The sequence below is a fragment of the Sphingomonas sp. genome (genome assembly GCF_036387595.1).
Taxonomy (GTDB): Bacteria; Pseudomonadota; Alphaproteobacteria; order Sphingomonadales; family Sphingomonadaceae; genus Sphingomonas.
Genome location: NZ_DASVTL010000117.1, coordinates 1 through 115,343, shown reverse-complemented (window position 1 = coordinate 115,343; position 115,343 = coordinate 1). Strand labels below are relative to the sequence as shown.

Below are 115,343 nucleotides of genomic sequence, written 5' to 3'. Positions count from 1 at the left end.
AGACGGCGATGCGGTGGACGAGGCGATCCTGCGCCAGATCGCCTTGCTCTGGCAGACCCGCGTGCTGCGCCGCGAGCGGCTGTACGTGACCGACGAGGTTGAGACCTCGCTCAGCTATCTGCGCGACGTCTTCCTCCCCGCGCTCCCCGCGCTCTACCAGCGCTGGGACCGGGCGCTGGGCGCGCGCGTGCCCAGCTTCCTGCGGCCGGGCAGCTGGATCGGCGGCGACCGCGACGGCAACCCCTATGTCACCGCCGATTCGCTGAAGGTCGCGCTGGCCAAGGCATCCGAAGCGGTGCTCGGCCATTATCGCGATCAAATCCATGCGCTCGGCGCCGAACTGTCGATTTCCGCCGGGCATGCGGTGGTCGATCCGGCGGTCGCCCGTCTCGCCGAGGCGAGCGGCGACACTGCCGCCAGCCGCAGCGACGAGCCGTACCGCCGCGCGCTCTCGGGCATCTACGCGCGCCTCGCTGCGACCCACCAGGCGCTGACCGGCAAGCCTGCCCCGCGCCCCGGCGCGCTCGCCGGCGAAGCCTATCCAGATCCGCGATCCTTCCGCCGCGACCTCGTCGCCATCGCCCATGCGCTGGAGATCGCGGGCGGTCTCGATTCTGGGGGGCCGCTCGCGGGCAGCGGCGCGCTCGGCCGCCTGATCCGGGCGTGCGAGACCTTCGGCTTCCATCTCGCCACGCTCGACCTGCGCCAGAACAGCGCGGTCCACGAACGCGTCGTCGCCGAACTGCTCAAGGTCGCGGGGGTCGCGGAGGATTATGCCGCGCTCGACGAGGACGCCCGCGTCGCGCTGCTGCGCTGCGAACTGGCCAATGCCCGCCCGCTCGCCAGCCGCTTCACCGATTATTCGCAAGAGACCGCGTCCGAACTCGCGATCGTCCAGGCCGCGGCCGACGCGCATGCCGCTTATGGCCCGCAGTGTATCGTCAATTACATCGTCTCGATGGGCAAATCGGTCAGCGACCTGCTCGAAATCCATCTGCTGCTGAAAGAAGTCGGCCTCTACCGGCCGGGTCGGTCCCCCACCTGCCCGATCATGGCGGTCCCGCTGTTCGAGACGATCGAGGATCTGGAGGCCGGCCCCGCGATCATGCAGGCCTATTTCGCGCTCCCCGAAATCGCCGCGATCATCGGCGCGCGCGGTCATCAGGAGGTGATGATCGGCTATTCCGACAGCAACAAGGACGGCGGCTATCTCACCAGCACCTGGTCGCTGTCGAAGGCCTCGACGGCATTGAAGCCGGTGTTCGACGCGGCGGGGATCGGCATGCAGCTGTTCCACGGCCGCGGCGGTGCGGTCGGGCGTGGCGGCGGTTCGGCCTTCGCCGCGATCCGTGCGCAGCCCAGCGGCACCGTCCAGGGCCGCATCCGCATCACCGAACAGGGGGAGGTGATCGCGGGCAAATACGGCACCCGCGACAGCGCCATCGCCAATCTGGAGGCGATGGCGTCCGCGACATTGCTCGCCAGCCTGCAACCCGAGCGTCTCTCGCAGGCCGAGAACAGCAGGTTTTCGGCCGCGATGGACGATATTTCGGCCACCGCCTTCAAGGCTTACCGCGACCTCGTTTACGGAACGGACGGTTTTCGCACCTTCTTCCGCCAGATGACACCGATCGCCGAAATAGCGGGCTTGAAGATCGGAAGCCGCCCCGCAAGCCGCACCAAATCGGACGCGATCGAAGACCTGCGCGCCATTCCCTGGGTGTTCAGCTGGGCGCAGGCGCGGGTGATGCTGCCGGGCTGGTACGGCGTCGGCCACGCGCTGCAAGCGTTCGAGGACAAGGCGCTGCTGGCCGAGATGGCGCAGGGATGGCCGCTGTTCGCCGCCACGCTCGCCAATATGGAAATGGTCTTGGCGAAATCGGACATGGGGATCGCCGCGCGCTATGCCGAACTGGTCGAGGACAACGCTCTGCGCGGCATATTCGGCACCATCCGCGACGGCTGGCACCGCACCCACGAGGGCCTGCTCCAGGCCACCGGCCAATCGCGGCTGCTGGAGAAACATCCCGCGCTCGACGCCTCCATCCGCCTGCGCCTGCCGTATATCGAGCCGCTGAACCTCCTCCAGATCGAACTGATGAAGCGTCACCGCGCGGGAGAGGACGACCCCCGCATCGGCGAGGGCATCCTGCTGTCGATCAACGCCGTCGCGACCGCATTGCGGAACAGCGGCTGAGTCAGTTCCGGGCATGCCGGCGCACGAGGGGGAACAGCCGCTTAGAAGGCCGCGCGCAGAGTGACCTGGAACAGCCTGCCCGAACGCTCGCGTTCCAGTTCGAACTCATCCAGATCGCCGGCCGCACGGTTGGCGAGGATCTCGGCGAAGCTGCCGCCGTCATATTTGCGGAATGTCTCGCGCTTGGTCCGGTTCAGGAGGTTGGACGCGGTCGCGCGCAGCACGAAGTTGCGGCCGATCCGCTTCTCGACGAACGCCTCAAGATCGGGCGTGTAGGTCAGTTCCACCGTCTCGTCGAAATTGCTCTCCAACGCCTTCGACCGCCCCGAAACCGTTGCGCCGAAGCTGGCGTTCAGCGGTCGCACGGTCTGGATCATGCCGACATTATAGACATGGTGCGGCTGGTTGTTGAACCGACGCTTCTGCGCGGTGAAGGGATCGCGCGTGCGGCTGTCCAGATAGGTGTAGTTCGCGAACAGTCCGGTGTCGGGCAGGCCGATGAAGCCCAGCGGGGTGGAAAGATCGAATTCCACGCCCCACGCCTGTCCCTTGCCGATGTTGCGCGGCGTGAAGCGCTGCCCGCCTGCTTCCGCTTCGCCGATCGCGGTCAGTTCGCTCAGGTCGGTGATGTCGCGGTAGAACAGGTTCACACCCGCAATGCCGTTGCCGCTCAGGCGCCGTTCGTAACCGGCATCGACGCCCCATGCGCGCTCGTTGCGCAGCGCGGGATTACCGACCGTCTCGTCGTCGTCGCCAGGCGTTTCCTCCTGAAGATACGGCGAGATCAGATCGTAATTCGGCCGCCGCACCGTCCGCGCCACCGATGCACGGAATTGGTCGGTGGTGGTCGGCGAGAATTTGAGGTGCAGCGAGGGATTGAGCGACTCCGTATCGTAGGTCGCAGACGCATCCACGGTCGTCGTGCGGCGGCGCGTGATCTCGTAGCGCAGGCCCGCGTCGATGGTCACCGTCTCGGACGGCGTCGCGGTCACCCGGAAATACGGATCGTAGCGGCGCTCACGAATACGGAAGTTCGCCCCGGGTAGAGCTTCGCTGTCCTCGTCCTCCACGTCGGTAACGATGTTGGCGCCGTCGCGGGTCTTGTCGAGCAGGTCGATGCCCACCTTGAGCTGGAGTGCCGCGACGCTGCGCGAGAGATAGAGGGTGCCGCTGAACTCGTCGTCCTTGATATCCAGCGTCTCGCGCTCGACCTCGCTCACGTTGCTGCGATCATCATCGTCGTCGCCCTCCGACACGCTGATGTCGGTATCTTCGCGAAAGCCGGACCAGCCCGCCGCCAGGCCAAGTTTCATGCCCCCCAGCGGCACGACCGCGTCGCTGGTCAGCACATAGGTGCGCTGCTTGATGTCCTCATGCTGCACCTCGACGCCGTCGAAATCCAGGTCGGACCCCTCGAACGTCGTTGAGGTCTCGTCCTCGTCGCGGTCGGTGTCGACGACGAACCCGCCGAAGCGCACGTAACCGCCGTCGCCGAACCGCTGCGTGACCTCGGCATTGGCGGACAGATCGCTGCCGTCGCGGGTATCGCTCTGGCGTTCGGTGTTATCGAAGTCGGGATCGCCCGTTGTACGCGCCGCAGGCTCGGCACCGAAGCGCAAGGAGACCTTCTGCTTGGGATTGCGCCGTTCCTGATAATTGACCGCGGTCCAGAAGCTGGTGTCACCGATCGTGTCGGCATAGGCCAGGGCGGCGGACGGCCGGATGCCGCCATCCTCGTTGATAAGCGATCCGACCTTCACGAACCCGCCATCGAACGCGTTCGATTCCTTGGTGATGACGTTCAGCGTGCCGGCAACGCCCTCGCTCGGCTGGTCGGCGCGCGGCGCGCGGACGATCTCGATCCGCTCGACAAGTTCGGCGGGGATGCGATCGACGAAGAAGCTGCGATCGCTCTCGCCGCCCGGCGCGCGCCTGCCGTTGATGAGCACCTGGGTAAAACCCGGCGGAAGGCCACGCATCTGGGCGCCGTCATATTCGAGCACGTCCGAGGTGAAGGTGACCCCGGGCACGCGCTTGAGCATCTCGCCGACCGACACCGGCTCGAAGCGCTGAAAATACTCCAGATCGTAGGACAGCACCGGGTTCACGTCGTCGGTGCGGTTGCGAAACTGGATCTGCCCCGTAACGATGATGTCGCGCGCATCGACCGACTCGGCGGGGGGGGCCGGAACCTTCTGTTCGGCTTGCGCGAACGCGGGCGTCGCGATCATCATGGGAAGCGCCGCCGCGCCAAGCCGCAGCCGGTGGATGATCTTCATAATGTTCCCTGTCATGCTCGTGTCGCAATCGGCTGCGAGTCCCCGGGGCTCGTTGGGGGAAAGACATGACAATGCGCCTACGGAATGTTTTCAGTGTTGTGACACCAGCAGCCTTTGCCATGCTCGTGGGGGGCTGCACGACGACGCGGCCGGTGGACTGGGCGACCATTGCCGCGCGCAACCCTGCTCCCGTCGTCACCGCGGTCGGCGAGACCGCAGCCGTTGCGACCGCCAATGCCGATGCGGCAGACGATCCCGCGATCTGGCGGGACCATCGTGATCCCGCGCGCAGCCTGATCGTCGGCACGGACAAGCGCGCCGGGCTGAACGTGTACGCGCTGGACGGTACGCAGCGCGACTTCGTGGATGCTGGCCGCGTCAACAACGTCGATCTGATCGAGACCACGATAGCGGGTCGCCGCCAGGTGCTGGTCGCCGCGTCGGACCGCAACGATGCCGCCGCCGCCCGTATCGCGCTGTTCGCGCTGGATACCGCCGCGGCCAAGCTGACGCCGCTGGGCAGCGTCGCAGGGGGCGCGGGTGAGGCTTACGGCCTGTGCCTGGGGCCGAACCGCACCGGCGGCGTCGACGCGTTCCTGGTGCTGAAGGACGGCACCATCGCGCAGGTCGCACTCGATCTGAGCACCGCGCAACCGACCGGACGGATCGTCCGCACGATGAAGCTGGCCACCCAGTCGGAAGGCTGCGTCGTCGATCCGCGAACCGCACGGCTCTACGTCGCGGAGGAGGATGTCGGCATCTGGCGGTTCGATGCCGCCGCCACTGGATCGGCGGTGCCGGTCAAGGTCGCCGGCATCGACGGCCGCACGCTGGTCGCCGATGTCGAGGGCGTCGCGCTCGCTCCCATCGGGGCATCGGGCGGCTGGCTGGTCGTCTCCAGCCAGGGTGACAACGCCTATGCGCTGTTCGATCTTGCTACCGAAAAGTTCTCGGGGCGTTTCCGCGTCGGCGCGGGCACGTTGGGCGCGACGAGCGAGACCGATGGCATCGCCGTCGCGCTCGGCGATTTCGGCGCGTCCTATCCCGGCGGGTTGTTCGTCGCTCAGGACGGCGACAATCTTCCCAAGGCTCAGAATTTCAAGCTCGTTTCCTGGGCGTCGATCGTCAGCGCGCTGGCGCTTCAGCCCTGACGCGCACCGTCGCCGCGGCGCCCAGCACCATCAGTGCGCCACCCAGATAGAGGATGTTGCGCGGTTCGCCATCGAGCAGCGAATGGTAAAAAAGCGGGACGGTCAGGCTCTCGATAATCATCGGGATCACGATGAACATGTTGAATATGCCCATATAGACACCGTTGCGCTCGGGCGGGATCATGTCGATCAGCATGATGTAGGGATTGCCCATCATGCTGGCCCAGCCGACGCCGATGCCGAGCATCGCGACGAACAGCCCGGCCTCCGAGCGGATGCCGGGAATCGCGAGCATCGCCGCGCCCGATGCCAGCAGGCACGCGGCATGCGCGTGCTTTGCGCCCCAGCGGCGGGCGAGCGGCACCAGCGCGAGCGCCGCGACGAACGCCACCGCATTGTAGAAGGCGCCGAGCTGCCCTGCGGTGAGCACCGTATCGCGGAAGGCGATGCTGGTCTTGTCCGCGGTGCCATGGAGCGACCGGACGAGGGCGAAGGTGATGAACTGCCAATATGCGAACATCGCATACCATTGGCACAGCATCGCGAGCGCCAGCTGGCGCATCGGTTTCGGCATTTCGACGAGGGCGACGCGCAGATCGCGCAGCGCGCCGCCGAAGGTCAGCGGTTCGGCCGCAAGATGCGCCTTCTCGGCTTCGGTCAACGGCAGTTCGGGCACTCGGACGACCGACCACACGATCGTCGAGAGCGACAATACCGCGCCGATCAGGAAGGCAAGGCGTGTAATGTCCGGGATACCGTTCGCGTCCGTCATGTCCTTGTCAAAACCGAACCACACCAGCAGCGAGGGCGACAGATAGGCCAGCGTCTGCGCCAAGCCGGTGAAGGCCGATTGGGTCAGGAACCCCGCGGCGCGTTGTTCGGGGGGCAACCGATCGCCGACATAGGCGCGATACGGTTCCATCGTCACGTTGTTGGCCGCGTCGAGCACCCACAACAGGCTGGCCGCGATCCACAGCGTCGGGCTGTACGGCATTGCCAGCAGACACAGGCTGCACAACACCGCGCCGACCAGGAAGTAGGGCGTTCGCCGCCCGATCCGGGTCGAGGTACGATCGCTCATCGCACCGATCAGCGGCTGGACCAGCAGGCCGGTGACCGGCCCGGCGAGCCAGAGGAGCGGCAGGCTAGCCTCGTCGGCGCCGAGATAACCATAGATAGGCGCCATATTGGCCTGTTGCAGCCCGAAGGAAAATTGCAGCCCCAGGAACCCCAGGTTCATCTCGATCAGGCGGAGCAGCGAAAGGCGCGGCTTGGTCACTCGTGAATTTCCCATCATGCCACCGGCCCCGCCCATAAGATGCTCCAGGGTTCGACTGGGGCATCGCGCATGATGAGAGCATCGGCGAGGCGATCGCGCCAGCCCTCGGTCGCATCGACGGCGACCGGCTTCCCGGAGAAGTTCAGGAACACCCGGTCGGTGCCGCAAGCGATCCCGAGCACCTCGGGAGCGCCGGTCGCAAAGGCCGCCGGAGCGCCGACGCCGCCGCTTGCGACCCGTGCCGAACGCAGCCGCGCGAGATCGCGCGTGATCCGCGTCGCAGCTGCGTCGTCCAGCCGGTCCCAGTCCATCCGGCCGCGGTGCAGCCAGCGGCCCTCGTGCCACCGCTCGGGATCGGCAAGATAGCCGTGATCGTTGAGCATGCCGATCTCATCGCCCATGTACGTCGTGGCGAGCCCGCCGCTCGCGATCGTCAGCGCGTTGAGCAGCGCAATTCGGCGAAACGCCATATCCCGCGCCGCATCGTCGTGGGCGGATTCCAGCCCGGCGAGCGACGCCATCGTGCCGTTGGTGCCGTGGAGGGCCGATCCGTCGGACTGGAACGGCTCGCCGCGCGCCCAGCTGCCGTCCTGGCCGTCGATGAACCGCGCGGCGGCGGTAAGCCGCCCGACCGGATCGGCGTCGATCCCGGCCAGATCGGCCAGCACATTGCCCCAGCCGATGTCGTCATGGCAGCGCGCATAGCTGAGCCAGTTCGCACCCCGGGGCAATCCCCCGCTCGCCCGCAGGATGGCATCGGGCAAAGCAGCCGACTGCTCGGCCAGACCGACCCAACCCGCGACCATCAGCGAGTTGTTATAGACCAGGTGGCATTCGGCTTCGAACCCGTCGCCGTCGTCTGCGCCAAAATAGGGCGGCACGAGCGCGGTCGGCACGATCGCCTCCGCCTTGAGCAAGGTCGCCGGTGCGGCGATGTCGAGCGCGGCGCGCAGCGCGCGCACGATGAAATGGGCTTGGGGCAGGTTGCGGCAATTCGTACCCGGCATTTTCCAGAGGAAGGCAGTGGAATCGAGGCGGAAGGCTTCGAACCCGTGGTTGGCGAGCCGCAGCATCGTGTCGATCATCGCCAGCATGACCTCCGGGTTCGCCCAATTCAAATCCCATTGAAACGGGTAGAAAGTCGTCCAGACCCAGCCGCCCATCGCGGGCATATGGGTGAAATTGCCGGGCGCCGTCGTCGGGAACACCTGCGCCAGATCGGCCTCGCTGGCTTGCGCCTCCGCCTCGCCCAGAACGTGATAGAAGGCGCGGTAATGCGGGTCGCCCGCCCGCGCCGCGACGGCCCACGCATGATCGTCGGCGGTGTGATTGAGCGCGAGATCCACGCACAGGCTGATCCGGCCCGCGCGCAACCGTTCGGCCAGGCGCTCCACGTCCGCCATCGTGCCCAGCCGCGGTTCGACCGCCAGATAGTCCGCGACCGCAAAGCCGCCGTCGCTGTCGCCCTGCCGCGCCTTCAAAAGGGCGAGCAGATGGAGGTAGCGGACGCCGAGCGATTCGAGATGATCGACCCGCCCTGTAAGCCCCGCCAACGTCCCCGCGAACCGATCCACATAGGTGGAATAGCCGACCATGTCGGGGGCGACGAACCAGTCGGGATCGGCGAGCCGCGCTTCGTCCAGCGCGACCAGCGCCGCCGGCCGCTCGCCCGCGCGGGCGCGCAGAATATCCGCTACGCGCGCCCACAGGCGGTCGAGTCCCTCGTCGCCATAGAGCCGGCCCAGCTGGCGCTTTAGCCGTGGGCCGAGCTTCGCGATCCGCTGGTCGCTTGAGGGAACCGACGCCACCTGCCGCTCCTGCGGATCAGAAGCCGAACCGAACCGCCGCCGATATCGTGCGTCCCGTGATCGAGCGTGCCCGCACGATGCCGTTCGTCGGGATCGCGCCTTCCTCCGCTTCGGTGATGCCCTTGATATCGAAGACGTTGTTGGCGTTCACGCTGACCGTGACGTTTTCCGCTGGGCGCAGCGCGATGAAGCCGTTGACCTGGGTATAGCCTGGCATCTTCAGCTGATTGCTATCCTGGGCGAAGCTGTCGGTCGTGCCGATCACGTTCGCGCCGAACGTCACCGGGCCGAAATCCACCTGCGGCGTCACCTGGTAGATGAACTTGGCCTGCCGGCGGGGGCGGTTGCCCTCGACGGCGGGGTTCAGCACGTCCCGCGTGATTTCGGCATCGGTGTACGTGCCACCCGCCGACAGCGAGAACGGCCCGCGCGCGATCCGCGCTTCCAGCTCGACACCCTTCGCCTCGTAATCGCGGTTGAAGAACCGCTGCGTCGTGGCCTCGAAATTCTGCTCCTCGGTGCGTGCCCAGAAGCCGGTCGCGTAGAGGGACACACCGCTCTGACGGAACTTGAAGCCGCCCTCCAGCTGGCGGACGAAATCCACCGCCGCGCCTTCATCGGTCAGCCCGCCGGTCACCGGATTGATCGACGGGCCGAACAGCAGCCGGTCGGCATTGGCGCGGCCGCCCCGGCTGTAGCGGGCAAACAGGGCGGTGGCATCGGTCAGGCGGAAATTCACGCCGCCCGAATAGGACAGATAGTCGTAATTGTAATTGAGCGGCGAGCGGCGAGCCGGGATCACCGCGACCTGGCGCTCGGCGGCGGAAATCACGCCGTCGCCGTTGATGTCGAAGGTCGTGATCCCTGGGCCGAAGCCTGCGCCGAGGTCGGCACCCGCAACGCTGCCGCGTGCACGGCCGAAATCGTAGCGCAGCGAACCGTCGATGTTGAAGCGCCCGAGGCTGAGCCCGAGCTGCGCAAACGGTGCGTAGGTGGTGTAGTCGAGATCATAGGAACGACGGCAGCAATTGCCGAAGAAGCTCGCCGAATAGCCCGGCACGCCCATCTGGGTCACCGGCACGCCGGCAGCGGTGCGCACATCGACCAGCGCGGCGCGGCCGTTGTCGGCGACGGTCTGCACGAACGAGGTCCACAGCCAGTCGGTCTCGATGTCCTGGCGCGACGCATAGAAGCCGCCGGTGATCGACAGCGATCCCGTCCCCAACGGGACCGATCCGTTCACGCGGATGTCGTTGGTGATGTTGTTCAGGCTCTTCAGATCGACGTCGAACAGCACGACGTTGGCGAGCAGTCCGTTGCCGTTCAGGCCGGCAGGATTGGCAATGCGTTGACCGCTCTGCGGCCCGCCGGCGAAGAACAGCTGTGCCCCTGCCCCGCCGAGGTCGTTGGCGACGCCCTGCGCCGATCCGACGCTGGCCGGGAAGGGCGAGGTGAAGCCGCCGGAGATATCGGCGTAGCGGAAGCGCTCGACCAGGTTCCAGCTTTCCGCGATCGGGATCTGGGCTTCGAGTCCGCCGGCGTACACCACCGGATGCTGGCCGTTGGTGATCGAGCGCGTCACCGGCCGGTTGTCGCCGTCGAGCGTCCGCGCGGTGCGGATGTTGCCGCTGTGCAGCGTGCCGTTCTGGATCGAGAAATTGGCGATGTTGCGGTATTCGGGATCGTCGTTGCTGCCGGTCACCAGCACGGGATTGGGCAGATAGCCGATCGCGCGATCGTCGAGATATTTGCCGTGGAAGCGGATGAAACCGCCGCCGTCGAACGACTTGGTGATGTTCGCCTTGATCTGGCCGCCGCGCACGCCGTCATAGCCGACGTCGCGCTGACCATCACCGATCCGGTAGAAGCCGCCGAGATGATAGGTGACGCTGTCCGACAGCTTGCCACCATAGTCGAAGTCGGCGCGATATTCACGGTAGTCGAGCCCGCTCGACAGCTGGAACGATCCGCCCTCCTGCTCGCCGGTCTTGGAGAGGAAGTTGATGACGCCGCCTGGCGAGTTGGACGCGAAGGTGGAGGCCGATCCGCCGCGCACCGATTCGACCGTGCGCACGTTGAAGTCGGCGCGCAGGAAGATGTCGGCATTGCCGAAGGTGATGTCGCCGAACTCCAGGATCGGCAGGCCGTCCTCCTGAAGCTGGAGGAATTTCGAGCCGCCGGATGCGACCGGCAGGCCGCGCACCGAGATGTTGGCGTTGCCGTCGCCGCCCGAGGCCTCGACCCGGATACCGGGGAGGTTGCGGAGCAGTTCGCCCGACGTCCGCGGCGCAAGCTGGATCAGCGCTTCCGATCCGATGGAACTGGTGGTGATGGAAGATTCGAGCCGGTTGGTTCCTTGCGCGACGGCGGTGACGACGATGTCCTCGTCGGCTCCGGCTTCGACGGGCGAAGAGGTGGCGGCATCCTGCGGCGACTCGGCTGCGCTCTGGGCGGAGGCAGTCCCCGCCAGCGCCACAGCGGCGATTCCGGCGAGCAGATTGTGACGTAGCTTCATGCGATCCTCCCTCGGCCGAGGCCTTCTGTGAAGCCTCTCCCGGCCGTCATAGCGCCATCGCAAACGATTGCAACGCCTTTCGCAATCGTTTGCGGTTAGGCGGATTGCCGGATGACGAGAGTTGGTGGAACGATCGCCGACTCCGCGGGCTCGCCCGAGATGCGCTTCATCAGGCGATCGACCATGAGTTCGGCGCCCAGCGCGAGATCCTGACGGATCGTGGTGAGCGGCGGGGAAGTGTGCGCGGCCAGCGTGACATCGTCATAGCCGATCACCGCGGTCGTTCCGGGCACGTCGACGCCAGCCTCCGCCAATGCGCGCAGCACGCTCATCGCCGCAACGTCGGACGCCGCGAATATCCCTTCCAGTGAGGAGCCGTTCGCAAGTCGCGCAGACACCGCCGCGTGCACCGCTTCCGGAATCATCGCAGTCGCCAGCACCTCCACGAACGTGCCCGCCTCGCGTGCCGCCGCCTCGAATCCTGCCAGGCGGTCGGCAAATTCGGGCGGTTGGGGATCACCCACGAACATCAACCGCCCCGCGCCCCGCGCGATCAGATGGCGTGCAGCAAGCCGGCCGCCTTCGACATTGTCGGACCCGATCGTCAGGTGGCGCTGACCCGGACGGTTGGCGCCCCAGGTCACCAGCGGCTGGTAGCGCGCGGCGACCCGCTCGATCGCGGCCCCCTGATCGGACTGGCCGACGAGCAGCAAACCGTCGATCCGCCCGCTGTCGACCAGACGATCGAGCCAATCGGCGCCTGCGGGGATCACCCGCGAGAGCAGGATATCGTAGCCGCGCTCCACCAGCATGTCCGCCAGGAACCCCAGCAGCGTCAGGAAGAACGGATCGCTCAGATGCTGCGTGCGCGCGTGGCCAAGGGGAAGAACCAGACCGATCGCCCCAGTATTCTTCAATCGCAGGTTGCGCGCCAGCTGATTGGGGCGGACGTCATGTTCGCGCGCCAACGCCTGAATGCGCTCGCGTGTCGCTGCATTGACCGAGGGATGCCCCGCCAATGCGCGCGAAACGGTGGAAGTCGCAACGCCCGCCAGCGTCGCCAATTGGGCCAGATTCATGGCGGTCGAACGTCCTTCTCTTGCCGAATGACCCAGGTTTCGCCCTACGATCAGCAGCGCGCCACTGCAAATCTTGGGTTCAGACGCGCGCCCATCAGCCGGGGCGGGGCGCATCCCAGATCGGGCTTGTACCCGCCGCCAGGGTGCGGGCGCCGCCGCCCTCCAGATCGAGAACGACGACGCTGTTGGCACCGGGTCGAAGCCATTCCGCCGGCACGTACAGGTGCCGCTGCGGGCCGATCGACCAGTACCGGCCGAGATTGTGGCCGTTGACCCAGGCATAGCCCATCCCCCAGCCGCGCATGTCGAGGAAGGTATAGCCGGTGGCGGCGAGATCGACGGTGCCGCGGTAGAAGGCGGGGCCGTTCAGCGCGGCATCACCGAAGGTCAGTTCGGACACGTCGTCCAGGGGCAGCGGCTGATGATCCCAGCCGGTCAGCGGTACGCCGCCGAGCAGGACCATCCCGTCGATCCCCTTGCGGTCACGGCCGGTGAGCGGGCCGTAATTGATCCGGCCGAACGCCGATATGAGCAGGTCGATCGTCTCGCCGCGGCGCACGGTGATCGCCAGATCGGTCTGCTTCAGGCGCCGGTCGAGCGTGCCGACGCGCCGTCCAGCGATCGAAACCACCGCATGATCGTGCGGTTCGAAACGCAGGACGCCGCTCAGGTCGCGCGTGGCGCGATGGCGGTAGAGCATCAGGCCGTGGGATTGTTCCATCACCTCCATCGGTTGCGGTCGGTCATGGTGGAGCGGTGGCTTGTGCAATTGCGCGAGCGGCGCGGTCTGGCTCAGGGAAAAACGCGGGATCGTGATCCCGGCTTGCGGGGCGGGCAGAGCCGGACCGGTGACCCCGTGGCGAAGCAGCACGTCGCGCACGGCGGCATATTTGGCGGTCGGCCGGCCCGCCTCGTCGAGCAGCGCGTCATAATCGTAGCTGGTGATGTCGGGCTGATAGCCCTTGGCTGGGTCGAGATTGGCCCCTGCATCGAACGCGAACGAGGTGCCGCCGTGAAACATGTAGAAGCTGAACGAACTGCCCGCCTTCATCATCGCGTCGATGTTGCGCGCGAGCGGTTCTGCGGGGACGACCTGGTGCGGCTCTCCCCAATGATCGAACCAGCCGCTCCAGACTTCACTGGCGTAGCGCGGTGCGCCGGGGCGAGCCTTGGCAAGGCGCGCGAACTCGCCGATGGCATTGTCGGTGGAAGCGAAGTCGATCGCCGCCACCGCGCCCGGCACCATACCCTTTTCGACCACCGCTGCGCCATCCGCGGTGTAGAGCGGCACCTCGAACCCGGCCGCGCGGACCAGGTCGCGCATCGCGGTCATATAGGCCGCGTCCTGCCCGAACGAGCCGTATTCGTTCTCGACCTGAACCAGGATCACCGGGCCGCCGCGGGTGATCTGGAGCGGCGCCAATTCCTGCCCCAGCCGCTTCAGCCATGCGGTCGTCGCGGCCATGTAGCGCGGATCGAGCGTGCGGACGCGCAGGGCGGGGTCGGCGAACAACCAAGCCGGATAGCCGCCCGCGTCCCATTCGCCGCAGATATACGGTCCGGGGCGCAGCGCGACGTACAGCCCCTCCTCCTGCGCGATGCGCAGGAACGCAGCGACATCGTTCTGGCCGGTGAAGTCGTATCGGCCGGGCCGCGGTTCGTGGACGCTCCAGAAGCAATAGGCCGACAGCGTGTTGAGACCCAGCGACCGGGCCTTCTTCATGCGATCCCGCCAGCAGGCACGCGGAATGCGGGGATAGTGCATCTCGGCCGCGCGAATCTGGAACGGTTGGCCGTCGAGCAGGAAGGCGTCGCCTTCGATCGCGAACCGCTGGCGGGGCGCGGCTGTGGCCCCCGCTGCGCTCAGCGCGCCCGCGCCGGCGATGAAGCTGCGGCGATCGACCCGCACGCCTACTTGCCCGGCCCGAAGGCGCCGACCTCTGCCACCGCAATCCGCGGGTCGGCGGTGGCGAGCGCAGGGAGCGTCAGGCGCAGGTAGCGCGCGGCACGGTGGCTGGCGAACGCGATCCGCTGGGTGGCGCGCGCATAAGCGATGTTCGAGAATTCGCCCTCAGCGCCAGCGGTCCAGTCGCGACCGTCGTCACTGGTTTCCGCCACATAGCGCGACGGCGGCCCTGCGCCTTCGGTAGCGTGGCGGGTGGGGGTAAGGCTGAAACCCGCCAGGTCGTGCACGCGGCCGAGATCGATCGTGACCCGGACAGGCTTGCCGGGCGCAGGGGCAGGTGCGGTCCAGACGGTCGCGGCATCGTCGTCGAACAATGCCTCGGCACCAGGACCGCTCGCCGCCACGACGCGCCAGCCGGCCTTTGCGACGATCGCCGATCCCGGCGAGAGCGAAGGTGCCACCGCGACCGGCGCGACCGAGCGGAATAGCGCAACCTCGGTAATCGCGGGGCAGGCCGGGGCCTCGACGATCCTGAGGCGCAACCGCCGTGTCGTCACCGGTTCGGACAAGCGGACGATGCGCTGTGCGCCGATACACTCGTGGCGCGCGATCTCCCGCCAGCCGTTCCCGACCGCAATGTCGAGCGCGAAGCGCGTGACCCGCACGCCCAGCGCCAGATGTTCGCGCAGACGGATCAGGTCGAAGCTGCGGCCCGGCGGCAGATCGAGAATAAGTTCGGGCGTGGTGACCGTATCGGGCGTGCTCCAATAGCTGTCGCGGTTGCGATCGAGCACGTTGGCGGCGGCGAAACCGGGGCCGCGCTCGGCGCTGGCGTGCGCGACCGCGCCTTGTGCCAGGTCAGTCGCAAAGCTCGCCTTGAGCGCGGTGCCGAATGCCGCCAGCGAAGCGAGGTCGGGATCGGCGATCCGGCCGCGGCGATCGGGCGGCAGGTTGAGCAGCATGTTCGTGCCGCGCCCGACCGATTCATCATACAGCTTCATCAGCCGTGCCGGGCTTTTCACCTGCGCGTCCTCGTCGGGGTGGTAGAACCAGCCGGGCCGGATCGAGGTGTTGGTCTCCGCCGGCCACCACAGCGCCGCGCCGCGGACGCCGGCATTGCCGTTTTCCTGCGTATATTCAGCGTTCGGCATCGTCGGCCAGCACGGGTCGCCGGCATGGCCGTCCTCGTTCCCCACCCAGCGGATATCGGCGCCCAGCGGATCGAAGGTGCACGCCATCGGCTGGAGCTTGTGGACCAGCGCCACGATCGACGGCCAATTGTAATAGCTGACCGCGTCGATCTTGCGCGTCTCGCGCGCGCCGCCGTAATAGCCGTCGCCGCCGTTCGCACCGTCGAACCACACTTCGTAGAGTTCGCCGTAATTGGTGCACAGGTCGGTCAGCTGCGCCCGATAATAGTCGATATATGATGGCCGTCCGTAATCCGCGCGGTTGCGGTCCCACGGCGAGAGATACAGGCCGTAAGCGATGCCGCCGCGGCGGCATGCGGCACCGAGTTCGCCGACGATGTCGCCCTTGCCGTTCTTATACGGGCTGTTGCGGACGCAATGTTCGGTGAGCGGCGTGGGCCACAGGCAAAAGCCGTCGTGATGCTTGGCGGTCAGGATCAGACCGCGCAGGCCTGCGCTCTTGGCCGCGGCGACGATCTGGTCCGGGTCGAAGTCGGTCGGATCGAACAGCTTGGGATCTTCGTCGCCATAACCCCACTCCTTGTCGGTCCAAGTGTTCAGCGTGAAGTGGACGAAGCCATATTGCTCGCGCCGGTGCCAGGCGAGCTGGCGTGGCGACGGCGTGGCGCCCCAGGGTTTAGGCGCGCGAACCGGGGCGCGGCCGATCGCAGGCGTGGCTGCTCCGGCCAGGCTCATGGCGATCAGCGAGCGGCGGGTGACGTCTGCGGTCATAATTTCTCCAGCGTGCGGCCGAACGACGGCGGGCGATCGGCGGGGTCGGCGCCGAAGCCGCGGTTCGGCTCGGCCGCCATCTCGAACACCAGCCGGCCGCCGCGCGCGATCGCCGCATGCGGGATCCAGCTCTTCGTCCAGGGCCGGCCGTTCCACGTCACCCCCCGCACATAGGGCCGGTCCGGCGCGTTGCCCCGCGCCTCCACCACCAGCTTCCGTCCGCCCCCGACCCGCAGCTCGGCGAGATCGAACAGCGGCGACCCGAACACGTACACCGCGCTGACCGGATCGACCGGATACAGCCCCAGCGCGCTCATCACGAACCACGCGCTCATCTGCCCGCAATCGTCATTGCCGATCACCCCGTCGGGCGCGGCGTGGTACATCTCGTTCAGCAGCCGCCGGACGATCGCCTGCGTCTTCCAGGGCTGGCCCGCATAGGCATAGAGATAGGCGATATGGTGGCTCGGCTCGTTGCCGTGCGCATATTGGCCGATCAGCCCGGCGATGTCGGGCGGGGCGTCGGCGGGCAGAGTCGAGGGCGCCGAAAACAGCGCGTCGAGCTTCGTGACGAACCCCGCATCGCCCCCGAACAGCGCGATCAGCCCATAGATGTCGTGCTGGTTGAGGAAGGTCGCGGTCCAGCCGTTGCTCTCGGTATAGTCCCGCCACTTCTTCGAATGCCCGAGCGCCACCGGATCGAAGGGTTCGGCCCACGCCCCGTTCGCGAGCCGCGGCCGCATGAAGCCGGTCGCCGCATCGAAATGGTTGCGGAAATTGCCGCTCCGCGTCCGCAACGCTGCCGCATCCGCGCTCGCCCCAGCCGCCGCCGCCAGCGCCGCCATCGCCCAATCGTCATAGGCGTATTCGAGCGTCCGGCTGACCGATTCGAACATCGTGTCGGCAGGCACGTAGCCGCGGCGCATATAGTCACCGCGCCCCTTGCTGTTGTCGAGGTCAGGCCCCCCAGGATCGAACGCGCGTTTGCGGATCGTCGCCCACGCCCCCGCATAGTCGGCGGCGATCCCCTTGGCGTGCGCCTCGGCGAGCACCACCACCGAATGCCACCCCATCATGCACCCGGTCTCGACGCCCTGGAGCGGCCAGACCGGCGCGCCATACGGGCTCTGCGCCGCCTGCCGGATCAGGTCCGCCGCCATCTCCCCCACTCGCTCCGGCCGGATCAGCGTCAGCAGCGGATGCAGCGTCCGGTACGTGTCCCACAGCGAATAGGTGCTGTACGCCACCCCCTTCGCCGGCACCCGGTGCGGCTTGCCGTCCAGTCCGACATAGCGGCCGTCGACATCGGTGAAGAGCGTCGGCGCCAGCAGGCTGTGATACAGCGCGGTCGCCATGATCGTGCGCTGCGCCGGCGTACCGCCTTCGACCTTGACGGCTTCGAGTTCACCAGCCCAGGCCTTTGTAGCGGCGCTACGGTGCCGGTCGAAGGCCCAGCCTGGCGCCTCGGCATCCAGGTTCGCGCGCGCGCCTGCGACATCGACGGCGGAAATGCCGGTCTTGACGAGGATCGGCGCGGCGCCGGCATCGTCGTAATGGAGCACGACCTTCAGCCGCTTGCCCGCGACCCCTCGGTCCCCGGCGGGGGCGTCGCCATCACCGTAGAACACCACCCGGTCGGGGCGGCGCGACAGCTTCATCGCGAAATGGATGCGCCGCCCCTTCGCCCAGCGGAACACCCGCCGGCTTCCGGTCAACACGCCGTCGCCGTCGATCGCCAGCGACGCGTCGTCGATCAGCGTGCCGGTGTCCCATTTGTCGAGTACCAGATGCGACAGGTCGACCAGGATATGCCCTGCGCCGCGCGGAAAAGTATAGCGGTGCAGCCCGGTGCGCGCGGTGACGGTCAGCTCGGCGCGCACTCCGCTTTCCAGCGTCACGCGATAATAGCCCGGCTCGGCATGCTCGGCGGTGAAGCGCTGGCGATATCCGGCGTCGGGGTCGGCGAGCGTGCCCGGCGTCAACATCACCGGCCCGCCCCCGGCCTTCTGGGCAGTCGGCACCACCAGAATGTCGAGCATGTCGCCGATACCGGTGCCCGACAGATGGGTGTGCGAGAAGCCCATGATCGACGTATCGTCGCGGTGATAGCCAGAGCATGCGTCCCAGCGCTCGACATCGGTATCGGGGCTGAGCTGCACCATGCCGAACGGCAGCGTCGCGCCGGGATAGGTATGGCCATGCCCCCCGGTGCCGATGAACGGGTCGACCTTCGCGCGCGACACCTTGGCCGACACCGGCGCCACCTGGATGAGCACGCCGGCGGCGGACCCCGCGAGAAGCTGGCGACGGTCGATCATAGCGGTGCTGCCAGAATGTGCGGCTTGCGCGCAGCAACGTCGAGGATCAGTTCGCCGAACAGGCCGTTCGCCCAGGCGAACCATTTGCGCGTGAAGTTCGTGGGATCGTCGATGTCGAACGATTCATGGCAAAAGCCGGTGCCGCCATGCGTCGTCTTCAGCCATCGCAGGCATTGACGGACGGTCGCGTCGTCGCGCGCGTTGAGGGCGTGCATCGTGATCGCCATCGGCCATATCTGCCGCAGCAGCGTATGGGGGCTGCCTATCCCCTCCGCAGCCTTGCCCGAGAAGAAATAGGGATTGCGCGTGCTCCACGCCCGCGCTGCGGTTCGTTGCCAAAGCGGATCGTCGGCGCGCACGCAGCCCAGATACGCCAGCCCCGACAGGCTGGGGATGTTGGCATCGTCCATGAAATGTGCGTTGCCATAGCCATCGACCTCATAGGCCCAGATCGCCTGCCCGTGGGTGTCGCGCATCGTGCCGTGCAACCGCAGCGCGGTCTCCACCTCCGCTGCCAGCGCCGCTGCGTCCGCTGCGAGCCGGGTATCGCCCCGCGCCTCCTTGGCCACGTCGGCCAATTGCCGCAGCGCGCGAACCGCAAACAGATTTGCGGGGATCAGGAACGGGAACTGGCAAGCGTCGTCGGAAGGCCGAAAGCCCGAATGGATCATGCCGACGGGGCGCGACGGCGGACCCCAGCCGCCGAGCGCCATCGTCTCCGACGGAATCTGCGACTTGCGCTCGAAGCTGTACGGACCGCGCCCCTCTTTGCGCTGCTGCTCGCGGAACGTGCGCATGGAGGCGCGCGCAGCCTCCGCCCACAATGCGTCGAACGGCGCGGCATCGCGGGTCGCCCGCCAGTAACCGTGCGCCAGCCGCATCGGGTAGCAGAGCGAGTCCACCTCCCATTTGCGCTCGGCGACGCCGGGCTTCATCGTGGTGCGGTCCTCCTTGGCCCAGGACAGGTTCGTGCCGGCCGCCGGATCGCGCATGAAGGCGTTGGCATAAGGGTCGATCAGGATCGAGCGTGCCTGTCGCGCGATCACGCCGCGGAACAGCGTCCGCAAGCGCGCATCGGCCGCCGCCAGCGGCAGATACGGGTTCATCTGCGCCGAACTGTCGCGCAGCCACATGGCGTCGATGTCGCCGGTGATGACGAAGCCGTCCGGCTTGCCGTCGACGATCCCCTCGAACACCGTGGTGTCGAGCGTGTTGGGATAGCAATTGGCGAACAACCACGCGAGTTCGGGATCGGCGATCCGTGCGCTGACGGCGGCGATCCGCTCCTCCACCGCGCGGCTGACGAAGCGGCGGTCGCCGGGCGGCGGGCGGCGGCTGGCAAAGCGGGGTGCGGCGGCGGCGGGCAGCGCCAGCGTCGCCGTCAGTGCCCCTGCGCCCATGACGACATCGCGACGCGTGGTCATTTCGGCAGTTCCTCACGCCCAGTGACGGTGAAGCCCGCCTCTACTCCCGGCGCATCGCCTGGCTGTCCGCCACCCAGAAACAGGCGATACATCCCCGGCACCACCGCGCGCACGCCGTCGCGATCGACGCTGCTCATCCCGCGTGCATCCAGTGCGAAGCGCACGCGCTTCGTCTCGCCGGGCTTGAGCGACAGTCGCTGAAACCCCGCCAGCGCGCGTTGCAGCACCGGATCGGTGCCCAGCGGCCCGGGCGCGGCGGCGGGCGGCACGAGATATAGCTGCACCACCTCGTCGCCTGCCTGCGCGCCGGTGTTGGTCACGTCGGCAGCGATGCTCAGCGTCTCGCCAGCCGCCAAGGTCGCCGCCACCGACGGCTGTGCATAGGCGAATCGCGTGTAGCTGAGGCCGTGCCCGAACGGGTAGAGCGGCGTGCCGGTGAAATAGCGATAGGTTCGCTCACGCATCGAATAATCGACGAAGGCGGGCAGATCGCGGGTCGAACGGTAGAAGGTGACCGGCAATCGCCCGCCCGGATTGTTTGCGCCGGCCAGCGTCTCGGCAATGGCCTGGCCTCCCGCCTGCCCCGGATACCAGGCGGCGAGGATCGCATGGGCATGCGCCTTCGCCCATTCGATCGCCACCGCGCCGCCTGACATCAGGACCACGATCAGCGGCTTGCCCGTCGCAGCCGCGGCCTCCAGCAACGCCTGCTGAGGGCGGGGCAGGCCGATGTCGGTGCGGTCGCCGCCCTCGAACCCCGGCACGGTGATGCCGAGTGCTTCGCCTTCGACATCGGGGGACAGGCCGACGACCGCGACGATCGCATCGGCATCCGCCATCGCACCTGCCGCTTCGGCCAGTTGCACCGCGGCGGGTGCGCGCCACTGCAGCCGGATACCGCCATCCTCGCCGGCATGAACCAGTTCGACGCGGATCGCATGCGGTGCGGCATCGGCGAAATCGAGCGTCGCCTCCACCGCCTTGCCGCTGCCGTCGTCGTCGATCACCGGCTTGCCGTCGATCCACACCCGCACCGGATCGTGGCCGCGGCAGTCGAAGCAGCGTGGGATGTCCGCGCGCAACGTATAGGCGCCCGGCCCCGGCGGCGTGATCGTGCCTGTCCAGCGCACCGCATAGCGCGTCGCATCCATGCCCTTGGCCGGCGCCGCACGATCCCAGTCGAACGCGATCAACCGATCGGCACGCATCACGCGCGGGCGTCCCGACAGGTCGAGCGTGTCGAAATAGCTGCCCTGCACGCTCAGCGCGGTTTCCGGCACGGTGACCGCAACGCCTTCGGCCACCGCGGACCCTTGCGCATAGCGGACGCGCAAGGTGCCGAATTGCGCGCGCAGCCCCATCAGCGGGGTGATCGGCTGCGCGGCGGTGCCGTGGTAATTGGCCTCCAGCGATTCCAGCGCGTCGGCGTTCGGCCCCACCACCGCGATCCGCGCACCGGCTTTCAGCGGCAGGCGATCGCCGTCGTTCTTGAGAAGCACCATCGCCTTGCGCGCAGCCTCCAGCGCCAGCGCGCGATGCGTCGGCGTATCGACCTGGCTTGGCTTGATCTTCGTCCACGGACTCGTGCCGCCGAAGGCGGTGCCGAGCGCATGGCGTGCCTGGAACACGCGGGCGAGCGCGGTGTCGATCTGCGCCGGATCGGTTTCGTCCCGCGCCACCGCCTCCGGCAACCCGGCATAGGCATGGCCGCAATTTAGATCGAGGCCCGCCGCCAGCGCCGCCGCCGATGCCCCCGCCCGGTCACGGCGATAATGGTGATAGGCCGCGATGTTCGACACGGCGTCACAGTCCGATACGGTCAGCCCGGTGAACCCCCAATCCTTGCGCAATCGGTCGTTGAGCAGCGCCGAGGACGCGCATACCGGCACGCCAGCGATCGAATTATAGGCGCACATCACCGACCGCGCCTTGCCCTCGACGATCGCGGCGCGGAACGCGGGCGTATAGGTCGCCTCCATGTCGTAGGGCGACACATCGACATCGAAGCCGTCGCGCCCGGCCTCGGGTCCGCTGTGGGCCGCGAGATGTTTGGGCGTCGCGATCACCTTGGGATAGCGCGGGTCCGGCCCTTGCAGCCCGCGAACGAAGGCCGTGGCGAGTTGGCCCGTCAGGTACGGATCCTCGCCATAGGTCTCCTGCCCCCGCCCCCAGCGCGGATCGCGGTAGATGTTGATGTTGGGCGACCAGATGGTCAGCCCGCCGTAGCGCGGGCTGGCCGCGCCGCGCGGCCGGGCGTTGGCCCTGGCGCGCGCCTCGGTCGAGATCACATCGCCCACGCGCGCGATAAGCGGCGCGTCGAACGTCGCCGCGAGCGCGGTCGCCTGCGGGAATACCGTCGCGACACCATTGCGCGCCAGCCCGTGGAGCCCCTCGTTCCAATAGTCATACGCCGGCAGGTCGATCCGCGGCACCGCGGGCGCGTCGTTCTGCAATTGCGCCGCTTTTTCCTCGACGCTCAGCGTCGCGATCGCGCGGTCGATGGCCGTCGGTCGGTCTTCGGCAGCCGTCAGCAGCATGGCGGCCACCAGCATCGGCAGGCGCTTGCGCATCACGGCTCCACCCCGCGCAGGGTCCGGATCGTCAACGCCCGCTGCAACGCGCCAAGCGAGGCCGAGGATTTCACGACGACCGTCAGCCGATCTCCCGGTGCGATGTCGAAGGTGTTGTCCGAGAGCGTCACGTCGAGCTTGCCGAAGTCGATCCACACGCCCCGCGCCAGAGACTCGGCCGTCAGCGTCAGCGCGTAGCCCCCTGACACCGGCGCCAGCGTGGTGCGGATGTGAGGATCGGTGAGCGCCAGATCCTTGGCATGCGCGAAATAGACGAAATTGCGCGCCACTACCGCGTCGCCGGTAACGAGTTCGGCGACCGCGAACGTCCGCTTCGGGTCCGCTGTTCCGAGCAGTTCGGCATCGCTGAGACTCGCCAGCGCAATCGCGGCAAGCGGCGCGGCCGTCACCGGGCCGCCGCGATCCGAGAGCATCCGACCGTCTCGGTCGATCACCCGCAGCCGCCAGCGCGCGGGGAGTGCGTCGCGCTTGTCGGAGATGAGCGTGACGCTGGTGACGCCTTTGCTCCGCTGCGCTCCGATCGTCACCGGTGCGTAGAAGCGCCGCGCGCGATAGTGCAGCGCCTTCCACCGATTGCGATAGTCGATGCTGCCCCACGCAGCGCCGGTCCACAGCGAATTGATCTGTCCGGGCCAGGAATCATTCAAGGTCCAGTAGAGCGATCCCATCGCCTGGGGCCGCGAGGCACGCAGATGGGTGACCGCCATCTCGATCCCCTCCGCCTGGAACAATTGGGTGCGATAGACATAATCGGCGAAGTCGCGCGGCTCGCCGTAGTTGGCGCGCAGATAGCCCAGGATGCGGCCGTTGCCCTTGCCGCGATCGTAGCCGTTGTCCTTCAGCACGACGGGCACGGACGTGGTCCTGGCCGGTGCCAGAAACTCCGCGATCGTGCGCATGTCGGGCATGGATTGCAGCCCGAATTCGGACATGAAGCGCGTGTTCGTCGTCAGATAATCCTCCAGCGGCGCCCCGCTCCACACGCTCCAGAAATGGACATCGCCGTCCGTCGTCAGCTCGGCCGGACCATCATAGTCGGTCGTCGGCGATCCACCGAAATACGGTGTGCCCGGCGATTCCTGGCGGACGACCGCGCGCAGGATATTGTCGAACAACCGACGGATGCCGGCACCGAACACCTCCTGCTGATCGGGGGTCATCGCCGCCTTGAACGCCTTGCGGTCGTCCCAATGCTCCCACGCAGTCTGTACTTCGTTGTTGCCTACCCACATCACGACCGAAGCATGGCGCCGCATCCGGCGAACCTGCTCGACCGCTTCCAACCGCGTATTCTCGCGAAAAGCCTCGTCGTCGGGCGGCACTGCGCCACCGAAACTGAAATCCTGCCAGATCATCAGGCCGAGCCGGTCGGCGGTCGCGCACGCCGCCTCGTCCAGATAATAAGCGCCGCCCCAGACCCGGAGCAGGTTCATGTTCGCCGCCACGGCAGCTTCCAGCACTCCGTTCACCCGTTCCGGGTCGACGCGCGCACCGAAGCTGTCGGACGGAAGCAGATTGGCGCCCTTGGCGAAGATCGGCACGCCGTTGACGACGATCGCCATGCTGCGGCCCCAGCGATCCTTTTCGCGGCGGAGTTCGACGGTGCGCAGCCCGATCCGGTGCGTGTCGCGGCCGATCTCGTTCGTGCCCTCGCTGACGCGGGTCACGACGGCATAGAGATCGGGGTTGCCATAGCCGGCCGGCCACCAGCGGCGCGGCTTTTCGATGCGGATCGGCAACGTCACCGGGTTCAGCCCGGCGAACAGCGTCACCCGCCGGTCGAGCGTCTGCTGCGTACCGTCCGGCCCGCCGATCCGTACCTGCACGTCGACGGTGCGCGCTCGGTCCGACTGGATATTTACGCGGGCTTCGAGGACGGCCGCATCGTCGTCGAGATGCACCTGCTGGACATGGACGGTGTCGAGCCGTGCACCGTCATAGGCCTCCAGCCGCACCGCGCGCCAGATCCCTTGCGTGACGATGCGCGGCGCCCAGTCCCAGCCGTAATGATACCCTGCCTTGCGGACATAGGCCGCGGTCTGCCGCCCTTTGGGCTCGTCACCAAAGGCGGAATCGTAGGAGCCGGGCAATGGGTTCTTCTGCGCCAGAACGGTCGGCAGCCATTTGCGGATCGGCGATGCGAAATCGACCTCGATCCGGTTCGCGCCAACGCGGAGCAGCGGGCGTACTGCCGCACGCCAGCTGCGGTACATGTTGTCGGCGGTGACCACCGTCGTGCCGTTGACGCGAACGCTGGCGTAGGTGTCGAGCCCCTCGAACACCAGATCGACCTGCCGCGAGGCCAGCGTCGCGGCGTCAATCATCAAGGTGGTGCGATATTGCCAGTCGGCCAGCCCCACCCATTGCGCCGCGCGCTCGTTCTCGCCTTTCCACGGATCGCGCAATAGGCCCGCCGCCATCAGATCAGTCTGCACCGCACCCGGCACATGCGCGGGGAGCCAACGCGCGGCGCGCGGGTGAGCCTTGGCAGCCGGATCGCCGGGGGCGAGGCGCACCTGCCAGCCTTGGTCGAGCGAACGCGTTGCCGCCCTTGCCGGAGCCACGCACAGTCCGGCGACAACCAGCAGGAACGTCGCGAGCAGCCGCAACATCAGCCCTGTCCTCATGGAACCGTCCTGAAGTCGGTGCCCGCCAGCGTGCGGATTGCCAAAGATCGGCGCAGTGCCGCAGCCTTCGCCTTGCTGGCGACGGTGATCGTGATGCGCTCACCGGGAAGCAGGTCGAAGCCGTTGTCGGACAGGGTGGCATCGTGCGCGCCGAAGTCGATCCACACCGCCCGCGCCAGCCGCGTCGCGCCTATCGTCAGCCGGTCGCCGGACCATCTGGCGGTGATTCCCGGATCGGGTAACGTCATGGCCTTGGCCCGCACCGACGCGACCAGGCTGCGCGAAACGACCCGCTCTCCCTCAAGCAACTCGGCCACCGCGATGGTGCGCGCGGGATCGGCGAACAGCGTGGCGTCGGGCAGCGTCGCCACCGCCGTCGCGGACAATGGCGCGACATCGGCCATTCCTCCCCGCGTCGAAATCTCGCGGCCTTCCAGGTCGATGACCCGCACCCGCCAGCGCAGCGGCGTGGGCGTCGTCAGATCGGAGATCAGGCTGATCGTCGTCACGCCGCCCCTGCGCAGCGCCGCAATCGCCAGCGGCGCGTAAAAGCGGCGCGCGTGGAAGTTCAGCGCCTTCCACCGGCCATGATAATCGACGCTCGACCAGGATGCGCCCGGCCATACGTCGTTCATCTGCCAATACAGCGAACCCATCGTTCGCGGCCGACTGGCGCGGTGATGGAGGGCGGCCAGTTCTATTCCCTCCGCCTGCGCCACCTGGCTCAGATAGACGAAGTCGGCGAAGTCCCGCGGCTCGGCATAGGTATTGCGGATGTAGAGGAGGATGCGGTCGTTCCCCTCGCCCTTCAGAAATTTCTGATGCGCCTTCATCACGGGGGAGGTGATCGACAGGTCCGACGGTTTTGCGAAACTGCGGATCGTCTTCATGTCCGGCATCGCCTGCAAACCATATTCGGACATGAAGCGCGGCGTTTCGTCCAGATACGCCTCGACCGGCAGCTTGCCGCCCCACACGCTCCAATAATGCCGGTCGCCGTCGGTGGTGACGTCGGGCGGGCCTTCGTAATTGGCGCTGGGCGATCCGGGCCAATAAGGTACGTCGCCATCGCCCGCGGCCACCGCGGCGCGCAACACGCCATCGAACAGGATCGCCATCGCGGTGCCGATCCGCTCCTGCTCCGCCGCGCCCACCGCGCGCTTGAACGCGATGCGGTCGCCCCAGGTCTCCCAGCCGCTCAGCACCTCGTTGTTGCCCGCCCAGATCACGATCGCGGGATGCGCCTGCAACCGCGCGACCTGCTCCTCCGCCTCGATCCGGACGTTGTCGCGGAACGCAGCATCAGGGGGTGTCACCGCGCCGCCGAACATGAAGTCCTGCCACACCATCAGCCCCATCTCGTCGGCTTGGTCGTAGAAGGCGTCATCGAGATAATAACCGCCGCCCCAGACGCGCAGCATGTTCATGTTCGCGTCGCGCGCCGCGGTCATCACCGTGCGGATATGCTGCGGCGTCACCCGGTCGGGCAGGCTGTCGAAGGGGATCAGATTCGCGCCCTTCATGAAGACGGGCGTGCCGTTGACGACCAGCTCGAACCCCCTGCCCCATTGGTCCCGTGGCCGCCGCAATTCCACGGTGCGCAGGCCGGTGCGGCGTTGCGCGCTGTCCAGGGCCCCCGCTCCGCCGATCAACGTCGCGCGCACCGCATACAGCGGCTGTGCGCCATAGCCCACCGGCTGCCATCGTTTCGGGTCCGCGATGCTCAGCGGCACCGAGACGGCATTGCGCCCGGCTTCCAGCGCGACGTCCTGCACCGCAGACGTCACGCGGCCATCGGGCGCGGTGACATCGACCTTCACTTGCGCGGTCATCGCGCGATCGGCCGTCACGTCCAGATCGGCCGACAGTCGCGCCTGCGCGTCGGTGATCGCCACCTGCTGCACCCGGAACGCCTCTATCCGCGCACTATCCCACGCCTCGATCCGCGCCGCGCGCCACACGCCCAGCGTCACGATCCGCGGGCCCCAATCCCAGCCGTAGTGATATTTGGGCTTGCGGATGTAGGGCGAGGTTTGTTTGCCTGCGGGTTCGTCGCCGAACATCGAATCATATTCGCCGGGGAGCGGATTCTTCTCGGCCAGCACCATCGGCTGCAACCGCCTAATTGGCGAAGCGAACGACACCGTCACCTCGTTGCGACCCAAATGCAGCGCCGCCTTCGCCGGCACGCGCCAGCGGCGATGCGCATTGTCGGTCGTCGCCAGCTTCGTGCCGTTGACGAACACCTCGGCAAAGGTGTCCAGCCCGTCGAACACCAGATCGACATGATCGCGCGCCAGCATCGCCGCGTCGGCGGTGATCGTCGTGCGATATTGCCAGTCCGCCAGCCCGACCCATTGCACCTTCGCTTCGTTCAGCCCGACATAGGGATCGGGGATAAGGCGCGCGGCAAGCAAGTTCGATTGCACGCTGCCCGGCACCCTTGCCGTGATCCATCGCGCCGCGCGGGGATGCGCCTTGATCGCGGCATCGCAGGGCGCGAGGCGTACCTGCCAGCCGCTGTCGAGCGCACGCACGCTCTTGGGTGCCGCCGTCGCAAGCGCGGGCAGCAACGCCAACAGCATGCCCAGACACAAGCGCAGGATCATTTCGGCGTCAGCGCCACCGTGGCGACCGCATAGAAGGGACCGGCCAGCGGCGCGGTGAAGACCATGCAAAGATCGGCATCACCTTTGCCCCCCAGCTTGCCCGAATAGGTCATCCGCGCAGGGGCGGTGGCCGGGTCGGGCAGCGGGAACAAGCCGACGACGGTGCCGTCGCATCCGCCGCTGCGCACCACCAGTTCGCCGAAACGGCTGACGTTGTAATGCGAAACCAATGCCGTGACCTCATGCGCCAGGCCGTAATGGCGCGGCAGTCGCTGGACGTCGATCGTGAACCCGGATGCCTGATCCAGCGGCGCTGCCGGATAGAGCGAGCAGCCGTCGAACAGGTTGATGTCGAACACCGGGCCCCACTCGGTCGCCTCCGGGGTCACCGGTGCGCGCAGCCCGGCGCGTCCCTTGGGACAGGCGGTCAGTTCGGTGCTGGACCGGGTCAGCAGCGCCTGGCGACCGGTGTCGAACGCGCGCGGCGCAGCGGTGGCGCGACCGTCGGCGGTGAAGGCCGCGGCGCGGATCGTCACGCCCGGCTTCACCGACAGCGGCGCTGCATAAGCCCTGCTCCGCGCGGTCGGCGCACTGCCGTCCAGCGTATAGCGGATGCGTCCCTGGCCGATCTGTGTCGCCAGCGTCACCCGCGCCTTGCCGTCGCGCAGCGCCTTGCCCGCGCCGCCGTCGATGGCATAGCCCACCGCATATTCGGTGTCCGCCGCTGCGATCCCGCTGCGCGCATAGCGCAGCCGCTGCGGATCGAGCCGGGTCAGGAAGCCCGCGAAGTCGCGCTTCTCGCGCGGCGACCATGTAACCTCGGCGATCGCCGCCAGCCGCGGGAAGGTTGCGTGCTGGACCTGGCGGGGCGTCACCATATATTCGGCGAACAGCGGCGCCTCGGCACCCAGGATGTGCTTCGCCTTGTCCGGCGCCAGGCCGGCGGGCATCGGCTCGTAGGCGTACACATCCTTCAGCCCGACGAAATAGCGCCGCCCCGCCGGTTCGTCCGCGCGCGGCGTCTGCAGGCTGTCGAAATACAGCGTCGGTGCAGGCGCCAGCACCACGTCATGCCCTTGCGTGGCCGCATCCACCGCGCCCTTCTCGCCCCGCCACGACATGACCGAGGCCGATGGCGGCAACCCGCCCTCCAAGATCTCGTCCCAGCCGATCAGCCGCCGGCCGTGCTTGGCCAGATAATTGCCCAGCCGGTCGATGAACCAGCTCTGCAATCCGTTCTCGGTCTTGATCCCCAGCGCCGCCATCCGCGCCTGGATCGCGGGCGACAGCCGCCACTGGTCCTTGACCGCTTCATCGCCGCCGAGATGGATGAAGGTGGACGGAAATACCGCCATCAATTCGTCGAGGACGTTCTCGACGAAGGTCATGCTCGGCTCGTCGACGTTGAAGAGATAGGGATTGACCCCCCAGTCCCCCGACACCGGCGGCCGGTCCCCCATCACGCCATATTGCGGATAGGACGCGACCACCGCCTGCGCATGGCCGGGCAAGTCGATCTCGGGCACGATCGTGATGCCGCGCTCCTGCGCATAGCCGACCAGCGTGCGCAGCTCATCCTGCGTGTAGAAGCCGCCATGTACCGGCCCCGGCGCGGTGCCGCCGGCGGTGGGGGCATTCCGGAAGGCGCCGATCCGCGTCAGTTCGGGATAGCGCTTGATCTCCACCCGCCACCCCTGATCGTCGGTCAGGTGCAAATGGAGCGTGTTCAGCTTGATCGCGGCCATCGCGTCAATGATCGTACGGATCGATTCCAACGAATGGAAATGCCGTGCGACGTCGAGCATGTAGCCGCGCCAGACGAAGCGCGGCGCATCGCGGATCGTCACCGCCGCGACGCGCACGGGCTTGCCGAATGCGGCATCGGGGCTGAGCAGCTGCGACAGCGTCATCGCGCCATACAGCAGCCCGGCATCGTCCTTGGCGGCGATCGTGATGCCGCCCGGCGTGACGGTGAGCGTATAGCCCTCCGCCTTCGGCGTAGCGGCATCGCGAACGAAGCGGATCGCCGACTTGCCGCGGTCGACCGTCTGGAGCGTGAGGCCGCGTTCGGTGCGCACCCGAGCGACGAGGAGCCGTGCTGCGGTGACCGCGCCGGTGTCGCTTGCGTCTGCCAGGATGGTGGCGCCGTCACCGATGGTCAGCGCGCCGCGCGCCGGCTGCACCTCGGCCGGCATAGGCACGAGCGGCAGCGGCTTGGGCGACTTTTGCGCAAAAGCCGCGCCAGAATAAAAAAGCGCCGCCACGAGAAGCAGCGGCGCAGTGGGGGAACCGATGAAGGGCGATTTCGAATGACGCATCACAAGCAACAGCCCTTTTACAAATCCAGTAGGCGGTCCGCGTGCCCTGCGCGGGCACGCGGACCTTTCGTCCTTACATCCGGAACGTGGCATTCAATGAGAAGACACGACCGTTCTTGTAGATCGAGGTTGGCGCGCTCTCGGTCGAACTATACTGATAATAGGTCTCGTCGAGCAGGTTCTGCGCTGCCGCACTGACCTGGATGTTTTCCGTGATCCCGTAGGAGATCGACGCATCCAGCTGACGATAGGCAGCGGTATAATCCTGGCTCTGCTGACGGCCGAAACGATAGAAATACTTCGACCGACGGTTGTAGCTCACGCGCGCCTGGAACGGCCCGTTTTCATAATACGGAACGATCGTGACGACGTTTCGCGAGAGATAAGGCAGGCCTGTCGACAACCCGGTTTCGGCATCGGTAAACGTGTAGCTGCCCTGGATGCCGAAGCCCCACAGCAGGTTTGCGTTCCCAGAAAGGGAGAAGCCGGTGACCGTCGCCTTGCCGCCGTTGACCGGCCGGGTGATCGCATAGTTCAGCGTTCTGCCGGTGACCGTGTTGGTGAAGGGCACACCCTGTCCGTCCGGGCCGTCATCCACCTCGTTGCCGATGTAGTTCGAGATATCGCGGTAGAAGAATTCGGCCGACAGGAAACTGCCGGGCGCGAAATACCATTCCGCCGTGGCACCGTAATTGGTGGCCGCATAGGGTTTCAGGTCGGGGTTGCCGCCGCTGCCCGACCGGGTCGCGTCGTCCAGCCCGATCGACCCGGCGAGATCGCCGTAACGTGCCCGGGCGATGACCTTTGCCGCCGATCCGCGCAGTACGACATCTTCACCGGCTTGGAAGATGAGGTTGGCTGCCGGGAGGAAGCGGTTGTCGCTATTGTCCACCGTGGTGAAAGCGAACACGCCGTTGCTGGAGAGATAGAAGTTCGATTCGTCACGGGTGTTTACGTAGCGACCGCCGATGTTGCCGCGGAACTTGCCGACTTCAAAATTGGCTTGCACATAGCCCGCAGCGATCTTTTCCTTGACAAGCCAATAGTCGCCCTTGGCAAAACCACGATCGATCGTGAAGTTGCCGTATTTGCCTAGCGCCGCGATGATCCCATCCTTATCCAGCGTTGCATAAGGCGTGCCGTTGCCGGATGTCCCGAGCCCGTTGTAGAGGTCGCCGTCCAGGACGTAAAAGTCGAGATCGGCGAGCGTGAAGTTCTGATTGGTGAACACCGCGTTGCTGAAGGTCGTATTGCTGTTGGTGTGGTCGACATAGCGACCGCCGAAAAGCAGGCTGGTGACCGGCCCCCATTCGACATCCCGCTTGAAATTGACTTCGCCGAACACTTCCTTGTCCAGCGTGAACCCGGACTGCGTAGGAATGCCGCCAATCTGTCGGCCGAAGAACTTCCTGCCGTCGGGCGCGGTGATGTCCTCGCCGCCCGCTGCGGTGAAGTTGCTCAACCATTTCGTCGCATCGCTGGCCGGCGAATTCCAGTTCACCGTCGTGTTGCGCCCGTTTGCACCCGCGGTGAAGCCCTGCGTCGTCCGGAAATCGAGCAGATATTCAGGATTCTTGCCGCCCGAAGCGCGGGTCGCACCCAAATTGCCGGTGATGTTCCAGCCACCCGGCTTCCAGTCGACCAGCAGCGAAACCGTGTCGTTCTTGATCCGCGTGCGGCGGAAGTTGGTGTCGAGCTGGCCCGTCGCGCCCGTGGTGCCGGCGGGCAGGCCGGTGAAGGTCGCCGAATCCACGATGCCGTCCTTGAAGGTCGCCGCGGTCATCCGCGACCCTTCGAAGCCATAAGTGTATTCGGAATTGGAGACGTTGTCGTAATTGCCGCGAATGAAAAGGCCGGTCGCAATCACCGACAGATTGTCCGTCGGCTTGGCCTGGATCGCGCCGCTGAAGCCGATACGTTGGCGCTCCTGCTTGAAAAACTCGCGCGCCAGGAACGAGGCGTAACGCGCGCTGCTGAAGGCGTCGATCGTCGCCTTATTCGGCAGCGCGCCGTTGATTGTCGGCCCGCTGGCCACCGTGCCGTTCGGCCCGGCGTAAACGATGTTACCGTTGGCATCCTTGGGGAAGTTTTCGAGCAGGGCGGCGCCCGTGCGATACCAATAGCTCGCCACGCCCGCCCGGCTCAGCTGCTCCTTGTCGTAATTGACCGCGCCCAAGAAGCCGACCGTGCCGTCGTCGCTCTGCCAGCTGTAGAGTGCCGACCCACGAAAGCTGCCGCGCTTGGCGCGATCGTTATATTCGCCGCCGGCGGTGGCGAACAGCGTGTTCGCCTTCAGATCGAGCGGCTTGCGCGTGACGACATCCACGGTGGCGCCGATCGCACCCTCCTGCAGACGCGCCTCGGGCGTCTTGTAGACGACCGCAGAACTGATGATCGTCGGCGACAACAGCGAATAGTTGAACGAACGGCTCGACCGATCCGACGGGTTGCCGCCCCAGTCCGCCGAGGCGGCCGAGTGGCCGTCGATGGTCAGGCGGTTCAGCGCAGGCTCGACACCCGCGATCGACAGCTGCTCGCCCTCGCCGAACTGGTGATCGACGGTGATGCCGGGAAGGCGCGCCAGCGACTCGGCGATGTTGCTGTCCGCCATCTTGCCGACGTCTTCGGCGCTGATGACATCGACGATCGAATCGGCCCGACGCTTGATCTCGATGGCATCCTGCAAACTCCTGCGGATGCCGGTCACCACGACGTCCTCGGACGCGGCGACGGTATCGTTGCCCGGTGCGGTCTGTGCCTGTGCGGCCGTGCCGATCAGCAGGGCGCTGGCCAGTCCGGTGGTCCAGAGCAGATTGTGCTTGAGCGAATACGCCATGATGAAGCCCCCTTCATGCGCCGAATCGACGCGTCCTCGTACCTCGACCGCTTGCCCGTCCGGCGAGACGCTCCGTAATTGGCTACCGATTGGTATTGCCCGGAAGCGTTTGGTCTTGACGATACGTAACCAATTCGTTTCCGTTGCGCTACGAAAAATTTCAGCTTCGTTGCAGTTCGATTTTGCGCCAAGGCAGGCGCCTATCGTCTTGTCTTTCCTGTGTTGTTGCTCCCTCGTCGCCGGCCGACCCCGTTCCGAACGTGAGACAAGCGCCATGATCCAAGCCGATTGACCCGGAACTTTGTTGCGCCGAAGTAAGACCAGAGGCCCGATTCGTCGATCGTCGATGGGCGGATCGTTGCGAATCCTTGCGAGATGTTCGATGCCAATTCTGGAAATATGCGTGGATACGCCTGCCGGTGTCGCCGCCGCGGTTGCCGGCGGCGCGGATCGAGTCGAGCTTTGCGCGGCCTTGTCGCTCGGGGGACTGACCCCTTCGGCCGGGCTGGTCGACATCGCAGTGAAGGCGGCGGTGCCGGTGGTCGCGATGATCCGGCCGCATGAGGGTGGCTTTCGTTATGACGAAGCCACGCTTTGCATCATGGTCAACGAGATCGTGCTTATGGCCGCGGCGGGAGTGGAAGGCGTCGTGTTCGGCGCGACCGATGGCGCCGGCGGCCTCGACCGCGCGGTGCTGGCGCGATTGATGCAGACCGTCCGCACCAGCGAAGCACGCCGCGGCATACCGCTCAGGACGACGCTCCACCGCGCGATCGACCTTTGTGCCGATCCGCTCGCGGCGCTCGATCACGCCATCGCGCTGGGGTTCGACCGGGTTCTCAGCGCAGGCGGCGCCACGAGCGCGCGCGCGGGCAGCGCCTGTCTCGCGGCGATGCGTCGGCGCGCCGCCGACCGATGCGAGATCGTCGCGGGCGCCGGCGTCGATGCGGCGAACGTCCGCGCTTTGATCGACGCCACCGGAGTCGGCGCCGTCCACGCGTCGTGCCGCGCCGATGCTGTCGCCCGGGATGCGGAGGACGATCGTGCGGTAACGCTCGGTTTTGGCGCGACGGCGAGGCAGACCAGCCTGGCAGACGTTCGGGCCTTGCGCCTGGCTCTGGATGCAAGTTTTCATGACCAATAGAATACCTATTGCGGTCAGCGGATCGGCACCGTATCGATCCGGCTATTGCTCGAAGGGGGGTTGAGCTTCATGCCGTTCGCCGGTCTGGTGGGGGACTTGCGGGATGACAATCCCGCGCCGCTCTATGTGCAGCTCCAGCAACTCATCCGCGATGCCATCAACGGCAGCGTGCTGAGCCAGGACGACGCGATTCCCGCCGAGCGCGATCTGGCCACCGAGTATAAGGTGTCGCGGATCACCGTGCGCAAGGCGCTGACCGGGCTGGTCGACGAAGGCCTGCTGACCCGGCGCCGCGGCGCGGGCACGTTCGTCTCGGCGCGCGTGGAGAAGAACTTTTCCAAGCTCTCGTCCTTTTCCGAAGACATGGCATCGCGCGGACGCACGCCGAGCAACAGCTGGATCAGCCGCACGGCCGGCACGGTGACGCCTGAGGAAGCGCTGTCGCTCGGCCTTTCGCCGGGCACGCCGGTGTATCGGTTCCAGCGCATCCGCTATGCCGATGCGGTGCCGATGGCGCTCGAATATTCGACCATCGCGGGATATTGCCTGCCGTCGGCCGCGGCGGTGGAGGAATCGCTCTATGCGGCGCTGGAGGCGGCGGGCAATCGCCCGGTGCGCGCGTTGCAGCGCCTGCGCGCGCTCGCCTTTCCCGCCGACCAGGCGCGCGCGCTGGGCGTGGAACCCGGCCATGCCGGGCTGTTCATCGAGCGCCGCGGCTTCCTGCGCGATGGGCGGACGGCCGAATTCACCCAATCCTATTATCGCGGCGACGCCTATGATCTCGTCGCCGAACTGAATGACATCTGAGGCCCATTTGACCGACAGCCACGCAGCGCCGCTTCGCGCGCAGGACACCTTGATGCACACCGAAGCGGGCGAAGCCGGCGCGGCGGTCGGCCGGTTCCTTGACGCCAATGCCACAGCGCTGGCGCGGCTCGGCGCCAGCCTGCGCGCGGCCCCGCCGGCGGTGGTGGTGACGGTCGCGCGCGGATCGTCGGACCATGCGGCGACTTACGGCAAGTATCTTTTCGAAACGCTGCTGGGCGTGCCCACCGCCACGGTCGCGCCATCGGTGTCGTCGGTCTATGCGGCGCCGGTCGCGGCGGGTGCCAAGCTGTGCGTCGCCATATCGCAATCCGGCCGCAGCCCGGACCTGCTTGCCGCGGTCGAGGCGCAGGCCGCCTCCGGTGCGTTCGTCGTGGCGCTGGTCAACGATGCGGCATCGCCGCTGGCGGGGTTGGCGGACGAGGTGCTGCCGTTAATGGCGGGGCCCGAACTGTCCGTCGCAGCGACGAAATCGTGCATCGCCTCGCTCGCTGGGCTGGCGGCACTCGCCGCCGCGTGGAGCGACGATGCCGATCTGCACGCGGGGCTGGCCGCGCTGCCGGAGCAGCTGCCGCGCGCCTTCGCGCTCGATTGGGGCGCGGCGCTGCCCCTGCTTATGGATGCGCGCAACCTGTTCGTGATCGGCCGCGGCTATGGCTATGGCATTGCGCAGGAAGCCGCGCTGAAGCTGAAGGAAACCTGCGCCCTCCATGCCGAGGCGTTCAGCGCTGCGGAGGTGAAGCACGGGCCGATGGCGATCGTCGGGGCCGGTTTTCCCGTGATCGGCTTTGCGACGTCCGACAAGGCCGGCGATGCCGTGCGAGAGATGGCGAAGGCTTTCGTCGCGCGCGGCGCCGGCCTGTGTCTTGCGGATGCCGCAGGCGACAATCCGCTCGCGCTGCTCCCGGCGATCCGCACGCATCCCGCGACCGAGCCGATCCTGATGCTCCAGAGCTTCTATCGCATGGCCGCCCGACTGTCGGTCGCGCGCGGCCTGAACCCCGATGCGCCGCCGCACCTGAACAAGGTGACGAACACGCTATGACCCGCTTCGCCATCGCCAACGGCCGGATCGTGACTTCGCAAGGGTTGCTGGAGGCCGCGACGCTGAGCGTGCGCGATGCCACCATCGCCGCGATCGGCGCGCCCGGCGACGGCGGCGACGCCCTCGATCTCGAGGGCGGATGGCTGATGCCCGGCTTCATCGACACGCAGGTCAACGGTGGCGGCGGCGTACTGTTCAACGACGACATCAGCGTGGGCGGGATCGCCGCGATCGGCGCGGCGCACGCCGCCTTCGGCACGACCGGTTTCCTGCCGACCCTCATCAGCGACGACATGGATCGTATCGCCGCGGCGCTCGACGCGGCCGATGCGGCCATTGCGGCCGGGGTGCCCGGCGTGCTCGGCGTCCATATCGAGGGGCCGTTCCTCAACGTCGCGCGGAAGGGCATCCACGATGCCGCCAAGCTGCGGCGGCTGGACGAGCAGGCGCTGGCTCTGCTGACCCGGCCACGGGCGGGCAAGGTGATGCTGACGCTGGCGCCCGAACTGTGCGATCCGGCGGATATCCGCCGGCTGGCGGACGCTGGCGTGATTGTCAGCGCCGGGCATAGCAACGCCGATCACGCGACGGTCGTACGCGCGCTGGCCGCGGGCCTGCGCGGCTTCACGCATCTGTTCAACGCGATGTCTCCGCTGCTTCACCGGGCGCCGGGCGTCGTTGGTGCCGCCTTGGACGATCCCGACAGCTGGTGCGGGTTGATCGTCGATGGCGTCCATGTCGATCCGGTCGCGCTGCGGATCGCGTTGCGCGCCAAGAACCCGGCCAAGTTCATGCTGGTGACCGATGCGATGCCCAACATCGGCACCACCGCCGATTCGTTCATGCTACAGGGCAAGTCGATCAACGTCGCGGGCGGCACCCTGCAGGACGACGATGGGACGCTCGCGGGAGCCGACCTCGACATGGCGGCCGCAGTGCGCAACGCGGTGCGGCTGATCGGCGTCGCGCCGGAGACCGCGTCGATGATGGCGGCGGGGGCACCAGCGGCGTTCCTGAGTCTGTCCGACCGGCACGGCACGCTGGCACCGGGGCAGCGCGCGGATTGGGTGTGGCTCGATGCCGATCTGCACCCGCGCGGCACCTGGATCGGCGGGCAGCGGGTCGATGGCTGATCCGGCGAGCCGCGTGATCCTGAGTGCGCCGCTAAAGGGGTGGGCGACCCGGCTCGACGACGTTCCCGATGCGGTGTTTGCAGAGCGGATGCTGGGCGACGGCATCGCCATCGACCCCCTGGGATCGGTTCTCCACGCGCCGTGCGACGGCATGGTGCTGACGCTCCACGCCGCCGGTCATGCGCTGACGCTGCGCACGCGCGAAGGCGCCGAGATCCTGATGCACATCGGCATGGATACGGTCGGGCTGGCGGGCCGGGGCTTCAGCCCGCTGGTGCGCGAAGGGGAGCAGGTGACCCGGGGCGCCCCGCTGATCGCGTTCGACATCGACGCTTTGGCCGCACGCGCGCCGAGCCTCGTTACGCCGATCATCGTCACCAATCCCGATCGCTTCAGCATCGTCGAACGCTGCGACGAATGCGCGGTCAACGTCGGCGACATGCTGATGATCCTGGCCGCTCGTGATGACGCGCCTGCGGGGTCCGCAAGCGCCTTCGCGGAACATAGCCGCAGCGTCACCGTGCCGCTGGCGCATGGCATCCACGCACGTCCGGCGGCGCGGATCGGCGGCGCCATCAAGCATCTGTCCGCCGACGTCGCGCTGGTGAGCGGCGAAAGGCGGGGCGACGCCCGCAGCGCTGTCGCCCTCCTGGCGCTGGGCATCGGCTACGGCGAAACCATCACGATCGAGGCCGGCGGCGTCGAGGGTGCAGAGGCCGTCGCGACGGTGGCCGCGCTGATCGAGAGCGGCATGGGTGAAGGCGTCAACGCTGCCATTCCGGCTGCCCGCCCCGGTACGCAAGCCCCCGGCTTCGCGATGCCGATCAAGATGCTTCCCGACGGCGCGTTGCGCGGGGTGACGGCGGCACCCGGACTCGCGATTGGCACGGCGTTCCGCTTGCGCATCGCGGAGGTCGTCGTCGCCGACGAAGCGGATGACGCGCTGATCGAGCAGCGCCGGATCGACGACGCGATCGCCACCGTATCCGCCCGCCTTTCCCGGCGAATGGAGCAGGCCGACTCAACGGCCTCGGGGATCATGGCGGCGCACCTGGCCTTTCTCGACGATCCCGCCCTGCGTGAGACAGCAATGCGTCACATCGCTGCCGGGGAAAGTGCGGGCCGCGGCTGGCAGTTGGCGATTGCGGCGCAGGTCGCGGTGCTGACCGGATCGGGCAACGCTCGCATGATGGAGCGCGTGGCCGATCTGCACGATGTAGAGGGCCAGGTGTTGCGCGCCTTGGCTGGCGTGGCCGAGACGGCAGTCGCTTTGCCGCCGGGGTGCATCCTGATCGCCGACGATCTCTTGCCGTCCCAGCTCGTCGGCATGGACACCGACGGCATAGCCGGCCTGTGCACCGCGCGCGGCGGGCCGACGTCGCATGTCGCGATCCTGGCGGCTGGGCTGGGCCTGCCCGCCCTGGTCGCCATGGGCGCCGCCATCGACACGATCCCGGACGGCACGCCGATGATCCTGCATGCCGATGCGGGGCATGTCATCGTCGATCCGGCCCCCGATCTGATCGCCTCCACCCGCAAGCAGATCACCGCCCGCGCCGCGGCCAAGGCGTCCGCTCATGCCGCGGCGGCGCAGGAGAGCCGCACCCGCGACGGCATCCGGATCGAGGCTTTTGCCAATCTCGGATCGCTGGCGGACGCGCAGCTCGCCGTCGCCAATGGCGCGGAAGGATGCGGACTGCTGCGCACCGAATTCCTCTTCCTGGAACGCGACGCCGCGCCCACGGCCGCCGAGCAGACCGCGGATTACCAGGCGATCGCGGAGGCGCTGGCGGGACGACCGCTGATCGTGCGGCTCCTCGACATCGGCGGCGACAAGCCCGCGCCCTATCTGGCGATGCCGGTCGAGGAAAACCCCGCGCTCGGCGTGCGCGGCATCCGTGTCGGCCTGGCCCATCCGGATGTGCTCGAAACCCAGCTTCGCGCCATCCTGGCGGTGCGCCCCATTGGCCAGTGCCGGATCATGGTGCCGATGGTGTCCGATCTGGGCGAATTGCGTGCGGTCCGCGCGGTGCTCGATCGGCTGCGCATCGAGATGGCGGTCGCCGAGCCGGTCGAACTCGGCATCATGGTGGAGACGCCTGCCGCGGCCTTGATCGCGGACCTGCTCGCCGCCGAAGCCGACTTCCTTTCGATCGGCACCAACGATCTGACGCAATATGCGCTGGCGATGGATCGCGGGAATCCCGCGGTCGCCGGCGGTGTCGATGGTCTGCACCCCGCCGTGCTGCGGCTGATCGCAGCGACATGTACCGCGGCCGCCGTCGCGCAGCGCTGGACCGGGGTGTGCGGCGGTCTCGCCTCCGATCCGCTCGCGGTGCCCATCCTGATCGGCCTGGGGGTGACGGAACTGTCGTCCACCCCGGCACTGGTGCCCGAGATCAAGGCGCTGATCCGGCGCCTGTCGGTCCCGGCATGTCGCGACCATGCGGCGCGCGCGCTGGCGGCCGGATCGGCGGCTGAGGTCCGTGCGCTCGCCGGCGATTTTCTGGAGCAGGTTCAGCCATGAGGTCGCCGCTCGAAATCCTCCAGCCGCTCGGCCGTGCGCTGATGCTGCCGATCGCCGTTCTGCCGATTGCGGGGCTGCTGCTGCGCCTCGGCCAGCCCGACATGCTCGACATCGCGTTCGTCGGCGCGGCGGGGGAGGCGATCTTCTCCAATCTGGGGCTGCTCTTCGCGATCGGCGTGGCGGCCGGGTTCGCGCGTGACGGCAATGGCGCCGCGGCGCTGGCAGGCGTCGTCTGCTTCCTGGTCGCAGGCAAGGGCGCAGGCGTCCTCATTGCCGTGCCGGCGGAGACGACCGCAGGACTGGCCGCTCCTCTGGCGGACCTGGCTACCGCAGCGTTTCGGAGCAAGGCGATCGCCAAGCTGGAGGTGCCGATCGGCATCGTCTCGGGAATCGTCGGCGGCCTGTTCTACAATCGCTATTCGGCGATGAAGCTGCCGGAATATCTCGCCTTCTTCGGCGGGCGGCGGTTCGTGCCGATCGTGGCGGGGCTGGCGGGTCTCGCCATCGCGGCGCTGGTGGGCTTCGGCTATGGCGCGATCAGCGGCGGCATCGACTCGCTCAGCCGGGGCATCGCCGGCGCCGGCGGCTTCGGGCTATTTGCGTTCGGCGTGCTGAACCGCCTGCTGCTCGTCACCGGGCTGCACCACGTTCTCAACAACATCGCCTGGTTCGTCGTCGGCGATTACAACGGCACGACGGGCGATCTGCGCCGCTTCTTCGCGGGAGATCCGCAGGCAGGCGCATTCATGAGCGGGTTCTTCCCGGTGATGATGTTCGGCCTGCCGGCCGCGTGCCTGGCGATGTACCGGACCGCTCTGCCCGAACGCCGCAAGGCGGTCGGCGGCCTGTTGCTCAGCCTGGCGCTGACCTCGTTCCTGACCGGCGTGACCGAGCCGATCGAGTTCAGCTTCATGTTCCTCGCGCCGGTCCTCTATGCGATCCATGCCGTGCTGACGGGCGTGTCGATGGCATTGATGGATGCGCTCGGCGTCCACCTGGGCTTCGGCTTTTCGGCGGGGCTGTTCGATTATGCCCTGAACTTCGGCAAATCGACCCGGCCATTGCTGCTGCTCCCGGTTGGCGCCGCCTATTTCGCGATCTATTATGGGCTGTTCCGGCTCGCCATCGTCAAGCTGGACCTGCCTACGCCGGGGCGCGAACCCCTGGAGGGCGCCGCCCCCGCGGCACCCGTCGCCAGTTCTCGCGGTGCCGGCTTCGTGACCGCCTTAGGCGGGGCGGCGAACCTGACCAGCGTCGATGCCTGCACCACCCGGCTCAGGCTGATCGTCGTGGACCAGGCCGCAATCGACGCGGGGGGGCTCAAGGCGCTCGGCGCGCGCGGGATCATCAAGCCTTCGCTGCATGCGGTGCAGGTGGTGCTCGGCCCCATCGCGGATCAGGTCGCGGTCGAAATCCGCGATGCACTTGCGTCGCCGGGCCGGACGGCAGCGCCTGTACCGAGTGCGACGACCCCCGCCAGCGAGATCGGAGTAGCCACGCACGCGCTGCCCGCCGCGCTGCGCCGGGCGCTGGGTGGAGACGACAACATCCACACCGCCGACGTTTATCGCGGCAGGCTGCGGCTGGTCGTGCGCGATCGGACGCTGGTGGCTACCGCGCTGGCAGGCCACGGGGTGCGCGACGGGTATGAGGTCGCACCGGGCGTGTTCCACCTGCTGACCTCGCCGGCCTTCGACGCAGCACTCCGCGACGCTCCCGTCACCGGATCATAGCGCCGCCGGCATCGCCACTTGTCCGATCAGATCGTAGGCGCCCGAACCTACGAGACGCGGCTGATCGCCCGCACCCGGCATGTGGATCGCGGCGGAGACCCCCGGCGGGATGATCGCGTGCAGGTGGAACACGCCCCGCGCGTCATGCGACCAGCGGGTGCGCACCGTACCGACGGCAGTGCGCAGCGTCGCGCTCGCGGCGGTGATGCCGGCCACCGGAACGGGCGCGATCCTGAGTGCAGCTTGTTCGCCGCGCGCGAAATCCAGGTCGATGCCGCCCAGCCCCCCGATCAGCCATCCCATGACATGGCCGAGCATGAAATGGTTCTGCGAAGACGCAGGATTGGCGTCCCACGCCTCGGTCAGCGCGGTGGCGCCGCGCGCGATCTGCGCGCCGTAACTGGCGCCATCGCGCTTGAACAGCATGCGCGCCAGCCGGTCGGGAGCCTGGGCGGCCAGCGCGCGGACGAGATAGTGGAAACCGATATCGCCCGCCGAAACATGGTCTTCGCGCGCGTCGATCGCGGCGATCAGCCGGGCGTGCACCGCCGTGCGGCGCGCGGGTGGCGCCAGGTCGAGCGCGAGCACCATCGCATTGGCGGTCTGACTGTCGCGGTCGTAAATGCCGGTGGCCGGATCGAAGAAGCGCCGGTCGATCGCCGCCTTCACTCGTTCCGCGCGCGCCGCAAACGCAGCGGCGTCGCCCGCATGGCCCAGAAGCGTGGCGATCCGCACGAGCGCGATCAGGTCGTCGTACCATACGGCCGTGCCGGTGAACGCGCGGCTGGTCAGCTGCGCCTCGCCCGGCGGCTTGGGGCCGAGATCGTACCAATCCCCCAATCCGACATCCAGTATCGAGCCCCTGGCCTCCTTCTCCAGAAACGCCATGTACCGCAGCATCGCCGGATAGGCGCGGAGCAGGATCGCCGGATCGCCCGAAAAGCGGTATGCGGCCCAGGGCGCCTGGACGATCGCCGACCCCCATTCGGGCGAGTGGCGAAACGGCGTGTCGCGCCCGGCACCGTCCACGAAGCGGATATATTCGGGCGCGATCGACGGCACCATGCCGTCGCTCCGTTGCGCGTCGATCATGTCGCCGGTCATCTTGGCATAAAGCGGCAGCGCATCGACGGTGCTCAGGATCGTGCGCGCGTTCAGCCACGTCTGCTCCAGCCAGCCGAGCTTTTCGCGGTGCGGGCAGTCGGTCAGCACGGTCGCGACGTTGCTGAGCACCGCGGCGCGGATCAGCCGGTGGATCGCGGTGATCGCGGGTGCGCTGCAGGTGAAGGCGCCGGTTTCCGGCAAGGCTGCGCGGACGAACTCGCCCGCGACATCGACCACGCCGCCGCCCTCGACCTCCAGATAGCGAAAACCGGTGTAGCTGAACCGCGGCGCCCAGGTCTGCGCCGCATCGCCTTGGCCGAGGATATAGGTGAAGCGGATCGCCGCATCGGGGCTGGCGCCCATGCTCTTCTGGGTGACGCGGCCACGTTCGTCGAGCAATTCGCCCGGCGTGATGCGGACGACGCTGCCGGGCGCGCCGCGGACCGTGATTATGGGACGTCCCGCGAAATTGCGGCCGAGATCGTGGACGGTCACGCCAGGCTCGACGTGCGTCCTCGCGATGGCGACGACGCGCTCCGCCACCGCCAGCCCCGGCGTGCCCTGCGGTGTCAGGACACCGCCGGGGCCACGTGTGAGCCGCACGGGTTCCCATCCCGGTCCGTCCGCGGCGCCCGCCAGGTTCCAGCCGGTCGGCTCGCGGCGGGCGTCGTGATCCTCGCCGCCGAATATGGAGGAAAACTGTACCGGACCCGGCCGCGCCTGCCACGCATCGTCGCTGACGATCCAGCGTTCGGTGCCGTCGACATGGACGATGCGCAGCTGGAGGATCAGCTTGGGTGCGCCGAACGATGCGATGAACTTGGAATAGCGGCCCGGTGCGCCGGCCACGTCGTATATGCCGCCGCCCAGGCGGATGCCGAGCATGTTGTCGCCCAGGCGCAGATGATCGCTCACGTCGATCGTTTCATAGAGGATCGTGCGGCGATAATCGGTCCAGCCGGGGTTGAGGATCGCCACCGACGGCTCCTTGCCGTTGATGCTCAGGACATGCGCACCCAGCCCCGACACGCAGACCACCGCATGCCGCACCGGCCGGTCGATGCGAAAGCGTCGGCGCAGCAGCGGCAGGACATAGCGCGACGTCGCCGGTCGGGTCGCTTCGTCCGCCGGCGCGGTCACCACCCCGTCGGATTCCGCCGCGATCCACTGCCCGCGCCAGTCCGGCGCCGCGCCGGTGACGAAACGCGCCTCCGCGCTCCACGGCGAGGGCCGGTCGTCCTGGTCCCAGATCATCACGCGCCAGCGCAGCGGGGTCTGCGGCGGCATCGCCACGTCGCGAGCCGGCACCAGCCAGGGCGCCGTACCCGCCACCCGCCCGCTGTCGAACACGATCGCGCCGCCCGGTGCGGTGAGGACCAGCCGCGCCCTACGCTGGCGCAGGTCGCGGCGGGCAGGATCCCGCGCCGTCAGCGTCCAGCCGAACCGCGGTCGCGCCGCATTCAGCCCGTCTGCGGAATCGCGGTGGTCGATACGCAGCTCGGACGCACCCAGAGCACCCGCGCCGCCATCCGGCGACCCTGCACGCGCGGTGCCGTGCAGCCCCAGCGCCGCCGCGCCGAGCAGGGCATCGCGCCGCGTGACCTCAGCCATCTAGCGATCCTCGCTGCCATCGAACACGAGGCGGTAGACTCGGCCCCGTCGCAGCGCGAACAGCGGCTGCGCCACCTCGATCGCCCCATCACCCGCGAAAGCCGCCGAGAGCCGCTGACCCGGCGGCGGCACTATCGCATAATCGACATCGCGTGAAGGCCGCAGCGTCACCTCGCGCGCCACGCCTTTCCGCCAGACGATATCGACGCTCACTCCGCCGCGCGCCCTCGCTCCGGTCAGCCGACCGTCCGGCCAGGCACCGGGCAACGCCGGGAGGATGCGGAGCCGCCCCTCGTGGCTTTGCAGCAGCATCTCGACGATCGCCGCGGTCGCGCCCAGGTTGCCGTCGATCTGGAACAGCGGCACCTCTCCCCCGCTCGGGTGGGTGTCGAACAGGTTGGGCGCGGTGGATTCGCGGAACAGCTTGGTCAGCAGCGACCGGGCGGCATCGCCCTCACCCAGGCGCGCTCGGAACATCGCGAGCCAGGCGGCGCTCCATCCCGTCTGCCCGCCGCCGCCAGCCAGCCGCGCGGCCAGCGTCTTGCGTGCCGCGTCCGCCAGCGCCGACGTGGTCGCAGGATCGATCTCATAGCCCGGGAACAGGCCGAACAGGTGCGATACGTGGCGGTGCCCGCGATCGGTCTCCTCGAACGGTTCGGGCCACTCCATGATACGGCCATCGGCGCCGATCCTCAGCCGTTGCAGCTGAGCGATCGCCCGGTCGCACCGCGCAGCAAGCGCCGCTTCGGTGCCCAGCAGCGCCGCCGCGGCCCGGCAGCGGCTGAGCACCGCGAAGGCCATCGACTGCGACATCGCCGGCCCCATCGTGATCTCGCCGCTGCCGCCGCCGCCGGGCAGGCGATAGCTATTCTCGGGCGATGTCGCCGGACCCGCCACCAGCATGCCGGTGCGTGGATGCGCGACCAGATAATCCAGGGTGAACAGCGCACACGTCTTCAACATCGGCAGACCACGCGCGCGCAGGAAGTCGATGTCGCCGGAAAAGAGGTAATGTTCCCAGAAGTGAAGGCTCAGCCACGCCAGCCCGTCCGGCCACATGCCCCATTGCAGCTGCCCGTCAGGCGCGGTGTGGCCCCAGGGATTGCTGGTGTAATGCGCCGCCGCGCCGCGGCAGCCATAGATGATCCGCGCGGTCCGCGCGCCCGGCGCGATCAGCCGTTCGGCATGCGCGAACAGCGGCTCGTGCAATGCGCCCAGACCACAGACTTCGGCCGGCCAATAGTTCATCTGCAGGTTGATGTTGATGTGGTAGTCCGCGCTCCAGGGCGGGCTGAACCCGTCGGCCCACAGCCCCTGCAGATTGGCGGGCAACGACCCCGGCCGAGAACTGGCGATCAGCAGATACCGCCCGAAATCGAAATAGGCACAGGCCAGCGCCCGCTCGTCGCCGCCGTCAGCCGTGGACAACAGCATCTCGGCAGACGTATCGGGCGAGCGCCGCACGCCGAGATCCAGCGACACCGCGTCGAACAGCGCGCGATGATCCTGCCGGTGCCGTGCAGTTATCGCCGCCGGGCCGCGCCCCCGCGCCCGCCTCATCGCCTCATCCGCCCGCCCTCCCGGATCGGCCTGCAACAGGTCGGTCGCGGCGCTCAGCAACAGCGTTGCGCTGCGCGCGCCGGTGACCTGCCAGCCGTCGTCCAGCAGCATCCGCACCCCACCTTGCGCGACGCAGCCGAGATCGGCGGCGAAGGCGGTGCCGCTGGGTACGGGCCGGCCGCGCATGGCGACATGATCGCGTGCCGCCGCCACGGTCGCGTCACGGCTGCGGCGCAGGCGCGCGGTGAACGAAAGGCCCTGCGGCGCGGTCGTGGTCAGGTGGATGGACAGAATCTGGTCGGGAAAGGACGCCAGGATCGTCCGCGTGTAGCGATGGCCCGCGATCGTATAATCGACCCGCGCCTCGCCCGCTCCCAGATCCAGTTCCCTTCGATACCGTCCAGCATCCCCGGGATGATCCAGGCTGAGCAGCAGATCGCCCAGCATCTGGTATGAGCCGAAGGTCTCGGTGTTCATCGGCACCATCATCCGCGCCTGGGCCAGCGCGTTGGCCTCCGCATAGCGGCCTGCGAACAGCAAGCGGCGCACCTCCGCCAGCGCGTCCCGCGCGGCGGGCGGGTCATCTGCGGCCGGACGCCCCGACCACAATTCGATGTGATTGAGCTGGATGCGCTCCTCGGCGATACCACCGAACACCATCGCCCCAATCCGGCCGTTGCCGACCGGGATCGCCTCCAGCCAGCTTCGTGCGGGCGCGTCGAAGGACAGGATATGCGTCGCGACTGCGAGCGGGTCGGCCGCCAGAGCGCGCGCGGGCAGGCCGCCGATGCCCCAGGCCCCCAGCCCCGCACCAACGCCCCCCAGCCCCAGCAGCATATCGCGCCGCGTCCAATCGTCGGCGATATTGCCGGGTTGGCGATCCGTGGCGCCACCGGGGCGGTCGCCTGACGCGATCATCCGACATCCTCCACGAGACAGGTGCGATCTATCGCGGCGATGGAGGTGCGGGCGGTGAGCGCCATCGCGACTCGCATCTCGGCGGCGATCAGGCTCAGCACATGCGCCACGCCGCGCTGCCCGCCACCGGCCAGGCCGTAGACCCAGGCACGCCCGAGCAGCACACCCTTCGCACCCAGCGCGAGCAGGCGCACGACGTCCAGTCCTGAACGCACGCCGCCGTCGGCCAGCACGGTCAGGCGATCACCGACGGCGGCCGCTATCGCTGGCAAGGCGCGTGCCGTGGACGGCACCCCGTCCAGCTGCCGGCCGCCGTGGTTCGATACCACGATGCCGTCCACCCCTATGCTCGCCGCCGTCCGGGCGTCGTCGGCGTCGAGCACCCCCTTCAGGATCAGCGGCCCGTCCCATTCGGCCCGGATCGTCTCCAGATCGCGCCAGGTGACGGTAGGATCGAAATTGTCGCGCATCCAGGCGAAGAAGTCTTCCAGCCCGGTGTTGCGCCCGAGCAGCGGGGCGATGTTGCCCAGCCCGTGCGGTCGTCCGTGGACGCCGACGTCCCAGGCCCAGCGCGGACGTGCCATCGCCTGCGCGGCCCGACGCAGGCCGCCGACAAGCCCGGGCGCACCGGCGAGTCCCGACCGATAATCGCGATAGCGCGATCCGGGAACGGGCATATCGACCGTGAACACCAACGCCGAACACCCCGCCGCCCGCGCGCCTGCCAACAATTCGCGCATGAAGCCGCGGTCGCGGATCATGTAGAGCTGAAACCAGAAGGGTGCCCGCATGGCCGCCGCGACTTCACCGAGCGGGCAGGCCGACACGGTCGAGAGGCAGAAGGGAACGCCCGCGGCCTCGGCCGCGCGCGCCGCCTGCACTTCGCCGCGCCGCGCGTTCATCCCCGCCAGACCGATCGGCGCAAGCGCGACCGGCAGCGCCTGGCGATGGCCAAACAATTCGGTGGACAGATCGATCGCAGAGACGTCGGCGAGCACGCGCTGGCGCAGTGCGATCGTCTCCAGATCGGCGACGTTGCGGCGCAAGGTCGTCTCGGCATAGCTGCCGCCGTCGATATACTCGAAAAGGAACCGCGGCAGGCGACGGCGGGCCAGATCGCGGTAGTCGGCGATGGAGGCGGCGGGCATCCTCATGCGCGCCCGGCGGCTGCCCGCCGCCGTCGCGTCGGTGCGGCAGTCGGCAATGCGGCCCTGCCCGGCTCGTCGCCGCGATCGTACCAGCCGAGCGCGGTCGAGATGCGCGCCGCGGTAGCCTTCAATGCATCCAGCGCCTCCGGCCGGCTGACATGCGCCGCGCCGTCGATCGCCTCCAGGAACGGGATCGTCAGCGCCGCCACGGCCTGACCGTCGAAGCCGAAGATCGGGCAGCTCATGTCGGATACCCCCGCCATCCGCGCGCTGGGGATACATTCGTGGCCGTGTTCGCGCACCCGATCGATCCGCGCGGAGAGCCCAGGTGCGCCCTTGGTCGCCGCAAGCAAGGCCGCGCGCTTCTCGGCACTCGCGAACGCCAGCAGGACGTGGCCCGAACAGCTCGACGCCAGATCGACCGACGTCCCCAGCCGCACCGCAAAGCCCGTCTGGCCGGGGCTTTCCTGGCGCAGCACGACGAGGCCGCGCGCGCCTTCCGTGCCATCGTTGAGCACGACCATATGGCATGATTGCTCGACGGTGGCTGCCAGCGCGTGCATCAGCGGCGCCGCGACATGGATCAATTCCTGCGCAGGGGTCGCACGATGCGCCGCCTCCAGCACCTTGTAGGTCACCCGGTAGCGATCGGTCGCGGCATCCTTCCTCAGCCAACCGCGGCGGTCGAGCACGATGACGACGCGGAACAATTCGCTGATCGATCGACCCATCCGTGCCGCCATTTCGCCGATCGACAGGCCGGACGGCTCGCCGCCGAGCAGCTCGAGGACGTCGATGCCCTTTTCCAGCGCGGGCGCCGAATAGGCCCGCTGCTTGGACTGGGCGGGTTCCACGGTTTCGCGGCCGGGCATGGTCACGCCATTGCCCGATCGAGGTGAACGTAGCCGCCGTCGACGAACAGCCACTGCCCGGTCGTATGGCGCGCACGATCGGACAGCAGGAACATGATCGTGTCGGCGATCTCCGCCGGCGACGTCATGCGGCGGCCGAGCGGCACCCGCGCCTCGATGGCACTGCGCTTGGTCATCGGATCGTCGAAGGTCGCGAGCCATTCCTTATACTGTGGCGTGTCGACCTCTGCCGGCACGACCGCGTTGACGCGGATGCCATCTCCGGCCAGCGCGACCGCCCATTCGCGGGTCAGCGCCAGCTGCCCCCCCTTGGCGGCGGCATAGGCGCTGGTATTCCCCTGCCCGGTCAGCGCGGTCTTGGACGCGACGTTGACGATCGCACCCCGGCTGGCGCGCAGATGCGGCAGCGCGAAATGTGCCATCGCGAAATAATGGACCAGATTGGCGTCCAGCGACGTGCGGAAATCGGCAGGCGCGCGATCGAGCCCGATCGAATCGTTGACGCCGGCGTTGTTCACCAGTCCGTCGACCCGCCCGAACCGCTCCACGACCGCCGCCACCGCCGCCGCGCAGGCTGCGTCGTCGGCCAGTTCGGCACGGACGTACAGTGCCTCGCCCAGCGGTTCGGGTGGGGCCACGCGCGACACGATCACCGGCAGCGCGCCCTCCTCGGCGAGTCCGGCGACGACCGCCGCACCGATCCCCGAGCCGCCGCCGGTCACGATGACCACCTTGTCCACCAGGCCGAGTTTCACGCGACGTGCCTGAAATCGACGAGCGTCGCGGGCTTCATCTCGATCGAATAGCCCGGCCGCGATGGCGGCATGTAGGCGGCATCGCGGATCACGCAGGGGTCCAGGAAATGCTCGTGCAGATGATCGACATATTCGATCACGCGCCCCTCCATCGTCGCCGAGAAGCACAGATAGTCGATCATCGAGAGATGTTGCACATATTCGCACAGGCCGACGCCGCCCGCATGCGGGCACACCGGCAGATCGAATTTGGCGGCGAGCAGCATGACGGCCAGCGCCTCGTTCACCCCGCCGATGCGGCAGGCGTCGAGCTGGACGATGTCGATGGCACCGGCGGCCATGAACTGTTTGAAGAGGATGCGGTTCTGGCACATCTCGCCGGTCGCGACCTTGACGGGTGTGATCGCCTGCCGGATCGCGCGGTGGCCCAGCACGTCGTCGGGACTGGTCGGCTCCTCGATGAACCACGGATCGGCAAAGGCCAGCGCGCGCACCCAGTCTACCGCCTCGCCCACCTCCCAGACCTGGTTCGCGTCGATCATCAGCTTGGCCGCCGGCCCCAGCACCTCACGCGCGATCCCGACCCGGCGAATGTCGTCGGCCAGGTCGCGGCCGACCTTGAGCTTTACATGGGTGAAGCCGGCATCCACCGCCTCCTGCGTCAGGCGCCGCAGCTTGGCGTCGTCATAGCCAAGCCACCCCGACGAGGTGGTGTAGCAGGGATAGCCGCGCGCCTGAAGCATCGCGATCCGCTCCGCCTTGCCCACGGCGCGCGCGCTGAGCAGATCGAGCGCCTCCTCGCGCGTGATCGCGTCGGTCAGGTAACGGAAGTCGATCGCGGCGACGATCTGCTCCGGCGTCATGTCGGCCACCAGCCGCCACACGGGCTTGCCCGCCGCCTTCGCCCACAAATCCCAGATCGCGTTGACGACCGCGCCGGTGGCCAGGTGCATCGCGCCCTTGTCCGGCCCGATCCAGCGCAACTGGCTGTCGCCGGTCAGATAGCGCCACATCCGCCCCGGATCCTCGGCGATCCAGTCGAGTTCCAGCCCCACGACCAGGTGGCGCATCGCCACGATCGCGGCGACGCACACTTCGTTGCCGCGGCCGATGGTGAAGGTCAGCCCATGCCCCTCCAGCCCCGGCGTGTCCGTCTCCAGCACGACATAGGCGGCGGAATAATCGGGATCGGGGTTCATCGCGTCCGACCCGTCGAGCGCCAGGCTGGTCGGAAAGCGCAGGTCGATCGTGCGCAGGCCGGTGATCCGCGTCACGCGGCGCCCACCATCGTCTGCGTCTGCTCGCCCGGCCCGGCGATGCCCAGCCGTAAGTTCTGCCCGTTGGGTCCATGGCGCAACAGCGTCATCGCATCGTCCTCAATTGACCCAGCCGCCGTCGATCACATGGACCGCGCCGGTGGTGAAGCCCGCTTCGTCGCTGGCGAGATAGGCGATCAGCGCGGCGATCTCATCGGCGCGGCCCAGCCGCCCCATCGGCTGGCGCGCGACGAAGGCGGCGTCGGCCTCGGGCACGCTCACCCCCTGCGCATCGGCCTGCGCGACGACGCGCGCGCGCAGCGACGGGGTCTCCACGGTGCCGGGGCACACCGCGTTGCACCGGATGCCGCGCCCGACGAAATCCGCGGCCACCGCCTTGGTCAGCCCGATCACCGCCGCCTTGCTCGCGCCGTAGGCATAACGGTTGGGGATGCCTTTCACGCTCGACGCGATGCTGCTCATGTTCACGATCGCCCCGGCGCCCTGCGCCAGCATGCCGGGCAGGAACGCGCGGATGGTGCGGTGCATCGCGTTGACGTTGAGGTCGAAGCTGAGCGCCCAGTCGGCGTCGTCGCATTCCAGAATGTCGCCCGCCGCGACGAAGCCCCCGATATTGGCCAGCACGTCGATCGGCCCGGTGACGAGCGGGAGCGCGGCGATCGCCTGCGGGTCGGTCAGATCGGCGAAGACGGGGCGCACGCCCTCGATTGCGTCCAGGGCCTCACGATCGCGATCGAGCGCCCAGACCAACGCACCCTCGTCGCGGAGCCGCTCCGCGGTCGCGCGCCCGATCCCGTGTGCAGCCGCCGTGACCAGCACCTTCTTGCCCGCAAACCGCATCCGCACTCCAATCCCTACTTTTATGGGTCAAACTTACTTTTACCACAAGCGTGTTCAGGCGGAAAGCTGGAACAAATCGCATGGCCTTGCCGGCGTCAACCCGGCGGAGGCGTTTGGATTCCGAGCACCATGAAGTAGGGCGCGCATCGTCCCAGCGAGAACGAGGTCGCCTGCGTTGCCTTTATCAAATGCCGAGATCATCCGCGCGCTCGATGCCAAGACGAAGCCGCAAGGATCGCTCGGGCGGGTGGAGGCGTTGGCGGCCCAGATCGCAAGCGTGCAGCACTCGCTGTCGCCGATCGTCGAGCGCGCGACGCTGCTTCTGTTCGCGGCCGATCACGGGGTCGTCGCGGAAGGCGTATCGGCCTATCCGCAGGAAGTCACCCGCCAGATGCTGCTGAACTTCCTCGCCGGCGGTGCTGCGGCGACCGTCTTCGCACGCTCGGTGGGCGTGGACGTGCGGGTCATCGACGCGGGCGTCGCCGGCGATCCGGTTGTTCACCCCGATCTCCTCTCGCGCCGTATCGCGCCGGGGACGCGCAACATGGCCGACGAACCCGCGATGAGCGCCGCGCAATATGAGCGCGCGATCGTGGCGGGCCGCGACCTGGTCGCCGCGACGCCGGGAGAGGCGATATGCCTGGGCGAAATGGGGATCGGCAACACATCGGCCGCCGCCCTGATCGCCGCCAAGCTGATGGGATCGCCGGTGCGCGATCTGGTCGGGCCGGGCACCGGCGTCGATGCCGCAGGACTGGAACGCAAATGCACGGTGCTGGAAAGAGCGGCCGCCCGCACCGCAGCGACGCTCGCACCCGCAGACGCGCTGCGGGAATATGGCGGGTTCGAGATCGTGATGATGACGGGCGCGGCGCTGGCTGGCGCGGCGAGCGGCCGGATCGTGATCGTCGACGGCTTCATCGCCACCACCGCGGCACTGGCCGCGACCGGCCTGAATCCGGCGAGCCGCGACGCGCTGGTATTCGCGCACCGCTCGGCCGAACCTGGGCACACACTCCTGCTGGACCGTCTCGGCGCACAGCCGCTGCTCGACCTCGGCATGCGGCTGGGCGAGGGAACGGGCGCGCTGCTCGCATGGCCGCTCGTGAAGGCCGCCGCCGCGATGCTGCGCGAGATGGCCACATCTGCGGATGCGGGCGTGAGCGGGCACGAATGAGCCGTTCCGCGTGAGGCGCCGGCTGGCAAACGAAACCGCGACCTTCGCGGTCGCCGTGCAGTTCCTGACCCGCGTGCCGGTTCCCGCAGGCGCGTACACACCCGAGCGGTTACGCGCCGCGGTGCGCCATTACCCGCTGGTGGGCGCGCTGGTCGGTGCGTTCGCGGCGGCCGTGCTGCTGGTGACGGACCAGGCGTTCACGCCGCTCGTCGCCATGCTGTTGTCCTCCGGCGCCACCCTCCTGCTTACCGGCGCTTTCCATGAGGACGGGCTGGCCGACACATTCGACGGCATCGGCGGCGGCGCGGATCGTATTCGCACGCTGGAGATCATGCGCGACAGCCGGATCGGAACCTATGGCACCCTGGCCCTGGCCATCGTGCTGGCGCTCAAGATCGCGAGCCTCGCCGCCTTGCCGATCGCGGCGGCGGCGGTCGCGCTGGTCGCCGGGCACGGACTGAGCCGGCTGTCGGCGGTGCTGGTGATCGCGACCGCCCGCTATGCGCGCGACGAAGGCACCGGCAAGTTCACCGCCAGCGGACTGTCCGTGCGCAGCCTGACCTTTGCGCTCGCCACCGGCGCTCTGCTCGCAGGCGGACTGGGCTGGATGCTCGGCGGCGCGGTTCTCGCATGGGCATTGGGCGGGCTTGCGCTGGGGCATCTCGGGGGGCGCGCCGTGTTCGAACGGCGGCTGGGCGGCTATACGGGCGATTGCCTGGGCGCGGTCCAGCAGTTGAGCGAGGTGGGGCTGTATCTCGGGCTGCTGGCGTGCGCCTGATCCTGCTGCGCCACACCCGACCCGCGGTCGCCGCCGGCGTCTGCTATGGTGCGAGCGACCTCGATTGCGCCGACACCTTCGCGCAGGAAGCCGCCGCGCTGCTGCCCGATCTGCCCGCGTTCGATCGTCTCATCACCAGTCCGCTGCGGCGATGTCGCCGCCTCGCCGACGTGATCGTCGCCGCAACGGACAAGCCGGTGACGATCGACGCCCGGCTTGCCGAGATGGATTTCGGCGCATGGGAGGGGCTGCGCTGGGACGATATACCCCGCCCGGAGATCGACGCCTGGGCCGCGGACTTCCACGATGCACGGCCGCACGGCGGGGAGTCCATCGCGACCTTCGCCGCGCGGGTCGCGGGCGCGCTGGCCGATGCCCGCGCGGCGCCCGGGTCCACGCTGATGGTGACACATCAGGGGGTGGTCCGCGCCGCGCGCGCCGCCGCCGAGCGCGATGATGCGTGGCGCTTCACGCTGGCCTATGGCGGGTGGATCGCCATCTGAGGATTGATACATGGACGAAGCCGACGACCACAAGACGCGGATGCAGGCGCTGAAAGCGGAGCAGGACGCGAAGCGCAAGGCATCGGCGGACGCGGCGCGCGGCCTGGTCCTCGTCCACACCGGCAACGGCAAGGGCAAGTCGTCCTCCGCCTTCGGCGTCATCATCCGCGCGCTCGGCTGGGGACAGCGTGTCGGCGTGGTGCAGTTCATCAAGGGCAAATGGGTGACGGGCGAGCGCCGGTTCTTCGATCGCTTCCCAGACGAAGTGACTTGGGCGACGATGGGCGAGGGCTTCACCTGGGACACCCAGGACCGCGACCGCGACATCGCCGCCGCCCGCGTCGCGTTCGCCAAGGGCGCAGAGATGATGGCGTCGGGCGCGTTCGATCTCGTGGTGCTGGACGAGATCAACATCGCGCTGCGTTACGACTATCTCGGCGTTGAAGCCGTGATCGCGGGGTTGGCCGCGCGATCGGCGCGCACCAGCGTCATCCTCACCGGGCGCGACGCCAAGGCCGAACTGATCGCCTATGCCGATCTGGTCAGCGACATGGTCGAGGTGAAGCATCCGTTCCAGGCCGGGATCAAGGCGCAGAAGGGCATCGACTTCTGAGGGGGCACGGGCACCCCGGGCGAACCGCCGCCGTTGACAACAGCTGCGGTGGCGGCGATGGCGCGCGACAGACGGTTCCGCCGCGGCAACGCGGAGGCGAAGAGGGAACCCGGTGCGATACCGGGACTGTGCCCGCAACTGTGAGCCAGGAGTCGACGGCCACCATGTCACTGGAGCTAACCCTCCGGGAAGACGGCCCGAGGCGCTGATCGGCGAGTCAGGAGACCTGCCGTCGCGTCGTTCGTCCCGGGCCGGGTCCAGCCAATGGGGATGGGGAGCATGCTCCTTTCGTAACGACAGTTCGGCCGTCGTCGCGTCCGCTTTTAGCGGGCGGGCCATTCCTGTCGTATGTTCGCGTTTCCGCTCGGCGGCGGCGACGCGTGAAGGACCGTCCCCATGTTCCGCTTCTCCATTCTACCTGCCAGCGCCGGCGCGCTGGCGATCGCCATCGCGGCCCCCGCCTCCGCCCAGACCGGCCGCGATCTCGATTCGGCCGCCGGGGCTGCCGGCGATGTCATCGTGACCGCCAACCGTACCGCACGGCCCGCAGACGAGGTCGCGCAATCGGTCACCGTCATCGCTGCCGACGAGATACGCCGCCGTCAGTCGCAGACTGTGGTCGATCTGCTCCGCACCGTGCCCGGCGTCACCTTCACCCGCAACGGCGGCCCGGGCACCGCCACCGGCGTCAACATCCGCGGCGCCGACAGCGACCAGAACGTCGTCCTGATTGACGGGGTGAAGCTCAACGATCCGTCCTCGACCGGCAGCGGGTATAATTTCGGGAACCTCCTGGTCGGCAACATCGAACGGATCGAGGTCGTTCGCGGGTCGCAATCCGTGATCTGGGGCAGCCAGGCGATCGGCGGCGTCGTCAACCTGCTCACCGCCGCGCCCACCGACGCCCTGCGCATCAATGCGCGCGCGGAAGGCGGGTGGCGCGATACGTATCAGGCGTTCGGCAACGTCTCGGCGCGCGTCGGCCCGGTCGCGGCAAGCGCGGGCGCGGGCTATTTCCGCACCGACGGCATCTCAGCCCTCGACGAAAAAAGCGGCGGGCGCGAGCGCGACGGGTTCGACAATTTCGGGGTGAACGCGCGCGCGCTGATCGACCTTACCGACACCGTCTCGATCGACCTGCGCGGCTTCTATTCGGACGGCGAGGCCGATGTCGACGGCTTCCCCGCCCCGGCCTTCGCCTTCGCCGACACGCGCGAGGGGGGAAAGACGCGCGAACTGGTCGGCTATGGCGGCGTCAACGCGACGTTGCTGGGCGGCCGGTTCCGCAACCGTTTCGCCTTCGCCTATACCCGGACGGAGCGGACCAACATCGACCCCGATGGCGCGATCCGCACGACCTTCGACGCGCAGGGCGAAAACGAGCGCTTCGAATATCAGGGCGTCGTCGATCTCGATCCCGTCGATGCGACGTTCGGTGCGGAGACGGAAACCTCGCGCTACGTGTCCGCCAGCTTCGGCGGGGCGCCGGCCGGCGCCGACGTGCGGATCAGCAGCGTCTACGGGGAGGCGAGCGTCAAGCCGTTCGCCGGCGGGGTCCTGACCGGCGGAGTCCGTCACGACGACCATCAGACCTTCGGCGATGCGACGACCTTCGCGGCCTCGGGCGTGTACAGCCCCAACGGCGGCGCGACCCGCCTGCGCGCGGCCTACGGCGAAGGCTTCAAGGCGCCGTCGCTGTTCCAGCTCTACAGCAACTTCGGCAACACCACGCTCGCCCCCGAACGATCGGAGAGCTGGGAGGTTGGGATCGGCCAGCGGTTCGGCGGCCGAGTGGACCTGGCGGCGACCTATTTCCACCGCAATACCGAAAATCAGATCGACTTCATTTCCTGCACCCGCAACCCCGCTGCGATCTGCGTCGGCCGGCCTTCGGGCACCTACGACAACATCCGCCTAACCCGCGCGCAAGGCGTCGAACTCAGCGCGACCTTGCGTCCGATCGACCGCTTCACGCTTCGGGGCCAATACAGCTTCATCGACGCACGGAACCGGCTCAACCGGCTCCAACTCGCCCGGCGACCACGCCAGACCGTCAGCGTAATCGCCGATTATGCCTTTGATTTCGGGCTTCAGGCGGGCGCCACGCTGGCGCATGTCGGGGACAGCTTCGACAATGCCGCCAACACCAGCCGCCTCGACGGATATGTCCTGGCCGACATCCGCGCGGCCTACCCGATCGGGCAGGGAATCGAACTCTTCGGGCGGATCGAGAATCTGTTCGACGAGAAGTATGAGACGATCCTGGGCTACGGCACGCTGGGGCGTGCCGCTTATGCCGGCGTGCGGCTGAAGATATGATCCGCGCGCTGGCCGTCCCATTGGCGCTGGCCGGGTGCGCACAGGCCCCCGCCCCGTCGCTGCCCCAGCTGCCGGTGCGGCCAATGCGGATCGTCAGCCTGGATTATTGCGCCGACCAATATGCGCTGAAACTGGTCGCGCGCGATCGCATCCTGGCGCTGTCGCCGGATGCGCAAAGCGACTTCTCGTACATGCGCAAAGCGGCCCGCGGCGTCGCGAGCGTCGCGCCGCGGGCGGAGGACGTGCTGGTGCTCCGCCCCGATCTCGTCATCCGCTCCTATGGCGGCGGCCCCGGCGTGGCCGCGTTCCTCGAGAAGGCCGGGGTGCCGGTGCTCCAGATCGGCTATGCGTCGGACATCGCCGGTGTCCGGCAGACCCTGGTCGACGTGGCCGAGGGGCTGGGCGAACCGGTGGCGGGAGAGCGCGTCGCGGTGCAGATGGACGCCCGTCTCGCCGCGCTCCGGCGCAGGCCGATGAAGCAGACCGCGCTCTACATGACGCCGGGCGGGGTGACGACCGGCGCGGGTACGCTGGTGGACGAGATGCTGCGAACCGCGGGCTATCGCAATTTTCAGCGCGACTCTGGATGGCAGCCGCTGCCGCTCGAACGGCTGGCCTATGGCGGCCCGGACGTGGTGGCCGCGGCCTTCTTCGGCTCCAGGACCAACCATCCCGATCGGTGGAGCGCCGCGCGCCACCCGATCGCGCGCGCGCAGCTCCGCGACCGGCCGGTGGTCGGGATCGAGGGGGCATGGACCGCGTGCGGCGGCTGGTTCCTGCTCGACGCGATCGAGGCGCTGGCGAACGCAGGAGCAAGGCGATGAACGGCCGTGCGCTTTCGGTCGCGCTCGGTATAGCGGCGCTGCTCGCGATCGTGGCCGCGTGCCTACTCGGGTCGACACCCTTGCCAGCCGGACGGCTGCTCGCGGCGCTTGTCGGCGGCGGAGAGCCGGGTGACGCGGTAGTCGTCTGGGCCATCCGCCTGCCACGCGCGCTCGCCGCGTTCGTGGTCGGCGCGGCGCTCGGCGCCAGCGGCGCGGCGCTGCAGGGCCTGCTGCGCAACCCGCTCGCCGAACCGGGCGTGCTCGGCGTATCCGCCTCGGCCGCCCTCGTCGCGACTGTCGTGCTCTACTGGGGATTGGCGGAGGCATTTCCCTGGGCGTTGCCGCTGGCCGCGGTCGGCGGCGCGCTTGCGGCGACCGCGCTGATCGCGGCGGTCGCGCCGAGAACCCGGTCGGTGGTGACGCTGGTCCTGGTCGGCGTCGGACTGTCGAGCTTCGCGGGGGCACTGATGGCCTTGCTGATGAACCTGGCGCCGAATCCGTTCAGCCTGGCCGACATGGTCAATTGGATGATGGGATCGGTCGCGAACCGCAGCTTTGCCGACATCGCCTTTGCCGCGCCGTTCATCATCGCGGGCCTGACCCTTCTCTTCGCGACCCGGCGCGGGCTGTCCGCCCTGACGCTGGGGGAGGAGGCAGCGAGCGGGATCGGGCTGAACCTGTCGCGTCAGCGCCTCGCGGTGGTGCTCGGCGCCGGGCTGGCGACAGGCGGCGCGGTGTCGATGGCGGGAACGATCGGCTTCGTCGGCATCGTCGCGCCGCATCTGGTGCGCGCGCGGGTCGGGCACGATCCGGCGCGTAGCCTCCTTCCCTCCGCCCTGCTCGCCGGGCTGTTCCTGGTGGTGGCCGACATCGGCGTGCGCGTGTTGCCGACCGACAGCGAATTGAAGCTGGGCGTTGTCGCCGCACTGGTCGGCGCGCCGCTGTTCGTGCTGATCGCGGCGCGGCGGAGGACGGGCGCATGACCGAACTCCGCCTGGATGGCGCAACGCATGGCGTGAAGGGGACAGTCATCCTACGCCCCGCCACCCTGGCCTTCGCCCCCGGCGCGCTGACCGTGCTGCTCGGCCCCAATGGCGCGGGCAAGACCACGTTGCTGCGCGTCGCGCTCGGGCTGCTCTCGCCCGGCGAGGGGTCCGCGACGATCGACGGCAAGACGGCCGCGCAGCTGTCCCCCGCCGCGCGCGCACGCGCCTGCGCCTATCTGCCCCAGGCACGCCCGCTCGCCTGGCCGCAATCGGTGCGCGATGTGGTCGCGCTCGGCCGCTTCGCGCACGGGGCGGCACCCGGACGGTTGGGAGCAGCCGATGCGGACGCCGTCGACCGCGCGATCGCGGCCTGCGACCTCGCGCCGCTGGCCGGTCGCGCCACCGATACGCTGTCAGGCGGCGAACTGGCCCGCGTCCACTGCGCCCGTGCGCTCGCGGCGGAGGCTGCGATGATCGTCGCGGACGAGCCTGTCGCCTCGCTCGATCCACGCGCCCAGCACCGCGTGCTGCGCCTGCTGCGCGGCCATGTCGATTCCGGCGGCGGTGCGGTCGTGGTCCTCCACGATCTCGATCTCGCCGCGCGTTACGCCGATCGGCTGGTGTGGATGGCGGGCGGCGCGATCGTCGCCGACGGCCCGGCCGCCGCTACGCTGACGCCCGAACGGATCGCCGCCGTCTATGGCGTGGCCGCACGCGTCGAAAATGGTCGCGTGCTGATCGACGGAGCGGTCTGATCGCCCGCGCCATCATGATCCAGGGCACCGGCTCGGATGTCGGCAAGTCGCTGATCGTCGCCGGATTGTGCCGGATCGCCAGGCGCCGCGGCCTGTCGGTCGCACCCTTCAAGCCGCAGAACATGTCCAACAACGCGGCGGCCTGCGCAAACGCCGATGGGTCTTGGGGCGAGATCGGCCGGGCGCAGGCGCTGCAGGCGCGCGCCGCGGGGGTTGCACCCCATGTCGACATGAACCCGGTGCTGCTCAAGCCGCAGAGCGACCGCCGCGCGCAGGTGATCGTCCACGGCCGGGCGATCGGGTCGGAGGATGCGGCCGCCTATATGGCGGGGCGGCACCGCCTGCTCCCCGCCGTTCTCGACAGCTTCGCGCGCCTCACCGATGCGCACGACCTGGTGATCGTCGAGGGTGCCGGCAGCCCGGCCGAGGTGAACCTTCGCACGCGCGACATCGCCAACATGGGGTTCGCACGCGCAGCCGGCGTGCCCGTGCTGCTGGTCGGCGACATCGACCGCGGCGGGGTCATCGCCGCGCTGGTCGGCACGCATGCCGTGATCGACGCCGCCGATTCCGTGATGATCGTCGGCTTCGCGATCAACAAATTCCGGGGCGACCTTGCGCTGTTCGACGACGGCCTTGTGGCCATCGAGCGCGCGACGGGGTGGCGCAGCTTCGGCGTGATCCCCTGGCTCGCCGCCGCCGCACGTCTCCCCGCCGAAGATGCGGTCGCGCTCGATCGACCCGCCGCTTCGCGCACGGCCGGGTTGAGGATCGTCGCGCCGATGATGTCGCGGCTCGCCAATTTCGATGACGCCGATCCGCTGCGGATGGAGCCGGGGGTGGATTTCGCCTTCATTCCGCCGGGCAAGCCGATCCCGCGCGATGCGGACGCGGTGATCCTTTTCGGAACCAAGGCGACGATCGAAGATCTGCGCTTTCTGCGCACCCAGGGATGGGATCACGACATCCTGGCGCATGCGCGCACCGGGGGGCGTGTGCTGGGTATATGCGGCGGGTTCCAGATGCTCGGCCGCACAGTGCGCGATCCGCTGGGGATCGAAGGACCAGCGGGCGACGCCTCCGGACTGGGGCTGCTCGCGATGGACACGCAGATGCTCGCCGACAAGCACGTTCGCGTCGTCGCCGGCCGCTGCGCCAGAACGGATGCGCCTGTCAGGGGGTATGAGATCCATTCGGGCCGCACGACGGGGGACGCGCTGGCCCGGCCGATGCTGATGCTGGACGATGGCCCCGACGGCGCCGTCGATGGCCTGGTCGAGGGCACCTACGTCCACGGGCTGTTCGCCGACGACACATTCCGCCGCTCATGGCTCCAGCGCCTCGGCGTTCCGACCTCGCCGCTCGCCTATGACGGTGCCGTCGATGCGGCGCTAGACGAACTTGCCGACGGGATCGAGGCCGCGCTGGACGTCGATGCGGTGATCGCCGCCGCGCGCGCACCCGGCTGGATCGGTGGGTGACTTCGCATGCCGCGACGATGCTGGCGGCACTGGTGCTGGAGGCGGCGATCGGCTGGCCCGACGCGATCCACAGCCGGATCGGCCATCCGGTGACGTGGCTGGGTGCGCTGATCCACCGGCTCGATCACGCATGGAACCGCTCCGATTTCGGATCGGCACCACGTTATTTGCTGGGAATGGCCGCGACCGTGAGTGTTCTTTGCGTCGCCATCGCCGTAGCAATGGCGATCTCGGCGGTGCCGGGTCCGGTGGGCGTCGTGCTGCAAGTCGTCTCCGCCGCCACGCTCGTCGCGGCACGCAGCCTGTACGAGCATGTCGATGCGGTGCGCCGATCGCTTGCGACCGACGGCCTAGCTGCGGCGCGAACAACGGTGGCCCGGATCGTCGGGCGCGACGTGACCCGGCTCGATGAGGCGGGCGTGGCACGCGCCGCGATCGAGAGCCTCGCCGAAAACCTTTCGGACGGTGTCATCGCCCCGTTGTTCTGGGGTGCCGTCGCCGGTCTGCCCGGACTTGCGGCGTACAAGGCGATCAACACGCTCGACTCGATGATCGGACACCGGACAGCGCGGCACGAAACCTTTGGCGGCTTCGCAGCGCGGCTGGATGATGTCGCCAACCTGGTGCCCGCACGACTGACGGCGGGGCTGATCGCGGTGGCCGGCTGGTCGTGGACCGCCGCCAAGACCGCGTGGCGCGATGCGCGGCGGCATCGCTCGCCCAACGCGGGCTGGCCGGAGGCCGCGATGGCGGGGGCGCTCGGCATCCGCCTGTCGGGACCGCGGCATTACGCCGCGCGTATGGCGGACGAACCCTGGCTCAACCTTGCGGGCGTCGATCCAGAAGCGGCAGCGATCGGCAGAGCGCTGGCCGTAGCGGTGCGGGCAATCCTGCTGGCAGCCGGGATACTGGCGCTGGCCGCCATCCGGTGAGCGACGACCTCGTCCACGGCGGCGCGCTGGACGCGATGCGGCGCGCCTTTCCCGATGCGCCCGAACCGTGGGTGGATCTGTCCACCGGGATCAACCCCCGGCCCTATCCGCTCGACGCGATTACCGGCGCGGATTGGACGCGGCTGCCGACCATCGAAGCCCGTCGGACATGCGCCCACGCGATGGCGACCGCGTTCGGGGCAGACGTGGCGGCGATCCTGCCGGTGCCGGGCAGCGAAATCGCGATCCGCCTGCTCCCGCTGGTCCTGGGCGCGGCGAGCGTCGCGATCGTGTCGCCCACCTATGGCGACCATGCGCGCGCCTGGACTGCCGCGGGCCGGACGGTCGTCGCCGTACCGACGCTGGAGGCCGCACTCGATACACGGGCGGGGGCGATCGTGCTGTGCAACCCCAACAACCCCGATGGCCGGACGGTTTCGCCCGACATGGTGTGCGCCGCAGCCGATGTTCAGGCTGCGCGGGGCGGATGGATGGTGGTGGACGAGGCTTTCGCCGAGGTCGCGTCCGACCTGTCTATCGCCGCGCGGGCCGGCATGGACGGGCTGGTGGTCCTGCGCTCGTTTGGCAAGTTCTACGGCCTGGCGGGGCTGAGGCTGGCGGCGTTACTTGGGTCTGCGGGGACGCTCGACGCGATGGCGATGCTGCTCGGCGGATGGAGCGTATCGGGACCGGCGCTGAAGCTGGGCAGCGTCGCTTATGCCGATGAGGACTGGCGGCGCGAGACCCTAGACCGGCTGGCCCGGGAAACCGCGGCGCTCGACGCGGTGCTGGCGGGCAATGGACTGACGGTCGCAGGCGGGACGCCTTTGTTCCGCTTCGTCGCGGTTGGGGACGCGCACCGGCGTTGGGCGGTGCTTGCCGCCGCCGGGATCTACGTCCGCCGCTTCGCCGACCCGCCCGATCGCCTGCGCATCGGCCTGCCCGCCGGCCCGGCCGCGCTGGCACGGCTGGCAGCGGCGCTGGAATCTACCCCTTGAGCACCAGCGGCAATCCCGCCGCGACGAACTCCACCCGACCGACCAGCGCGGCGATACGCTGGTTCAGCCGGCCCTGCTCGTCGCGGAACTGGCGCCCCAGCGGCGTTTCGGGCACCAGCCCCAGGCCGAGCTCGTTCGAGACGAACAGCAGCATGGCCGACCGGGGTGCGGCCACCTGATCGAGCAGACTGCGCGTCGCCCGATCGACGTCGTGGCCGCCAAGCATCAGGTTGGACAGCCACAAGGTCAGGCAGTCGACCAGCAGCACTGCATGGCCGTCGCTCGCGCCCGCGATCGCATCGGGCAGATCGATCGGCGCCTCGGTCGTCGTCCAACGCGCGTCGCGTTCCGCCCGGTGTCGCGCGATGCGCTCGGCCATCTCTGCATCGAACGCCTGCGCGGTCGCCACGAAATGCAGCGCGCCCGAGCAGGTCTCCGCGATCTCCAGCGCCCGCCGGCTTTTGCCCGATCGCGCGCCGCCCAGGATCAGGCACGTCCGCATGGATACCGCACCGCCGCTCAGAACCGCCTCGACAATCCGGCGAAGATGCCCAGATCGTCGGCCGCCCGCGTGATGCCGATGTTCGCGCCAAAGTCGATTTGCGTGTAATCGGACAGGGCGTAGGTCACGCCGACGTCCCCGGTGACGATCCAATCCTCCCCGCGTTCGGTGAACAATTCGGTATAGAGACCCAGCCGATCGGTGAGCGAGAAGCCGAGCGTGGCCGAATTGACGAAGCTCGCCCGATAGCTCCGCGCGTCGTCGTCCTCCACCATATCGACTTCGGTCATCAGGCCCAGGTCGATGCTCTCGGACAGCTTGATCGCCAGCGGGACGATGACGCCGAACTCGGCCTTGCGGCTCCCCAGGTCCGCGCTGTTCGTCGGCAATCGGACGAACGGCATGATCCCCAATGCGGTGCCGCCCCCGTCGTTGCCCCACAGATTGTGTTTCAGCCGGACGGTGACGTCGCCGAACCCGTCGGTGGTATCCCGCGCTCCCGCGCGCCCGTCCGTCGCGATCCGGCGCAGATACGGTTCGACGATGACCTGCAGATCGGTATCGCGGCCGATGCCATATTTCAGATTGACCGGCATGATCGCGTAGGTTTCGTCCAGCACGCCCTCCGCCCGGTCCCGCGTATAGGTCGCGAAATCCAGCTCGAACTGAAAGCGGCCCTCATCCACGGTATAGGGCGACTCGGTCTTGTCCGGGCGGTCCGTCGACATCTCGCGGCGGGTTTGCGTGCCCGCCTGCGCGAACGCCGGCAGCGGCGCGGCGAGCAGACACAGCGCAATCAGCGCGCGCATCAGACCAGCCCCACGAAGGTCGCGAGCAGCTTGACGTTCAGTCCGACGATCACCGCCGCGATGATCCACGCGGACCATTTCAGCCACCCCGGATTGACGAACTTGCCCATCTTGGCGCGGTTGCTGGTGAAGGCGACCAGCGGGATGACGGCGAAGGGAAGCTGCATCGACAGCACCACCTGACTGAGCACCAGCAATTGCGTGGTCCCGCGGTCGCCATAGAGGATTGCCACGCTCACCGCCGGGATGATGGCGAGCAGGCGGGTAATCAGCCGCCGTTGCCACGCGGGCAGCCGGATTTTGAGGAATCCTTCCATGACGATCTGCCCGGCCAGCGTGGCGGTGATCGTCGAATTCTGTCCCGATGCCAGCAACGCTACCGCGAACAGCGTGCTCGCGATGCCTGCGCCGAGCATCGGCGTCAGCAGCTGATAGGCGTCGCCGATCTCGGCCACGTCGGTGCGCCCGGCGACGTAGAACGTCGATGCGGCCAGGATCAGGATCGCCGAATTGATGAACAGCGCCAGCATCAGCGCGACCGTGCTGTCCAGCGTGGCATAGCGGATCGCCTCGCGCCGCCCGGCATCGTCGCGCTCGAACGCGCGGGTCTGCACGATCGACGAATGGAGATAGAGATTGTGGGGCATGACGGTCGCCCCCAGGATACCGATCGCGATGTAGAGCATCGCGGGGTTCGTCACCACCTGCGCGGTGGGCAGATAGCCGCGCAGCACGTCGCCGATCGCAGGCTGCGACAGCGCCAATTCGACCACGAAACAGCCCGCGATGATGACGAGCAAGGCGATGATGAACGCCTCCAGCTTGCGAAAGCCGCGTTGCTGGAGCAGCAGGATCAGCAGCACGTCGAGCGCGGTCAGGCACACCCCCCAGACCAGCGGAATCCCGAACAGCAGCTGCAGCGCGATGGCCGTGCCGATCACCTCGGCCAGGTCGCACGCGACGATGGCCAGTTCGCACGCGACCCACAGCATGAAGCCGACCGGGCGGCTGTAATGGTCGCGGCACGCCTGGGCCAGGTCGCGGCCGGTGACGATGCCGAGCTTGGCCGACAGCGCCTGAAGCACGATCGCCATGATGTTCGACAGCAGGATGACCGAGAGCAGCGTATAGCCGAATTGCGATCCGCCCGCCAGATCGGTCGCCCAGTTGCCGGGGTCCATATAGCCGACAGCGACCAGATAGCCGGGGCCGGAAAACGCGCCGAGCTTGGTCCAGAAGCGCGCGTCGCGGGGAATCGCGATGGTGCGGAACACTTCCGGAAGGCTCGATCCCGATTGCGTGCGCCACGCGCGCGTGGGGGGAGCAGGCTTGTCCATTCACACCTCCGCGGCTTTCGGACGAGCCTTATGCACATGCTCGTAAGTTTAGCCAGTGCTAATGTTTGGTTATTATACTGGGTTGTGCGAGATACCGACATCTAGAGGAGATTGCCGCGTGGCGTTGCCGGATGCAGGAGAACAGGCGCGTCGTTTCGCACGCGTCCGCCTGGCGCACCGTACCGAGGTGCAGGAGGATTATGTCGAACTGATCGCCGATCTGATCGCCGAAACGGGTGAGGCGCGCGCCACCGACCTGGCCGAGCGCCTTGGCGTGACGCCCGCCACCGTCGCCAACACGCTGAACCGCCTGAAGCGCGACGACCTCATCGAGATGCGGCCCTATCGGTCGATCTTCCTGACCGCGCAGGGTGCAGCGATGGCCGCCGAATCGAAGGAACGCCACGAAGTCGTCGTCCGCTTCCTGACCACGCTCGGCGTGTCGAGCGACATCGCGGAGATTGACGCCGAGGGCCTCGAACATCATCTCAGCGCCGAGACGCTGGACGCCATGCGCCGGTTCGCCCGCGATGGAGGCGGCGCTTAGCGCGGTGATCCGAGTTCAACCCGTTCGTCTTGAGAACCGTTCGCGACCAAGTTGATACGCCTTGAATAGCCACCGCCTCCCTGGCGAAGGCCGGGGCCCAGGCGCACAGGTCGTGCGAGGTCAGGACGAACCCTGCCATTTACGTACGCCAGCCTGGGCCCCTGCCGTCGCCGGGGAGGCGGTGATCTTGCATCCTCAGACCGGGCCGAGGTCATCGCACCAACGGCCTGCCGTGCTGCAATACGCCAAAGACGATCGCGAGCAGCAGGCCACACCAGAAGATGGCGGTGAACGGCGCGGCGTTGCCGATGAGAAAGCGCACGACCAGCGTCACCGCCAGCGCGGCCGGCGCGCCCCAGACCAGGCCGTGCCAGGCGCCGAGCAGGCGCGGCTCGCACAGCCCCCTGCGCCGCCGCTTGCCGAGCCAGATATAGACGCCCGTCGCGGTGACGATCGTCAATGCCAGGCCGAATAGGCAATAGGCGATCTTGATCGGCAGCCCGCCGTAATTGCCGAAGTGCAGATTGTAGTTGGAGGCCGCCGCCTGCTGCCCCAGCGCCCCGTCCGCCAGACCCGCCGCCCCCATGAACCGCCCGGCCGCGTCAAACATATAATATTCGCCAAAGATCAGCCGCCGCGAATGGCCGCCGGCGATCTGGACATGCTGGCCCAGCGTGCCGGGATCGTGGAGCGTGACATAGGTGACCTGCACCGCCGGATAGCGGACCTGCATCTGGCGAAGCGCCGCCGCCGCGTCGGCGACCGGCGCCTTCGCCGGGTTCGGCTTGGCTTCGCCACCGAAGATCGGCGCATAGACCGCCGCGAGATTGCCCGCGTAATAACGCTGCGCCACGGCATAGGCAGTGATGCTGGCAAGCCCGATCGCCGCGCCGGTGATCGCGATGGCCAGGCCGAAGGGCAGCGTCCAGACGCTGAGCCGGTTGTGCCAGTCGGCAAGCGCGACGCCGCCGCTGTGCCGCGTGCGCAGGCGGAATGCGTCGCGAAAGATGCGCGGGTGCGCGATCAGCCCGGTGATCGAAAGCGCCACGATCAGCATCCCCAGCACGCCAACGATCGTGATGCCGATCACCCCCGGCAGGTGCAGCGTATAATGCAGGGCATAGAGAAATTCCGACCATCTGTTCTCCTCGGGACCGGCGATCCTGCCCTGCGCGTCGAGGTGCACCGCCTGGCTATCGGTGGTGACGGTCAGGCGCGGGAGTGCGGGGGTCGGCAGATGTACGTAGAGGTGGGTGGTGGGCGGCTTGCCCTTCTCGCGGTCCAGCACCGCGGTCAGGCCGCGCTGCACGGCTTGCGGATCGACGCGCGCCATTTCCGGCGCATCGCGCTGTTCGATCCGCTGCCATTCCTCGTGGAAGACCAGCAGAGTACCACTGAGGCAGACCAGATACAGCAGCGCGCCGGCCAGCAGGCCGATGGCGGCATGCGCGGACAGCGCATTCCTTACCGTGGCGGCGTTCGGCGCGATCGTCATGAACCGAATCCTGTCAGAAGGAACGGCACGCCCACCAAGCCGCATGCCAGCAGCGTCGCGATCTGGCGGCGACGATCGGCCTGCATCAGCACGATCGTGGCCAGCATCGCCCAGGCCAGCGGGACGGTATAGAGCGCCGCGACATTGGCATTCGCCTCACCCCATTCCAGCGCCATACCCGATCCGCGCATCGCCAGACCCAGCGCGATCGAAGCAGCGAGTCCGCCGGGCATGACTAGCAGGAAGGTCGCGAAGCGGCGACCGACGCGGCGCGGCGCAGCGGGCTGCGGCGTCATGCCCGAACGGCGATCGGATTGAACGCGGCGCCCCGACGGCGATCGGATGCCTGCAATCGCCAGCGACACGAATGCCGCGCCGATGATCGCCAGCGACACGATCGAAATTCCCCACGCCCCCTCCAGCCACCCGCCGCAGAGCAATGCGCCCAGGAGCATCGCCCATGCGACGACGTTCAGGGCGCGGACGCGGCGCGGCTGCGACCAGGCGTAGCGAAGCACGCCGACCGCGCCGGCGCCCAGCGCACCGGCTACCCACAACAGAGCCGATCCATATTCCATCAGAACCGGTAGCGCAGCGTGCCGAAGACATTGCGCTCGGCACCGACGAAACAATCGCCCCGCGCCAGGCAGGCGGAATAATAATCCTTCCCGAGCAGGTTCGTGGCGTTGAGCGCCAAGCCCCAGCGGCGCCAGCGTATTTCTGCAAAGCCATCCACCAGCGTATAGTCGGGCGTCGCGATACCGTCGGGAAACGCAGGCCCGAAGGACCGATTTTCACCGGCATGGCGCACGCCCGCGCCGATCCGCAGGCTCACGCCGCTCGCCAGCATGAAGGGTCGTGCCGCCCAAAGCGACGCATTGTGCTTGGGCACGTTGTCGAGCTGACGGTTCGTGCCGTCGATCTCGGCCTCGTTATAGCTGTAATTGGCGATCAGCTGGACCTGGCCGGGCAGCGTCGTGCGCGCCTCGAACTCGACACCGCGGGAGGTGAGCGCGCCCGCCTGCCGCTGGTCGAACGGGTCCGCCGTCGCCGGATCGTCGATCGGCCGGTTGGTTTCCTTGATGCGGTAGCCGGTCACCGTAATCATGCTCGCATCGTTCGGCTGGTATTTGATGCCGACCTCATACTGGCTTCCCGCCTTGGGCACGAAGGGATTGCCGTTGCTGGCGACGCCCGCGATCGGCTCGAAACTCTCGGTGTAGCTGAAGAAGGGGGAGATGCCGGCCACGATCTCGCCGATCACTCCGGCGCGGAACGTGGTGGCGCTCTGCACCACGCGCGGCCCGCCGAACGAACTGGTCGACACCCGGTCGCGCCGCGCGCCCAGGACGACCGACACCCGGTCCCAAAGCCGGATCTGATCCTGCAGATAGAAACCCAGTTGATCCTGCTCGACATCCGCCGACGGCGCCGCAGGTTGCGGCAAGCCACCGCCGAAGTCGGATATCGCGCCATAATCGATGTCGTAGATGTCGATATATTCGAGGTCGAAGCCCCCGGTCTTGCGGACGTGGTTCCAGCTGTAATCCAGGCCGGCGAGGACGACGTGATCGATCGCGCTGCCGGTTGCGAAGCCGAGCTGGACGGTATTGTCGCTCGAAAATATCTCCATCCGCGCGGTGCTGCCGTCGGCATAGAGTCCGATCGTCCGCTGTTCGGGATCGCGCGCGGGCACGCGGGTGAGCGGATCGACCACCGGCATGCCCGTGGCCGGGTCCAGCAGCACATAGGGATTGGCTGGGTTCGAATAGCTGTTGGGATAATGCGTCAGATAGGTCAGGTCGCTGTCGATGTAGCGGGCCTTCAGGCTGATCTTGGCTTGCTCACCGAGACGGTGCGTCACCAGTGCGGTGCCCTGCAACAGCCGACCGTCATAGCGATCCCACCCCGGCTTGCCGATGAAGCGGTCGTTCGGCAATTGGCCGTTCGCATTGGGAAGGATCGTGCCGACCAGCGGCAGGAATTGCGCGGTCGAGCCGCCATCGTCCTGCTGATACAGCCCCAGCAGCGTCACGTCGGTATCGCCGCCTGGCGACCAGGTGAGCGACGGCGCGATCATCACGCGGTCGTCGGGAACGAAGTCGGTCTGCGTGCCGGCATCCCGCACTCGCGCCACGATCCTCCCCGCCAATCCGCTCGCGATCGGCCCGGTGAAATCGAACAGCGCCTCCTTGCGATCGAAACTGCCGTACCGGACCGCGACCTCACCCGCGGCGGTCGCGGAAGGCAGCTTGGAATTGAGGTTGACGAGGCCGCCGAGCGATCCCTGGCCAAAGAGCATCGACGAGGGACCGCGCAGCACCTGCACGCTGTCGAAATTGTACGGATCGGCACGGATGCTGGCGTAGAAACTGAAGATGTCGCGCATGCCGTCGCGGAATTGGAGCGCGTTCAGGCCGCGGATCGTGGCGCCGTCGACGCGGCTGTCCGGGCCGTAGGGATTGGACTGCACACCGGCGACATAGTTGAGCGTGTCGGAGATCGAGACGGCGCCCTGCGCCTCATACAGGTCCGCCGGGATCACCGTCACCGGCTGCGGCACTTGGATGGACGGCGTGTCCGTCTTGGTGGCGGCGCCGGTCGATATATTTTGCCCGGTAACGACGATGTCGTCGGCGCGCGCCACCGTCTGAGCGGTCGCAGGCATGCCATAGAGCGCTGCGCCCAGGAGCAGTGGATTAATCAGCTTCATCAGAAACCCCTTCGATCGGGGTGCGCATAATGCGACTTAGTAGCAATAGCAAGCAGTCAAGTTTGCCCGGCGATCGGCGCAAACTTACCACCGCTGTCATGCCTTCTATGCGCGACCTTAGGGAAGTTACGCGGCTCGCAGCCACAAACCCGTGGACCCACCGGCCAGTCGCCCCTAAGCGGCACCCGCAACAAGCAAAGGGTCAGGCGCGTGGGCAATGTGGCGGTCATCGGCGCGCAATGGGGTGACGAGGGCAAGGGCAAGATCGTCGATTGGCTCGCCAGCCAGGCCGACATGGTCGTGCGCTTCCAGGGCGGGCACAATGCCGGGCACACTTTGGTCGTGGGTGACAAGGTGTACAAGCTGTCGCTGCTGCCCTCGGGCGTCGTCCGTGGCACGCCTTCGGTGATCGGCAACGGCGTGGTGCTCGATCCCTGGGCGCTGCGCGACGAGATCGCCCGGCTCGCCGAACAGGGCGTCTCCGCCACGCCGGAGACGTTGCGCATCGCCGACACCTGCGCGCTCATCCTCCCTTTCCACCGCGACCTCGATGCGCTGCGCGAGGATGCTAGTGGGGTCGGCAAGATCGGCACGACCCGGCGCGGCATCGGCCCCGCTTACGAGGACAAGGTCGGCCGGCGCGCGCTGCGGGTGTGCGACCTGGCGCACCTGGACGAACTCGATGCACAACTCGACCGCCTGTGCGCGCACCACGATGCGCTGCGCGCAGGCTTCGGCGAGCCGCCGATCGACCGTGCGCGGCTGGTGGACGAACTGCGCGCGATCGCCGGCTTCGTCCTGCCCTTCGCCAAGCCGGTGTGGCGCGACCTGAACGAAGCGCGCGCGCGTGGACGACGCATCCTGTTCGAAGGCGCGCAGGGCGTGCTGCTCGACGTCGATCACGGCACCTACCCGTTCGTCACCTCGTCGAACACGATCGCGGGGGCCGCGGCAGGCGGCTCGGGGCTGGGGCCAAGCGGCGTCGGCTTCGTGCTGGGGATCGCGAAGGCCTATACGACCCGCGTCGGATCAGGCCCGTTCCCGACCGAACTTGCGCCCGACTGCGAAGAAGGTGCGACCGGTGAGCGGCTGGGCGTCCGCGGGCATGAGTTCGGCACCGTCACCGGCCGCAAGCGGCGCTGCGGCTGGTTCGATGCGGTGCTGGTGCGCCAGTCTGTCGCGGTCGGCGGCGTCACCGGTATCGCGCTGACCAAGCTGGACGTACTCGACGGCTTCGAGGAGGTACGGATCTGCACCGGCTACCGCCTGCGCGGCGAGCCGCTCGACTATTTCCCGTCGCATGCCGCGGATCAGGCGGCGGTAGAGCCGGTATATGAAACGATTCCGGGCTGGGAAGGATCGACCGCGGGCGCACGTAGCTGGGCCGATCTGCCCGCACAGGCGATCAAATACATCCGCCGCATCGAGGAACTGATCCGCTGCCCGGTGGCGCTGGTCTCGACCAGCCCGGAGCGGGAGGACACGATCCTCGTCCGCGACCCCTTCGCGGACTGACGGTATCGGGCGGCTTTCGAGCCGCCCGTCCGAATCCTTATTGCGGGGTGGTGGTGCCCGTCGTCGAGGCGCCGGTGTTGCCCGTCGTGGACGTGCCCGCTGTGCCCGTCATCGACGTGCCGCCCGGAGTCGAGGTGCCCGTGTTTACCCCGGTCGTGGCCGACGAACCGGTCGAGAGGGGTGCGTCGGTCGACGTGGTGGTACCGGTGCTCGTTCCGGTGGTTCCGCCGGTCGTGCCCGTATGGGCGCCGCCATGCGTACCGGTGTGGGTCGTCGTCCGGCCACGCGTGCCCGTCTTAGGCCGAGAAGTCGTGGTCGAGGGGGTGGTGGTCTGCCCGGTGACGGTGGTGTCCGCCGAACCGGTCGTCTGGCCCACGGTGCCACCCACGGTTCCGGTGGCGCTACCGGCGGTGGACCCACCGACCTGGGCGGATACGGCAGCGGCAGGGAGCAGCAAGGCGGCGGCGATAGGAAGGATGCGCATGAACTTTCTCCTGATAATTCATGCAGTCACAACGGCCTAGACGCTTCGGCGTTCCCCGCATTGGGCGCGGTGGAGCAACGCCTGGTCGGCCAGGACCAGCGCCACCATCGCCTCGACCACCGGCACGCCGCGGATGCCGACGCACGGATCGTGGCGCCCGCGCGTGGCGATCTCGGTCGCTTCGCCGCCGCGGGTGATCGTCTCGACCGCGGTCAGGATCGAACTGGTCGGCTTGAACGCCACCCGCAGCGTCACCGGCTGCCCGGTCGCGATCCCGCCCGCGATGCCGCCGGCGTGATTGGCGAGGAACACCGGCCCGCCGTCGCCCGGCCGCATCGCATCGGCGTTGCCCTCACCCGACAGCGCCGCCGCGGCGAAGCCGTCGCCGATCTCGATGCCCTTGACCGCGTTGATCGACATGCAGGCCGCGGCGAGTCCGCTGTCGAGCTTGGCATAGAGCGGCGCGCCCCATCCCGCGGGCACGCCGACGGCCTCGCACGCGACGACCGCGCCGAGCGACGATCCCGCCTTGCGCGCGGCGTCGATCATCGCCTCCCAGCGGATCGCGGCGGCGGCGTCGGGGCAGAAGAACGGGTTCGCGTCGATCTGCGCGTCGTCAAAGGCGGCCGGGTCGATCGCGTCGCCGCCGATCGCCTCCACCCAGGCGCGCACCCGCACCTGGGGGATGACCGCGCGCGCCACTGCGCCCGCCGCGACCCGCGCCGCGGTCTCGCGCGCCGAAGACCGGCCGCCGCCGCGATAGTCGCGAAAGCCGTATTTGGCGTCATAGGCGTAATCGGCATGGCCCGGACGATAGGCCTGCGCGACCTCGGAATAATCCTTCGATCGCTGGTCGACGTTTTCGATCATCAGGCTGATCGGCGTGCCCGTGGTCCGCCCCTCGAACACGCCGGAGAGGATGCGCACCACATCCGGCTCGCGTCGCTGCGTGGTGAAGCGCGAGGTGCCGGGGCGGCGCCGATCGAGCCAGGGCTGGATATCCGCTTCGTTCAGCGCGATCCCCGGCGGGCAGCCGTCGACGACGGCACCCAGCGCCGGCCCGTGGCTTTCACCCCAGGTCGTGAAGCGAAAGACGCGGCCGAAGGTGTTGTAGCTCATTCGGCGGCTGCGGCCTCCCAGCCGGACCCGAATCGCTCGGCCATGTAGCGCCGCGAACCGAAACGCCCCGCGAGCAAGCCCTCCACGCTGACATCGGCGTCCAGTTCCTCCCAGTGGAGGCCGAAACCGACACCCAATATCTCGACGCGAGAAAGCTGCGCGTCGGTCGCATTCTCCAGACCTTGTGCCAATCTGGGCGGAAAAATGAACGTGCTGCCGTTCACAAGCTCCACGATCAGACGCTGCGACGCTACGTCGTACAGGGCCGACCGCGCTCGAGGTTTGGTCGCCATTTCGATCCGGCCACGCTCTTCCGCAGCCGACCACTCCGCATCGCTGATCTCAGCCATGCAACTCCCTCCATCGCTCAAGCAGCACTGCATGATTAGCACGCACGGCACTTTCCGCACGACGCTTTTCGTTGCGCTTCGCGTTGATCGAATAGGCGATCCTGATCTCGCCGGGATTGTCGCCGAGTTCGATCTTGGTTTCGCCATCGCCAAAGACGTGGACATGCGGCGGATCATGGTCATCGCGAAAAATGATTACCCGAAGACCTGCTTCCCGGTGAACGACGACCACTGCCTCAGACCAGCGCGATATCCGGCGCGTCCTCCGCCTTCATGCCGATCACGTTATACCCGGCATCGACGTGGTGGATCTCGCCGGTCACCCCGCTCGCCAGGTCGCTAAGCAGGTAAAGGCCGGCGCCGCCGACGTCGTCGATCGTGACGTTGCGCTTCAGCGGGGCGTTCAGTTCGTTCCACTTCAGGATCAGGCGGAAATCGCCGATCCCGCTGGCGGCCAGCGTCTTGATCGGTCCCGCCGAGATCGCGTTGCAGCGGATGCCCTGCCGGCCGAGATCGACCGACAGATAGTGGACGCTCGTCTCCAGCGCCGCCTTGGCGACCCCCATGACGTTGTAATGCGGGATGACCTTTTCCGCGCCGTAATAGCTGAGCGTCAGCAGGCTGCCGCCGGCATTCATCATCGCTGCCGCACGCCTGGCGACCGCGACGAAGGAATAGACGCTGATGTTCATCGTCATCAGGAAATTGTCGAGGCTGGTGCCGATATAGCCGCCGCGCAGCTCGTTCTTGTCCGAAAAGCCGATCGCGTGGACGACGAAGTCGATCGTCGGCCAGTCCTTCGCCAGCGCCGCGAAGGTCGCGTCGAGCGCGCCCATGTCGGACACGTCGCATTCGTACAGCCGCGCGACGCCCAGTTGCTCGGCGAGCGGGCGCACCCGCTTCTCCATCATCTCGCCCTGGTAGCTGAACGCGAGTTCGGCGCCCGCATCGGACAGCTTCTTGGCTATTCCCCAAGCGAGCGACTTGTCGTTGGCCAGGCCCATGATGAGCCCGCGCTTGCCTGCCATCAGATCGTTCACGCGAAACCCTTATGCTGCGACCGGCGGCGTCGCCGTGCCGGCACCCTCTACATGCGGTTCGGGCGGTTCCGCCAGTGCCGCGTTCAGGTGCGCGCCGAAGACGAGGCCCAGACCGATGAGATAGAAGAACAACAGCATCACGACCACGCCGGCCAGGCTGCCATAGGTCAGATCGTAGCCGCCGAGTTGCGCGAGGATCACCGGGAGCAGCGCGGTCATCGACACCCACCAGGATGCGGTGAACAACGCGCCCGGCCATTTGCGGCATTTACTGTAACGGTATTTCGATGGCGTCACCGCATAGAACAGCATGTAGAGCGCCCCGAACATCACCAATCCAGGAATGAACCGAGCCAGCCCGACCCATCCGGCGACATCCTGCGCGAACGGGAGCAGGCGGTAGATGAACTGCTCAGCCGCGGTCAGGATGCCCTGGATCAGAAACGCCATCAGCGCGAGCACGACCGAGGCGATGATGACGAAGGACGAGCCAAGACGCGATTTCCAGAACGGCGCGGTCGATTTATAGCCATAGGCGCGGTGGAAGATATCGCGGATCGTCTCGATGAACCCGCCGACCGTCCACAGCCCGACGAGCGCCCCCAGCCACAGCAGCGAGCCCGTGCGCGCGGCGATCACGTCTGAAATCGGCTTGCGCAGCAGTTCCGACACATCGGGGGGCAGCACGCGCAGGAAAGACATCACGGTACGCTGCGTCTCGCCGCTCTGCCCGACGAGCGACAGGATCGCAGCGGCGACGATGAAGAACGGGAACAGCGTCATCAACGCGAGGTAGGCCAGATTTCCCGCGTGGATGAAGCCGTCGTTGTACACGCCCAATGCGGCCCGCTTCGCGATCTCGAACGCAGCGCTGCCCGGCCGAACCTTGGCGAAGCCGCGGTCTATTCGCTGCCGCGTCCGGCCGTGATGATGCGCGCGATCTTCAGGCGTCAGCCCGCTGGTGTCGGTCATGCGCCATCAGACGCCCATCGCACCCCGCGGGTTCCCACCGTCGCCGCTCCAGCCCTCGACGAAACGGTTCAGGTCGCCGTCGTCGGCGGGAATCGCGATCATCAAGGTGACGAGCTGATCCCCGCGCTCGCCGTTCTTTCGGGTAAATCCCCGGCCTTTCAGGCGCAGCGTCCGCCCCGAACTGGTGCCGCGCGGGATCGTCAGCATGACCGGCTTGTCAACCGTCGGCACCTTCACCTGGCCGCCGCGCACCGCCTCGGTCAGCGTGATCGGCAGGTCCAGGCGGACGTCGTCGCCATCGCGAACGAAATGGCGGTGCGGCTGGACCTCGATCGTGACGATCGCATCGCCGGGGCCGCCGGGCCCGGGTTCGCCCTTGCCCGACAGCCGCATCTGGGTGCCGGTCTCGACACCTGCAGGCAGCTTCAGGTCGATCGTCGTACCGTTGGCCAGCGTTACGCGCTGCGGACTAAGCGTGGCGGCATCGACGAAGGGCACCTGCAGGCGATAGGCTGCGTTAGCGCCCTTTGGCTGCGGACGGCGACCAAAGCCGCTCGAGAAGCCGCCCTTGCCGCCGGTATTGAAGAGCCCTTCGAAGATGTCGCTCATATCGGGCGTTTCGTCGCCACCCCCGCCGAAATCGAAATTCTGCGCGCGGAATCCGCCTGGACCTGCCCGCGTACCCGCTTGTCCGACGCCGAAGCCGAAGGGCGCAGCGGGGTTGCCGTCGCCGTCGATCTCGCCGCGATCGAAGCGTGCACGCTTGTCCTTGTCGCTCAGCAGGTCGTACGCGTTGGTGACCTGGCTGAACCGCTCGGAAGCCTTGGGATTGTCCTTGTTGCGGTCGGGGTGCAGCTCCTTCGCCAGCTTGCGATACGCCTTCTTGATCGCAGCCTCGTCGGCGCTGCGCGCTACCCCCAACGTCTGATACGGATCGGCCATGTAATCCCCGGTTGGTGTGTTACGCGACTATGTGGGGCAGGGCTGCGCTTTGTGCAATCGAACGCTTGGCCGCCTTCGCGCGTTGGGCGGTGTGAAGGAGACGACCATGAGCGACAAGCAGCAGATGCAGGCGGACGGTGGCAGCGGCAATGCGCACCAGCCCGATGGCGTCAACAACGCACCCGGCGACGGCGGCAGCCCGGGTGCCTATCCGAACGGCGTCAAACCCGACAAGCGCGCAGGCGGCTTCTTCGGGCACGGCGGGCAGACGGAACAGGCGTACAGCGGACCAGAGAAGGACGGCGAGCAGCCGAACGCCGCCACCCGGTAGGAACGTGCCTGTCGGTCGGGCGGAAAATCACTCCACCGGGGCGACATCGACGCTGACCTCCATCGCCTGGGCGCCCGAACCAAGGACCACGCCGTCTACCGGTGCGATCTCGGCATAATCGCGTCCCACCGCGACGACGATATGGTCGCCCGCCATCCAGATGCCGTTGGTGGGATCGAGCCCGATCCAGCCTTGGACCGGGCCGCACCAGAGCAAGACCCACGCGTGCGTCGCGTCCGCGCCGACGAGTCGCGGCTCGCCCGATGGCGGGATGGTGCGGATGTAGCCCGAGGCATAGGCGGCGGGCAGGCCGGCAGCGCGCAGGCCGGTTATCATGATCTGAGCGAAGTCCTGACACACCCCGACGCGGCGGTGGAACGCCTCGTGCGGGGGCGTATCCACCAGCGTCGCGGTCGGATCGAAGGTGAAGTCGCGCTGGATGCGCCGCGCTAGGGCGATCCCCGCTTCGAGCGCAGGCGCATCCGGCGCGAGATCGGCGGCGCAATAGTCCGCTATGTCGCGGTCTAACGGGATCAGCGGCGAAGGATAGAGATAGGTCGCGGGGCAGCCCGGCGAGAGATCGCGACTTGCCCGCGCCATCGCCGCGACCTCGGCCAGCGTCGGATCGGACGCTGAAGGCACCGGCACCAGCCGATCCACCACGATATGCGCGCGACTCTCGATCGTCAGCGTCCGCACCGGCTGATCGACCACCAGGCGCGTGACATTCGCGCGTCCTGCCTCGGCCCGTGCAGGGCTGGTGCGGCCGACCGGCTCCACGTCGAGCGTATAGGAAACCAGCCGCTGCCCCGGCCAGTCGATTGGTTTCAGCCTGAGATTGCACCGCGCGAACTTGACCTGCGCGCCGTAATCGAACCGGGTGAGGTGCCGGATATCGTACACCATCGGCTTGAAATCGAGAACTTCATCCACCGTATCGCTCATGCCAGTGTCAATCCCGGCGCGCGCAGGGGTTCGGCGCCCTGGAGGAAATATCGGCGCGCGATCGCATCTGACAAGGTGCTCAGCCGCCATTCGACATCGCCCAGCAGATCGGCGTCCAAGCCATGCGCGGTCGCATTGGCGACGCGCGCGGCAAGCGCATTGGCCTGCGCCTGCTGCGCCTCGGCCATGCCGTCGTCGGCCAGCACCGGCAACGCGGCCAGATGCTCGACGATCCGCTCCATCTGAAACGCCAGCGCGCGCGGGTTTCCGGGGTCGAGCGCCGCCAGATCGACCACGGGCACGCGCGCGATGCCGGTTGGATAGCGCTGGCGATAGCTGATCTGACTATTGACCAAATCGAGCAGCGTCGAGAGGTCGTCCGCCGACGCGCCGGGCATGCCGAACACCCGCACCGCCCGCGCGATCCCGACCGCGCGTTCGATCCGCCGCCCGAGATCGTGGAAACGCCATGATGCGGTGCGCACCATATGTTCGGCGGACAGCCCCAGGATCGCGGCGTAGCGGCGGTGGAGCGACCCTGCGCGATCGAGCATGCCGGGGTGGCGCGGAAAAGGCGCATCGAGCAGCCGCGTCATGTCTGCCGACAGGCGGTCGCGCGATCCGTCGCCGATCGCACGCGCATGGGCGTTGATCGTGGCGACCGATTGCCCGGCCTCGTCTTCCATCGCGGTGCGCGCCAAGGCGGTCAGATCGGTGCGATGCAGCGACGGCGGGTGCGGCGCAGCACCCGCGCCGGTGATGAGACCGACGAGCCGCCCCACCGTTTCGCTCGACAGGGCGGCACCGCGATCGACGTCGATCGAATTGCCCAGCATCACCCGGATCGCGCCGAGCAGCGCCTCACCGCGTTCCAGATAGCGACCGAGCCAGTAGAAATTGTCGGCCACCCGACTCGGCAAGGTTCCGGGATTGCGCCGCACAGCAAGCGAATCGGTCGTGGGGAGGAGCGAGACGGGCGCCACTGCATCCGCCCCATGGACGCACACGTCGGCGGACCAATTGCCCTCGCCCATGACCGCGGCGCGCGCGTCGGCATGCTCGCCGATCCGCGCAAAGCCACCCGGCAGCACGGTCCAGCCTCCGTCCGCACCCCGTGCTGCAAAAACCCGGAGAGTGAACGGCCGCGCAACCAACGCGTCGCCGCTGACCACCGGCATGGTGGACAGCCGCACGATTTCCTGACCGACGTAATCCTGCGGGCGCCGGGTCATATCGTCGAGCAGGCGGCGGCGGAGCGGCGCCGACAGATCGGCACCCGGCACGGCCACGCCGCCGGGCAGGCCGAGCGGCGCGGCACCGAATGCCGGGCCGATAATCATCGATTCGAAATCCTCCTCGACCCGCGCGCGCTCGTGCGGCTGTCCACACCACCAGGTTGCGATGTTGGGCAGGCGCAGATCCTCGCCCAGCAGCCGGCGGGCGATCATCGGCAGGAAGGCCGAAAATGCGGGCGCCTCCAGCACGCCCGAGCCGGGCGCGTTGGCGATGACGACGTTGCCCGCGGCATAAGCGTCGATTAGCCCAGGCACGCCGATCTGCGAATGCGAATCGAACGCCAGCGGATCGATCATCCGCGGATCGACCCGCCGCCACAACGCGTCGATCCGCTTTAGCCCGGCGATGGTGCGGACGTACACCTTGTCCTCCAGCGCCGCCAGATCGGCGCCCTCGACCAGCAGCAGCCCGAGATAGCGCGCCAGATGCGCCTGTTCGGGATAGCTGGGATTGAAGCGGCCGGGCGTAAGCAGTCCGATGCGCGGGTCGGTTCGCCGGCATGCCGCCGCCAACCCGGCGCGCATGGCCGCGAAGAAGGGCGCATGGCGCTGCACGTTCAATCGTGCCTGCAATCCGCCCAGCGTGCGACTGAGCGCCAGCCGGTTTTCCAGCGCATAGCCCGCCCCCGCAGGCGCGCGCAGGTGGTCGGCCAGAACGCGCCATTCTCCCGTCGGGCCGCGTCCCAGGTCCATCGCGACGAATTGCAGATGCCGCCCGCCGGGCGGCGCAAGCCCGACCATCGGCCGCAGGAACAGCGGACTGCCCGCGACCAGCGCGGCGGGCAGCAGGCCGCGCTCGACCAGTTTGGCTTCCCCATAGAGATCGGCGATCACCGTCTCCATCAACTCGGCGCGCTGGACGATGCCGCGTGCGATCTCCGCCCATTCGTCTGCCGCAATCAGCAGCGGCACGGGTGAGACAGGCCAGGGTCGCTCGTCCGCCTCACCAACGATGCGAAAGCCGGTGCCGATATCCGCGGCATGACGCTGGACGCGTTCGCGCGCATGGGCGAGATCGTCCGAGGCGACCACCGCGAGTTCTTCGAACATCGCCGCCCAGGCCGGATCGTCGCTGTCGCACAGCACGTCGCCCGACACCCGACGCACGCAATAATCGGCGATCCACCGGCGCGCGTGGGTTGATGCGTCGAAGAGGGGTATCTGCCCGGTCTGCGTCGCGATGGCGATGTTCCCTGTCATGCGGACGTCAGCGTCCACGTTTCGTTGCTGCGATGCAAGGCGAGAGTAGTGGCTTTGGCGATCCCGTCAGAGCTTGCCGAAAACCCGCTCGAACCCTTCGCGGTCGCCAGACGCCAACAGGCGCGCTTGTTCGACCCAGCGATCACGAGTGATTCGCCCGGTAAACGGTCCCATCTGCGCATCGAGCGCTGCCGCACCGGCGGCATCGAGCGCGGCGAGTTGTCCGACCCGGTCGATCCCCAGTTCGCCGAGCCGCGTCGCTACGCGCGGCCCGAGTCCCTTGATCTGGGTGACGGGGCCGTCGGCCGGATCGAACGCAGGTTCGGCGACGACCGCGTCGGTCGCCAGCGTGGCCGGCACGCCCTCGGGCGCCGAAGCAGCAGCGATCGGCTCATCGGCGAGCGGCTCGGGAGCGGGGGCGCCTTCGACGTGCGCCCTGACCGCTCGCGGCATGCCCGGCGTGGGTTGATCGGCGAACGGAGGAGGAAGCGGCGCGACCGGCAGTGGCTCCGGCGGAACCTGCGCATCAGCGGGGATGATCTCCACGCCCGCTTCCTCGGCGTGGACCTCAACCTCCTTCTTTGCCTGCACCCGCCTCGCCTTCAGGCGCACGCCCCAGATCATCGCGACGATAGCGAGCACCGCCAGCACGGCGATAAGCGCGATGTGGATACCCGTGATCGCGCTGGTTCCGTCGGTCATTGCCATACCCTAGCCTGCTCGCGCCACTTCACGCCAGCCGATGTCCCGGCGGCAGAAGCCGGTTTCGAAATCGATCGCATCGACCCCGCGATACGCCGCGGCCTGCGCCGATGCGACGTCGGTGCCGGTCGCGGTCACGGCGAGCACCCTGCCACCGCTTGCGACCAACCCGTCGCCGGTCATCCGGGTTCCCGCTTGAAAGACCATCGCGCCGGTCGCCTCGGCGTCCGCCAGCCCCGCGATGCGCCCGCCCGTCCGAGGTGTTCCGGGATAGCCCTGGGCCGCCATCACCACCGTCAGCGCCACCGCGTCGTCGAACGCAACCGGTGGCAGCATCGCCAATCGCTCCTCCGCGACGGCCAGCAGCGTGTGGAGCAGGTCACCCGAAAAACGCGCCATCAGCACCTGCGCCTCGGGATCGCCGAAGCGCGCGTTATATTCGATCAACTGCGGGCCACGCGGCGTAAGCATCAGCCCGGCATAGAGCACGCCCGAGAACGGCGTACCCGACTCGCGCATTGCCGCAACGGTCGGCAGCACGATCTCGGCGAGCGCGCGGGCTTCCAGTTCGGGCGTCAGCACGGTCGCAGGACTATAGGCGCCCATGCCCCCGGTATTCGCGCCAACGTCCCCCTCGCCGACCCTTTTGTGATCCTGCGCCGATCCGAAGGACAGGATGGCTTGGCCGTCAGTGAGCACGAAAAGACTCACCTCTTCGCCCTCCAGAAATTCCTCGATCACGATCTGCGCGCCCGGTTCTGCGAAGATCGAATCGACCGCGGCGGCGGCAGTGGCATGGTCGAAGGCGACGACGACGCCCTTCCCCGCCGCCAGCCCATCCGCCTTGACGACGACGGGTAGCCCAAACGTGCCCTTGAGCGCGGCATGCGCGGTGTCGACGTCATTGCAACGTATATAGCCCGCGGTGGGGATGCCTGCTCGCGCGCATAGATCCTTGGTGAAGCCCTTCGACCCCTCCAGCTGCGCCGCCGCCGCACTCGGTCCGAACACAGCTAAGCCCGCATCGCGCAGAGTATCCGCCAAGCCGTCGACCAGCGGCGCCTCCGGCCCGATCACGACCAGGCGGACCGCATGCTTCATGGCGAACGCCACCACGGTCGCGTGGTCCGTCGCATCCAGCGCGACGCACGTCGCATGATGCGCGATGCCGGGGTTGCCCGGCGCCGCGTAAAGCGTATCGAGCGCGGGCGACTGGGCGAGCTTCCACGCCAGCGCATGTTCGCGCCCACCTCCACCGATCAGCAGGACGTTCATGGCCACCCCCTTCGACAATCCCCGGCTGGTAGCCGAGGCAGTGCCCGGCGACAACGCACCCGCGCAAAGCGTGAGCGAGGTTGCGGGCCGGCTGAAGCGGATGGTCGAGGGCGAATTCGGCCATGTCAGGCTGCGCGGCGAGATTTCCGGCTACAAGCGGGTTGCGTCGGGCCACGCCTACCTCTGCCTCAAGGACGATGCAGCGGTGATCGACGGCGTGATCTGGAAGGGGCAGGCCGGTGGACTGGCCTTCGCGCCGCAGGACGGCATCGAAGTGATCGCGACGGGCAAGCTGACCACCTATCCCGGCCGCTCGAAATATCAGATCGTCATCGAGCGGATGGAACTGGCGGGTGCGGGCGCGCTGATGGCGTTGCTCGACAAGCTGAAAGCGAAACTGGCGGCCGAGGGAGTGTTCGACGCATCCGCCAAGCAGCGGTTGCCCTTTCTGCCGCGGGTCATCGGCGTCGTTACCTCGCCCACCGGCGCGGTGATCCGCGATATCCTCCACCGGCTGGAGGACCGGTGTCCGACGCATGTTCTGGTGTGGCCGGTCAAGGTGCAGGGCGAAGGCGCCGCGGCCGAGATCGCGGCCGCCGTGCGCGGCTTCGACTCGTTGGCGCAAGACGGTGCGATGCCGCGCCCGGACCTGGTGATCGTCGCCCGTGGCGGCGGTTCGATAGAGGATCTGTGGGCATTCAACGAGGAAATCGTCGTGCGCGCAGTCGCAGAATGCACCATCCCCATCATCTCGGCGGTGGGGCACGAGACCGACACCACCTTGTGCGATTTCGCCGCCGACCTGCGTGCGCCGACGCCGACTGCGGCGGCGGAGATCGCGGTGCCGGTGCTTGCCGACCTGCGGCTGACGATCACCGCTCAGGCCACTCGCACCGAACGCTGTGCCCGCCGTTATATCGAGCGCGGGCGCGAACGACTGGAGGGGCTTGCGCGGCTGATGCCCAAGCGCGACGCGCTGCTCGGGCCGCAGCGCCAGCGTGCCGACGATGCAGGCGCCCGGCTGGATCGCGGGTTGGAGCGGCGGGCGACGAGCGCGCGCGGGGCGCTCGATCGCGCGGGCAGCGCACTCAGGCCGGCGATGCTGATGCGAAAATTGGAGCGCGACCGCGCGCGGCTGGATGCGGCGTGGCGGCTCGCGGGGTCGCTCAATCCCGATCGGGTGCTGGAGCGCGGCTACGCCCGCGTCACCGCGCGCATCGGCGGTGCGACGCTTTCCACCGCCGAGGCAGCGCGCACCGCCGGGGCGCTGACCCTGCGCTTTGCCGACGGGACCACGGATGCACGGGTTGAGCGCGGCACCGCACGCACCTATGATCGGTCACCCGGCGAGCAACCGACGTTGCTGTGAGGCCTCGGTTCTGACGCGAGCTATCACCCATGTTGATGTCCAATTCCGATCGCCCGGCGCGGCTCCATTATATGGCGAACGGCTTTCGCGTGCTGAGTCCGGGCGATCATGTGATCTGCGCTGTATCGGGTGCGCGGATCGCGATGGAGGAACTGCGCTATTGGAACGTGGCGGCGCAGGAAGCCTATGCCTCCGCAGCGATAGCCAGCCAAGCTCTAAGCCCCAGATGAAGGCGATGGCGGCGGCATTGCTGCTGGCGGGGTGCGCGGCACCCATGCCGCCGGCTGCGCCCCCGGTCACATTTGCGATTACACCCCCGACCAAGCCGGTGCCGCTGCCGCCGCGGCTTTCCGGTACGCCGATCCAGGGCGGGCTGGTCCGCGGGCAGGTATCGCCCGGAGTGACGGCGCTGACGATCGACGGACATGCGGTGCCGATCGCAGTAGACGGGCGGTTCATCCTCGGCTTCGATCGCGATGCGGCTGCGAACGCCCAGCTTGTTCAGACGCATGCCGGCGGCAGCGACACGGTGCCCATCGCGATTTCCCCGCGGGCCTGGCGGATCGAACGGGTCGATGCGCCCTACCGCGCGGGCAAGACCGATGCCGAATTCGAAGCAGCGCGCCCGGCAGAACGCGCCGCGATAACCGCTGCGCGCGCGGTGGCGACGGATGCGCAAGGCTGGCGCGAACCACTACGATGGCCCGCGATCGGGCGCTTGTCGGGCCTGTTCGGCGCGCAGCGTGTGTACCAAGGGAAGCCGGGCGGCTATCATTCCGGTGCCGACGTGGCGGTGCCGACCGGTACGCCGGTGTCCGCGCCCGCCGACGGCGTGGTGACGCTGGCGACCGACCGCCCCTTCACGCTCGAAGGCAGGCTGCTGATGCTCGATCACGGCATGGGGCTGAACAGCGCTTTCCTGCATCTGTCGCGGATCGACGTGACACCAGGCCAGCACGTGCGCCGCGGGCAGCTCATCGCGCTGAGCGGCGCGACCGGCCGTGCGACTGGCCCTCACCTTCACTGGAGCCTGCAATGGCTCGGCGCCAAACTCGATCCGCTGCTGGTGGCGGAGGGCATGCCGGCGTTTTAGGCGGTCAACGGACGCGCTTGACCAGCACCGACGAGCGTCCGCCAACCGATGCACGAAAGCCGCCGAGGGGAGCAGTGACCAGCCGGATGGTCTGCCCGGGCTTGGGCGGAAAGCGCAACGCCTCCACAGCGCGCCAGACCGAGCCGTTCGCCAATTCCATCGTCCACAAATCGCCCCGCCCCGGCGAAACGCTGCGGATCGTGGTATCCAGTTGTCGCACGGCCGTGGCCCGATCTTCCGCCCCGCCGCCAAACAGATCGTCGGTTTCCATGGCCAGCCCGAAGCGCGCGCGCTTGCGCTCGACGACCCGCGCGCGATCGACCACGACGACATCGCCCTTCGATCGCGCGTCGGCGAATGCGGCGATCGTTCGATCGAAACACGCGAGCCGTTCGCTCGGCTCGGTAATCGCGCGGCAGGCCGTCACGACGTCGAAAGCCTTCGAGGAATCGGAATCAGCAACTGCGGCAGGCACCGCAGCCGCAAATCCGGCAATGGCGATCAGAACGTACATTCGTTTTCCTCATATCGCGCAGCGAGCGGCTGGACCCCATCGGCCCTTACTGACTGCCATCGCCCAGCCCGGCAAGCATGCAGCACCGAGCCGTCACCGATTGTGACGCTTTTGCCACAACGCGTCGCAAAAACCGCGTGTTGCGCCCCAACGGTCGCGTTGTGCATTGCGAAGCGGGATGGAGGTTCCGTAAAGATGGGGTTCATCGGGCCGTTGTTCGCTTCGTCTCGAATGGGGAAACCGACCGGCTAACAGGCTGGCACTCAAGGGGTTCTGCAATGAAATCTGTTCGCTCGCGGCTTCTCGCGTCAACGCTGTTCGCCGGTGCCGCCATGCTTGGCACTCCTCTGTCGGCGCAGGTAGCGCCTGCCGAGGACGCGCAGAACGCGTCGACCACCGGTGCGTCTTCGGCCGCCGAAGAGAGTCCTTCAGCCGACGTCGTCGTCACCGGCTCGCTGATTCGCAGCCCGAACCTGGAGTCATCCAGCCCGGTTTCGGTCATCGGTCGCGATGAAGTCGAGTTGCAGGCAGCGAACGTCGCCGAAGAGCTGCTGCGCGAGCTGCCCGGCGCGGTTCCGTCCATCGGTTCGGCCGTCAACAACGGCAACGGCGGCCAGTCGTTCGTCAACCTTCGCGGCATGGGTACTAACCGCAACATCGTGCTGCTCGACGGCAACCGTCCGGTTCCCGGCAACCTTGCCGGTGTCGTCGATCTCAACAACATTCCGCTGGCGCTCGTCGAGCGCGTCGAAGTGCTGACCGGTGGTGCCAGCACCACCTATGGCGCGGACGCGATCAGCGGCGTGGTCAACTTCATCACCCGCCAGGATTTCTCGGGCGCCGAGATCAACATCAGCGAAGGCATCAGCGAAAAGGGTGACGGCAACCGCCTGCGCGCCGATGTCACGATCGGCGCCAATTTCGACGACGGCCGCGGCAACGCCGTGTTCAGCGTCGGCTATCAGGAAGTCGATCCGGTCTTCCAGGGCGATCGCAAGATCTCGGTGCTGAACGTCGATACATTCACCGGCGCCGTTGGCGGTGGTTCGGGCACCTCGGTTCCCTCGACCTTCACGGGCACCCGTCCGATCGACCCCGCTACCGGTCTGCCCAGCACGAACCCCGCCACGGGGAACGGCGGCGGTCGTCAGATCAACCCGGCGACCGGCAACGCCGTAACGCCATTCCAGGCGTTCAACTTCAACCCGGACAACATCTTCCAGACCCCGTTCGAGCGGTTCAACATGTTCGGTCAGGCGAAGTACGAGGTTTCGGACGGTCTTGAGGTCTATACCCGTGGCCTGTTCTCCAAGCAGACCGTGAGCACCCTCGTTGCGCCTTCGGGTTCATTCGGCTCGTCGTTTGTCGTCCCGCTGAGCAACCCATATCTGCCGGCCGGTCTGCGCGCGCAATATTGCGCGTTCGACGTCAATCCCTCTGCCGCAGTCTATCGTCCGCGCTTCACCGTGGCGGAATGTAACGCGGCCGCAACCGCGACGTCGCCGGCGGACCCTAACTTCCGCGCAGTGGGCAACGGCGCCCCCGTTCCCTTCGACGTCAACGGCAACGGCACGATCGAGGCGGGCGAGACCCTGAACCTCAACCCGGCGGTCAACATCAGCCGCCGTGCGGTCGAAGTCGGGCCGCGGATCAGCCAGTTCACCAGCACGGTGTTCGATTATCGCCTCGGCCTGCGCGGTGCGATCACCAGCAACATCAACTTCGATGTCAACGGCGCTTATGGCGAGAGCGAAAACCAGCAGACGCTGCAGGGCTACACGCTCACTTCGCGCCTCCGTTCTGCCGTCTATGCCACGAACACCACGACTTGCCTCGGCGGCGCGACGGGTGGGGCGGACATTGGCGCGGGCGCGGGCTGCGTCCCCATCAACCTGTTCGGTGCGCAGGGCTCGATCCTGCCGAACCAGATTCCCTACATCACGGGTGAATCGACCACGACGGTCCGCACCACCCTGGCGCAGGCACGTGGCACGATCAGCGGCAACTTCGGCTTCGCTTCGCCGTTCGCGGACGACGTGTTGGGTTTCGCGGTCGGTGGCGAGTATCGCAAGTATCGTGCTCAGCAGCGGTCGGACACGCTGGCACAGACCGCAGGCGAACTGGGCGGCTCGGGTGGCGCTGCACCGAACATCGACGGCGGCTACGAAGTCTATGAAGCGTTTGGCGAGCTTTTGCTGCCGCTGATCCAGAACCGTCCGTTCTTCAAGGAACTGACGCTGGAAGCAGGCGTCCGCTACTCCGACTATAAGGTCGATGCGCCTGGTTCGCCCACGTTCAACACCACGACTTACAAGGTCGGCGGTCAGTGGGAGCCGGGTTACGGCTTCAAGATCCGCGGCAACTATACGCGTGCGGTTCGGGCACCCAACATCGGCGAACTATTCGCGCCGGTGAGCACCGGTCTGACCAACCTGGGTATCGATCCGTGCGCCACCCTGGACGGATCGGGCGTGGACAACGGCCGCCCCGATCCGACCGGCACGCTTCGCGCGGTCTGCCTTGCGCAGGGGGCGACTGTCGGCAACATCAACTCGATCAACGACCCGACGGCGCAGCAGGCGAATTCGACCGGCGGCGGCAACGTCAACCTTCGTCCGGAAGTCGCCAACACCTACACGATCGGTGGCGTGTTCACGCCCGACTTCGTGTCGGGTCTGTCGATCGCAGTGGATTACTTCAACATCAAGGTGAAGGGCGCCGTTTCCAGCCCGACGCCGGGCGACGCGATCGCGGCGTGCTTCGGTGCGAACGTCTTTGCGCCACCCGCTGGGGCGGAAACGACCGATGCCTGCACGATCATCCGGCGCAACCCGGCAACCGGTGCGCTGGATGGTGACCCTGCGACGACGCCTGGCCTGTTCCTGGCCTCGTCGAACCTGGGCAAGCTGTACAACGATGGTGTCGATCTCACGGTCAACTATCGCCGTGATCTCGGCTTTGCGGGCCTGAATCTGGGCTTCATCGGAACCTGGAACAACAATTCGCGCTTCCAGGCTACGCCGACCGCGCTCGATCGTGACTGCGTAGGCTTCTACAGCGTGAACTGTGGCTCCATTCAGCCCGAGTTCCAGTTCTCGCAGCGCACAACCCTGACGATCGGCGACGTCGATGTTTCGCTCCTTTGGCGCTACCTAGATGCCGTCACGCAGGAGCCTGACGATATTGAGAACGGCAACGGACCCTATTACTCGGGTCTGATCACCGGCTTCGGCAACCAGAATCTCGGAACGATCCCCGCCTATCATTATTTCGATCTGACGACCCGTTTCGGCGTGACCGAGACCATGACGCTGACGTTCACGGCGGAGAACCTGCTCAACAAGCAGCCGCCACTGGTCGGCGCGGGCGCTGGATCGACCGCGTTCAACAGCGGCAACACCTTCCCGTCGACGTATGACGCGGTTGGTCGCCGGGTAACCGCGAACGTGCGGCTGCGTTTCTAGGCTGGGCACGCCTTCTTCGGAAGGCGAGCATCTGAATGGGGGTGGGCATGCGTGCCCGCCCCCTTTTTATTTGCGTGAAGTAATTCGCAAGGCGCGCGTCACGCGAGCAGCGGCACTTTCAGATCGAGTGACACATTGGCAGCGCGGGCGACTGCCTGCGCCCAGATCACCACCTTTTCAATTTCGTCGCCATGCGCCTCGATGGCAGCGCGATGTTCGGCCTCACGCTCGGACGCCCCGAACACGGTCCCGAATTTGGAATGTCGGGTGAAGACCGGGCCGGACGCGACGGCTGCAGCGTCGAGCGTCAGCCCATATAGGTCGGCCAGCGCCGCCATCGCGCGCTCCGGCTGCGCAACCAGCGTTTCGCTGTCGAGTGTCCGAATGCGGTGCGGGCCATGCGCTTCTATCAGCCGCGCGAACAGCGCATGTTGCGCAACCCACCCGACCGCTGCGGCCTGCAGATCGGTGTGGGCAAGGTAATCGTCTTGCGTGAACCCCAGATCGATCAACCCGTCCTTGATCTGCTTGATGAGCAGGTCGCGCACCCATAGACGCCCCCACATGCCCTTCTTCGCTATCGACGCGACATAGGTTTCGAGGGGTGCGTACAGCAGCAGCGCGCCGGATGTCGGCCGCATCGCCAACATGGCGGGGGCGAAGGCGTTGACGACGTTCGAAGGCTTGACGATCACCGACTCGCCCGGCGTGAAGGGACGGGCAAGCAGCGCCATCGCATGATCGAGGGTGCGCGCGATCTGCCGTGTATCGCCGCCGCGATGCCGCCAGCCGACGAGATCGTTGAGGATCACTGGTTCCTTCAACGCCATGGCCACGCCCTCGATATCGAGGGCACGCGCCAGCAGGGTCGAGCCGCAAAACGCCGAGTGGAAGATGAAGTGGATGGGCGCCGCGGCGGGCGCATTCGTCATCGCGTCCGCGCGTTTCTCTACGGTGGGAGCAGCGGGGCCGAGTTCCTCGTCCGTCAGGAACGTGGCGGCGCTGTGATCCGCGCGCGAAACGTGACGGAAATGTACCGCGTCGGCGATCGGGTCATAACGATGTGGCAACCAGAGCGGATCTCCGGCGACCAAGCCGGCACGGGGTGGAGGCGGGATCATCCCCGCTCTGTGCACGGGGATATATGCTCCCGCAACCTGGATCGCGGTGCGCTTCACTTTCCGAAACCATTAGGGCATATTGTGCAGCGATACGTCAGGGAGGGTAATATGCGGAAATTTGTGAATGTGGGGTTGTTGCTGGCGATCCTCGCAACACCTGGCGCAGCCTTGGCTCAGGAAAAGAAGCCCGAGCAGGCGCCGCCCGCACCGAAAATGATCTGCAAGTCCGACCTGGTCGTCGGCTCGCTGGTATCTCGGAAGAAGCGCTGCTTCTCGGCCACCGATTGGCGACGTATCTCCGAAGCCGCGCAAGCGGGCGGCCGCGAGATGCAGGAGCGCAACGCCGGCATTCCGCAAGGTGGTAGTTAAGCGGTCGCGCACGCGCCGCGGCGGGCGCGCAATGTTGGATTCGCGCTGACCGATCAGCCGGTTGCCGGCGGCGGTTGATCGGCAGTTCCCCTGCCGTCAGTAAGCCGAGGTTTGTCGATGACCGAGATCAAGGCAGGCGCGCCTGAAATTGCCGCGTTGCTCAGGCAAGCTGAGGCGGCACGACAAGCGGGACAGCCGGCGGAAGCGTCAGGGCTGTTTGCGCGGATTGTCGCCAGCGATCCTCAGCATGCCGCGGCATGGAACGCTTTGGGATTGCTGGCGCTGGGGGATGATGCCCCCCTCGCCGCTGCCACTCACTTCGCGCGTGCGGCCGCGGCCGATCCTGGCGCGGCACCGTTGTGGATGAATCTGGCAAAGGCGCAGCGCCTTGCCGACGATTCGAGCGGGGAGCGCGCTGCCTTGGAGCGCGCGCTGGCACTCGATCAGCGGCATTTGATGGCCAATGTTCGGATTGCCGAACTCCACGAGCGGTTGGGCGAGTCAAACGCAGCCGCATTCCGCTGGGGCGGCGTCGCGAGCATGATCGAGGCAATGCCCGACGCTTCCGAAGCGATGGTCGATCTGCTCGCCCACGCACGCGGGCGCGTTGCGGTAGTAGCCGCACGGATGGGCGCCCAGATCGATACCGGGTTGGTCGAGGCACGCCGGCAACTGAGCACGCACGCGCGACGATTCGATGCGTGCGTCGATGCAATGCTGGGACGCCGACGGGTTTTCCATAACGAGCCGCATGGGCTGCACTTTCCTTTCCTGCCCGCCGATGAATTCTTCGAACGGCGGCACTTCCCCTGGATGGACGAACTGGAAGCGGCCGCCCCTGCAATCCGGAGCGAGTTGCACGCGTTGTTGACGGCACCCGACAACGGCTTTGCGCCCTATGTCGATCAGGCGCCCGGAACGCCGACCAACAAATGGACCCCGCTTGACGGCTCGCGTGCGTGGAGCGCGCGCTATCTATGGCGTTATGGCGAACGACAGGCGGAGGTGTGCGCGCGATGCCCGGCGACTTCCGCAGCGCTCGACCGGGTGCCGCTGGCCGACATGCCGGGCAAGGGGCCGACGGCGTTCTTTTCGATCCTTCAGCCTGGCGCCCGGCTTCCAGGGCATACCGGGGTCAGCAACGTGCGTGCGGTCGTGCATCTTCCGTTGATCGTGCCGCCAGGGTGCGGCTTTCGCGTCGGGGGTGAAACGCGAGAATGGGTGGAGGGCGAAGCGTTTGCCTTCGACGACACGATCGAGCACGAAGCCTGGAACGACAGCGACGCCGTGCGGGCTGTGCTGATCCTGGACGTGTGGAACCCCCATCTCACGGCCGCCGAGCGCGATGGGCTACGCGCCCTTTTCCGCACTCTTGGCCAGTTGGACGATGTACCGGACGCCATGGGCGCAGTCACGGACTGAGCGATATCGTCCCACGTTGCGGTGCAAGATTGGCGGAAAAGCCTCCCCCGGCTGGCTTGTACAGGACGCACTTCATACGCCGGGCTTGTCTTGCCAACGTCCTGCCAAGTGCGCTGTCTGCCTACTGTCCGGGGTACGGCGACGCTACCACGACCGACGCGGCGGACGCACACCGCCCGCTTCCGCTTCGTAGAGAGAGGGGAGGAAGCGCGACAGGGTGGTGAACTCGTCATAGCAGTGCTGAAGCAGGTTCGGGGCGAGGTGATCGGGGAATTGCTCGTCCATCATCGCTCTTGGCATTCCCAAGCGCGGAAGATCGTAGCCCAGGAAGAAGTGCGTGCGCAGCACCATCCCCCACGGCGTGTCGCGGCATAGATGGATCAGACGCGTGCCGATCACCGCGCCGTCCGGGCGACGACGTGGTTCCGGGCCGGGGCCACCATGCGCGCAGATCACCGCCGAAACAGCACCCGAGGCCCGTGCAGCGGCGAGTTCCCCGGCGTCGAAGAACTCCGCCGGTTCACGAAACTGAATGGCGAGTTGCTCCGGTTCGCTCCCCGTGAAGCGTTCGGTCGCATGATGGATCGAGCCGATGTGCGTGCCCTCCCGCGTTTCCGACCAAGCAGAGGCGACATGATCCAGTGGATGCCACCAGAGGTATTCGCGCGTCCCGGGACGCGAACCGAACCACCATTCCAACATGGCGCCCGTGCAGCCACGCATGTCGGTTCTGGCGGCGACGTGAAGCACGCCGTCGCCCAGGCGCTCGAAACCCATTTCCAGCGCCATAGGGGCGGGGTCCAAGAGCCGGGCACAGTCCGAAAATTCCATCGTTGCTCTCCTAAAAATTTCAGACTGCACCGTATCACGATACGGCTTGACCGCATTACGGTTTATTGGCAATGACGGAGCAGGATTTTAAGCGATCATCCGGGTGCCTTTCGAGGGCAAACCTGCCGACACTTCGATCGGGAACGCAAGGGATCGGCTTAGGCCTGAGGCCGGAGGAGGATGGCATGAACGGATTTCTGACACGGGCTGGCATCGCTGCGCTGGCGTTTTCATCGGTTGGCGTTCACGCGCAGACTGCGCCGCAGGCTCCAGGTGACGCCGCGGCACCGACGGGCGTCCCGGCGCAAGCCGCAGAGCAAGGTGCGGTCGGTGCGATCCCGACCCCCGAGGCCGACGGCATCGGCGATATCGTCGTCACCGCGCAGCGCCGCTCCGAAAGCCTGCAGCGGACCGCGCTCGCGATCAGCGCGGTCGACGGCGCCGCTATCCGGAATGCCGGTGTCAGCCAGCCACAGGATCTCACCAAGCTCATCCCCGCCCTCCAGCTGTCGCCGCTCGGCGCAGGTGGGACTCAGGTGACGATCCGCGGCGTCGGCAATTTCGCGCCGTTCATCTATTCCGAACCCGCGGTCGCGATCAATCTCGACGGCGTCTATCTCGCCCGCTCGGCCGCGCCCAACGGATTGTTCTTCGACCTGGAGCGCGTCGAAGTGCTGAAGGGCCCTCAGGGCACGCTGTACGGCCGCAACGCGACCGGTGGCGCGATCAACGTGATCGTCGCCCGGCCGCAGCTGGGCGCGCTCGCGGGCAACGTCGATATGGAGGTCGGCACCTATGACCTTGTTCGTGCATCGGGGATGATCAATCTTCCGATCGGCGACAAGGCGGCTCTGCGGGTCGCGGCGCAAGTGGTGCATCGCGACGGTTATCTCAGCGACGGCTATCTCGACGACATCGGACAGGCGGTCCGCGCACAGCTATTGCTCGAGCCGACCGACGCCCTGAGCATCAACCTGTCCGCCGATTATATCCATCAGGGCGGCAAAGGACCCGGCGCGGTGTTCTCGACCCCGAACGGGTTCCTCGACAACGACGACCCCTATCGCGGGCCGACCTCGCCCGAATCGAACGCGCTCCTGCGCAACGCCTCACTCGGGATCAGCGGCGGACGCAACCCGACGCTGTTGCCGCCGATCGCGGATGACGGCTTTGTCGATCTGGACGCATGGGGGGTGAACACGACGATCAATTACGACGCCGGATTCGCCAACCTGACCGTGATCCCGGCGTATCGGTTCACCCGCAACGACTTCAAGGCCTATGCCGGCGGCTTCCCGCTCACCTCGACCGAGCGGTCGGAACAAACGTCGGTGGAGGTTCGCTTGGCATCGCCCGGCGGCTCGGCGGTGAAGTGGGTCGTCGGCGGCTATTATTTCGATGACAACTCGACCTTGTTCGTCGATGCCAACCAGGGGATCACCCGGACGATCACGACCTCGCCCGGGCTGCCCGTTCGCAGCCTCGCGGCCTTCGGGCAGGTGACCGTTCCGTTGACCGAGCGGTTCCGCGCCACGGGCGGCGTTCGCTATACCAACGAGAAGAAGTCGCAGACGGGCGTCAACATCACGCGCCTGCCAGCGCTTCCGGCGGGCTTCCCCGGACCGGCGGCCGCCTTCTATGCGCAAACCTGTCCGACGCCGGGCACGTTCAACATTCCGGCCGGCACATGCACCGGGCCATTCTCTGGCGATCTCGAGTTCAACAAGCTAACCTACAAGGCGGGCGTCGAATTCGACGCTGGCGATGCGTCGTTGCTCTACGCCAGCGTGGAGACGGGGTTTAAGGCGGGTGGCTTCTATCCCTCGCTGCCCACGAACACCTTCGCCCCCGAAACGATCCGGGCATTCACCCTTGGGTCCAAGAACCGGTTCTTCGACAATACGCTCCAGCTCAACGTCGAGGCGTTCTACTGGAAATATAACGACAAGCAGATCACCCATCTCGGGCCGATCCGCCCGGCGGGGTTTTCCATCATCACCGAAAATGCGGGCAAAGCCAAGATCTACGGGGCCGAGGCCGACCTGCTCTGGCGGCCGACGCGCAACGATCGGTTGAGCGTCAACCTGCAATATGTGTTCAGCGAATTCCAGGAACTCGTCTACAACGTCTCGCTGCCGGGCGCGCCGGGAAGCCGGGCGGCGGTCAGCTGCCCGCAGACGCCGGGCGTCGATCCGGTTTCGGGGCAGCGGTTCGCAACGGTGAACTGCGCGGGCTATCCGCTGGCGCAGACGCCAAAATGGGTGCTCAACGCCAGCTATCAGCGGACGTTCGAGCTTGGCGCAGGGCGCGGCGGGATCGACGCGATCCTCGGCACGCGGCTCCAGTCGGAATACTTCGTCGCGGAGGAATATCTGCCCGGCGAGTTCCAGCCCGACACGATGGTATCGTACGCCTCGCTCACCTACCGGACCGACGACGGCCGGTTGTCGGTCGGTGCGTACATCGAGAATATCGAGGACGAGGCGGTGCGCGCGTCGGGCTTCGTCCAGCCCGCGATCGGTCAGGCGATCGTGATCCTGCGCCCGCCGCGCACCTATGGCATTCGCACCGGGTTCCGCTTCTGACGGGCCTGGTACGATGTTGACCTTGTACGGCCACCCGTTCTCGCGGGCGCACCGCGTCATGTGGATGCTGAAAGAACTGGGGCTACCGTTCGAGCATGTCCCCATCGACTTTCGCGGCGGTGCGACACGGACACCGGCGTATCTGGCGATCAACCCCAACGGACGGGTTCCCGCGCTGGTCGACGATGGACTGGTGCTTTTCGAATCGCTGTCGATCAACCTCTATCTGGCGCGCAAGTTCGCAGGCGCCCTCGCACCGCGCGATCTGGTCGAGGAGGCTCACGCGACCCAGTGGAGTTTCTGGGTCGCAACGGAAGTGGAAAAGCCCCTGCTGCTGGCAGCGGCGAACCTGCTGCTCTTCCCGGAAAGCGGCCGTGACCCGGCGCAGGCGACGATGGCGTGCGGCAAGCTCGATCGCCCGTTCCGCGTTATCGACTCGCACCTGGCGACGCGCCCGTTCCTGCTCGGAGATCGTTTCACCGTGGCCGACCTCAACGTGGCGGCGGTGATGACGCTGGTGCCGATCGCAGGCGTACCGATCACCTTCTATCCTGCGCTGAGCCGATGGCTCGACATATGCCTGCAGCGTCCAGCGGCGGCGGACTGGAAGCCGATTGCCTTCACGATCCCCCGCCCGCCGACCGAAGCCGGTGTGCTGGCGATGTTCGTCTAGGGAGGGCAAGCCTAGAAGATGCTGCGGTACGCGGCGCAACGCGCGTCTCTACCTGATAAGGCACCTCAGCCAGCCCTACCCCCATCGAGCCGCTCGCGTCGCCACCACAGTTCCAGAACGCCGCCGTTCATGATCGCGGATTCGAGCGAGGAACGGCTCGGTCAGCTGCACCCCGTTCAGCGCGCGCGACGGATGTAGATCGCGCCATTGTCCTCGCCGCCGGATAGGCGATCGGCGTAAATCGGCGGAATATGATCCGCCCGGTAGCTCGCCAGGTCGGGTCGGCGGACATCGCTGAACAGCCCCGGCGTCGACAAGGATGTGGTAAGGCCGTGTCGAGGCGCAGTGAACTGCGCCGTTCCCCGGTCCCTGCCTGGGAATTCAGTCGAGGCGATAGATCCTGAGTTCGACCATCTCCGGATGACGCATGCCGATCGCGACGAATACACGCTGGCGCAGCCAGTCATGCCGCCCGGCGGGCAACGCGAAGCGCGGGGTCGTGCAGAAATAATACAGACCGGGGTCCAAGACTTCGCCGGCAGCAAGCCGAGCGATGATCTCTGGCGAAGCGACCCGCACGCCGGGATTGTCGATTTCGACCACGGTTCCGTCGCTCGCCTGCATCGCATAGCGCGCGTGGATTCCGGTCGTGCCATCCGAGCCGATCGTCTGCCGGTCGCCGCCGCCGGGCAGGACGATGCCGCTTAACATTGGACCGGACACCGTACCGCCGGTAATCGGGATGAAACGCCGCCGGCCGGCGGGGACAGTACCGAGTTCGACCGGCGGTCCGAGCGTTACGATCAAATCGAAGGCATGCGTCAGCAAAGGCACGACGGCGCGGGCTGATGTCTCTACCACGTCGGACCCGTGACGGGCGCTGCTGCGAGGGCAAGGACGGCCGGGATCGTCAAAAGCGCGCGGCCGCCTGCCCACAGAAAGGATCGACCGGCGACACGCCGGGGAACGCGGCCTCGCCAGTCAGGGCAGCGACCAGCGCCGCCTGCACCGCCGGAATCGCGCTGTAAGCATTGACATAGGTCGGGACGTCTGGCGCCTCGTATAGTAGATAGGGATAGCCGAACGACACCATCACCGTCGGGATGGCTGGCCAAAAGCGCGTCATCGCCTTTTTCGCGCCGCCATGAAGCGCGACCCAGTCGATCCGGTTGGACGCGACGACCGGTGTCGATTCGTGGCCGACGAAATAGAGCAGCAGGTCAGTGTCTTCGCGGGTCGGCGGATGAGCGGGATCGTACCGACGCACCACGAACCCCGCCGCTTCCAGCCCGGCGATCAATGGCGCAAATGATCGCTTCGGCGCGCCATCGATGAAGGTCGGCTCTTCGCCCTCGTCGAGCAGCACAACGCGGCGGAATGCCGCCGGGTCGAGCGGCAGCAGCCCGGCCACGTCCTTGACCAGTGTCAGCGAGCGGGCAGAGGTGCGCGCGGCAAGCGCGACATGTTCAGGCGCGCGCAGGGCCGGCGAATTGTCGGGCAGGCGCTCGGCCGCTATCGTCCGGTGCAGCCCCAGCCGCGCCTTCAGCGTCAGGATGCGCGTGACCGCCTCCTCCAGCCGCGCCTCGGACAACAGCCCGGCGCGCAGCCCGGCCTTCATATGCGCGATGTCAGCAGCCGGGGCGCGGCTGAACAGAAACATGTCGCAGCCATTCTCAATCACCGTGGGCACGGCATGACCGCGGTCCATCCACGTGGTCATGCCCGCCATGACGGTGGCGTCGCTGACGAGCAGGCCGTCGAACCCGAGCTCGCCGCGCAGCAGATCGACGTTGAGCGCGCGTGAGAGCGAGGCGGGAACGAACGCGTCGCGGCCGATGGCGACATCCCAGGCCGGCAGCGCGATGTGGCCGGCCATGATCGACAGCAGCCCGTCGTCGATCAGCGTGCCGTAGATCGTGCCGAACACCGCGCGCCAGCGCTCCATCGGTAGCGGGTTGACGGTGGTCAGCAGATGCTGGTCGCGATCGTCATAGCCTTCGCCTGGCCAGTGCTTGGCGGTCGCGGCGACCCCTTCGGCCTGGAGCGCGCGGACGTAGCTGCGCGCCTGCGCCAGCACGCGCGCCGGATCGGACCCGTACGAGCGCGTGCCGACGATCGTGCTTCGGAAGGCGGCATTGACGTCGACCACGGGTGCGAACGACCAGTTGAAGCCCATCGCCAGGCTCTCGCGCGCGACCATCCGGGCGATCTCGGCGGTCAGCGCGAGATCGTCGCATGCGGCGATGCCGAGCTGGTTGGGAAAGGCGGTGGCGAAGCCGAAGCTGATGCCGCCGCCCTCGATATCGCCGCTGACCAGCGGCGGGACGACGCTATGGTCGAGCAGCCGCCGGGTGACGTCGCGCGCGGTCGCCAGGTCCGATTCCGGAAAGCGGTGATAAGCCCCCGCGCCGAGCGCGATCAGCGCATCCACCTCCGCGGGCTCGCTGTCGCGAACGGCGAAGTTGAACAGCTGCGCGATCTTTGCGTCGGTCGAAAGCCCGTCGCGGGTCCGCGCCACCCATGCGGCGTCAGCGGGCGGGAGCGGAGGCAGGCTCATGCGGCCGCCTCGCGCGGCAGGATGGCGCGCGGGTGATGGATGAGGGCGAGGGCGATGAAGCCGAGCGCCAGCGGCGACATGACGGCCGAAACCAGCGCGATCGACAGCGGCAGGGCGGCGGGATCGGCGAACAGCCGGTCGGTCGCGAGCGCCACGAGCGTGGGGCCAAGGCCCGCGCCGATCAGGTTGACGAACAACATCATCACCGCCGCGATCTGCGCGCGCATTCGGTTGGGGGTGATCTCCTGCAGCGCTGCATAGCCGCCACCGAACGGGAAGCCGGCGAAGAAGTTCATCACGCCGATCAGCGTCAGCGCGAGTTCGGGCGTCGGCGCCAACGGAAAACCGATCGTCACCGGAATCAGCACAGCGAAACCGATCGTCGCCGCCCACAGGTTGGCGCGCAGGTAACCGCGACGCCGCAGCGTGCTCGCCAACAGCCCACCGCACACCGTGCCGGCGGTGCCGCAGAGGAACACGACCAGACCGTAGCGCAAGCCGATCTCGGCCGGGCCCCAGCCGAACTTGCGCGCGAAGAACGCCGGGATCCAGGCGCCGGTGCCGTTACCGACCAGGATCATCAGCGACAGGCCGCCGATGATACCGATATAGCTCCAGCGGCGGGCGCGGAGATGTGCGCCCATTTCGGCGAATGGCACGGCCCGGGGCGTGCCGACGCTGCCGCGGCGCGCCGGCTCCCGAATCGAAAAGGCGAGCAGGCCGAGCAGCAGACCGGGCGCGCCGACGATCAGGAAGGTCGCCTGCCAGGGTTTCACGGCGCCCAGCAGCGGCAGCGAGAGCGGCGACAGACCCTCCAGCCAGACGATCACATAGCCGCCGATGACCAGCGCCATGCCGCCGCCGATATAGATGCCCATCGCGAAGATGCCGAGCGCCAGCGCGCGGCGTTCGGGGCCGAAATAATCCGACAGCATCGATTGTGCCGAAGGGGTCAGCCCCGCCTCCCCCGCACCGACTCCGATGCGCGAGACAAACAACATCGCAAAGCTGCGGGCCATGCCGCACAGCATCGTCATGAAGCTCCAAGCCAGAATCGACCAGGCTATGATGTTGCGGCGGTTCGAACGATCGGCCAGCCGCGCCATCGGCAGGCCGACGACGACATAGAAGAGCGAAAAGCTGATCCCGTAGAGGAGGCTCATCACGGTGTCGCTTGCGCCCAGATCGCGGCGGATCGGCTCGACCAGCAGTGCCAGCACCTGCCGATCGACGAAGGCGAAACTGTTTGCCAGGGTGAGGATCGCGAGCACGTACCAGGCATAGGCTCCATGCCCAGCGGGATCGTCGGGTCGTCCGGTCATGGAATCGCGACCTCTCTATAGGGATGCAACGTAACCGGCCCGATCAACCCGGCCGGGAGGAGAGGATCACCGGCGCGCGGCTGCCAAGGCTTGCCGAAATGCAGTTCGGGGGTGACGAAGCTGGTGCGGTCGGCCCTGCCCGCGTCACCGATCAGGCGATTGAGCCAGGTGTTGGTGACCGCGATCACCAGCCGGTTTTCGCCGGGGCGGACTGCGTCGGTCACGTCGATCGCGAAAGGCGGCTTCCACAGCGTGCCGAGCCGGCGGCCGTTGGCCGTCACTTCAGCCAGATCGGCGACCGAGCCGAGATCGAGCCGCCAGCGCACACCGCGATCCCGCGGCAGCCGGAAGCGCGCGGTGTAAACCGCGGTGCCGGAGAAATGGCGGATATCATCCTCGGCACTCATGTCCCAGTGCGCAAGGTCGGGCCAGGTGCGCTCGCCGATGCCCGGGAAGGCCACGCTCCAGCCGATGACCGACGGCGCCGGCGGCAGCGGCGACACGGCAAGCGGGACGGTCCGGCCTGACAGGCGGCGAGCGGTCCAGGCACCGGCGGCATCGCTCGACAGGAACTCGCGGCCGTCATGCGCCGCCAGTCGGGCCTGGGCCGGCCCCGCGACCGTGACGACCGGATCGCCCACCCCGCCGGGTTCGATCATGACGAAAATCGCGTCGCGCGGGGCCAGCGAGAGCGTGCATTGCGTTCGACCGAGGTCGTTACGCCACGCCACCAAAGGCTCGGTGGTGGCGTCGTCGGGCCGCCAGACGTGCGGACGTCCGCGCGCGCGCAGGTCCGCCGTAACCGCCACCGCGCGGTCGCTCGTGTTGCTGACGTAATAGAGGTCGCCCCCGGGCGCCGAGCGATGCGTCCATTCGATCGTCGTCGCGGCATCGCCCTCGAACAGCGCGTCGGGCGAACAGGTCCGCGCCAGCAGCGCCGGCAGCGCGCTATACGGCAGCAGCCGCATCGATCCCGCCGCCTTGCGCAGCCGAGCGTCCGTCGCCCCGCCGTCCGCGCCCCCCGCCGAGAGGGTCGGCGCGCGACCGACGATCGCCAGCCCCGCCTGCCCCAGTGCCGCCAGCCGTTCCGTCAGTTCGGGCGTCATCCGATCCGCATCGGGCAGGATCAGCACGCGATAGCGCATGCCCCCGGGCAGGATCAGTGCGCCGTCCTCGACCCGCGCCAGCCGCATCAGCGCGTCGCGATTGATCGAATCGTGACGATAGCCGGGCGGCAGCGCCACCGGCAACGCATCGGCCAGGATCGATCGGGCCGGGATATCTTCGCCGATGAACATGGCGACGTCCGCGACCGGTTGCCCGACCTGGAGCAGCGCCTGCGACCGCGCGAGATAGTCGATCCACGCCTTACCCGGTTTCCACCAGGTCTGCGTCCGGCCGAAGAAGGTGCCGACCCCGGACAGGGTGACGCCGGGCGCGCGATCCAGGAACGGCTGGTGCGCATAGACGTGCAGGTAGAAGCGGTTGATCCCCTGCGCGAAATGATGGTCGCCGCGGGCTTTCAGCATCCACGGCGTCTCGTCCCATTTCAGATCCCATTCGGTGAACGCCTCCGCGCCGACGATCCGGCGGCCGTGGATGTGGGCGGTCGATACGGCGTCGGCGATGTCGTGCGGTTTCAGGTTCTGCGGCGAGCGAAGCCAGAACTCGCCCATCGGCACATCGACGTGACGGCCGTAATCGAGTCCGTCCGCGATCATCGTTGGGTTGACCGTCTCGCCCGAGAAGAGGCAGCCATGCGCCTTGGCCTGTGCTGCCATCTCCCCGAAAAAGGCGTCGGAGACCAGTTCGGCGATGGTGCGACGGACGTCGAACAAGATGCGTTCGATCGCGTCGGCGCCGCCAATCGGCACGCCAGCCAGGATCGGAAGGTGCGGCATCAGGCCGTAGCCGCGCCGCATCTGGAATTCGGCGGCGAAAGCGGGCGTCCAGTTCTGGCTGCCAGCCTCCCAGCTGTCGACGTGGAAGACGTGAAGCACGCGGCCGGCCAGTTCCGGCCCGACAGTCTCCAACGCGCGGCCGAACCAGCCGGCGAACTGCACGCGCGCCGCCACGCGGCTGAGCTTGTCGCATTCCAGGCCCTTGCCCCCCCCGGCGATTGAATTGGCCTTGCCGGTCGAGGTGTGGCCGATCCGGACGACGGTCCAACGCCCCGGCGGCGGCCGCCAGTCGAGCAGGCCGTCGGTGCCGAGCCGGCCGGTCAGATCGACGATCGCGTCCGCCGCGACGCATGCCTCCGGCGGCAGGACCCGATCGGTGAGCCGGTCGGCGGCGCCCCAGGATTCGCCGGTGCGCAGCGGCAGTAGTGGCACCCGCGCGCGGCCGGACAGGTGGAGCCCGCTCAACCGCAGCCGCGGATCGCCGGCGTGGTAGAGATCCTCACCATGCGCCGCCGCCGCCTCGGGCACGTGACGGAAGCGAAAGGCGCGCGCGCGGGTCGCAGGCAGCGCGTGGGTGGCGCTCGTCAGCCCCGTCTCCCAGCCGTGGCGGGGATAGTCGAGCCGGCCGACCGGGCGCCACGCGGCGCCGTTATCGCTCGCCTCGACAATCAACCGGTTGGCTGCGCGCTGCACGCCGGGAAACGGACCAGGGAAAGGCGGCGTCCGCACCGTCACCGATCGCAGCGTGAACGGCCGGTCGTAACGCAGCACGATGTCCCCGGCCGCGGCGCTATCGATCACGATCTGCGTATTGGCCGGATCGGCCAGCCGATCGGCGTCCGCACCGGCCAGGCTGCCGGAGACCCGCGGCATGCCGGTCGGTTCCTCCCAGGCGGCGGGATGGCGATAGGCGACGATCCGCAGGTCACGGTAATGACCCGCCACGGTCGGCGGCTGCGCAGGCCGGATCGCCGCTGCGCCGCCGGCCGCCTCGGTCTCCGACCAGGTTAGCCGCTGCATCGACAATTCGGGCGTGATCCACGGCCCGCTCGCCGTCGCCCAGCCATCGCACGCGTTCATCGCCATTTCGAGGCCGAGCCGCCCCGCCTCGGCTACGGCGAAGTGCACCAACTCCCACCATTGTGGCGTCAGGCTCTGCGCGGCGGGCTTGACGATCGTCTCCGGTCCCGGCCCACCGATCGAAAACAGCATGACGGTGCGCAGGCCAGCATCGCGCATCGCTTCCAGATCGGCCGTGATGCCGGCGCGGCTGACATTGCCGTTCATCCAATACCAAAAGATGCCGGGCCGTGCCTCGGGCGGCGGCGCAGCGAAGATTTGGGCGAGGTCGGCGAACCCGACCTCCCCTGCTCCGCCCCGCTCGGTCGCCGCGCCCGCCGCCAGCGACCAAGGGACCGCCACCCCCGCCGCCGCGAGCTTCAATATGTCGCGGCGGGCGGCTCCGTCCATCATTGCGTCCCCAGCAGCGGCGCGTTTGCCACGCGGCTTCAGAAGCTCGTGCTGAGACGCACGCCACCGTAGGCCCGGTAATCGCGCGGCAGATACCGAGTGGCCAGCACGCGATTGACCGTGCCGGCCGGCGCTCCGAACGAAAAGGACGTCGTATTGTCCGTCAGCTGTGTAAAATACTGCTGGTTGAACACGTTGTTCACGAACACGGTCAGCTTGTATCTCTCATCGGGGCTCGCGAAAGCGGCCGACAAATTGACCAGCGCATAGCTCTTCTGCACCGGCAGCGGGTCGCCCAGCACGTCGAAATTGACCGCGCTCTGCCAGGTCACGTCGCTGCGCAGGCTGACGCGAACCGCATCGATCGGCAGCCTGTATTCGGCACCCAGATTGCCGCGCCACTTCGGCGTATAGCCGAGCCCTTGGCCCGAGAGGTTCTGGATGCCGCCGACACAGCCCTGCGCGGCAGTCTGGCCACCGTAGCAAGGGGCAGTCGTGAAGTTCTTGAATTCGGCGTCGGTATAGGCGCCAGCCATGTCGAGCCGCAACGCGTCGCCGATCCGCGCGACCAGTTCGGCCTCGACACCCTGCGTGGTCACCTTGCCCGCCGAAGCCAGCCGGAAAATGAAGAAGCCGTTGCCGTCGTCGACCCGCGTCTGCGCCTGATAATCCTGGTAATGGGCGCGGTACAGTGCGACGTTGAACGTGATTCGCCGGTCGAGGAACTGACTCTTCAGGCCCAGTTCGAAGCTGTCGACCGTTTCGGGCTTCAGCGCGGCGAACGGCAGGGTCGGATTGGTCGCCGCATTGTACGGCAGCGCGGGATTGGGCCGCACCGTCGGCGCGTCGGTGTCGAACGCCTTGCCCTGATACCCGCGTGCGTACCGGCCGTAGACGCTGACATCGGGTTGTACCTCATATTGCAGGCTGGCGTCGCCGAGCACGACGTCATCGCTGTCGTTACCGACCGAATTGTTGGTGGGCGTCAGGCGATCGAGCAAGGAATAACGGATTTCCTCACGATTGTAGCGCAGTCCGCCGGTGGCCGTCAGCGCATCGCCGGCGCGAAACGTCGCGCGAACATAGGCTGCGTAGTTGCGCAGGCCGGTGTCGCGCTGGCGGCTGAATGGCGCGACGCCAGCCCTGACGAAACTGTAGTCGGCCGTCGTGTCGAGATAGTATGCGCCCAGGATGTAGGAGAATGGCTGATCCGCCAACGAGACGAAGCGGAACTCCTGGCTGAACGTCTCGGTCGGCAAGGTTGCACGCTGGGTGCCATCGAAGCCGGCCGAGCGCGAGATCGCCGCCTGCGTTACGCCGAGCACGTCCTGGACCTGGTCGATGTCCTCGTGCTGGTAGCCGGTGATCGACAACAGCTGGTTCTCGCCAACATCGAGCGCCATGCGCAGCGACGCCGCACGCGAGTCCGAGCGCTGGTAACCCCGTACCGGCGACGCGATGAAGCGGTTCGTCCCGTCAAAAACGATGCCGGCGCCTGCCGCCTGCTGAAACGGCAGGCCCAGCCGGTTGGCATTGGGCGAGAAGGACTGGGTGATCGGCGCCGCGCTCTGGTCGTTCAGATGCTGGAGGAAGCCGGTCAGCGTCGCCTCGAACGCAGCGGACGGCTGCCAGCGCAGCTTGACGCGACCGCCATAGGATCGGCGGCCGTAGTAATCGTCGGTCACGATATTCCTGACGACTCCGCGGAAGGTGTTGGCATAGCCGCTGGCGCTGGCCGACAGCGTTTCGCCGAGCGGCCCCGACACATAAAGCTGGCTGCGCAACTCCTGGTCGCTGGTCGCAGTCAGATCGGCCTTGGCGGTGAACACGTCGCTGGGCGCACGGGTCACGATGTTGATCAGACCCGCCGACGCGTTGCGCCCGGAGATTGTCGACTGCGGCCCACGCAGCACCTCGATCCGTTCGATGTCGGCGAGCTCGTTGAAGCCCTGCGCCTCCGGGGGCTGGGCGATGTCATCGACGACCACGCCGACCGCCGCGGGAATGCCGGGGGCGAGGTTGTTGGAATAGACGCCGCGCATCGAGATGGTGCTGTGGATCTGGCCGCTGGCGGGCGTGAACGACACCGATGGCGCGAGCTTGGTGAGATCCTCCAGCTTGGTGGCGCCGGCGTTGGCGAGTGCGGCCGGACCGACAACGTTGATCGCGACGGGCACGCGCTGCACGTTTTCGGCGCGCTTCAACGCAGTCACCACGATGTCGCCGCTGCCGATGTCGTCCTGTGCGGCGGAGGCCGGGTCGGCGGTCGGCGCGGGTTGGGCCGTGGTGCCGGTCGTGGCGTCCTGCGCCGATGCGCTGGATGCTGCAGCGAGCGCGGCCAGCGATGCGGCCGCGGCGAGTGAAAGACGCTTCATCGGTATCCTCCCCAATCAGGCAGGCATGGCACCTGCGAGTCTGCTATCGATCTAGTGTCGGTATAGCGCTATACCTAGCCGTTGCGTTCCTGCTGTCAATGGTGTTTGTGGCGGCCGTGGACAGGTTGTTTTTTTGCAGAGTGAAGGCTTGACCGAAGCGACGCGCGTCAGATCGAACCGGCGAGGCGGCAAGGGCGCAACGATGCGCGACGTCGCCTTGCGCGCAGGCGTATCGCAGATGACGGTATCCTTCGTCGTCAATGGCACCAAGAACGTCAGCAGCGGGACGCACCACCTCGTCCGCGAAGCGATCGAGGCGCTGGGCTATGTGCCCAATCGAGCGGCGCGTAGTCTTGCCAGCGCCGAAGAAATGCGGATCGGCTTGCTCCATTCGAACGTACCGAACGCGTTCCTGAGCGAACTCCTGACCGGCACGCTCAACGCCGCGAGCCGGCTTGGCCTGCAGATTCATCTAGAGAAATTCGATCCGGGACGGCCGGATCTGCTTGTCGCGTCGATCGAGCGGCTGGCGGCGGCAGGTGCCAACGCATTGCTGCTGCCGCCGCCCGTGGGCGAACATGCTGCCGTGAGTCCCCTCTGGCGGGCTTGCGACATGCCGGCCGTCGCCGTGGCGCCGGGTGCCAGCCTTTCCGGTATTGCGGCCGTCAGGAACGACGAGCGTCAGGCTGCGTGCGATATGGTATCGCTGATCTTCGATCACGGACACCGACGGATCGGGATCATCACGGGGCCGCCGTCGCACAGCGCCAGCCAGGCGCGCCTGGACGGCTATCTCGCCGCGCACGCAGAACGCGGCCTGACGGCCGACCCGAGTCTCGCGGTTCCAGGCAGCTTCGATTTCACCTCCGGCATCGACGGGGCTGCGACGCTGCTGGACAGCGCCGACCCGCCGACCGCGATCTTCGCCAGTAACGATGCGATGGCGTCGGGCGTGATAGCGCTCGCCCATCGCCGCAGGCTGGACCTTCCCGGGGATCTTTCCGTCGCGGGCTTCGACGACACGCCGATCGCCACACAGGTGTGGCCGACGCTGACGACGGTCGGCCGTGACGTCACCGCGATGGCGGAGAAAGGAGTCGAGATGCTGGCGGCGATCCGCCGGTCTCACACCTCCGGCGGGGGTTGCCCGATCGAGGATCATATCGCCGAATACCGGCTGATCCGGCGCGACTCGGTGGGACCGCCCCGACGCTGACAGCCTGGCGGAACGTCGCCGGCCAACGGTTCGGTTGACAGATCAGGCGCGGAGACATCGCTCGGACACGCTGGCGCAATGCCGCCTGTTCCATCCGCAATGTCCGGCGCAGCATCACCTCGGAATAGGTGCCGTCATCCATATCCTCGAAGAGGAAGTGCGGCAGCCGGCTGCGCGCCAGGCGCGATGGTCGAGCGCGCACGCGGCACGGCTCATTGGAGGTTGACGAACATGCCGCCGTCCACAAGCAGTGCCGCACCCGTCACGTAGCGGGCGAGATCGGAGAGCAGGAACACCACCGGCCCCACCAGGTCGTCGGGTTGGCCCAGGCGGCCCAGCGGCACGCGGGCCTCCATCGCGCGGCGCTTCGTCTCGTCGGCCAGATCATCCTTGTTGATATCGGTCAGGATGGTACCGGGCAGAACCGAATTGCAGCGGATGCCGTGCCGGCCGAGCGCGATGGCGGTCGATTGCATCAACGAATGCACGCCCGCCTTGGTCGGCGTGTAATGCGTCTGGTTTTCCCCGCCGACCAGCGCGGATATCGACGATACGGCGACGATCACGCCGCCGTTGCCCTGCTCGACCATCCGATTGGCCGCCGCTTGGACCATGAAATAGGCGCCGTGCAGGTTGACTCGCATCGTCCGTTCGAATGTCGCGACCGGCATGTCGAGGAAGGCATGGAACGGGCAGATACCGGCGTTGTTGACGAACGCGTCGACCCGCCCGAACGCGGCCACCGCCGCCGCGACAAACGCCGTCGCGGTTTCTGGCTCTGCCACGTCCCCCTTCACCGCGATCGCGCGGCGGCCGAGCGCCTCGATCTCGGCCACCGCGCTGTCCGCTCCGGCATCATCGCCATGATAGTTGATTGCGACATCGGCACCCTGGCGCGCCGCGCCGATGGCGACGGCACGGCCGATGCCGGCCGATGCGCCGGTGACGAGAACGCTTTTCCCTTCGAGCAGCACGGTCATCCTTTCGATTCGGGCGGGGCGGGGGCGCCCAGATCGCGGCTGATCGCCGCTGCGGCAGTTCGGACGTCGCCCGCGAGGCAGGACATCCGCGCGTCGTCCATATATTGCGCGGCGCTCGACACGCTGATCGCGGCGACGATGCGCCCGCCCGCGTCGCGCACGGGCGCGGCGACGCAGCGGATCTGATCCTCATTCTCCTCCAGATCAAAGGCATGTCCGGAGGCGGCATAGTCGCGCATGCGCCGCTCCCATTCGGCATAAGAGCCGCCGGTACCATCGGAGAGGTGGCGTTCCGCCCAATAGCCGACCGGGCGATCGAGGATCAGCGCCTTGCCCAGGCCGGTCGAGGTCAGCGGGTGGCGATCCCCGACATGGCTGCGAATGGTGATCCGCCGCTGCCCGGCGATCTTGTCGAGATAATAAGCCTGATTACCGTCGAGCACGCCGAGATGGATGGTATCGCCGGTCGCCGCCGACAACGCTTCGATATGCGGCCGGGCGACCTGAACGAGATCGACCTGGAGCTGCGCGGCATGGCCGAGTTCGAGCAAACGTGGCCCCAAGCGATAGCCAATCCGCGGCGCCATTTGCAGATAACCACGCTCGACCAGGGCGCTTGCGAGCCGGTGAGTCGTGCTGCGGGTAAAGCCGAGGCGGAGCGCTAGTTCCGCCAGCGGCAGGCTGCCGCCGGCCACGGCCTCGATCACGTCGAGGCCGCGCAGCAGGGTCTGGCTGCCCGGCTGGGCTATTGACGGAAGCTTTCCCATAATCTAAAAGATAGTCCCACATGATGGAACATATTGCAAGCGGGATGTCGCTGAGGACGATGTTTGCATGAGGGGTGAGGCAGGCGGCATGGCGCTCTCGAAGATCAGGCATGTACGTGCCTTCGTCGTGCGGGGCGGTGGGGCGGACTATCACGATCAGGCGGCCGGCCACTGGATCGACGATCACATCGCGACCCCGATGAGCCGCTATCCCGAATATCGCCAGAGCCGGCAGAGCTTCGGCATCAACGTGCTGGGCACCCTCGTCGTCGAGATTGAGGCCGAAGACGGCACCGTTGGCTTTGCCGTTACCACAGGCGGCGAGCCAGCCGCCTATATCGTCGAGAAGCATCTCGCACGCTTCCTCGAAGGCCGAGACCCGGCCGACTACGAGCGCATCTGGGACCAGATGTATTTCTCGACGCAATATTATGGCCGTAAGGGGCTGGTCGTGAACGCCATCTCCGGCGTCGATCTGGCGCTGTGGGATCTGCTCGGCAAACTCAGGCAGGAACCGGTCTACAAGCTCCTCGGCGGCGCGGTGCGCGATGAACTGCAATTCTACGCCACCGGCGCCCGACCCGACATCGCCAAGGATCTCGGTTTCATCGGCGGTAAGCTGCCGCTGCACCATGGCCCCGCCGAGGGGCTGGACGGGCTCAAAAAGAACATCGCCGCGCTGGCGGAGATGCGCGGCCGGGTGGGCGACGATTTCTGGCTGATGCTCGATTGCTGGATGGCGCTCGATCTCGACTATGCCACCCGCCTTGCCATTGCGGCGCACGAACATGGCCTGAAATGGATCGAGGAGGCGCTCTCGCCCGACGATTACTGGGGCTATGCCGAGCTGAAGCGCAACGTGCCGCGCGGCATGCTGGTGACAACCGGCGAGCACGAGGCGACGCGCTGGGGCTTCCGCATGCTGCTCGAGATGGACTGCTGCGACATCATTCAGCCTGATGTCGGCTGGTGCGGCGGAGTCACGGAGTTGCTGAAGATCTCGGCGCTGGCCGACGCGCACGGCAAGATGGTCGTGCCGCACGGATCGTCGGTCTATTCCTATCATTTCGTCATCACGCGCCATAACAGCCCGTTCGCCGAGTTCCTGATGATGCATCCGGGGCCGACCGAGGTCGTGCCGATGTTCGCGCCGCAACTGCTCGGCGAGCCGGTTCCGGTCGACGGCCGGATGAAGGTCTCCGCGCTCGACAAGCCCGGATTCGGTGTCGAGCTCAATCCCGACGTGGCCCTGCACCGCCCCTATACTCGCTGAGGATCACCACCATGAAGATCTGCCGTTATGGCCCGCGTGGCGCCGAAAAGCCCGGCATCGTCGATGCAGACGGCCGCATCCGCGACCTGTCCGCCCTCGTCGATGACATCACCCCCGCGACGCTGGCCGCAGCGATGGCGGCCGATCCCGCGGCGCTGCCGGTGGTGACGGGCAGCCCGCGCTACGGCGTGCCGCTGAAGGGCATTGGCAAGATCGTCGCGATCGGCCTCAATTACGAGGACCATGCGATCGAATCCAACCTGCCGATCCCGACCGAACCGGTCATGTTCATGAAGTCGCTGTCCAGCCTGACCGGGCCGAATGACGAGGTGATGCTGCCAAAGGGCGCGACCCACGGCGACTGGGAGGTCGAGTTGGGCGTGATCGTCGGCAAGACCTGCCGCTATGTCGAGGCAGCCGACGCGCTGGATCATGTCGCCGGTTACGTTCTCGCCAACGACGTCTCCGAACGGTTCAACCAGAAGCAGCGCGGCTCGCAATGGTCCAAGGGCAAGGGGCATGACACCTTCTGCCCGGTCGGCCCTTGGCTGGTGACGCCCGACGAGGTTGGCGATCCTCAGGATCTGGACATGACGCTCGACCTGAATGGCGATCGGATGCAGACCGGCAACACCCGGACGATGATCTTCCCTGTGCGTGAGATCATCGCCTATCTGAGCCGTTATGTGACCCTCTTTCCCGGCGACCTCATCATCACCGGCACGCCGCCCGGCGTCGGCGAGGGCAAGAAGCCCGACCCGATCTTCCTCAAGGCCGGCGACGAGATGCGGCTGTCGATCGCGAAGCTCGGCACTCAGATCCAGCAGGTCGTCGCGTGGCACTCGCTCGGCGACGAGGTGCTGGCGTGAGCGCATTCGCCGGCCGCTTCGCCGGCCGCACCGCCGTCGTCACCGGAGGCGCATCGGGGCTGGGCGCGCAGGTGGGGCGCCGCATTGCCGCCGAGGGCGGCACCGTCGCCCTGTGGGATCTCGATCCCGACGCGCTGGCCATCGCACAGCGCGAGACCGGCGCGGTCCATGTCGCCGCGCTCGACGTGTCGGACGCGGGCGCGGTGAGTGCCGCGGCGGCAGCGACGGCCGCGGTGCTCGGCAAGGTCGACATCCTGGTCTGCTCTGCGGGCATCACCGGGGCGACGGTTCCGGTCGAGGAATTCCCGATCGACAGCTGGCTGCGGGTGATCGACGTCAACCTGAACGGCCTGTTCTATTGCTGCCGGGCGATCGTGCCGCACATGGTCGCGAACGGATATGGCCGCATCGTCACCGTCTCGTCCGTCGCCGGCAAGGAGGGCAATCCCAACGCTTCGGCCTATTCCGCGTCCAAGGCCGGCGTGATCGGGTTCACCAAGTCGCTGGGCAAGGAACTGGCGACCAAGGGCGTGATCGCCAACGCCATCACCCCGGCCACGTTCGAAAGCCCGATCCTCGCACAGCTACCGCCCACGCAGGTCGATTATATGCGCGGGAAGATTCCGATGGGCCGGCTGGGCGAGGTGCATGAAACTGCGGCGATGGTGTGCTTCATGGCGAGCGAGGAGTGCAGCTTCACGACCGCCGCGACCTTCGACACGTCGGGCGGCCGGACGACCTTCTGACCGCGGCAGGGCCAAACATGCTGATGCGCGACATCCCTTTCGTCGATGCCCATGTCCATCTCTGGGATCTTGGCCGGCTGCGCTATCCCTGGCTGACCCCCCCCTTTGCCGAGGACGGTCCCAACGGTAGCGTCGCGCCGATCGCCCGCACCTATCTGCTGGACGATTATCTGGCCGAGGCGGCCGCGTGGAGGGTCGCCGGCCTCGTCCATGTCGATGCCGGCGCGCATGCCGAAGACGCGCTGGCGGAGACCGAATGGCTCCAGGCGATGGCCGACGCGCGCGGGCTACCGAACGGTATCGTCGCCTTTGCCGCGCTCGACGGTCCGGCGGTTGAAACGCTGCTGGAACGGCATGCCGCGCACGGTGCGGTGCGCGGCATACGCCATATCGTCAGCTGGCACGCCGATCCTGCCCGCACCTACACGCCACGCGACGTGACCGGCGATCCGGCGTGGCAGCGGGGCTTTGGCCTGCTGGCACGCTACGGCCTTTCGTTCGATCTCCAAGCGTATCCGGGCCAACTTGCTGTGCTGGCGGCACTGGCGGCGCGTCATCCGGAAACGCAGATCATCGTCAACCACCTTGGCATGCCGGTCGATGGCGGGGTCGCGGGACGTGCGCTGTGGGTGGCGGGCATGACCGCGCTCGCCGCTTTGCCCAACGTCGCCGTCAAGCTATCCGGCTTTGGCTTCGTCGCACGGCAATGGAGTGCGGCGGATGCACGCCCCTTTGTGCTGGAGGTGATCGACATGTTCGGCACCGACCGCTGCCTGTTCGCGAGCGACTTCCCGACCGATCGCCTGTTCGCCGGCTTCGACGCGACGCTCGACGCATATGCGACCATCATCGCCGGATTCAGCGAGGCGGAACGGCGCGCGATGTGGGGTAGAAACGCCAATCGACTCTATCGCCTCGGCCTCGAACTTTAGGGAACGCGCATGGCCAATCCGCTTCTCGGCGTCCTGTTTCACTGGCTCGGCGGGTTCGCGTCGGCCAGCTTCTACGTGCCCTATCGCGGCGTGAGGCGGTGGAACTGGGAAATTTTCTGGCTGACCGGCGGAATCTTTTCCTGGCTGCTGGCGCCATGGTTCTTCGCCAGCGTGCAGACCAGCGACCTTGCCGGCGTACTGGCGCATACACCGGCAAGCACCGCCGGCTGGTGCGTATTGTTCGGCATGCTATGGGGTTTTGGTGGCCTGACCTACGGCCTCACGATGCGGTATTTGGGGCTGTCGCTCGGCATGGCGGTGGTGCTGGGGCTCTGCACCGTCTTCGGCACGTTGATACCGCCTATCTTCCAGGGCGACTTCGCGGCCCAGCTGCTCGACACCGCCTCGGGTCGAACGGTCCTCCTCGGCCTGGCGGTCACCCTGCTCGGCATCGTGGTCGTCGCGCTGGCGGGGGCGAAGAAGGACGCCGAACTTCCCGAAACGACGGTGAAGGCCACGATCGCCGAATTCGATCTGCGCAAGGGCATCGCCGTCGCGATTTTCTCGGGCGTCATGTCGAGCTGCTTCGCTTTCGGGCTGGCGGCAGGCGAACCGATCAAGGCCCTGTCCGCCGCCGCCGGCACCGGAGCGCTGTGGACCGGGCTGCCGGTACTGTGCCTGGTGATGTTCGGCGGACTCGTGACGAACGGGATATGGTGCACCTGGCTGATCGCGCGGAACCGGAGCGCCGGGCAGTGGATCGGGCGAGGCATCGAGCGGCCGCCGCTCCTCGCGAATTTCCTGCTCTGCGCGCTGGCCGGCATCGCCTGGTATTTCCAGTTCTTCTTCTACACCATGGGCGAGAGCCAGATGGGTAGCTTCGGCTTTTCGAGCTGGACGCTGCATATGGCGAGCATCATCATATTCGGGACGTTATGGGGATTCGCCTTTCGCGAGTGGAAGGACGCCAGACCTCGCGTGCGGGCGATGGTATGGTCTGGCATCGGCCTGCTGGTGTTGGCGACGATAATCATCGGCTATGGCAACAGTATCGCTGTGGCATGACCGACGCGGCTATCCCACAAGCCAGGTATGGAAACCCTAAACGAGCATTTCGAAGATGTGCCCGATGACGGGGGACAGCTACGTCAGCCTACCCAGGAGGGAGCGGGCCCGGCGTACGCGTGCACCGGCTCGCCCGATCTGCTGGCGTTTGTGAAGGTGCTTGCGCGCGACCTGGCGCGAGCCGATGTTGCCGCCGACTCACGTCGCACCCGCAATCCGGATCTGCAGGACAGCGCATGTCCGCAAAAGACAGCCTCCGCCGCGCACTCGACCGACACGCAACGGCGATGAAGAAGGTCGCCATCTACGCCCGCTACCGTTCGGACCGCCAATCCGAACATTCGATAGAGGACCAGGTCCGCCTTTGCCGCGAGCGCGCGGACCGCGAAGGCTGGTCCGTCGTCGACGTCTTCCCTGACTTCGCGCTGTCCGGCGCGACCCGCGACCGCCCGGGGCTCAACGCGATGCTCGCGCGGGTCGGCGAGTTCGACGTCATACTCGCGAGGCGCTCGACCGCATCAGCCGCGACCAAGAGGACGTGGCCGCGATCTGGAAGCGCGTGGAGTTCGCCGGCTGCAAGCTGGTGACCGTGTCAGAAGGCGCGATCGGCGAGCTGCAGATCGGCTTCACCGGCACCATGTCCGCCGTGTTCCTGAAGGGGCTGGGGGAGAAGACCCGCCGGGGCGAGGTGGGCCGGGTCGTGGCGGGCAGCATCCCAGGCGGCCTCTGCTACGGCTACGAGACAGACGTCGAGGTGCTGGCGAACGGCGAAATAGACCGCGGACGGCGGCGGACCGTGTCGGGGCAGGCCGAGACCGTCCGCCGTATCTTCGCGTGGCGCGCCGAGGGCGCAGCGTCAGCTTCATCGTCAGGCAGCTCAACTCCGAGGGCACCCCCGGCCCGAGCGGCGGCGCATGGCGGATATCGACCATCTGCGGGAGTAGGCAGCGCCGCAACGGCATCCTCCACAACGAGCTCTACGCTGGCAGAATCGTGTTCAACCGGCAGCGGTTCATCCGCGACCCGGTGACGCGCAACCGCGTATCGCGCCCGAACCCCGAGAGCGAGTGGAAGGTGCAGAAGGTGCCGGAACTACGAGTTGTCGATCAGACGCTCTGGAACTCGGTCGCCGACATCGAGGGCGCGCCCGAGCACGCGGTCGGCCTGCGGCGGACCCCATCGAAGCGACTGCTTCCCGGACTGCTCAGGTGTGGAGTCTGCGGGGGAACGTTCACCGTCATCGGCGCCGAGCGCTGGGGCTGCAGCACCGCCCGCGCAACGGGCACCTGCGCCAACACGCGCACGATCAGCACGCCGCAACTCGAGCACCGCGTGCTCGATGCGCTTCGCCACCGCCTCCTCCAGCCAGACCTCGTTGAGGCCTTCGTCGGGAGTACAGGCAAGCGAGTGAGGAGAGCCGGATGGCCACCGCGGCCGGGCGCACGAAGGTCGAGCGCTCCCGCGCTAAAGTGACAGGCAGGATCGAGCGGCTCACGGACATGATGGCGGACGGCATCGGCGACTACATCGAGATGAAGGGGCGCTTGCAGGCTGCGCTCGCAGAACGCGCCGAGATAGACCGGCGGCTGGAGGACATCGAGGTCGCGCCCGCGATCGCGCTGCAACCAAACCTGGCGGAGGCGTACAGGCGCAACGTCGAGAAGCTGGCCGAGGCATTAAACGCGCCCGAGATGGCGGCAGGCGAGGCACGCCTGGAGCGTAAGCCTTCGGTGAGGGGCGCTGCTATGCTGCCTTGAGCATGGCGGAAGACGCTAGCCAGTTCCAAGGCAGCAGCTCGGCGAGGCGGTGCTGGAGCATGTCTGCGATGCGGGCGAGGACGTCGGCGAGCCAGGCCTGCGGGTCGACGTCGTTGAGCTTGGCGGTGACGATCAGGGAATACATGAAGGCGGCGCGTTCGCCGCCGCGATCCGAGCCGGCAAAGAGCCAGGTTTTGCGGCCGAGGGCCGCGCCCCGCAGGGCGCGCTCGGCGCTCGCCATTGTCCTCGGACCAATGGCGGACAAAGGCTCGCTGTTGGTGAGGCAGATGCGGCCGTCGTCGAGGAAGCGGGTAAAGGCGGGCCAGCGGCCGAGCATGTAGTCCATCGCCTTGGCGACGGGGTTGTGCTTGGACATCTGCGC

88 protein-coding genes and 1 riboswitch (1 of these 89 running past the window's edge) are annotated in these 115,343 nt (G+C 67.6%); of the genes, 39 read left to right on the top strand and 49 right to left on the bottom strand.

The genetic code is table 11. The features are described from left to right. On the top strand, positions 1-2,197 hold the 3' portion of the coding sequence (gene ppc, locus VF643_RS14165; RefSeq protein WP_331044032.1) for a phosphoenolpyruvate carboxylase. The gene continues 500 nt to the left of window position 1, outside the view; 2,197 of the gene's 2,697 nt are visible here — the last part of the coding sequence; its start codon lies off the left edge, out of view; its stop codon occupies positions 2,195-2,197. A gap of 41 nt (positions 2,198-2,238) precedes the next feature. On the opposite strand, the gene VF643_RS14160 is transcribed toward ppc, so the two are convergent. Continuing rightward, complete coding sequence (locus tag VF643_RS14160; RefSeq protein WP_331044031.1) at positions 2,239-4,476, bottom strand: TonB-dependent receptor plug domain-containing protein; 2,238 nt, start codon at positions 4,474-4,476, stop codon at positions 2,239-2,241. Between the two features lie 119 nt (positions 4,477-4,595). Between VF643_RS14160 and VF643_RS14155 the strand changes: the two genes are divergently transcribed. After that, positions 4,596-5,627 carry a phytase gene (locus tag VF643_RS14155; protein ID WP_331044030.1) on the top strand — a complete coding sequence of 344 codons (1,032 nt, stop codon included), beginning with the start codon at positions 4,596-4,598 and terminating at the stop codon, positions 5,625-5,627. Here the strand turns inward: VF643_RS14155 and VF643_RS14150 are convergent. The 13 genes from VF643_RS14150 to VF643_RS14090 form a co-directional block, all read right to left on the bottom strand. After that, a complete protein-coding gene (locus tag VF643_RS14150; RefSeq protein ID WP_331044157.1) occupies positions 5,602-6,921 on the bottom strand; it encodes an MFS transporter in 1,320 nt (439 codons plus the stop codon). The genes VF643_RS14155 and VF643_RS14150 overlap by 26 nt on opposite strands. Beyond that, complete coding sequence (locus VF643_RS14145) at positions 6,921-8,714, bottom strand: alpha-amylase family glycosyl hydrolase (RefSeq protein WP_331044029.1); 1,794 nt, start codon at positions 8,712-8,714, stop codon at positions 6,921-6,923. Before VF643_RS14145 ends, VF643_RS14150 begins: the two co-directional genes overlap by 1 nt. Positions 8,715-8,730: 16 nt before the next feature. Further along, a complete protein-coding gene (locus tag VF643_RS14140) occupies positions 8,731-11,229 on the bottom strand; it encodes a TonB-dependent receptor (protein ID WP_331044028.1) in 2,499 nt (832 codons plus the stop codon). 95 nt (positions 11,230-11,324) lie between these two features. Next, entirely contained in the window at positions 11,325-12,308 is a 984-nt protein-coding gene (locus tag VF643_RS14135) for a LacI family DNA-binding transcriptional regulator (protein ID WP_331044027.1), read from the bottom strand. A gap of 94 nt (positions 12,309-12,402) precedes the next feature. After that, positions 12,403-14,217, bottom strand: coding sequence for a glycoside hydrolase family 35 protein (locus VF643_RS14130; protein WP_331044026.1), 1,815 nt, complete (start codon positions 14,215-14,217; stop codon positions 12,403-12,405). Between the two features lie 2 nt (positions 14,218-14,219). Further along, positions 14,220-16,136, bottom strand: coding sequence for an alpha-L-fucosidase (locus VF643_RS14125; RefSeq protein WP_331044025.1), 1,917 nt, complete (start codon positions 16,134-16,136; stop codon positions 14,220-14,222). Continuing rightward, positions 16,133-18,454 (bottom strand): GH92 family glycosyl hydrolase, encoded by a 2,322-nt coding sequence (locus VF643_RS14120; RefSeq protein WP_331044024.1) that lies wholly within the window; start codon positions 18,452-18,454, stop codon positions 16,133-16,135. Before VF643_RS14120 ends, VF643_RS14125 begins: the two co-directional genes overlap by 4 nt. After that, positions 18,451-19,878 carry a glycoside hydrolase family 125 protein gene (locus VF643_RS14115; protein ID WP_331044023.1) on the bottom strand — a complete coding sequence of 476 codons (1,428 nt, stop codon included), beginning with the start codon at positions 19,876-19,878 and terminating at the stop codon, positions 18,451-18,453. Before VF643_RS14115 ends, VF643_RS14120 begins: the two co-directional genes overlap by 4 nt. Continuing rightward, positions 19,875-22,448, bottom strand: a complete 2,574-nt coding sequence (locus VF643_RS14110; protein ID WP_331044022.1) for a glycoside hydrolase family 3 C-terminal domain-containing protein — start codon at positions 22,446-22,448, stop codon at positions 19,875-19,877. The genes VF643_RS14115 and VF643_RS14110 overlap by 4 nt, the downstream gene beginning before the upstream one ends. Beyond that, positions 22,448-25,096 carry a beta-mannosidase gene (locus tag VF643_RS14105; protein WP_331044021.1) on the bottom strand — a complete coding sequence of 883 codons (2,649 nt, stop codon included), beginning with the start codon at positions 25,094-25,096 and terminating at the stop codon, positions 22,448-22,450. Before VF643_RS14105 ends, VF643_RS14110 begins: the two co-directional genes overlap by 1 nt. Further along, complete coding sequence (locus VF643_RS14100) at positions 25,093-27,705, bottom strand: beta-mannosidase (protein ID WP_331044020.1); 2,613 nt, start codon at positions 27,703-27,705, stop codon at positions 25,093-25,095. The genes VF643_RS14105 and VF643_RS14100 overlap by 4 nt, the downstream gene beginning before the upstream one ends. Beyond that, a complete protein-coding gene (locus VF643_RS14095; RefSeq protein WP_331044156.1) occupies positions 27,702-29,900 on the bottom strand; it encodes a beta-N-acetylhexosaminidase in 2,199 nt (732 codons plus the stop codon). The genes VF643_RS14100 and VF643_RS14095 overlap by 4 nt, the downstream gene beginning before the upstream one ends. A gap of 196 nt (positions 29,901-30,096) precedes the next feature. Beyond that, entirely contained in the window at positions 30,097-32,859 is a 2,763-nt protein-coding gene (locus VF643_RS14090) for a TonB-dependent receptor (RefSeq protein WP_331044019.1), read from the bottom strand. Positions 32,860-33,205: 346 nt separating this feature from the next. Here VF643_RS14090 and VF643_RS14085 point away from each other — a divergent pair, with 346 nt between their 5' ends. The 6 genes from VF643_RS14085 (at position 33,206) to nagE (ending at position 41,266) form a co-directional block, all read left to right on the top strand. After that, entirely contained in the window at positions 33,206-34,003 is a 798-nt protein-coding gene (locus tag VF643_RS14085) for a copper homeostasis protein CutC (RefSeq protein WP_331044018.1), read from the top strand. A gap of 69 nt (positions 34,004-34,072) precedes the next feature. After that, positions 34,073-34,810, top strand: coding sequence for a GntR family transcriptional regulator (locus VF643_RS14080; protein ID WP_331044017.1), 738 nt, complete (start codon positions 34,073-34,075; stop codon positions 34,808-34,810). 52 nt (positions 34,811-34,862) lie between these two features. Then, positions 34,863-35,873: an SIS domain-containing protein gene (locus VF643_RS14075; RefSeq protein ID WP_331044016.1), complete on the top strand. Its 1,011-nt coding sequence runs from the start codon at positions 34,863-34,865 to the stop codon at positions 35,871-35,873. Further along, positions 35,870-37,006 carry an N-acetylglucosamine-6-phosphate deacetylase gene (gene nagA, locus VF643_RS14070; protein ID WP_331044015.1) on the top strand — a complete coding sequence of 379 codons (1,137 nt, stop codon included), beginning with the start codon at positions 35,870-35,872 and terminating at the stop codon, positions 37,004-37,006. The genes VF643_RS14075 and nagA overlap by 4 nt, the downstream gene beginning before the upstream one ends. Continuing rightward, positions 36,999-39,533, top strand: coding sequence for a phosphoenolpyruvate--protein phosphotransferase (ptsP, locus tag VF643_RS14065; RefSeq protein ID WP_331044014.1), 2,535 nt, complete (start codon positions 36,999-37,001; stop codon positions 39,531-39,533). Before nagA ends, ptsP begins: the two co-directional genes overlap by 8 nt. Further along, on the top strand, positions 39,530-41,266 hold the full coding sequence (gene nagE, locus VF643_RS14060) for an N-acetylglucosamine-specific PTS transporter subunit IIBC (RefSeq protein ID WP_331044013.1): 1,737 nt from the start codon (positions 39,530-39,532) through the stop codon (positions 41,264-41,266). Before ptsP ends, nagE begins: the two co-directional genes overlap by 4 nt. Here nagE and VF643_RS14055 read toward each other — a convergent pair. The 7 genes from VF643_RS14055 to VF643_RS14025 all read right to left on the bottom strand — a co-directional run bounded on the left by VF643_RS14055 (position 41,261) and on the right by VF643_RS14025 (position 51,351). Continuing rightward, positions 41,261-43,981: a family 78 glycoside hydrolase catalytic domain gene (locus tag VF643_RS14055; protein ID WP_331044012.1), complete on the bottom strand. Its 2,721-nt coding sequence runs from the start codon at positions 43,979-43,981 to the stop codon at positions 41,261-41,263. The genes nagE and VF643_RS14055 overlap by 6 nt on opposite strands. After that, a complete protein-coding gene (locus tag VF643_RS14050) occupies positions 43,982-46,459 on the bottom strand; it encodes a glycoside hydrolase family 95 protein (RefSeq protein ID WP_331044011.1) in 2,478 nt (825 codons plus the stop codon). Then, entirely contained in the window at positions 46,456-47,607 is a 1,152-nt protein-coding gene (gene lldD / locus VF643_RS14045; RefSeq protein ID WP_331044010.1) for an FMN-dependent L-lactate dehydrogenase LldD, read from the bottom strand. Before lldD ends, VF643_RS14050 begins: the two co-directional genes overlap by 4 nt. A gap of 2 nt (positions 47,608-47,609) precedes the next feature. Continuing rightward, positions 47,610-48,479, bottom strand: a complete 870-nt coding sequence (locus tag VF643_RS14040; protein WP_331044009.1) for an IclR family transcriptional regulator — start codon at positions 48,477-48,479, stop codon at positions 47,610-47,612. Between the two features lie 2 nt (positions 48,480-48,481). Continuing rightward, entirely contained in the window at positions 48,482-49,234 is a 753-nt protein-coding gene (locus VF643_RS14035) for an SDR family oxidoreductase (RefSeq protein WP_331044008.1), read from the bottom strand. Next, on the bottom strand, positions 49,231-50,508 hold the full coding sequence (locus VF643_RS14030) for an L-fuconate dehydratase (RefSeq protein ID WP_331044007.1): 1,278 nt from the start codon (positions 50,506-50,508) through the stop codon (positions 49,231-49,233). The genes VF643_RS14035 and VF643_RS14030 overlap by 4 nt, the downstream gene beginning before the upstream one ends. Positions 50,509-50,610: 102 nt before the next feature. Then, entirely contained in the window at positions 50,611-51,351 is a 741-nt protein-coding gene (locus tag VF643_RS14025) for an SDR family oxidoreductase (protein WP_331044006.1), read from the bottom strand. Between the two features lie 175 nt (positions 51,352-51,526). Between VF643_RS14025 and cobT the strand changes: the two genes are divergently transcribed. The 11 genes from cobT to cobD all read left to right on the top strand — a co-directional run bounded on the left by cobT (position 51,527) and on the right by cobD (position 62,717). Next, positions 51,527-52,528 (top strand): nicotinate-nucleotide--dimethylbenzimidazole phosphoribosyltransferase, encoded by a 1,002-nt coding sequence (gene cobT, locus VF643_RS14020; RefSeq protein ID WP_331044005.1) that lies wholly within the window; start codon positions 51,527-51,529, stop codon positions 52,526-52,528. 10 nt (positions 52,529-52,538) lie between these two features. Then, positions 52,539-53,306 carry an adenosylcobinamide-GDP ribazoletransferase gene (gene cobS, locus VF643_RS14015; RefSeq protein ID WP_331044004.1) on the top strand — a complete coding sequence of 256 codons (768 nt, stop codon included), beginning with the start codon at positions 52,539-52,541 and terminating at the stop codon, positions 53,304-53,306. After that, positions 53,297-53,809 (top strand): alpha-ribazole phosphatase, encoded by a 513-nt coding sequence (gene cobC, locus VF643_RS14010; protein WP_331044003.1) that lies wholly within the window; start codon positions 53,297-53,299, stop codon positions 53,807-53,809. The genes cobS and cobC overlap by 10 nt, the downstream gene beginning before the upstream one ends. 10 nt (positions 53,810-53,819) lie before the next feature. Next, on the top strand, positions 53,820-54,422 hold the full coding sequence (cobO, locus tag VF643_RS14005; RefSeq protein WP_331044002.1) for a cob(I)yrinic acid a,c-diamide adenosyltransferase: 603 nt from the start codon (positions 53,820-53,822) through the stop codon (positions 54,420-54,422). A gap of 56 nt (positions 54,423-54,478) precedes the next feature. Continuing rightward, positions 54,479-54,670, top strand: a riboswitch (cobalamin riboswitch). A 148-nt stretch (positions 54,671-54,818) separates the two neighbouring features. Continuing rightward, the gene (locus tag VF643_RS14000) at positions 54,819-56,741 is read left to right on the top strand and encodes a TonB-dependent receptor plug domain-containing protein (protein ID WP_331044001.1); all 1,923 of its coding nucleotides are present in this window, start codon (positions 54,819-54,821) and stop codon (positions 56,739-56,741) included. Then, the gene (locus tag VF643_RS13995; protein WP_331044000.1) at positions 56,738-57,565 is read left to right on the top strand and encodes an ABC transporter substrate-binding protein; all 828 of its coding nucleotides are present in this window, start codon (positions 56,738-56,740) and stop codon (positions 57,563-57,565) included. The genes VF643_RS14000 and VF643_RS13995 overlap by 4 nt, the downstream gene beginning before the upstream one ends. Then, positions 57,562-58,548 carry an iron ABC transporter permease gene (locus VF643_RS13990; RefSeq protein ID WP_331043999.1) on the top strand — a complete coding sequence of 329 codons (987 nt, stop codon included), beginning with the start codon at positions 57,562-57,564 and terminating at the stop codon, positions 58,546-58,548. Before VF643_RS13995 ends, VF643_RS13990 begins: the two co-directional genes overlap by 4 nt. Next, positions 58,545-59,306, top strand: coding sequence for an ABC transporter ATP-binding protein (locus VF643_RS13985; RefSeq protein WP_331043998.1), 762 nt, complete (start codon positions 58,545-58,547; stop codon positions 59,304-59,306). Before VF643_RS13990 ends, VF643_RS13985 begins: the two co-directional genes overlap by 4 nt. 14 nt (positions 59,307-59,320) lie before the next feature. Next, the gene (locus tag VF643_RS13980; protein ID WP_331043997.1) at positions 59,321-60,787 is read left to right on the top strand and encodes a cobyric acid synthase; all 1,467 of its coding nucleotides are present in this window, start codon (positions 59,321-59,323) and stop codon (positions 60,785-60,787) included. Then, positions 60,784-61,719, top strand: a complete 936-nt coding sequence (gene cbiB / locus VF643_RS13975; RefSeq protein WP_331043996.1) for an adenosylcobinamide-phosphate synthase CbiB — start codon at positions 60,784-60,786, stop codon at positions 61,717-61,719. Before VF643_RS13980 ends, cbiB begins: the two co-directional genes overlap by 4 nt. After that, positions 61,716-62,717 carry a threonine-phosphate decarboxylase CobD gene (gene cobD / locus VF643_RS13970; protein WP_331043995.1) on the top strand — a complete coding sequence of 334 codons (1,002 nt, stop codon included), beginning with the start codon at positions 61,716-61,718 and terminating at the stop codon, positions 62,715-62,717. The genes cbiB and cobD overlap by 4 nt, the downstream gene beginning before the upstream one ends. Here the strand turns inward: cobD and cobU are convergent. From cobU to VF643_RS13955, 3 genes are read right to left on the bottom strand one after another with little or no spacing between them, the layout of a single operon-like run. Beyond that, a complete protein-coding gene (gene cobU, locus VF643_RS13965; RefSeq protein ID WP_331043994.1) occupies positions 62,707-63,219 on the bottom strand; it encodes a bifunctional adenosylcobinamide kinase/adenosylcobinamide-phosphate guanylyltransferase in 513 nt (170 codons plus the stop codon). The genes cobD and cobU overlap by 11 nt on opposite strands. A 17-nt stretch (positions 63,220-63,236) precedes the next feature. After that, the gene (locus VF643_RS13960) at positions 63,237-64,028 is read right to left on the bottom strand and encodes a transporter (RefSeq protein ID WP_331043993.1); all 792 of its coding nucleotides are present in this window, start codon (positions 64,026-64,028) and stop codon (positions 63,237-63,239) included. Continuing rightward, the gene (locus VF643_RS13955) at positions 64,028-65,365 is read right to left on the bottom strand and encodes an Nramp family divalent metal transporter (RefSeq protein WP_331043992.1); all 1,338 of its coding nucleotides are present in this window, start codon (positions 65,363-65,365) and stop codon (positions 64,028-64,030) included. Before VF643_RS13955 ends, VF643_RS13960 begins: the two co-directional genes overlap by 1 nt. Before the next feature lie 118 nt (positions 65,366-65,483). On the opposite strand from VF643_RS13955, the gene mntR reads away from it, so the two are divergent. Then, positions 65,484-65,912, top strand: coding sequence for a manganese-binding transcriptional regulator MntR (gene mntR, locus VF643_RS13950; protein ID WP_331043991.1), 429 nt, complete (start codon positions 65,484-65,486; stop codon positions 65,910-65,912). Positions 65,913-66,123: 211 nt separating this feature from the next. Here the strand turns inward: mntR and VF643_RS13945 are convergent, their stop codons facing one another. The 3 genes from VF643_RS13945 to VF643_RS13935 are packed head-to-tail and all read right to left on the bottom strand — an operon-like array spanning position 66,124 to position 70,120. Then, positions 66,124-67,407, bottom strand: coding sequence for a PepSY-associated TM helix domain-containing protein (locus tag VF643_RS13945; protein WP_331043990.1), 1,284 nt, complete (start codon positions 67,405-67,407; stop codon positions 66,124-66,126). Next, positions 67,404-67,985 carry a hypothetical protein gene (locus VF643_RS13940; protein ID WP_331043989.1) on the bottom strand — a complete coding sequence of 194 codons (582 nt, stop codon included), beginning with the start codon at positions 67,983-67,985 and terminating at the stop codon, positions 67,404-67,406. Before VF643_RS13940 ends, VF643_RS13945 begins: the two co-directional genes overlap by 4 nt. After that, positions 67,985-70,120 carry a TonB-dependent siderophore receptor gene (locus tag VF643_RS13935; RefSeq protein WP_331043988.1) on the bottom strand — a complete coding sequence of 712 codons (2,136 nt, stop codon included), beginning with the start codon at positions 70,118-70,120 and terminating at the stop codon, positions 67,985-67,987. The genes VF643_RS13940 and VF643_RS13935 overlap by 1 nt, the downstream gene beginning before the upstream one ends. 210 nt (positions 70,121-70,330) lie before the next feature. On the opposite strand from VF643_RS13935, the gene VF643_RS13930 reads away from it, so the two are divergent. Further along, complete coding sequence (locus tag VF643_RS13930) at positions 70,331-71,635, top strand: adenylosuccinate synthase (RefSeq protein WP_331043987.1); 1,305 nt, start codon at positions 70,331-70,333, stop codon at positions 71,633-71,635. Between the two features lie 37 nt (positions 71,636-71,672). Here the strand turns inward: VF643_RS13930 and VF643_RS13925 are convergent, their stop codons facing one another. Genes VF643_RS13925 through VF643_RS13895 form a run of 7 tightly spaced genes read right to left on the bottom strand, consistent with a single transcriptional unit; the run spans position 71,673 to position 76,542 of the window. Continuing rightward, positions 71,673-72,119: a hypothetical protein gene (locus VF643_RS13925; protein ID WP_331043986.1), complete on the bottom strand. Its 447-nt coding sequence runs from the start codon at positions 72,117-72,119 to the stop codon at positions 71,673-71,675. Between the two features lie 36 nt (positions 72,120-72,155). Further along, entirely contained in the window at positions 72,156-73,238 is a 1,083-nt protein-coding gene (gene aroC, locus VF643_RS13920; protein ID WP_331043985.1) for a chorismate synthase, read from the bottom strand. Beyond that, a complete protein-coding gene (locus VF643_RS13915) occupies positions 73,235-73,588 on the bottom strand; it encodes a DUF2442 domain-containing protein (RefSeq protein ID WP_331043984.1) in 354 nt (117 codons plus the stop codon). The genes aroC and VF643_RS13915 overlap by 4 nt, the downstream gene beginning before the upstream one ends. Then, positions 73,581-73,820, bottom strand: coding sequence for a DUF4160 domain-containing protein (locus VF643_RS13910; RefSeq protein ID WP_331043983.1), 240 nt, complete (start codon positions 73,818-73,820; stop codon positions 73,581-73,583). Before VF643_RS13910 ends, VF643_RS13915 begins: the two co-directional genes overlap by 8 nt. Positions 73,821-73,824: 4 nt before the next feature. Then, positions 73,825-74,628 (bottom strand): enoyl-ACP reductase FabI, encoded by an 804-nt coding sequence (gene fabI, locus VF643_RS13905; protein ID WP_331043982.1) that lies wholly within the window; start codon positions 74,626-74,628, stop codon positions 73,825-73,827. 9 nt (positions 74,629-74,637) lie between these two features. Next, on the bottom strand, positions 74,638-75,600 hold the full coding sequence (locus VF643_RS13900) for a YihY/virulence factor BrkB family protein (protein WP_331043981.1): 963 nt from the start codon (positions 75,598-75,600) through the stop codon (positions 74,638-74,640). A 6-nt stretch (positions 75,601-75,606) separates the two neighbouring features. Continuing rightward, a complete protein-coding gene (locus VF643_RS13895) occupies positions 75,607-76,542 on the bottom strand; it encodes a DnaJ C-terminal domain-containing protein (RefSeq protein ID WP_331043980.1) in 936 nt (311 codons plus the stop codon). 106 nt (positions 76,543-76,648) lie between these two features. Between VF643_RS13895 and VF643_RS13890 the strand changes: the two genes are divergently transcribed. Beyond that, positions 76,649-76,873: a hypothetical protein gene (locus VF643_RS13890; protein WP_331043979.1), complete on the top strand. Its 225-nt coding sequence runs from the start codon at positions 76,649-76,651 to the stop codon at positions 76,871-76,873. Positions 76,874-76,900: 27 nt separating this feature from the next. On the opposite strand, the gene VF643_RS13885 is transcribed toward VF643_RS13890, so the two are convergent. From VF643_RS13885 to purD, 4 genes are all read right to left on the bottom strand, one after another. Next, positions 76,901-77,779, bottom strand: coding sequence for a transglutaminase family protein (locus VF643_RS13885; protein ID WP_331044155.1), 879 nt, complete (start codon positions 77,777-77,779; stop codon positions 76,901-76,903). Positions 77,780-77,814: 35 nt separating this feature from the next. Then, positions 77,815-80,313, bottom strand: coding sequence for a circularly permuted type 2 ATP-grasp protein (locus VF643_RS13880; protein WP_331043978.1), 2,499 nt, complete (start codon positions 80,311-80,313; stop codon positions 77,815-77,817). A gap of 66 nt (positions 80,314-80,379) precedes the next feature. Beyond that, positions 80,380-81,015 (bottom strand): hypothetical protein, encoded by a 636-nt coding sequence (locus tag VF643_RS13875; protein WP_331043977.1) that lies wholly within the window; start codon positions 81,013-81,015, stop codon positions 80,380-80,382. A gap of 9 nt (positions 81,016-81,024) precedes the next feature. Next, positions 81,025-82,290 carry a phosphoribosylamine--glycine ligase gene (purD, locus tag VF643_RS13870; RefSeq protein WP_331043976.1) on the bottom strand — a complete coding sequence of 422 codons (1,266 nt, stop codon included), beginning with the start codon at positions 82,288-82,290 and terminating at the stop codon, positions 81,025-81,027. On the opposite strand from purD, the gene xseA reads away from it, so the two are divergent. The 3 genes from xseA to VF643_RS13855 are packed head-to-tail and all read left to right on the top strand — an operon-like array spanning position 82,289 to position 84,752. Further along, positions 82,289-83,659 carry an exodeoxyribonuclease VII large subunit gene (gene xseA / locus VF643_RS13865; RefSeq protein ID WP_331043975.1) on the top strand — a complete coding sequence of 457 codons (1,371 nt, stop codon included), beginning with the start codon at positions 82,289-82,291 and terminating at the stop codon, positions 83,657-83,659. The two genes, purD and xseA, sit on opposite strands and share 2 nt — an antisense overlap. 29 nt (positions 83,660-83,688) lie before the next feature. Next, positions 83,689-83,889, top strand: coding sequence for a DUF2093 domain-containing protein (locus VF643_RS13860; RefSeq protein WP_331043974.1), 201 nt, complete (start codon positions 83,689-83,691; stop codon positions 83,887-83,889). Beyond that, positions 83,886-84,752 carry a M23 family metallopeptidase gene (locus tag VF643_RS13855; protein ID WP_331043973.1) on the top strand — a complete coding sequence of 289 codons (867 nt, stop codon included), beginning with the start codon at positions 83,886-83,888 and terminating at the stop codon, positions 84,750-84,752. The genes VF643_RS13860 and VF643_RS13855 overlap by 4 nt, the downstream gene beginning before the upstream one ends. Positions 84,753-84,756: 4 nt before the next feature. Here VF643_RS13855 and VF643_RS13850 read toward each other — a convergent pair whose 3' ends face one another. After that, entirely contained in the window at positions 84,757-85,266 is a 510-nt protein-coding gene (locus tag VF643_RS13850) for a hypothetical protein (protein WP_331043972.1), read from the bottom strand. A 278-nt stretch (positions 85,267-85,544) separates the two neighbouring features. Between VF643_RS13850 and VF643_RS13845 the strand changes: the two genes are divergently transcribed. After that, a complete protein-coding gene (locus VF643_RS13845) occupies positions 85,545-88,730 on the top strand; it encodes a TonB-dependent receptor domain-containing protein (protein WP_331043971.1) in 3,186 nt (1,061 codons plus the stop codon). A gap of 98 nt (positions 88,731-88,828) precedes the next feature. On the opposite strand, the gene VF643_RS13840 is transcribed toward VF643_RS13845, so the two are convergent. After that, complete coding sequence (locus tag VF643_RS13840) at positions 88,829-89,851, bottom strand: hypothetical protein (RefSeq protein WP_331043970.1); 1,023 nt, start codon at positions 89,849-89,851, stop codon at positions 88,829-88,831. Between the two features lie 108 nt (positions 89,852-89,959). On the opposite strand from VF643_RS13840, the gene VF643_RS13835 reads away from it, so the two are divergent. Together VF643_RS13835 and VF643_RS13830 are read left to right on the top strand one after the other, a co-directional pair. Beyond that, a complete protein-coding gene (locus tag VF643_RS13835) occupies positions 89,960-90,220 on the top strand; it encodes a hypothetical protein (protein WP_331043969.1) in 261 nt (86 codons plus the stop codon). 117 nt (positions 90,221-90,337) lie between these two features. Next, a complete protein-coding gene (locus tag VF643_RS13830) occupies positions 90,338-91,642 on the top strand; it encodes an aspartyl/asparaginyl beta-hydroxylase domain-containing protein (RefSeq protein ID WP_331043968.1) in 1,305 nt (434 codons plus the stop codon). A gap of 144 nt (positions 91,643-91,786) precedes the next feature. Here the strand turns inward: VF643_RS13830 and VF643_RS13825 are convergent, their stop codons facing one another. After that, complete coding sequence (locus VF643_RS13825; protein WP_331043967.1) at positions 91,787-92,473, bottom strand: DAPG hydrolase family protein; 687 nt, start codon at positions 92,471-92,473, stop codon at positions 91,787-91,789. A 185-nt stretch (positions 92,474-92,658) separates the two neighbouring features. Between VF643_RS13825 and VF643_RS13820 the strand changes: the two genes are divergently transcribed. Together VF643_RS13820 and VF643_RS13815 are read left to right on the top strand one after the other, a co-directional pair. Further along, positions 92,659-95,058, top strand: coding sequence for a TonB-dependent receptor (locus VF643_RS13820; protein ID WP_331043966.1), 2,400 nt, complete (start codon positions 92,659-92,661; stop codon positions 95,056-95,058). 13 nt (positions 95,059-95,071) lie between these two features. Beyond that, positions 95,072-95,731, top strand: a complete 660-nt coding sequence (locus VF643_RS13815) for a glutathione S-transferase family protein (protein WP_331043965.1) — start codon at positions 95,072-95,074, stop codon at positions 95,729-95,731. A gap of 381 nt (positions 95,732-96,112) precedes the next feature. Here the strand turns inward: VF643_RS13815 and VF643_RS13810 are convergent, their stop codons facing one another. The 5 genes from VF643_RS13810 to VF643_RS13790 are packed head-to-tail and all read right to left on the bottom strand — an operon-like array spanning position 96,113 to position 105,356. Then, positions 96,113-96,667: a DUF3237 domain-containing protein gene (locus VF643_RS13810; RefSeq protein ID WP_331043964.1), complete on the bottom strand. Its 555-nt coding sequence runs from the start codon at positions 96,665-96,667 to the stop codon at positions 96,113-96,115. Next, a complete protein-coding gene (locus VF643_RS13805; RefSeq protein WP_331043963.1) occupies positions 96,642-98,288 on the bottom strand; it encodes a glycoside hydrolase family 3 protein in 1,647 nt (548 codons plus the stop codon). Before VF643_RS13805 ends, VF643_RS13810 begins: the two co-directional genes overlap by 26 nt. Beyond that, positions 98,285-99,610: an MFS transporter gene (locus VF643_RS13800; RefSeq protein WP_331043962.1), complete on the bottom strand. Its 1,326-nt coding sequence runs from the start codon at positions 99,608-99,610 to the stop codon at positions 98,285-98,287. Before VF643_RS13800 ends, VF643_RS13805 begins: the two co-directional genes overlap by 4 nt. Next, positions 99,607-102,984: a glycosyl hydrolase gene (locus tag VF643_RS13795; protein WP_331043961.1), complete on the bottom strand. Its 3,378-nt coding sequence runs from the start codon at positions 102,982-102,984 to the stop codon at positions 99,607-99,609. The genes VF643_RS13800 and VF643_RS13795 overlap by 4 nt, the downstream gene beginning before the upstream one ends. Positions 102,985-103,019: 35 nt before the next feature. After that, the gene (locus VF643_RS13790) at positions 103,020-105,356 is read right to left on the bottom strand and encodes a TonB-dependent receptor (RefSeq protein WP_331043960.1); all 2,337 of its coding nucleotides are present in this window, start codon (positions 105,354-105,356) and stop codon (positions 103,020-103,022) included. A gap of 202 nt (positions 105,357-105,558) precedes the next feature. Between VF643_RS13790 and VF643_RS13785 the strand changes: the two genes are divergently transcribed. Then, positions 105,559-106,572 carry a LacI family DNA-binding transcriptional regulator gene (locus VF643_RS13785; protein ID WP_331043959.1) on the top strand — a complete coding sequence of 338 codons (1,014 nt, stop codon included), beginning with the start codon at positions 105,559-105,561 and terminating at the stop codon, positions 106,570-106,572. Positions 106,573-106,784: 212 nt separating this feature from the next. On the opposite strand, the gene VF643_RS13780 is transcribed toward VF643_RS13785, so the two are convergent. Both VF643_RS13780 and VF643_RS13775 read right to left on the bottom strand, forming a co-directional pair. Then, complete coding sequence (locus tag VF643_RS13780; protein WP_331043958.1) at positions 106,785-107,552, bottom strand: SDR family NAD(P)-dependent oxidoreductase; 768 nt, start codon at positions 107,550-107,552, stop codon at positions 106,785-106,787. After that, entirely contained in the window at positions 107,549-108,319 is a 771-nt protein-coding gene (locus VF643_RS13775) for an IclR family transcriptional regulator (protein WP_331043957.1), read from the bottom strand. Before VF643_RS13775 ends, VF643_RS13780 begins: the two co-directional genes overlap by 4 nt. Positions 108,320-108,407: 88 nt before the next feature. On the opposite strand from VF643_RS13775, the gene rhmD reads away from it, so the two are divergent. The 8 genes from rhmD (at position 108,408) to VF643_RS13735 (ending at position 114,961) form a co-directional block, all read left to right on the top strand. Next, positions 108,408-109,592 (top strand): L-rhamnonate dehydratase, encoded by a 1,185-nt coding sequence (gene rhmD, locus VF643_RS13770; RefSeq protein WP_331044154.1) that lies wholly within the window; start codon positions 108,408-108,410, stop codon positions 109,590-109,592. An 11-nt stretch (positions 109,593-109,603) separates the two neighbouring features. Then, complete coding sequence (locus VF643_RS13765; RefSeq protein ID WP_331043956.1) at positions 109,604-110,461, top strand: fumarylacetoacetate hydrolase family protein; 858 nt, start codon at positions 109,604-109,606, stop codon at positions 110,459-110,461. Beyond that, positions 110,458-111,207 carry an SDR family NAD(P)-dependent oxidoreductase gene (locus VF643_RS13760; RefSeq protein ID WP_331043955.1) on the top strand — a complete coding sequence of 250 codons (750 nt, stop codon included), beginning with the start codon at positions 110,458-110,460 and terminating at the stop codon, positions 111,205-111,207. Before VF643_RS13765 ends, VF643_RS13760 begins: the two co-directional genes overlap by 4 nt. 23 nt (positions 111,208-111,230) lie before the next feature. Further along, positions 111,231-112,139 carry an amidohydrolase family protein gene (locus tag VF643_RS13755; protein ID WP_331043954.1) on the top strand — a complete coding sequence of 303 codons (909 nt, stop codon included), beginning with the start codon at positions 111,231-111,233 and terminating at the stop codon, positions 112,137-112,139. A gap of 9 nt (positions 112,140-112,148) precedes the next feature. Beyond that, complete coding sequence (gene rhaT, locus VF643_RS13750; RefSeq protein ID WP_331043953.1) at positions 112,149-113,204, top strand: L-rhamnose/proton symporter RhaT; 1,056 nt, start codon at positions 112,149-112,151, stop codon at positions 113,202-113,204. A 287-nt stretch (positions 113,205-113,491) separates the two neighbouring features. Beyond that, positions 113,492-113,791 (top strand): recombinase family protein, encoded by a 300-nt coding sequence (locus VF643_RS13745; protein WP_331043952.1) that lies wholly within the window; start codon positions 113,492-113,494, stop codon positions 113,789-113,791. 247 nt (positions 113,792-114,038) lie between these two features. Continuing rightward, positions 114,039-114,677: a recombinase family protein gene (locus tag VF643_RS13740; RefSeq protein WP_331043951.1), complete on the top strand. Its 639-nt coding sequence runs from the start codon at positions 114,039-114,041 to the stop codon at positions 114,675-114,677. Further along, positions 114,626-114,961, top strand: coding sequence for a hypothetical protein (locus VF643_RS13735; protein WP_331043950.1), 336 nt, complete (start codon positions 114,626-114,628; stop codon positions 114,959-114,961). Before VF643_RS13740 ends, VF643_RS13735 begins: the two co-directional genes overlap by 52 nt. On the opposite strand, the gene VF643_RS13730 is transcribed toward VF643_RS13735, so the two are convergent. After that, the coding region (locus tag VF643_RS13730; RefSeq protein WP_331043949.1) for a transposase domain-containing protein at positions 114,948-115,343 on the bottom strand (396 nt) is incomplete at its 5' end. The genes VF643_RS13735 and VF643_RS13730 overlap by 14 nt on opposite strands.

What these genes read in the sequence shown, in the direction of transcription:
- VF643_RS13840 (WP_331043970.1), bottom strand. Translation starts at nt 89,851, where the DNA reads ATGATCCCGCCTCCACCCCGTGCCGGCTTGGTCGCCGGAGATCCGCTC.
- VF643_RS14085 (WP_331044018.1), top strand. Translation starts at nt 33,206, where the DNA reads ATGGGCGGATCGTTGCGAATCCTTGCGAGATGTTCGATGCCAATTCTG.
- VF643_RS14110 (WP_331044022.1), bottom strand. Translation starts at nt 22,448, where the DNA reads ATGCGCAAGCGCCTGCCGATGCTGGTGGCCGCCATGCTGCTGACGGCT.
- VF643_RS14095 (WP_331044156.1), bottom strand. Translation starts at nt 29,900, where the DNA reads ATGCCGGCCGAGGTGCAGCCGGCGCGCGGCGCGCTGACCATCGGTGAC.
- VF643_RS14100 (WP_331044020.1), bottom strand. Translation starts at nt 27,705, where the DNA reads ATGATCCTGCGCTTGTGTCTGGGCATGCTGTTGGCGTTGCTGCCCGCG.
- VF643_RS13995 (WP_331044000.1), top strand. Translation starts at nt 56,738, where the DNA reads ATGATCCGCGCGCTGGCCGTCCCATTGGCGCTGGCCGGGTGCGCACAG.
- xseA (WP_331043975.1), top strand. Translation starts at nt 82,289, where the DNA reads ATGGCCACCCCCTTCGACAATCCCCGGCTGGTAGCCGAGGCAGTGCCC.
- VF643_RS14150 (WP_331044157.1), bottom strand. Translation starts at nt 6,921, where the DNA reads ATGGGAAATTCACGAGTGACCAAGCCGCGCCTTTCGCTGCTCCGCCTG.
- VF643_RS13935 (WP_331043988.1), bottom strand. Translation starts at nt 70,120, where the DNA reads ATGAAGCTGATTAATCCACTGCTCCTGGGCGCAGCGCTCTATGGCATG.
- VF643_RS13880 (WP_331043978.1), bottom strand. Translation starts at nt 80,313, where the DNA reads ATGACAGGGAACATCGCCATCGCGACGCAGACCGGGCAGATACCCCTC.
- VF643_RS13925 (WP_331043986.1), bottom strand. Translation starts at nt 72,119, where the DNA reads ATGCGCATCCTTCCTATCGCCGCCGCCTTGCTGCTCCCTGCCGCTGCC.
- VF643_RS14125 (WP_331044025.1), bottom strand. Translation starts at nt 16,136, where the DNA reads ATGACCGCAGACGTCACCCGCCGCTCGCTGATCGCCATGAGCCTGGCC.
- VF643_RS14115 (WP_331044023.1), bottom strand. Translation starts at nt 19,878, where the DNA reads ATGACCACGCGTCGCGATGTCGTCATGGGCGCAGGGGCACTGACGGCG.
- VF643_RS13735 (WP_331043950.1), top strand. Translation starts at nt 114,626, where the DNA reads ATGGCCACCGCGGCCGGGCGCACGAAGGTCGAGCGCTCCCGCGCTAAA.
- VF643_RS13805 (WP_331043963.1), bottom strand. Translation starts at nt 98,288, where the DNA reads ATGAGCCTGCCTCCGCTCCCGCCCGCTGACGCCGCATGGGTGGCGCGG.
- VF643_RS13895 (WP_331043980.1), bottom strand. Translation starts at nt 76,542, where the DNA reads ATGGCCGATCCGTATCAGACGTTGGGGGTAGCGCGCAGCGCCGACGAG.
- ptsP (WP_331044014.1), top strand. Translation starts at nt 36,999, where the DNA reads ATGGCTGATCCGGCGAGCCGCGTGATCCTGAGTGCGCCGCTAAAGGGG.
- VF643_RS13825 (WP_331043967.1), bottom strand. Translation starts at nt 92,473, where the DNA reads ATGGAATTTTCGGACTGTGCCCGGCTCTTGGACCCCGCCCCTATGGCG.
- nagA (WP_331044015.1), top strand. Translation starts at nt 35,870, where the DNA reads ATGACCCGCTTCGCCATCGCCAACGGCCGGATCGTGACTTCGCAAGGG.
- VF643_RS14000 (WP_331044001.1), top strand. Translation starts at nt 54,819, where the DNA reads ATGTTCCGCTTCTCCATTCTACCTGCCAGCGCCGGCGCGCTGGCGATC.
- purD (WP_331043976.1), bottom strand. Translation starts at nt 82,290, where the DNA reads ATGAACGTCCTGCTGATCGGTGGAGGTGGGCGCGAACATGCGCTGGCG.
- VF643_RS13915 (WP_331043984.1), bottom strand. Translation starts at nt 73,588, where the DNA reads ATGGCTGAGATCAGCGATGCGGAGTGGTCGGCTGCGGAAGAGCGTGGC.
- VF643_RS13940 (WP_331043989.1), bottom strand. Translation starts at nt 67,985, where the DNA reads ATGGAATATGGATCGGCTCTGTTGTGGGTAGCCGGTGCGCTGGGCGCC.
- VF643_RS13945 (WP_331043990.1), bottom strand. Translation starts at nt 67,407, where the DNA reads ATGACGATCGCGCCGAACGCCGCCACGGTAAGGAATGCGCTGTCCGCG.
- VF643_RS14140 (WP_331044028.1), bottom strand. Translation starts at nt 11,229, where the DNA reads ATGAAGCTACGTCACAATCTGCTCGCCGGAATCGCCGCTGTGGCGCTG.
- VF643_RS13835 (WP_331043969.1), top strand. Translation starts at nt 89,960, where the DNA reads ATGCGGAAATTTGTGAATGTGGGGTTGTTGCTGGCGATCCTCGCAACA.
- VF643_RS14050 (WP_331044011.1), bottom strand. Translation starts at nt 46,459, where the DNA reads ATGATCGCGTCAGGCGACCGCCCCGGTGGCGCCACGGATCGCCAACCC.
- VF643_RS13875 (WP_331043977.1), bottom strand. Translation starts at nt 81,015, where the DNA reads ATGACCGACGGAACCAGCGCGATCACGGGTATCCACATCGCGCTTATC.
- VF643_RS14040 (WP_331044009.1), bottom strand. Translation starts at nt 48,479, where the DNA reads ATGCCCGGCCGCGAAACCGTGGAACCCGCCCAGTCCAAGCAGCGGGCC.
- VF643_RS13780 (WP_331043958.1), bottom strand. Translation starts at nt 107,552, where the DNA reads ATGACCGTGCTGCTCGAAGGGAAAAGCGTTCTCGTCACCGGCGCATCG.
- VF643_RS14105 (WP_331044021.1), bottom strand. Translation starts at nt 25,096, where the DNA reads ATGAGGACAGGGCTGATGTTGCGGCTGCTCGCGACGTTCCTGCTGGTT.
- VF643_RS13790 (WP_331043960.1), bottom strand. Translation starts at nt 105,356, where the DNA reads ATGAAGCGTCTTTCACTCGCCGCGGCCGCATCGCTGGCCGCGCTCGCT.
- VF643_RS13820 (WP_331043966.1), top strand. Translation starts at nt 92,659, where the DNA reads ATGAACGGATTTCTGACACGGGCTGGCATCGCTGCGCTGGCGTTTTCA.
- VF643_RS14090 (WP_331044019.1), bottom strand. Translation starts at nt 32,859, where the DNA reads ATGGCGTATTCGCTCAAGCACAATCTGCTCTGGACCACCGGACTGGCC.
- VF643_RS13990 (WP_331043999.1), top strand. Translation starts at nt 57,562, where the DNA reads ATGAACGGCCGTGCGCTTTCGGTCGCGCTCGGTATAGCGGCGCTGCTC.
- VF643_RS13830 (WP_331043968.1), top strand. Translation starts at nt 90,338, where the DNA reads ATGACCGAGATCAAGGCAGGCGCGCCTGAAATTGCCGCGTTGCTCAGG.
- rhmD (WP_331044154.1), top strand. Translation starts at nt 108,408, where the DNA reads ATGGCGCTCTCGAAGATCAGGCATGTACGTGCCTTCGTCGTGCGGGGC.
- lldD (WP_331044010.1), bottom strand. Translation starts at nt 47,607, where the DNA reads ATGCCCGCCGCCTCCATCGCCGACTACCGCGATCTGGCCCGCCGTCGC.
- VF643_RS14055 (WP_331044012.1), bottom strand. Translation starts at nt 43,981, where the DNA reads ATGGCTGAGGTCACGCGGCGCGATGCCCTGCTCGGCGCGGCGGCGCTG.
- VF643_RS13845 (WP_331043971.1), top strand. Translation starts at nt 85,545, where the DNA reads ATGAAATCTGTTCGCTCGCGGCTTCTCGCGTCAACGCTGTTCGCCGGT.
- aroC (WP_331043985.1), bottom strand. Translation starts at nt 73,238, where the DNA reads ATGAGCTACAACACCTTCGGCCGCGTCTTTCGCTTCACGACCTGGGGT.
- VF643_RS13800 (WP_331043962.1), bottom strand. Translation starts at nt 99,610, where the DNA reads ATGACCGGACGACCCGACGATCCCGCTGGGCATGGAGCCTATGCCTGG.
- VF643_RS14155 (WP_331044030.1), top strand. Translation starts at nt 4,596, where the DNA reads ATGCTCGTGGGGGGCTGCACGACGACGCGGCCGGTGGACTGGGCGACC.
- VF643_RS13885 (WP_331044155.1), bottom strand. Translation starts at nt 77,779, where the DNA reads ATGGTGTACGATATCCGGCACCTCACCCGGTTCGATTACGGCGCGCAG.
- VF643_RS13980 (WP_331043997.1), top strand. Translation starts at nt 59,321, where the DNA reads ATGATCCAGGGCACCGGCTCGGATGTCGGCAAGTCGCTGATCGTCGCC.
- VF643_RS13960 (WP_331043993.1), bottom strand. Translation starts at nt 64,028, where the DNA reads ATGCGCGCGCTGATTGCGCTGTGTCTGCTCGCCGCGCCGCTGCCGGCG.
- rhaT (WP_331043953.1), top strand. Translation starts at nt 112,149, where the DNA reads ATGGCCAATCCGCTTCTCGGCGTCCTGTTTCACTGGCTCGGCGGGTTC.
- VF643_RS14135 (WP_331044027.1), bottom strand. Translation starts at nt 12,308, where the DNA reads ATGAATCTGGCCCAATTGGCGACGCTGGCGGGCGTTGCGACTTCCACC.
- VF643_RS14120 (WP_331044024.1), bottom strand. Translation starts at nt 18,454, where the DNA reads ATGATCGACCGTCGCCAGCTTCTCGCGGGGTCCGCCGCCGGCGTGCTC.
- nagE (WP_331044013.1), top strand. Translation starts at nt 39,530, where the DNA reads ATGAGGTCGCCGCTCGAAATCCTCCAGCCGCTCGGCCGTGCGCTGATG.
- VF643_RS13955 (WP_331043992.1), bottom strand. Translation starts at nt 65,365, where the DNA reads ATGGACAAGCCTGCTCCCCCCACGCGCGCGTGGCGCACGCAATCGGGA.
- VF643_RS14160 (WP_331044031.1), bottom strand. Translation starts at nt 4,476, where the DNA reads ATGAAGATCATCCACCGGCTGCGGCTTGGCGCGGCGGCGCTTCCCATG.
- VF643_RS13785 (WP_331043959.1), top strand. Translation starts at nt 105,559, where the DNA reads ATGCGCGACGTCGCCTTGCGCGCAGGCGTATCGCAGATGACGGTATCC.
- VF643_RS13985 (WP_331043998.1), top strand. Translation starts at nt 58,545, where the DNA reads ATGACCGAACTCCGCCTGGATGGCGCAACGCATGGCGTGAAGGGGACA.
- VF643_RS13900 (WP_331043981.1), bottom strand. Translation starts at nt 75,600, where the DNA reads ATGACCGACACCAGCGGGCTGACGCCTGAAGATCGCGCGCATCATCAC.
- VF643_RS14025 (WP_331044006.1), bottom strand. Translation starts at nt 51,351, where the DNA reads ATGCGGTTTGCGGGCAAGAAGGTGCTGGTCACGGCGGCTGCACACGGG.
- VF643_RS13890 (WP_331043979.1), top strand. Translation starts at nt 76,649, where the DNA reads ATGAGCGACAAGCAGCAGATGCAGGCGGACGGTGGCAGCGGCAATGCG.
- cobO (WP_331044002.1), top strand. Translation starts at nt 53,820, where the DNA reads ATGGACGAAGCCGACGACCACAAGACGCGGATGCAGGCGCTGAAAGCG.
- VF643_RS13815 (WP_331043965.1), top strand. Translation starts at nt 95,072, where the DNA reads ATGTTGACCTTGTACGGCCACCCGTTCTCGCGGGCGCACCGCGTCATG.
- VF643_RS13745 (WP_331043952.1), top strand. Translation starts at nt 113,492, where the DNA reads ATGAAGAAGGTCGCCATCTACGCCCGCTACCGTTCGGACCGCCAATCC.
- VF643_RS14080 (WP_331044017.1), top strand. Translation starts at nt 34,073, where the DNA reads ATGCCGTTCGCCGGTCTGGTGGGGGACTTGCGGGATGACAATCCCGCG.
- VF643_RS13775 (WP_331043957.1), bottom strand. Translation starts at nt 108,319, where the DNA reads ATGGGAAAGCTTCCGTCAATAGCCCAGCCGGGCAGCCAGACCCTGCTG.
- VF643_RS13850 (WP_331043972.1), bottom strand. Translation starts at nt 85,266, where the DNA reads ATGTACGTTCTGATCGCCATTGCCGGATTTGCGGCTGCGGTGCCTGCC.
- VF643_RS13860 (WP_331043974.1), top strand. Translation starts at nt 83,689, where the DNA reads ATGTTGATGTCCAATTCCGATCGCCCGGCGCGGCTCCATTATATGGCG.
- VF643_RS13795 (WP_331043961.1), bottom strand. Translation starts at nt 102,984, where the DNA reads ATGATGGACGGAGCCGCCCGCCGCGACATATTGAAGCTCGCGGCGGCG.
- VF643_RS13755 (WP_331043954.1), top strand. Translation starts at nt 111,231, where the DNA reads ATGCGCGACATCCCTTTCGTCGATGCCCATGTCCATCTCTGGGATCTT.
- VF643_RS13765 (WP_331043956.1), top strand. Translation starts at nt 109,604, where the DNA reads ATGAAGATCTGCCGTTATGGCCCGCGTGGCGCCGAAAAGCCCGGCATC.
- VF643_RS13855 (WP_331043973.1), top strand. Translation starts at nt 83,886, where the DNA reads ATGAAGGCGATGGCGGCGGCATTGCTGCTGGCGGGGTGCGCGGCACCC.
- cobU (WP_331043994.1), bottom strand. Translation starts at nt 63,219, where the DNA reads ATGCGGACGTGCCTGATCCTGGGCGGCGCGCGATCGGGCAAAAGCCGG.
- VF643_RS14075 (WP_331044016.1), top strand. Translation starts at nt 34,863, where the DNA reads ATGCACACCGAAGCGGGCGAAGCCGGCGCGGCGGTCGGCCGGTTCCTT.